This is a genomic window from Arthrobacter sp. B6 (assembly GCF_001663775.1).
GTDB lineage: Bacteria > Actinomycetota > Actinomycetes > Actinomycetales > Micrococcaceae > Arthrobacter.
This window is the reverse complement of sequence record NZ_KV467169.1, coordinates 865,892-979,664: the sequence shown is the minus strand read 5'-3', so window position 1 is coordinate 979,664 and position 113,773 is coordinate 865,892. Positions and strand designations below refer to the sequence as shown.

Below are 113,773 nucleotides of genomic sequence, written 5' to 3'. Positions count from 1 at the left end.
ACCCGCTCCAGCAGGTGGAGCGTGGGGTCCTCGGCAAGTTCCAGCACGCGGGAGTTGAAGGACAGCCAGCTCAGCTCGCGGTCCAGGAACCGGTCCGGCCGGATATCGCCGTCAGGCTCAAGGTTGGGAGCGAACTCGGGGATGTCGATCCGGTCCTGCGTGGCGCGCGACGCAGGAACTTCCGAAGAACCAAAACGGGCCCGAACAGGCAGTGCGGAGCCTTCGGACGTGACTGTTCCGGCGGGTTCCGGTTTCATGGGTTCTCCTCTTACCTGGCGCTGAATGCTGGCTTTCACGGCCGGCGCGGTTCTGTTTCAACCTTACAATCATTCAGCGGCGCAGACCCCTAGGTTTCAGGCGGCGGAAGCCGTGCGTCAGTCGATTGGACTAACCCGGCGTGACCGGCCCGTACATCACATCCATGTCCCACCGCGTAAAGCCGAGGCTTTGGTACAGCCGTACTGCCGGGGCGTTGTCGGCGTCGACATAAAGCATGACTGCGTGGAGGCCCAGGTTCTGGAGATGGCGGATGCCGGCGACCGTCAGCGCTTTGCCGAGGCCCATTCCCTGCGCCGTGGGGGAGACGCCGACGACGTAGACCTCACCGATCGCCGGGTGGCCACCGTGCCGGGGGTGGACCTTGGTCCAGTGATAACCCAGCAGCCGGCCGGACCCGTCCACCGCCAGCAGGAAACCTGCCGGGTCAAACCAGTCTTCGGCCATTCTGGCCTCCAGGTCGGAGCGGGTCATCCCGCCCTGCTCAGGGTGGTGGGCGAAGGCCTCACGGTTCGCCGCCAGCCAGGCGTCCTCGTCCTGGCCCGGCACAAAAGCCCGCAGCGAAACGCCGTCCGGGAGCCCGGCGTCGGGAAGGTCCGAGGAGGCAGTCGCCAGCCGCATCTTCCACAACTCCCGGACCGGGCCAAAGCCGTACCGGGCGGCAAGATCCGCGGCGGCCTCGTGGTTGCCATGGGACCAGGCCTTCAGGCCGTCCAGGCCACGTGCCGTTTTCAGGGCACCCACCAGGCGGTCGGCCACCCCCTGGTTCCGGTAACTCGGATGGACAGCGATCTCCAGCACCCCGTCGCCGTCGGACTCTTCAACCACTACCGCGAAGCCGGCCAGGTCCTGTCCCGACATGGGATCCGAATCCTCATCCGGAGCATAGAGTGCCAGGCTCAGGAGGGAGTGATCCGATGAATCCCCCGCGCGGAGTGTGACTACCGTCTGCTCCGAGAGCGAGGGATTCCCGTCGGATTCCTCCGCAGCGGACAGGAGTCCCCTGAAGTCCTTCAGCAACTGGTCATCCACACCGCCCCTGACAATGAGGACGGGCCATTTCTCCGGATGTGCTGGGGTCATGAAGCTAGGCTATACGCCCGGGGCGGGGCTGTGCCGATTTGATAGGTGCGTGGCTGGACCGTATAGTCGATATCCGATCGGGCGCGAGCAACACACAACGCCGGATGCGAGGGGGATCCACCAGTGGGGTGGCCTCGATACGTTCGACCCGTATGTCCTCCACAACGAATAACAGCCCCGGACCAGTGGTCCGGGGCTGTTGTGTTGAAGTGTTTTCAGGCTCAGGCTTCCGTGAGCTCGTCTTCCTGCTGCCGCACCAGGGTGAGCCGGTAACCCACGTTCCGCACGGTGCTGATCAGGTTTTCGTGGTCCGCGCCAAGCTTGGCGCGAAGGCGCCGGACGTGGACGTCAACGGTGCGTGTGCCGCCGTAGTAGTCATAGCCCCAGACCTCGGTCAGCAGCTGCTGGCGGGTGAATACGCGTCCCGGGTGCTGGGCAAGGTACTTCAGGAGTTCGAACTCCTTGAAGGTCAGGTTCAGCGGGGCGCCGTTGACGCGGGCCGTGTAGCTCGCCTCATCGATGACGACGCCGGCGGCCCGGATTTCGGAAGGGGCGTCGTCGGTGTCCGGAACGGCGCGTGCCACGGACAGCCTGATGCGGGCCTCCACCTCGGCAGGCCCGGCTGAATCCAGCACGATGTCGTCAACGGCCCAGGCCGAGGAAACCGCGGCCATGCCGCCCTCGGTCAGGATCAGGACGAGCGGTGCGCTCAGGCCCGTGGCCTTCAGGAGCTGGGTCAGGGAACGGGCGCCCACCAGATCCTTGCGGGCGTCGAGCAGCACAATGTCGCAGGGATCGGTTTCGAGCAGTGCGGTGGGTTCGGCGGCGAGGATGTGCACGCGGTGGTTCAGCAGTTCAAGGGCAGGCAGGATGTCTACCGATGAGCCGGTGCTGTTCGTCAATAACAGGATGTGCGACATTATTCCTCCAAGGGCCGTCCGCGCATCTTTGGGCGACTGAACCGGGTTTTCACCGGCCGGTACTGTCTCACTGCTGCGGTCTGGGCCGTCGATGGAACTATCCGGCCGGCAACCGTAGCAGGAAGCGTAGCTGAGCTTTGAGTATACCCAACGGCCCTGCTACAGACACTGATCGCAACCGTTGACATTTCCGTTTTGCGACACATCCCGGTCATATAGGGCAGGATTGAACCACAGGGCACTGTGCCCTGCCGGGGGCTGAACCGCCTTCCGGTCACCAGCCAGAATGGGATGCCGCGAATTGGGTGCAGAGTTGAAGCCGCGCACGTCAGGGCCAGGTCCCGCATGAGCGCGGATCTGCAGGCCCCTGCCCGGTCACTGGCCTCGTGGACCATCGGCGCCTTCGGGGTGGCCGGACTGGTTGCCATCATTGCCGGCGTGTACACGTCCCCGGAGGCTTTGATCGCCGTCGCCGTGGCCGTGGCGCTGGCGGTGGGCATCGGCTGGCCCCACTTCCTCCGCATTCCGGCGAAGAAGACCCTGGCGGCTGTCATTGCACTGCCCGGTGTCGGATCGGCGCTTGCGGCCGGACTGGTCCCGGCCCCGGGCTTCCTGAACTGGACGCCGGCATTCATGGCGCTGGGCATGATGGCGGTGTTTGTGGTGCAGCTCATCCGCGGCACCGGCCAGGCCCAGCGGCTCGAATCGACGCTGGGGTGTTGCTCCGGCGTGCTGCTGTCCTGCCTGGGCGCGGGCTGGATTGCCGGGGCCCGTTTCAACGGCGTCAGGGAAATGATGCTGGTCGCCGCCATCAGCGCTGCGGTGGCCCTGCTGGCAGGACTCATCCGCTGGCCTGACAGCATCGTGGCGCCGCTCGGCATTGTCATGGCAGGGCTTGCCGGACCGCTTGCGGGCCTGGTCTTTTCTGACATCGCCGTCTTGCCGGCCGCAATTTTCGGCGTAGTGGTGGGGGCCGTGCTGGTCAGCTTCCGCCGGCTCGTCACACTCCGGGGCGCTCCACTAAATCTTCCGGCGGCTCTTAGTATGGGTCTTGCACCCGTCTCAGCAGTGGGTTCGCTGGCGTACTTCATAGACAAACTACTCATCTACTAAGCGTTAGGATGGCATCATGTCCGTACTTGCATTTGAAATCTTCTTCCTTGTCCTGCTCGGCATCGCCAGCCTCGCGATGGCCTGGTTCGCAGGATTTGTCGTCTACCGGCTCTTCAAGGGCCAGAAGTAGACTTTCCGCCTAGCTAGCCGTTTCCCGAGGTAATTGCTGTGCCGATAGAGATTCCGACAGATCTGACCCCCGAACTCGTTCCGCTTTCCTGGCTCATTGGTGAGTGGGAAGGCAGCGGCCGGCTCGGCAGCGGCGACGAGGACTCGGAGCACTTCTTCCAGCACGTGTCCTTCACGCACAACGGGCTGCCGTACCTGCAATACCGCGCGGAGAGCTGGCTGACGGCCGACGACGGCACGCGCCTGCGGCCGCTGACCGTTGAGACCGGCTTTTGGGCGCTGGAGCGTAAACAGCTCGATGCCGACGGCGGCCCGGGCCTCGTTCCGGCGGACATAGTTCCGGCCCTCAAGAGCGCTGACGAGGTGGAGGCCCTGCGCAACAAGGATGGCGGGTTCGACATCTCCGTTTCCATCGCGCACCCTGGCGGTATCTCCGAGCTTTACTACGGGCAGATCAAGGGACCGCAGATCCAACTCACCACGGACATGGTGATGCGCGGCAGCCATTCCAAGGACTACAGCGCGGCCACCCGGATCTTCGGACTCGTGGACGGCAACCTGCTCTGGCGTTGGGACGTCGCCACTGGCGGCACGACGCAGCCAGGCAAGGGTCTTGAGGCCCATGCCTCCGCCTTCCTGAAAAAGGTTTCCTGAAAAACACGGTGTCAGCACCCGCATCATCCGGACTGTCGGGACCGGAATACACACCGACCAAAGGACGTTGCCCCAGTATGACTACTCCCAGCCCACTGCTGTCGCGCCCTGGTGCCGTCGAGGGCGCCGGCGCGGACGCCGGCGTCGCAGCCCACTACGGTGAGCCCCTGCGTGAGCAGCGCGCCCTCGCGGCCGGCACCGCCGTCGTCGACCTCTCCCACCGCGGCGTGGTGACCGTCAGTGGCCCGGACCGGCTGACGTGGCTGAACACCTTGTCGTCCCAGCAGGTCACCGGCCTGCAGCCGCGGGAATCAAGCGAACTGCTCCTGCTGAGCATCCAGGGCCGGATCGAGTTTGACGCCCGGGTGGTGGACGACGGCGGGACCACCTGGCTCATCGTGGAGGCCGCCGAGGCCGGTCCGCTGGCTGAATGGCTAAACAGGATGAAGTTCATGCTGAGGGTCGAAATCAACGACGTCTCCTCAGAATGGGCAGTGCTCGGGTCCACCAAGGAAGTACCGGAATGGTCCGGCCTGCTGGCCTGGCAGGATCCTTGGCCCCATGTCGGCGCCGGCGGCTACTCCTACGCAGTGGTTCCCGAAGATGGGCACCCCGGGCTGGAACGGCCATGGTTCGAGTACCTGGTACCGGCCGCCGAACTGGAACAGACGGTGAAGGACCGGCCGCTCGCCGGTGTGCTGGCAGCCGAAGCCCTCCGCGTTGCTGCCTGGCGTCCCCGGCTGGGCGCCGAAACCGACGACAAGACCATTCCGCACGAACTGGACCTCCTTCGCACTGCGGTGCACCTGTCCAAAGGCTGCTACAAGGGCCAGGAGACCATTGCCAGGGTGCACAACCTGGGCCATCCACCGCGGCGCCTGGTTTTCCTCCAGCTGGACGGATCCCAGCACACCATGCCGGCACCGGGCAGCCAGGTCCTCCTCGGCGAGCGGAAGATCGGCACGGTAACCTCCGTGGCACAGCACTACGAAATGGGCCCGGTGGCGCTGGCCGTCATTAAGCGCTCCGTTGCACCTGATGAAATACTGACTGTGCTGGACGGCGAGGAACCTTACCCGGCCGCCCAGGAAGTGATTGTCGCCCCCGACGCCGGCCAGGTAGTGGGGCGCCCGACAGGATTCCTGAGGGGGACCCGCTGATGACAGAAAACACCGCACCCGGCCCGGCAGCATCCGGCTCACCAGCGCCTGACGATGAAACCGTGGCGCTGGCCCACAAGCTGTTCCAGGCCGCCAGGGAAGGTGACACCGGGCTTCTGCGCGGCTACCTCGGCGCCGGGGCTCCTGCCACCATGACCAACGCTGCCGGGGATTCGTTGCTGATGCTTGCCGCATACCACGGCCACGCGGAGACGGTGAAGCTTATTCTGGAGCACGGTGCCGAGGCTGACACTGCCAACGACCGGGGCCAGACGCCGCTGGCCGGAGCGGCGTTCAAGGGCTACACGGACGTTGCCCGCGTGCTGCTGGACGCCGGTGCCGACCCCGACGCCGGCACGCCGTCGGCCCGGGCTGCGGCGCAGATGTTCGCCCGCACGGAGATCCTTCACCTGCTGGGGAACTGATCCTGCTCCACTGAGCCCGACCGCGGCACTGGGCCGACGGCGGCGCGCTACGTGCCGCCGGGCCGGACCGGGCGAGGCCTGGCCCGGGGGGTCAGCGCAGGTGCACGCTGGTCTGGATTCCTCCGGTGGACAGCCCGAGCTTCCGGGCCAAAGCCACGGATCCGGTGTTGCTGACTTCGGCACGCCACTGGACGGTGAGTCCTGCCGCGAGTGCCTCGTGGGCGGCGATGGAGGCAGCCAACGAGCCAAGCCCGCGCCGCCGCCACGCAGGATCCACCAGCACACCGAGGTGGCCCAGCAGGCCTTCCCACTCGGTGTACGCCCCGCAGGCTACCGGGACCCGCCGGCCGTCCACCTCGTGCACGATGGTGTACCGGTTTTCCAGGTCCGAGAGCCCCACCTCGTTGACGTCGTCCGGGGGGCACAGCGCTTCCAGTTCGATCGCCTCGGGGTTGCCGTGGGACACCGTCAGGTCCTCGGACGGATGCTTCAGGGGCAGGTCGTCGGCGAAGAACAGTGCCGCCGCCCCCAGACCGTGTCCTCCATGGTCGCGGGTCAGGGTCAGCAGGGTGACGTGCTGGGCCATCTCCTGGTCCGGGATTCCGGCAGCAGCGTCGATCACCCACTGCGGGCCAACCAGGGCCGAGCTGCCGAAAAGCCGGACAAATTCCACCGTCTGCACTGAATCGTCAGCCCTGACCAGCCGCTCGCCGGAAGCAACCGCCCCCGCGAACGCATCGTCGTCGAGCCCCAGGCGCCTTGCCCATGCGAGCTGTATGATGGCGGCGGAACCGGGGTCAAGAGTCATATCCCCAGCCTACCCAGCACAGGGAAGCGCGAACGTACAGTTGTGGCCCTTCGAAGTGGGGCCACAACTGTACGTTCGCGCGGATCCTGTGCTGATTGAGGCCTAGCCGAACAGGACGGCGGCCTCGTCGTAGCGGTTCTGCGGAACGGTCTTCAACTGGCCCAGGGCCTCCGAGAAGGCCACGTGCTCGATGTCGGTGCCCTTGAGCGCCACCATGCCGCCCCAGTAGCCTTCCACCACGGAATCGATGGCGGCCATGCCCAGCCGGGTGGCCAGGACGCGGTCGAAGGCGGACGGGACGCCGCCGCGCTGGATGTGGCCCAGGATGGTGGCGCGGGTTTCGATGCCCGTGCGGGCTTCAAGTTCGGGGGCGAGCTGGTCCGCGATGCCGCCCAGCCGGGGCCGGCCGAAGGTGTCCAGGCCACGCTCGGAGTGGGGAGTTTCCATATGTTCAGGCACAAAGCCTTCCGCAACCACCACCAGGGGCGCACGGCCACGGTCGTGGGCCTCCTGCACCCATTCGGTGATCTGTTCGATGCTGACCTTCTGCTCCGGGATCAGGATGGCATGCGCACCGGCGGCCATTCCGGCGTGGAGGGCGATCCACCCCACATGGCGGCCCATCACTTCGGCGATCATGCAGCGGTGATGGGACTCGCCGGTGGTACGCAGCCGGTCGATGGCCTCGGTGGCGATCTGCACGGCCGTATCAAATCCGAAGGTGTAGTCGGTGGCGTCGAGGTCATTGTCCACGGTCTTGGGGACACCCACGATCTTCAGCCCGGCGTCGGTGAGGCGCTTGGCCGCAGCGAGTGTTCCCTCACCGCCGATGGCGATGATCGCATCGATGCCCATGCGGTCCATGTGGGCCTTGATGACCTCCGGGCCGCCGCCGTTCTCGAACGGGTTGGTGCGGGAAGTCCCCAGGATGGTGCCACCCTGCTTGGCGATGCCGCGGACCATGGTGCGGGGGATATCGATGATGTCGCCTTCAACGACGCCGCGCCAGCCGTCCAGGAACCCCACGAATTCGTGGCCGTGGATGGCAATGCCTTTAAGGACGGCTCCGCGGATAACGGCGTTCAGTCCGGGGCAGTCGCCACCGCTGGTAAGAATTCCAATTTTCATGTCTCGGCTCAAATCCTGGTGTGAAGGTTTACAGGCAGAGCGCCACGCTGAGCTCACCCTAGATTCTAGTGCTCGGTGTGGGGTACGACACAAACCGGTTACAAAAGGCCACGCTCCATGGCGAGGACCACAGCCCGGGTCCTGTCATCCACATCCAGTTTGTTGAAGACCCTCAGCAGGTGGGTTTTGACGGTCGCTTCGGCGATGTGCAGGCGCGCGGCCACCTCGGGGTTGCTCAGTCCCTGGGCAACGCAACGGAGGACCTCCACCTCCCTGGCCGTCAGCCGGGGCGGTTCCGGGGACCGCATCCGGGAGACCAGCCGTGCCGCAACCGGCGGCGCCAGCACGGTCTCACCACGGGCAGCAGCGCGCACGGCGTCAATGATCCGCTCCCCGGGAGTGTCCTTCAGGAGGTAGCCCACCGCGCCCGACTCCACTGCGCGCATGATGTCGGAGTCGTCGTCGTAAGTAGTGAGGACCAGTACCTTGGTGCCGGGGAACCGGTCCCGGATCTGTTCCGTGGCGCCGGCGCCGTCCAGGACCGGCATCCGCAGGTCCATCAGCACAACGTCCGGCCGCAGGCGGCTGACGGCGTCCACGGCTTCCTGGCCGTTGGCGGCGTCAGCCACCACGTCAATGCCGGCAGCGGTGTCCAGCAGCGCGGCAAGGCCGCTCCGGACCACAGGGTGGTCATCGGCCAGGACCACGGTGACCGTTCCCGAGGCGGTCACGCCCTGGCTCCGGGCGTGGGGGTTTCCAAGCGATGGTCCGCATCCCCGGACTCCGGTGCTGCCGCGTCGGCACGTTCGGTTCCATCCGCGCGGACGGCTGGTCCCGCCGTCGGGACGACAGCCACCAGCCGGGTGCCGCCGGAGGATGAAGTGACTTCGAGCCGTCCGCCTATTTCCTCCAGGCGGGCAGCCATCGACTTCAGGCCAAACCCCTGGTGGTTGGCGGAGGTGTCAAAGCCCTGTCCGTTGTCCGTCACGGTCAGCCGCAGCAGCGGCGGCTCTCCCGCCGGGACGTCCACCAGCAGCTCCGCGGTTGTGGCCCGGGAATGCCTCCGGACGTTGTTCAGGGCTTCCTGCGCCGTCCGGAGCAGGGCCACCTGCTGCGTGGACTGAAGCGCCGGCAGGCTGTCCGGCAACGCGATCTTCAGCTGCATGCTGTCCAGGTGCAGGGAATCAGGAAGCCGCTGCAGTGCCGCCAGCAGGTCTCCGCCCTGGACGTGGGACGGGACGCCCGACGCCACCAGGGCCCGGGCTTCCGCCAGGCTTTCCCGCGCGGTCTGGGAGATGGCCGAAAGGCTCCGCAGCAGACCCGCGGGATCCTGTGGCTGTGTCCTGAGCTGGGCCTGCGCCGCTTCGGACAACATGGCGATGGACGTGAAGCCCTGTGCCAGGGTGTCGTGGATTTCCCGGGCCATCCGCTCCCGCTCGGCGAGTGCGCCGCGCGCCTGCTCGGCCACATCGAGCTCATGGCGCGTTGCGTCAAGTTCGGCCAGCAGTTCGGCCCGCTGTTCGCTTTGCTGGATGACTTTGGAGATCCACAGGCCGATCATGCAGCTGGCCACGAACGACGTCACCAGCTGTGCCGTGATGCCGTACACCTCCAGGCCGTTCAGCCCCCAGCGGTTCACTTGGCCAACAGCGACGCCCACGCAGAGCAGTGCAGTGGCAGCCACACCCTGGCGCTGAGAGGCCGTAAACATCCAGACCTGCGGGAAGGCCACAAACAGCAGGACGCCCGCGCCGTCGTACACAAACGAGAGGAACACCACCACCGCCACTAGCAGCGCCACATAAATGGTGGGACGTGGCGTACGGAGATCCCTGGTGCGGGTGAGGAACGGGTAGGCGGTCCCGAGGAGCAGCAGCGCCCCAACCACCAGCGGGGTCCCGGGCTCCCGTTCATTGCCGAAGAGCGCGAAGTAGGACACGCTGGCCAGCGCCGCGTAGAAACCGGCATGCCACCAGACCATGGAGGTGGTCCACACCGAGCGCGCGGGCAGCAGCCGCTCGGTCCGTCCGCTGATATAGCTCATGGGTGCACACTATCGGCGTGGAGGCAGGCAACCAAGGTGGACGACACGCCCGCCCCCACCGGCCCGGCTACTTCTGTGGCGGCCACTTGAACGCCAGCCGGGCCACGACAGCGCCGGCCACCACCCAGATGCCCAGCACCAGGAACGTAAGCGGCAGGTTGTACGTGCCGCCCGGCTCCACGGCCTCAAAGCTGCCGGGCAGGAAGACAGACCGGAAGGCGCTCGCCGTCCAGCGCAGGGGGAAGAAATTGCTGACGGACTGCAGCCAGTCCGGAAGCTGGGAAAACGGGAAATACACTCCGGACGTGAAGGACAGTAGCAGCACGGGCAGCACCGCGAGCGTCGAGGCGCTCTGTGCGGACTTGGGCAGGGCCGTGAAGGCTATGGCCACGGTGGCCCACGCGGCCGTGGCCAGGACCATCAAAAGGGCCATCAGCGCCCACTGTCCGGCTTCGCGGGGGAGCGGCACGTCAAACAGGAGGGTGGCAGCCAGCAGCAGGAAGGCGGTCTGCGCCACGATCAGGTAGAGCGTCTGCCCTGTTTTCCCGATGAAGTACGAGGCCGCTGGCAACGGTGTTCCGGCCAGCCGTTTTACCGTGCCGTTGAAGCGCTCGGTTGCAACGTAGCTGCTGAGGTTCTGGAAGCCGCTGAGGATGGTGCTCAGCGCGAGCATGCCGGGAAGGTAGTAGTGGGCCGGGGTGATGCCGCCCTGCCCGTTAGGATCCGCGCCGAACACTGGCTCATCCCCGAAGACGGTACCGAACAGCGACATCATCAGGATCGGGAAAAACAGCACGAGGCCCAGTGACAGCACATCCCGGTTAAATAACTTGATCTCCAGCAGGATCCGGCCAAGCCCCAGGCGCAGGACTGATGGACGCCAGGCCGGCCGGCCTGTTTCGGCGGCGGCGGATGCGGGCAGTGCGGGGCTCATCGGTGGGCTCCTGTCGTGGAGGGTGTTGCCTGGTCCGGCTGTGCCGCCGGGTCTGCCGACGGTTCGGGATGGTCCGGACGCTGCTCATCGGCGGTGCCGATGAGGTGGAGGTAGATGTCCTCCAGGCTGGGACGCACGACGGCGAGCTCCGCCGGCTCGGTTGCGCCGCCGTCGGACAGTGAATTGACCAGGGCGGCCGGCTGCCCGGTGACCACTTCGCGGAGGCCGGACGCATCCCGCCACCGGACGCGCGGCACGCGGAGGCCAGGGCCGCCGATGTCCTGCGGGGTGCCCTCGGCGATCAGCCGGCCGTGGTTAATCACGCCGATGCGGTCCGCCAGTTGCTCGGCCTCGTCGAGGTAGTGCGTGGTGAGCACTATGGTGGTGCCGCCATGGCTCAGCTGGCGGATGAGGTCCCAGAACTGCCGCCGGGCCTCGGGATCGAACCCGGTGGTGGGTTCATCCAGGAACAGGACTTCCGGGTTGCCGATGATCCCCAGCGCCACATCAAGGCGGCGCCGCTGGCCGCCGGACAGTGTGGAGATGCGGACCCCGCCCTTGCCGCCGAGCCCCACAGCGTCAATGACGTCGTCCACCTGCCGGGGTGCGGGAAAGCAGGACGCGAGTGACCGCAGTGCCTCCGAAACCCGAAGTTCTCCCGAGTCCGTGGCCTCCTGGAGGACAATCCCGATTCTGGCGCGGAAGGACGGGTGGGCCTTCCAGGGCCGGGTTTCCAGGACCCGCACGTCGCCGCTGTCCGGTTTCCGGTGTCCTTCAAGCATCTCGATGGTGGTGGACTTGCCCGCCCCGTTCGGACCCAGAAGGGCATAGGTTTCGCCGGCGCGGATGGTGAGGTCGAGGTGGTCCACGGCGGTGAGGGTGCCGCCCTTGGGGAGCCGGTAGGACTTGTTGAGCCCGCGGACGGTGATGGCGTCAGGGGCCGGCCGCTCCGGGCTGGGTGAAGAGTTCATGCTTCCAGCGTGGCAGTCGGCGGCACCCTGCCGAGAGGCCCAAGCGGTTGAATCCTGTGTCCACCGGCCGGTGGACACAGGATAGGAAAGACGCAGGGTCAGGCGGCAACGGAAAGGCCCCCGTCCGCGGAGTTCCCTGGGGGAGTACGCCGCGGGGCGGGGGCCTGGTTGCCTGGTTGCTGGGGTCAGGATCCGTTGATGGACCGTCGGTCAAGGAAGGACTGCAGCGGGATGGAGTTCCGCTGGTCCGGAAGTATCAGCCAGGCTGCCACATAGAAGACCACTGCGGGTCCGGGGAGGAGGCAGAAAACGAGGAAGGCGATCCGCACGAAGGCCACATCCACGTTGAGCTTGGCCGCGATCCCTCCGCACACGCCGCCCAGCCAGCGCTCCGGGCCGCGTTTCAGGCCGAGGCCCCTGACGATGCTGAAAAACTTGTCCATGGTTCAAGACTTCCCTGTTATGGGTCCGTTGTCACGTTTCTTCGCCGAGACCAGGCCGCCAACCACCAGCGCGGCCCCGGCCCCCAGCATGAGGCCGATCAGTACGTAAGTACCGTTCAGGGTCACGACGCCCAGTTGGGCGATGATGACCAGGACGGCGAGGGCCAGGACCACGAGGCCCCAGACGACGGTACCCACCCGGGTGGGTGCGGGGCCGGTGGGTTCTGTGCTCCCGTTGGACTCCGCCGTCGGCGTTTCCTTGGTGTATGAATCCGGTGCCGGATCAACGTTGCTCATGTCAGTTTCCTTCCTGGATGGTGACGTTGCTGAAGGTGCCGTCAATCTCGACCACCAGGCGGGCGCCGGGCAGGTCGGTGTTGTAGCTGCTTTCCCGGGTGGAGACCCCGCTGCGGTGGTTGGCGCCTTCGTGGATGTTGCCCATGGTCATGTCGGCCTTGATGTCTACCGGGACGTTGTCAGGGATGATCACTGTCACGTTGCTGGCTGTGATGTCCAGGGGAATCTCGACGTCGGAAGCCAGCGGGGCAGTCACGCCCAGTTCGGTGAGGTCAACAGTCCCGCGGCCGGCCGTAACGTCGAATCCGTCCCTGGCCTGCTCAATACTGGCGGGCGTCCAGCCCACGTGCGTAAAGCGGACCCTGTCGCCGTCGCCCACCAGGCTGAAGATGCCGCCGATGACCAGGGCCACCACGGCAAAGAAGCCGAGGATCCCGGAAGTCCTGCCGCGCAGGCCGGCAACAAGGATGCCCAGGCCCAATACGGCTGCGGCGCTTGCCCAGACGATGGCGTTCGCGGAGTCGCCGAGGTTGATGACGTTGCCGGCGTCGAGGGCCTTGAGCCCGCCGCCCACAAGCAGAGCCGTTCCGGCGGTGATTGCCACGGCAGGGGTTCCGGGGCCGCCGGGGCGGACCTTGGGCGGGAGAGCCGGGCCCTGCGGCGGCTGGTAACCGCCGCCATAGCTGCCGCCTCCATAGTTGCCTCCGCCCGGGAAGTTGCCGCCGCCGTAGGGCGGGGTTGGACCCGAGGGGGGTGTCGGAGTGTAGGGAGGGTTCCCCGCGGAGCCGGTGCCCGTCGTCGAGTACGGCGAGGTGTAGGGGGAGGTGGGGTAAGCGGCCGCGAAGGCGGCGTTTCCGCCGGCGCCGGCGGGATGCGCGGTGGCGTTCATGGGAGCTCCGTTCCGGGCCCTGTTGCGTTGGGTCAGGTAGTAGATGAGGTAGATGGCGCCGCCCACCCAGAAGACGGTCCAGAGGAATCCGCCGAAGCCGTTGCGGCTCCAGCCCCAGAAGCCGCCGCCGAGCCCGGTGAGGCCGACCACGGTGGTGATGAGCGCGCCGGTCATGCCCGTGGACCACCGGCCTGCGCCGGCTTCCTGGACATGGATGCGACCGTCAGGCTCGGGCAGGAATGCCCAGGCCAGGCCGTAAAGGAGGACGCCGATTCCGGCGAAAAGCGTGAGCACGATGAAGATGCCCCGGACAATCAGCGGATCGATGCCCATCCGCTGCGCGATGCCGCTGGAGACGCCACCGATCCAGCGGTCCCGTCCGCGCTGGATGCCGTGGCTCCGGATCCAGGGAAAGAAATCAGTGGACTGGCCAGGCGCTTTGGCGCCAACGTACGGGCCCGACGAGGGCCCGGCGTAGGAGCCGGCATACGGTCCGGGCTGCTCGCCGAAAGGAGGCTGGTCTCCTGCGTCCTGCGGCGGGGAAGGCGGCGTGTCCTGGGAAGCGGCGGGTTGGGGCGTCAGCGGTTCGGTGGGTTGTTCTGTTCCGCGGGGCGGGAGTGGTTCGGTGGGGTGTTCTGTTCCGCGGGGCGGGAGTGGTTCGGTGGGGTGTTCCTCATCGGGGGTGGGGTTCTGCGAGTTCATACTTCGATCCTGCCGTCCGGCGTTGTCCCGCTCTACTGGGGAACACCCTGAACGGCCCCTGAGATACCCCCGGTTCGGGCCGGAATCAGGTCCGGGAAACCCTGATCCGTGTTTGGATTGACACATGAGCACAGCCCTTACCCGCCCACCGCTGGTCCGCAGCAGCGACCGCATCATCGCGGGCGTGTGCTCCGGCCTCGCGGCGCACCTGGGCTGGCCGGTGAAGAACGTCAGGATCGGCATGGCGTTCGCGACGCTGGCGGGCGGTGCCGGGCTGGCCTTCTACGCCTGGCTGTGGATCATGGTCCCCACTGCTGACGAAAGCGCCCGGCGCAACGCCAGGCGTCCGGCGTCACCCATTGCCCCGACCGTAAGCCTCGACCCCGCATTCGGTGCAGGGTCGCCGCGCCCAGCAGGCGTGCCGCCGTCAGCCCAGGCCGCTGGCACTCAACCGCTGGGAACTCCCGACGGCGGTGCTTCCGCCCCTGCTGCCGGCTACGGTGCGCCCGCTGCCGGCTACGGTGCGCCCGCTGCCGGCTACGGCGCGCCGGTGCGCCCGCCGTGGTTCCGCGTCCGCAGCATGCGCTACGGCAAGGAGATCCTGCTGGGAGCGGGGCTCCTCCTGGTGGCGGGGATCCTGATCGCGGAGCTGCTGGGCGTCGATGTGCCCCTGGGCACCCTCATTCCTGCCGCCGCCGTGCTGGGCGGCGCTGCCATCGCCTGGATGCAGCTCGACGAGACCCGCCGCGCGGGGCTGGTGGACAAAACCAAGGCCGACCAGGCCGGGGGCTGGGCCCGCCTGGCCGCGGGACTGGCCCTGGTGGTCGCCGGCGTGCTGGTGATGGTGTCCGGTTCGGGATCCTGGGAACAGACCTGGCTGGCGCTGCTTGCTTCGGTAGCGGTGCTGGGCGGCGTGGTGCTGGTGCTGCTTCCCTGGGCACTCAAATTCTGGCGCGACCTGGAATCGGAGCGCGCCGGCAGGGTCCGCGAAACGGAACGGGCCGAGATCGCTGCCCACCTGCACGACTCCGTGCTGCAGACCCTGGCCCTGATCCAGCGCCGTGCCGGCAACGAACACGACGTGATCCGCCTCGCCCGCGCCCAGGAACGTGAACTCCGGGGCTGGCTGTTCCAGGACCCCGGCCGGGACGCCGGGCAGCTTTCTGACCGGATCAAGGCAACGGCGGCCGAGGTCGAGGATTTCCTCGGCAATGCCGTGGACGTGGTGAGTGTGGGGGACACGGCGATGACCGAAGCCCACGAGGCCCTGGTCCAGGCCAGCCGGGAGGCGATGCTGAATGCCTCCAGGCACGGCGGCGGTGCCGTTTCCGTGTATCTGGAGGTCTCCGACGGCCGCGCGGAGGTCTTCATCAAGGACCGCGGACCCGGCTTCGAACTCAACGATGTGCCCGAGGACAGGCTGGGGGTGCGGGAATCGATCATCGGACGCATGAAGCGCCACGGCGGGACAGCCTCCATCACCAGCACCTCTGACGGCACCGAGGTGCGGCTGGGCCTGCCGGGGCTCCAACCGGACAACGCGGAAGGGAAATCATGAACAACGCACAGGGGACCGGACCCATCCGGCCCGCACAGTCCGTGCGGGTGGTGATAGTGGACGACCACGCCATTTTCCGCTCGGGACTCAAAGCCGACCTTGACGCCAGCATCCAGGTGGTGGGCGAAGCCGCGACGGTGGAGCAGGCCATTGCCGTGATTGCCCAGGAGCGCCCGGAGGTGGTGCTGCTGGACGTTCACCTGCCGGGCGGCCTCGGCGGCGGGGGACGTGAAGTCATTGCCGGCTCCGCCGCCCTCCTGGGCACCACCAAGTTCCTGGCCCTGAGCGTCTCGGACGCTGCCGAGGACGTCGTGGCGGTCATCCGTGCAGGGGCACGGGGGTATGTCACCAAGACCATCTCCGGAGCCGAAATCACCGATGCAGTGTTCCGGGTGGCGGGCGGGGACGCCGTCTTCTCACCTCGACTGGCAGGCTTCGTGCTGGATGCTTTCGGGACCGCGCCGGCGGACATCGCCGACGACGAGCTGGACCGGCTGTCCGCCCGCGAGTTGGAAGTCATGCGCCTGATCGCCCGCGGCTACAGCTACAAGGAAGTGGCCAAGGAGCTGTTCATCAGCATCAAGACCGTGGAAACACATGTATCTGCGGTACTGCGAAAACTCCAGCTCTCCAGCCGGCACGAGCTCACTAAATGGGCCGCCGAACGCCGCCTCCTCTAGCCCACCAGGACGCTCTCTCACTTCCTGCGGCTTTTTGGCACACGCTCTCTCACTTCCTGTCGCTTAAACGCAAACGCTCTCTCCCTCTCCTAAAGAAAGTGATAGAGCGTTTGGGTTTTTCTTGCAGGAAGTGAGAGAGCGTGCCTACTTGGCCTTGCCCAGGAAGTCCTGGAGCCGGGCCACTCCGGTGGCCAGGTCGTCGTCGCCCAGGGCGTAGGAGAGGCGCAGGTACCCGGAGGGGCCGAACGCCTCGCCCGGCACCACTGCCACCTCAACCTCGTCCAGGATCAGGGCCGCCAGTTCAGCGGAGGTCGACGGCGTGGCGGTGCCTGCCGCCGTCGGAAATTCCTTCCCCAGCAGCCCGCGGACGTCCGCGTAGACGTAGAAGGCGCCCTTCGGCGTCGGGCATTCGACGCCCTCGATGGCGTTCAGTCCGGCGACGATGGCCTTGCGCCGGCGGTCAAAGGCGACCTTCATTTCGTCGACGGCGGTGAGCGGGCCGGAGACCGCGGCGAGGGCTGCGATCTGCATGATGTTGGAGACGTTGGAGGTCGCGTGGGACTGCAGGTTGGTGGCCGCCTTGATGACGTCGGCCGGACCGATCATCCAGCCCACCCGCCAGCCGGTCATGGCATAAGTCTTGGCCACGCCGTTGAGGATCACCACTTTGTCGCCCAGCTCAGGGGCAGCGGTGGCGATGGAGGTGAACGGGACGCCGTCGTAGGTCAGGTGCTCATAGATCTCGTCGGTGACCACCCACAGGCCCTTGGCGGCGGCCCACTTGCCGATCTCGGCAACCTGTTCGGGGGAGTAGACGGAGCCGGTGGGGTTGGACGGCGAAACGAACAGCAGGATCTTGGTCCGGTCAGTGACAGCTGCCTCGAGCTGGTCGACGGTGACCAGGTAATCCTTTTCCGGGCCGGCGAAGACCTCAACGGGGACACCGCCCGCGAGCCTGATGGCCTCCGGGTACGTGGTCCAGAACGGCGTGGGGACAATCACTTCGTCGCCCGGATCCACCAGCGTGGCGAAGGTGTTGTACACGGCCTGTTTGCCGCCGTTGGTCACCAGTACCTGGGACGCGTCCACGGTGTAGCCCGAATCGCGGAGGGTCTTCTCCGCGATGGCCTTCTTCAGCTCGGGGAGGCCTCCGGCGGGGGAGTAGCGGTGATACTTGGGCTGGCCTGCGGCCTCGATGGACGCTTTCACGATGTAGTCCGGAGTGGGGAAATCCGGTTCACCCGCGCCGAAGCCAATGACCGGCCGGCCGGCTGCCTTCAGCGCCTTGGCCTTGGCATCAACGGCCAGGGTTGCGGATTCGGCAATGGCGGAAATGCGCTGGGAAACGCGGGCGGCAGACATGGGCGGGTCCGTTCTTCGCTTGCAGCCCGAAGGCTGAATGATGGAATTCGACGTGATCTACTCTATGCTGTTCACCGGATCGTTCGGGTTGCCGGATTGGTTTTATGACTGCAGGTCAGATCGCCAATTCCAGCGGAGCGAAGGGTCCGGAAGAGGCTGGTTCGACGAACACGAAGTTGTTCGCGTAGACTGGTTCTCCGGTGTTGAAAACACGGATGATGACGTGCGCCCCAGTGCAAACTGCGGAGGTTTCGTCAGATGCGGTTTTTGATCCATAGGGTAGTGGCGCAATTGGTAGCGCAGCGGTCTCCAAAACCGCAGGTTGCAGGTTCGAGTCCTGTCTGCCCTGCGCAAGCTGTTCCGGCGGTATGCCGGAGCAAGCGCAGCAACCATGGTTCTGATCAGGACCGGGTATTCCAACATTGCAAAGACGAGCGAGGACCAGGTGACCGAAACAGCTGCCAGCAGCTCCCAGGGCCGCCCAGCTAAGAAGGACGCCAAGGCAAACTTCTTCGCTCGCATTGCACTTTTCGTCCGCCAGGTCATCGGCGAACTGAAGAAGGTTGTTGCACCAACCCGCAAGGAACTGATCAACTACACGGCCGTGGTGCTGGTGTTCGTGGCCATCATGATGGTCATCGTCAGCCTGCTGGACCTCGGTTTTGGATCCGCGGTCGGCTGGGTCTTCGGCGGGATCGCTCCCGGGGACCGCTAAGGCGAATCGTCCGCAGGCTGCGTGATTCCGTCCGGGTAAACCGGAGGGAACCATGGAGTGTGCGGAATTGAGCCATTTAAATAGGCATGTTAGGCAATGAGGAAGCAGGAGACCAAGTGTCTGAGCAGGAGCTCGAGGTAACCGAGACTGAGCTGGAAGAGTCCACGGACGTCACGGCAGAAGCCGGTGAAGAGTCTGAGGTTGAGTCCGCTGCGTCCGAATCCGACTTCGCCGATTCTGACGACGCTGACGATTCCGCCGACGACGCTGACGCTGAAGAGGCGGACGTTGACAGCGACGACTCCGACGAAAAGTCGGGGGAGGCTGACGCCCTCGCTGCCGCGGCCGCCAAGGCCGAGGTTGATCCCGCCGAGGAATTCAAGGCCAAACTGCGCCGCCAGGAGGGTGACTGGTACGTCATCCACTCCTACGCCGGTTACGAAAACCGCGTGAAGGCCAACCTTGAAACCCGCATCCAGACCCTGGACATGGAAGAGTACATCTTCGAAATCCAGGTGCCCATGGAAGAAGTCGTTGAGATCAAGAACGCCCAGCGCAAGGTCATCAACCGCGTGCGCATCCCCGGCTACGTCCTGGTCCGGATGGACCTGACGGACGCCTCCTGGGGCGCCGTCCGCCACACCCCCGGCGTCACCGGCTTCGTGGGCAACGCCCACAACCCCGTCCCGCTGCGCCTCGATGAGGTCTTCTCCATGCTCGCCCCGGTCTTCGAAGAAGAGCAGGCCGAGAAGGGCAAGCCCGTCAAGCACGCTGCCGCCCCGGTTGACGTTGACTTCGAGGTTGGCGAGTCCGTCATCGTCAAGGAAGGTCCATTCGAGACCCTCCCGGCCACGATCTCCGAAATCAAGGTGGAATCCCAGACCCTCGTGGTGCTGGTCTCCATCTTCGAGCGCGAGACCCCGGTCACCCTGGCGTTCAACCAGGTCACCAAGATCTAGCTTCACCACAGAATTCGCTCCGGCGCTGCCCGCTTAGCAGTTCCGGAACGGCCGGCCGCCTCGCCATGGCGGCCAAATACCTGAGGCACGCTCCTGTGTCCCAGGACGTCATTGAGAGAAGGACCCTACATTGGCTCCCAAGAAGAAGGTCACCGGCCTCATCAAGCTGCAGATCCAGGCAGGTGCCGCTAACCCGGCTCCGCCGATCGGTCCTGCGCTTGGCCAGCACGGTGTCAACATCATGGAATTCTGCAAGGCGTACAACGCTGCCACAGAAGCCCAGCGCGGAAACGTCATCCCCGTGGAAATCACGGTGTACGAAGACCGTTCATTCACGTTCATCACCAAGACCCCGCCGGCTGCTGAGCTCATCAAGAAGGCTGCAGGCGTTGCCAAGGGTTCACCCACGCCGCACACCGTCAAGGTTGCCAAGCTGACCCAGGCCCAGGTCAACGAGATCGCCACCACCAAGATGGAAGACCTCAACGCCACGAGCCTCGAAGGCGCAGCGAAGATCATCGCCGGCACCGCCCGCTCCATGGGTATCACCGTCGAGGGCTAATAGCCCTTCCCGCCGGGCAACCGGCACCACCTGAAACATTGAAATGTTGGCAATCCGAGCCGGATCACCAACTGTGGCAGGGCCCAGCGCGGTCCGCAGACCACAACTGCACAAGGAGAAATAAGCAGCATGGCAAAGCGCAGCAAAGCATATGAGGCAGCAGCCGCCAAGATCGACGCGGAGAAGTTCTACGCGCCGTTCGAGGCAGTAACGCTCGCCAAGGACACCAACCCGTCCAAGTTCGACGCCACCGTTGAGGTCGCCTTCCGCCTCGGCGTTGACCCCCGTAAGGCTGACCAGATGGTCCGCGGCACCGTCAACCTGCCGCACGGCACGGGTAAGGTCTCGCGCGTCCTGGTTTTCGCAACGGGCGACAAGGCTGAGGCAGCAATCGCAGCCGGCGCCGACTTCGTTGGTTCCGATGACCTGATCGAGAAAATCGCAGCCGGCTGGACCGACTTCGATGCAGCCGTCGCCACCCCTGACCTCATGGGCAAGGTTGGCCGTCTGGGTAAGGTGCTGGGTCCCCGTAACCTGATGCCGAACCCGAAGACCGGCACCGTTACCGCGGATGTCGCCAAGGCTGTCAACGACATCAAGGGCGGCAAGATCGACTTCCGCGTCGACAAGCACTCGAACCTGCACTTCATCATCGGCAAGGTTTCGTTCGACGCCATCAAGCTGGCCGAGAACTACGCCGCAGCACTGGAAGAGGTGCTTCGCCTGAAGCCGTCCGCTTCCAAGGGCCGCTACATCCAGAAGGCCACCGTGGCCACCACGTTCGGTCCGGGAATCTCCGTTGACCCCAACGTCACCAAGGTACTGACCGAGGTCTGATCCTCAAACAGCACCTCCCGCCGGCTCCGTCCGGCACCAAGAGGGACCGCCCGGCACACGCCGGGCGGTCCCTTTGCTTAATCCCGCACCCTCGACTGGACCGCCCGGATGGCTAGGCTGGGAGCATGACCGCGCTGACCATTACCGCTGTTCAGATCCCGCCAACGCCCGACGGCGGCAGGCCAGGCGCCGCGGTCAGTCCGGACGGTGCTACGGACTTCCGTGCCTGCCAGGCCCTCCGCGAAGCCCACGAGCGGCAGAAGTGGGGCAACCTTGACCGCTGCCCCACAGCGGCGGAAGCAAAGGAATTCTGGCAGGGAAATGAGTACGAGGAGCGGCACCTGTTCATCGCCAGGCTGAACGGGGCGATGGTGGGCCTGTGCTCGGTCACGCTGCCACTGCGTGAAAACACCTCCACCGCAGGAATCGATGTCCTGGTGGCCCCGGCATACCGGCGGCGCGGATGGGGGAGGCGGCTGCTGGACTATGCGGAGTCCGTTGCGGCGGGGCGTGGCCGGACGTCGCTGGACGCGTATTGCGAGGTCCCGCTGGAGCTCGTGGAGCGTTCGGGCAGGCTGCTCCCGGCCAAATCAGGAGCCGGCGGACTGCCGCCGGATGAGGCCTCAACCGCCTTCGCATCCGCGGCGGGGTATGAGCTCGAGCAGGTGGAAAGGTCCAGCAGGCTTGCCTTGCCCGTGCCCGCGGAGCGTCTGGAAACGCTGGAGGCCGAGGCGTCCGCCCATGCCCTGGACTACAAAATGGTTGCCTGGGCAGAATCCTGCCCCGGGGAACTCGTTGCGGAATACGCCGTCCTGAAAGCCCGGATGAGCACCGATGTGCCTACGGCCGGACTGGACTGGGGCGCCGAGGACTGGGATGCGGCTCGGGTACGCAACGATGAACAGATGCTCGTCCGCGGCGGAGTCCAAAGCCTGGTCACCGCGGCCATGCACGGCACGTCCGGAAGGCTCGCAGCCTATACGGTCCTGAACTGGCGTCCGGCGGTTCCCGCCTCCGTGATCCAGCAGGATACGTTGGTGTCCGCGGAGCACCGGGGACACCGCCTGGGAATGCTGGTCAAGCTCGCGAACCTGCGCCTGGCGCAGCAGCGTTGGCCCGCCGCGCGGTCCGTCCTTACATGGAATGCCAGCGAAAACCAGCATATGCTGGCGATAAATATTTCGCTTGGATTCAAGCCTGCTGGCTATGAAGGTGAGTGGCAGAAACGGCTGGGATGATGCCCCTTATGGCAAAAGATGTGAAGATCGAGCAGCTTTGGATCCCGGAGTCGCTGGACGCGACGGACGCAGCGGACTTCCTTGCCGCCGTCGAGGTGGGACGCAAGGTCCGGATGCAGACCTGGGGAAGTGATGACCTGGCCTACGCGCCGCTGGAGAAACTCCTGGAGCTCGAGGATCCCTACGAGCGCCAGATCATCCTGGTGGCCAAGGTCGACGGCGAGATCGTGGGCACGGTGGACATCGCCCTTCCACTGGCTGACAACCTGGACCTGGCCGAGTTCACCCTGGATATCCTGCCCGAATTCCAGAGGCAGGGCGTTGGTAGGAAGCTGCTGCTCGCCGCTGAACACCTGGCGCGGGCTGAGGGCCGGACCATGATCCTGGTGGATACCAACCATCCGGGTGCTTCACTGCATGAGTTTGAGAAAGCCCAGCTGGTCCCCGGCTCAGGGCAGGGTTTTGTGCCGCTGGACAGCCGCGAGGTCGAGTTTGCCCGCAAGACCGGGTACACCCTGCAACACATTGAGCAGTTCAGTTCCTGCACCCTGCCCCTGGACTCCAAGCTCGTTGCGGACCTCCAGGCGGAGGCCGACGCCGCCAATAACGGCCGGTACCGCCTGCATCACTGGACGGACCGCTGCCCGGACCAGTGGCTGGAAGCTGTGGCCGTGCTGGAGAACCAGGCCGGCGCCGACGTCGACCCCTCCCTTGAGACGCCGGTTGAGCAGGACATGGTGTTCGACGGCGGCATCCTCCGTGAGGCGGAAGAGGCCACCATTGCGCAGGGACGGCGGACGGTGGTTACCGCCGTCGAGCACCTGGCCACCGGCGCCCTGGTGGGGCTGACCACCATCAGCGTCCTGGCCCACCGTGCAGATGTCGTCTTCCAGGACGACACACTGGTGCTCCAGGAACACCGCGGCAACAAGCTGGGCCTGCTGATCAAGGTGGCCAACATGGAACGGCTGACCGAACAGTTCCCGGACGCCAGGGTCATCTACACCTGGAACGCCCCGGAGAACAGATACCTCCTGACCGTTAACAAGCAGCTGGGATTCACCACGGCAGGCGTGACGGGGATCTGGCAAAAGGAGCTGCCGCAGCTGGGCAGCAGCAAGAGCTGAGTCCCCGGTTTGCCCGATTTGGTAGAGGGACGGCGCGTCCCGTAAGCTTGAACTACCAAAGACCGTCGGTTGTTGGAAATCCACTCTCCTGAGCACAGCTCAACTCTGTAGTTTGTGCGCTGGAGGGCAAGTGGCTTTCTGGACGAAGGACCCTGAACATAGGGCGGCCGGCGCAGGTGAACGAAGCAAAGCTCCGCAGTTGAACTGTGTTGAGCCAAGCCCCGTGCATCTGCGCGGGGCGTTTTTAGTTTTAGCTCACTTGAGCGGGGACCCGGTATACCGGCACTATCCCCGGAAGGAGGGTTATGGCAACGCCTGCAAAGGTTTCAGCAGTAGCTGAGATCACTAACGATTTCAAGGAATCGAACGCCGCTGTCCTGACCGAATACCGCGGGCTCACCGTTGCACAGCTCAAGCAGCTGCGTGTTTCTCTCGGCCAGGACACCAAGTTCTCGGTCGTCAAGAACACCCTGACCGCCATTGCAGCCAAGGAAGCCGGTGTCGAAGCATTCGACGGCGACCTCTCCGGCCCCACTGCAATTGCGTTCATCAAGGGTGACGCAGTTGCAGCTGCCAAGAGCCTGACGGATTTTGCCAAGGCCAACAAGCAGCTGGTCATCAAGACCGGTTACTTCGAGGGCAAGGCTTTGAACGCCAGCGAAGTTGCCGCACTGGCAGCACTCGAGTCCCGCGAGCTGCAGCTCGCCAAGGTTGCCGGAGTCCTCAAGGCTCCTGCCGCCGCAGCTGCACGCATCATTGACGCACTGCGCCTCAAGCTTGAAGAAGAGAACGGTGCACCGGCAGCTGCCGAGGCTCCTGCCGCTGAAGAAGCTGCTGAAGTTCAGGCAGAAGCTGGAGCAGAGGCCCCGGCCGAAGCTCCCGCAGCCGAAGAGAACTGATTCTCTTTACCCCACCAGACTCCGGTGTGAAGGCAACGGCCCAGGCCGCCAAGCACCACCTATAGGAAGGACGCCACACCATGGCGAAGCTCACCAACGAAGAGCTCATTGAAGCTTTCAAGGAACTGACCATCATCGAGCTCTCCGAGTTCGTCAAGCTCTTCGAAGAGACCTTCGAAGTTACCGCTGCTGCCGTTGCCGTTGCAGGCCCGGCTGCCGCTGCTGAAGAGGCCGAAGAGAAGACTGACTTCGACGTCGTTCTCGAGGCTGCTGGCGACAAGAAGATCGCAGTGATCAAGGAAGTCCGCGCCATCACTTCCCTGGGCCTGAAGGAAGCCAAGGACCTGGTTGACAGCGCTCCGAAGGCTGTCCTCGAAGGTGCCACCAAGGAAGCTGCCGAGAAGGCCAAGGAGCAGCTCGAGGCTGCCGGCGCCACCGTTACCCTCAAGTAACGCTCGCTTCTCCAACAGGAAACCCCGTCCACTCCGGTGGGCGGGGTTTCCTGCTTTAAGCCCAACTAGGTAGCAGCAGATGTCGTTATGGGCGCTCATAGCGACATCTGCTGCTACCTACATGGGGTTGGGGTCCGAGATGTCCGCGACAGTGGCGCCCAGGGCAGCAGTCAGGGCGTCGGCATCCACAAAAGCGCTGTAACCATGTTGCCCGGCGCCCATGGAGATCCGGCGCCCCGCAATGGTCCGGTCCGCATAAACAGGCCACGCCTTCGTGCTCCCCAGCGGCGTGATGGTGCCGCGTTCATAGCCTGTAGCCTCGAGCGCCACATCGGCTGGCGGCAGCGACAGCTTGTTGACCCCCACCAGGCCCCTGAGCTTGGACCAGGAGATCTGCCGGTCGCCCGGGATCAGCGCGAACAGGAAGCTGCCATCCTTGTGCTTCACCACCAGGGACTTTACGATGTCCGCCGGTGTAATACCCAGGATGCCCGCTGCCTCCTCAAGGCTGTGGGCGGCCAGCCGCTCCACTAGCTCGACGTCGAGGCCCCGCGCCGCGGCGTCAGCAAGGAACCGTGCCCTCCCGCCGCCGTCGGCCGCTTCCGCTGGGGGAGCCATCAGTCCCGGTACAGCAGGAGCGCTTCGCCCTGCCCTCCGCCGCCGCACAGCGAGACCGCGGCTTTGCCGCTTCCGCGCCGCCTCAGTTCGTGGGCGGCATGCAGCGCCAGCCGGGCCCCGGAGGCGCCGATGGGGTGACCAAGCGCAATGGCCCCGCCATGAAGGTTGCACTTCTCCAGCGGGTAGTCGAGGTCCTTCAGGGACTGCACGGCCACCGAACCGAATGCTTCGTTGATCTCGATGAAGTCCAGGTCCGCCGTGCTCCAGCCTGCCCGGTCAAGGGCGCTCATGATCGCCTGCGACGGCTGTGAGTGGAGCGAATTGTCCGGCCCGGCCACCTGTCCTGGCTTTCCGACGACGGCGAGGTAGTCAAGACCGTTCGCTTCGGCGAACCCGCGCGAAGTGAGCACCAGGGCGGCGGCGCCGTCGGACAGGGGAGAAGAGTTGCCTGCCGTGATGGTGCCGTCCGTGACGAAGGCGGCCTTGAGGCCCGCCAGCGTTTCGATTGAGGTGTTGGGGCGCACGCCTTCATCGGTGCCGACGACGATGGGGTCGCCCTTGCGCTGCTTGACGCTGATGGGTGCGATTTCGTCGTCGAACACGCCGTTCTTCGCTGCCAGCGCGGCACGCTGGTGGGACTGGGCAGCCACATTGTCCTGCGACGTCCGGTCAATGCCGAGGGTGAGGTTCCTGGTTTCGGTGGAGAGGCCCATGGACTGACCATCGAAGGCGTCAGTCAGTCCGTCGTGGGCGGCGACGTCCAGGGCCTGGATCGCGCCGTAGGTCCAGCCTTGGCGGGAACCGGGCAACAGGTGCGGCGCACGCGTCATGGATTCCTGCCCGCCGGCCACGACTACGGTGGCATCGCCGCTGCGGATGAGGCGGGCTGCGTCGATGACTGCTGTCAGGCCGGAGAGGCAGACTTTGTTGATCGTGACCGTAGGTACATTCCAACCGATTCCGGCACCGATGGCGCTTTGCCTGGCAGGGTTCTGGCCCGCTCCGGCCTGGAGCACCTGCCCCATGATCACCGCGTCCACGCGTCCGGCGTCCACGCCGCTGGCCGCGATGGCGGCCTTGATGGCGTGGGCCCCGAGTTCGACGGCGGTGAAGCTCGCCAGTTGCCCGTTGAGGCGCCCCTGCGGGGTCCGCGCCGCTGAGAGGATGACAACGTCAGTGTTGTCTGTGGAGTTGCCCATTGTTATCTCTTCCGATCTGAACCGATGTAGGCCAAGGCTATCGTGAGCTTCCTCACCTAATTATCCAACAATCTCCGCAGGCAACGCGGGGCAGGGGAGAACTACCCATATCCACAACGTGCACGACGGCGTCGGCCTCAATAGGGTTGGCGGCACACACTTTTGCACGAGGCCGGTTCGTCCGCCGTGGCACATGCAGTGGGAAACAGGAAACACGTATTCGGAATCAGGGAGCAACACCATGAAAACAATCCTCGCCGCGGCGGCCGTCGCCGGCCTCGCCGGACTCACCGCCTGCAGCGTGGCCGCTCCTGCTCCGGAGGCCACAACGTCCACCACCCCCGCGACGTCCAGCCCCGCACCTTCCCGGGCGACGCCGTCGCGATCTTCAAGTACCTCGGCTCCCCAGGCAGGAGGTGTCAAGGCCGCCTGCGAGCAGTTCAATACCCTCTATGCCGAATACAAAGCCATCCAGGGCGATCACAACGCCTACGAGGACATTTACTTCGCCGCACAGGACGCCAAGGATGCTGCGTCGGGCAACCAAAAAGGTCTGTTCACCTCCCTGAGCGTCCTGTCCCTGGACCGCGCCTCGGCCATGGAAAGCGGCGGTGAAGTGGATCAGTCGTCAAAGGATTTGGTCCGTGATGCGGTCTTCGCCAACGCCAACGAGTGCACCGCAGAGGGTGTCACGCTCCAGCTCTGAGCTTGCGGCCGGACGCCGAAAAGATGGGTCTTGCAATAACGCGCGATGTGGGGTAGACACGTAATCGGTTTTGCCGTATCGTAGATATTTGCGTCTTCCCTGTTTACCTTCAGCCTTCATATAGCGGTGGGCTTTGCCTGGCAGCTGACCATCAACGTGCCGTCAACAACGTCATTGTATGGTCAGCGTGGGCCCCGGGTCATATAGCGGAACCGGATGGTAGCACTGCAGAGTCACTCTGCAGGGTGCACAGCGGGGGAGATCTGAAAACGCCTGAAGGTCTGTGGAAGGATCCCTCTTGGTCGCCTCGAGCACCTCTAATAACGAAACCGCTAACACCGCCGACAGCACTGATGGTGCCACTCGCCGGCTCTCATTCGCAAAGATTCACGAACCGCTTGACGTTCCGAATCTTCTTGCCCTGCAGACGGACAGCTTTGACTGGCTGGTCGGAAACGAACGCTGGCAGGCACGCGTAGCGAAAGCCGTAGAAGAAAACGACCTCAGCGTCGCCACCACGTCCGGCCTGTCGGACATCTTCGAAGAGATCTCCCCGATTGAGGACTTCCAGGGCACCATGTCCCTGAGCTTCTCCGATCCGGAGTTCGCTGATCCGAAGTACACCATGGCCGAGTGCAAGGACCGGGACGCAACATACTCGGCACCGCTGTACGTCAAGGCCGAGTTCATGAACAACAACACGGGCGAAATCAAGCAGCAGACCGTGTTCATGGGCGACTTCCCGCTGATGACCGAGAAGGGTACCTTCGTCGTCAACGGCACCGAGCGTGTCGTCGTCTCCCAGCTGGTCCGCTCGCCGGGCGCCTACTTTGAGCGCACCGCCGACAAAACCAGTGACAAGGACATCTTCACTGCAAAGATCATCCCCTCCCGTGGTGCATGGTTCGAGCTCGAGATCGACAAGCGCGACCAGGTCGGGGTACGCCTTGACCGTAAGCGCAAGCAGTCCGTCACGGTGCTGCTGAAGGCCCTCGGCTGGACCGAAGGCCAGATCCTGGAAGAGTTCGGCCAGTACGACTCCATGCGCGCCACCCTCGAGAAGGACGCAACCGAGACCCGCGAAGACGCGTTGCTGGACATCTACCGGAAGCTGCGACCGGGCGAGCCGCCCACAGTCGAGGCTGCCCAGTCCCTGCTGGACAACCTGTACTTCAACTCCAAGCGCTACGATCTGGCCAAGGTCGGCCGCTACAAGATCAACCGCAAGCTCGGCATTGACCGCTCCCTTGGCGACAAGGAAGCCTCTGTCCTGCACGTTGAAGACATCGTGGCCATGATCAAGTTCCTGGTCGCCCTGCACGCCGGCGAGAAGACCCTGATGGGCAAGCGCGACGGCCAGGACCACGAGCTGCGCGTCGAGATCGATGACATCGACCACTTCGGCAACCGCCGTATCCGCGCCGTTGGCGAGCTCATCGAGAACCAGGTCCGCACGGGCCTGTCCCGCATGGAGCGCGTTGTCCGCGAGCGTATGACCACCCAGGACGTCGAGGCCATCACGCCGCAGACCCTGATCAACATCCGCCCGGTTGTGGCAGCCATCAAGGAGTTCTTCGGAACCTCCCAGCTGTCGCAGTTCATGGACCAGAACAACCCGCTGTCGGGCCTGACCCACAAGCGCCGCCTGTCGGCGCTTGGCCCGGGTGGTCTGTCCCGTGACCGTGCAGGCATGGAAGTGCGAGACGTTCACCCGTCCCACTACGGACGTATGTGCCCCATTGAAACCCCTGAAGGCCCGAACATTGGCCTGATCGGTTCGCTGGCATCCTACGGCCGCATCAACCCGTTCGGCTTCATCGAGACGCCGTACCGCCTGGTCAAGGACGGCGTCGTTTCCGACAACGTCCAGTACCTGACGGCAGACGACGAAGCCGAGGTCCTGATCGCCCAGGCCAACGCTCCGCTGGACGAGAACAAGAAGTTCGCTGAAGAGACCGTCCTGGTCCGCGCCCGTGGTGGTGGAGGCGAGCCTGTGCTGGTTCCCGCCGCCGACGTCGAGTTCATGGACGTTTCCCCGCGCCAGATGGTGTCCGTTGCGACGGCCCTGATCCCGTTCCTCGAGCACGACGATGCAAACCGCGCACTCATGGGTGCCAACATGCAGCGCCAGGCCGTGCCGCTGGTCCGTTCCGAGGCACCCTTCGTGGGTACCGGCATGGAGCGGGCCGCAGCCGTCGACGCCGGTGACGTTGTCATCGCGAAGAAGGCCGGTGTGGTCACCGAGGTCTCCGCTGAGCTGGTCATCATGCTCAACGACGACGGTACGGAAACCAACTACCGCATCAACAAGTTCGCGCGTTCCAACCAGGGCAACTGCTACAACCACCGTGTCCTGGTGAGCGAAGGCCAGCGCCTCGAGGTCGGCGGCATCATCGCCGACGGCCCGGCAACGGACCAGGGCGAACTGGCCCTCGGCAAGAACCTGCTCGTGGCATTCATGTCATGGGAAGGCCACAACTTCGAGGACGCCATCATCCTCTCGCAGCGCATTGTTGCCGAGGATGTTCTTTCCTCCATCCACATCGAGGAGCACGAGATCGATGCCCGCGACACCAAGCTTGGTGCCGAGGAAATCACCCGTGACATCCCCAACGTGTCCGAGGAAGTCCTGGCGGGCCTGGACGAGCGAGGCATCATCCACATCGGTGCCGAGGTTGAAGCCGGCGACATCCTGGTCGGAAAGGTCACCCCGAAGGGTGAAACCGAACTGACTCCGGAAGAGCGCCTGCTGCGCGCCATCTTCGGCGAGAAGTCCCGCGAAGTGCGCGACACCTCCCTGAAGGTTCCGCACGGCGAGTCCGGCACCGTCATCGGCGTCCGCGTCTTCGACCGCGACAACGACGACGAACTGCCCCCGGGCGTCAACCAGCTGGTCCGCGTCTACGTGGCCGCCAAGCGCAAGATCACCGACGGCGACAAGCTCGCCGGCCGCCACGGCAACAAGGGTGTTATCTCCAAGATCCTCCCGATCGAGGACATGCCCTTCCTTGCCGACGGCACCCCTGTTGATATCGTCCTGAACCCGCTGGGTGTTCCGGGCCGTATGAACGTCGGCCAGGTGCTGGAAACGCACCTCGGCTGGGTTGCCAAGACCGGTTGGAAGATCGAAGGCGAGCCCGAATGGGTCAAGCAGCTGCCGAACCTGCCGCGCGAAAGTGGCCAGACCACCGTTGCCACGCCGGTCTTCGACGGTGCCCGTGAAGAGGAAATCACGGGCCTGCTCGACTCCACCAACGTGACCCGCGACGGCGACCGCCTGATCAACTCCTCAGGCAAGACCCGCCTGTTTGACGGCCGCTCCGGCGAGCCGTTCCCGGACCCGATCTCCGTCGGCTACATGTACATCCTGAAGCTCCACCACCTGGTGGACGACAAGATCCACGCCCGCTCCACCGGCCCGTACTCCATGATCACCCAGCAGCCGCTGGGTGGTAAGGCACAGTTCGGTGGCCAGCGCTTCGGTGAAATGGAAGTGTGGGCGCTGGAAGCTTACGGCGCCGCGTACACGCTCCAGGAACTCCTCACCATCAAGTCGGATGACATCCACGGTCGCGTCAAGGTCTACGAAGCAATCGTCAAGGGCGAGAACATCCCCGAGCCGGGCGTTCCTGAGTCCTTCAAGGTCTTGATCAAGGAAATGCAGTCGCTGTGCCTGAACGTGGAAGTACTCTCCACGGACGGAACCACAATTGAAATGCGTGACTCTGATGACGCAGTCTTCACGGCTGCGGAAGAACTGGGCATCGATCTGTCTCGTGCAGAGCCCAGTTCCGTAGAAGAGGTCTAGCAGTACGACGGCGGGTGACCGCCCGCCGTCGTACTCCCTCCTCCCCGCACCCAAGACTTCAGAATTTAGAGAACAAGAGAGAACAGGGACCATATGTCCAGCGAATCCTCCTTCGGCCTCATGCAGATCGGCCTCGCCACCGCGGAAGACATCCGTGGCTGGTCTTACGGCGAGGTTAAGAAGCCGGAAACCATTAACTACCGCACGCTCAAGCCTGAGAAGGACGGCCTCTTCTGCGAGAAGATCTTCGGCCCGTCCCGGGACTGGGAGTGCTACTGCGGCAAGTACAAGCGTGTGCGCTTCAAGGGCATCATCTGCGAGCGGTGTGGCGTTGAAGTCACCCGTGCGAAGGTCCGCCGTGAGCGCATGGGCCACATCGAACTGGCCGCCCCGGTCACGCACATCTGGTACTTCAAGGGTGTTCCCTCCCGCCTGGGCTACCTCCTCGACCTGGCCCCGAAGGACCTCGAAAAGGTCATCTACTTCGCGGCCTACATGATCACCAGCGTCGATGAGGCTTCCCGCCACGAGGAACTGCCCAACCTGCAGGTTGAGCACGACATCGAGAAGAAGCAGCTGATCGACAACCGCGACTCCGACATCGCGGCAATTGCCCGTGACCTCGAAGGCGAGATTGCGCGCCTTGAGGGTGAAGGCGCCAAGGCGGCCGACAAGAAGAAGGCCCGCGACTCCGCCGACCGCCAGATGGCCAACGTGCGCAAGCGCGCCGACGCCGACATCGAGCGCCTCGAGCAGGTCTGGGACCGCTTCAAGAACCTGAAGGTCGCGGACCTCGAAGGTGACGAAGGCCTGTACCGCGAACTGCGCGACCGCTACGGCATCTACTTCGAAGGCTCCATGGGTGCCGAAGCCATCAAGAAGCGCCTTGAAAGCTTCGACATGCAGGCCGAATCTGACCTGCTGCGCGACATCATCGCCAACGGCAAGGGCCAGCGCAAGACCCGCGCCCTGAAGCGCCTGAAGGTGGTCAACGCATTCCTGACCACCAACAACAGCCCGCTCGGCATGGTGCTGGACGCCGTCCCGGTGATCCCGCCGGAACTTCGTCCGATGGTCCAGCTGGACGGTGGCCGCTTCGCGACCTCCGACCTCAACGACCTCTACCGCCGCGTGATCAACCGCAACAACCGACTCAAGCGCCTGCTTGACCTCGGTGCTCCGGAGATCATCGTCAACAACGAGAAGCGCATGCTTCAGGAAGCTGTTGACAGTCTCTTCGACAACGGCCGCCGCGGCCGTCCGGTCACCGGACCGGGCAACCGTCCGCTGAAGTCCCTGAGCGACATGCTCAAGGGCAAGCAGGGCCGTTTCCGCCAGAACCTCCTCGGCAAGCGTGTTGACTACTCCGGCCGTTCGGTCATCGTCGTCGGCCCGCAGCTGAAGCTGCACCAGTGCGGCCTGCCCAAGCAGATGGCGCTGGAGCTCTTCAAGCCGTTCGTGATGAAGCGCCTGGTTGACCTCAACCACGCGCAGAACATCAAGTCGGCCAAGCGCATGGTCGAGCGCTACCGTCCGCAGGTCTGGGACGTGCTGGAAGAGATCATCACCGAACACCCGGTGCTGCTCAACCGTGCACCTACCCTGCACCGCCTCGGCATCCAGGCGTTCGAGCCGCAGCTCGTTGAAGGTAAGGCCATCCAGCTGCACCCGCTGGTTTGTGGCGCGTTCAACGCTGACTTCGACGGTGACCAGATGGCAGTGCACCTGCCGCTGAGCCCCGAGGCGCAGGCTGAGGCCCGCATCCTGATGCTGTCCTCGAACAACATCCTGAAGCCGTCCGACGGACGCCCGGTCACCCTGCCTTCGCAGGATATGATCATCGGCCTCTACCACCTGACCACCAAGCGTGTCGGTTCAGCTGGCGAAGGCCGTGTCTTCGGTTCGGTCTCGGAAGCCATCATGGCGTTCGACGCCCGCGAGCTGCACCTCAACTCGCAGGTCCGCATCCGCCTGGAAGGCTTTGTTCCTTACGCCGGCTGGGAAGCCCCCGAAGGCTGGGAGCCGGGCCAGCCCGCACTCGTCCAGACGTCCCTGGGCCAGGTGCTCTTCAACGAGACCCTGCCTGAGGATTACCCCTGGGTTGAGGCTGTTGCCGACAAGGGCGAACTGTCCCGCATCGTCAACGACCTCGCCGAGCGCTACCCGAAGGTTGTCACCGCGGCAACGCTGGACAACCTGAAGGATTCCGGTTTCTACTGGGCCACCCGTTCAGGCGTCACCGTTGCCATCTCCGATATCGAGGTCCCGGCCGCGAAGCCTGCAATCCTTGCCGGTTACGAGGAACGGGCCGCCAAGATCCAGGGCCAGTACGACAAGGGCCTGATCGACGACGACGAGCGTCGCCAGGAACTGATCGAGATCTGGAACAAGGCAACCAACGAGATCGCCCAGGCGATGCGCGACAGCCTGTCCCCGATGAACACCATCAACCGCATGGTGTCCTCCGGTGCACGTGGTAACTGGATGCAGGTCCGCCAGATCGCGGGTATCCGTGGCCTGGTGGCCAACCCTAAGGGTGAGATCATCCCGCGTCCGATCAAGTCCTCCTACCGCGAGGGCCTGTCGGTGCTGGAATACTTCATCGCCACCCACGGTGCCCGTAAGGGCCTGGCTGACACCGCACTGCGTACCGCCAACTCGGGTTACCTGACCCGTCGTCTGGTGGACGTGTCCCAGGACGTTATCGTCCGCGAAGAGGACTGCGGTACCGAACGCGGCCTGGTGACTCCCATCGCCGTCGCAGACGCCAACGGCGAGCTGGTCCTGGACGAGAACGTCGAGAACAGCGCGTACGCCCGTACCCTGGCCGTGGATGTCGTTGACTCCAAGGGCAATGTGCTGGCTCCGGCAGGCACAGACTGCGGCGACGTCGTTATTGCTGAGCTGTTCGCAGCTGGCATCACCGAGGTCAAGGTTCGCTCGGTACTCACCTGTGAGTCCAGCGTCGGCACCTGCGCACTGTGCTACGGACGTTCGCTGGCGACCGGCAAGACCGTGGACATCGGCGAGGCCGTGGGCATCATTGCCGCACAGTCCATCGGCGAGCCCGGCACGCAGCTGACCATGCGTACGTTCCACACCGGTGGTGCTGTTTCCGCCAGCGGTGGCGACGACATCACCCAGGGTCTGCCCCGTATCCAGGAGCTCTTCGAAGCCCGTACCCCGAAGGGTGTCGCACCGATTGCTGAAGCAGCCGGCCGCATCACCATTGAAGAGTCCGAGCGCCAGATGCGCCTGGTCATCACCCCGGATGACGGATCTGAAGAGATCGCGTACCCGGTACTTCGCCGTTCACGCCTCCTCATCGAGGATGGCGAGCACGTCACGGTAGGCCAGAAGCTCATCAACGGTCCGGTGGATCCCAAGCAGGTTCTGCGCATCATGGGTCCCCGTGCCGCGCAGAAGTTCCTGGTGGACGAGGTCCAGGGCGTCTACCGCAGCCAGGGCATCGGTATCCACGACAAGCACGTCGAGGTTATCGTCCGCCAGATGCTGCGCCGCGTCACGGTCATCGAGTCCGGCGAATCGGACCTGCTGCCCGGCGAGCTTGCCGAGCGCAGCCGCTTCGAGGATGCCAACCGCCGCGTTGTGTCCGAGGGCAAGACTCCGGCTTCCGGACGTCCTGAACTCATGGGTATCACCAAGGCGTCCCTGGCCACCGAGTCCTGGCTGTCCGCAGCTTCCTTCCAGGAGACCACCCGCGTCCTGACGCAGGCGGCCATGGAAGGCAAGAGCGATCCGCTGCTCGGCCTCAAGGAGAACGTCATCATCGGTAAGCTGATCCCGGCCGGCACGGGCCTCCCGCGCTACACCGAGGTCACCGTGGAGCCCACTGAAGAAGCAAAGGCCAACCTGTTCACCGGCCCCAGCGCATTCAGTGACTTCTCGTACGACACCCTGGGAGGCGACGGAGCACCTGAGTTCCACGCCATCCCGCTGGATGACTACGATCTCGGCAACGATTTCCGCTAACCGGCGGGAATACCAGCCTGGTTGAAGGGATGGCCCCGCACCGCAAGGTGCGGGGCCATCCGCCTTTTAACCCCGTCGGTTGCTCCCGCCGGCCCCCTCGCGTCGCAAGCTCGGCCAGGGAACCCTGTCGATTGCTCCGTAGGCGCCCTTTTGGGCAGCCAAAAGGGCGCCCATGGAGCAATCGATGGGGGGAGGCGGGGCCTGCCGTATACACCCGATTAAGGCGCAGGATCAAGCCGTGCTAGAATTTTTCTAATTGTTCTGTGTGGCAGTGGATGAAGGCCGCCGCAGCATCATTTTGGTTTTGTTCTCATGATGTTGGGTGTGAGCTTGTTTCCGGGTTGCGGGGTAGGTGCGCAACGAATGCCACTCTTTTGCACGCCCGGGCACGATTCGAGACACCAGGGCTGCAGGGACAACGCCAAAACCGATGCAGTGACGGCTGACGCCTGAATGCGCCGGTAGAGATCAAACCAACGGAGAACACGAGAGTGCCTACGATTAACCAGCTGGTCCGCAAGGGCCGCACGCCTAAGGTCAAAAAGACCAAGGCTCCCGCGCTTAACGGCAGCCCCATGCGCCGCGGTGTCTGCACCCGCGTTTACACCACCACCCCGAAGAAGCCGAACTCGGCTCTGCGTAAGGTGGCCCGTGTGCGCCTCAACGGTGGCATTGAAGTCACCGCTTACATCCCCGGTGTAGGCCACAACCTGCAGGAGCACTCCATTGTGCTCGTTCGCGGCGGTCGCGTGAAGGACCTCCCGGGTGTCCGCTACAAGATCGTCCGTGGCGCCCTCGATACCCAGGGTGTCAAGAACCGTAAGCAGGCCCGCAGCCGCTACGGCGCAAAGATGGAGAAGAAGTAATATGCCTCGCAAGGGTCCGGCCCCCAAGCGGCCGCTCGTACTAGATCCCGTTTACGGCTCCCCTCTGGTCACGCAGCTGATCAACAAGGTTCTGGTTGACGGCAAGAAGTCCACCGCAGAGCGCATCGTCTACGGTGCCCTCGAAGGCGCACGCGCCAAGTCCGGCGGCGATCCTGTTGCAGCCCTCAAGAAGGCGATGGACAACGTCAAGCCTTCCCTCGAGGTCCGCTCACGCCGCGTTGGTGGCGCAACCTACCAGGTTCCCGTTGAGGTCAAGCCGGGTCGCTCCACCGCCCTCGCACTGCGCTGGCTGGTTGGCTACTCCAAGGCCCGCCGCGAGAAGACGATGACCGAGCGCCTCCAGAACGAAATCCTGGATGCGTCCAACGGTCTCGGTGCCGCTGTGAAGCGTCGCGAAGACACCCACAAGATGGCCGAGTCCAACAAGGCCTTCGCACACTACCGCTGGTAATACTTCCGGACGCCGCCGGCTCGTTACGAGCCGGCGGCGAACGCGTAGTCCATCCGAAAGGGAGACACCGTGGCACAGGACGTGCTTACCGACCTTAGTAAGGTCCGCAACATCGGCATCATGGCCCACATTGATGCCGGCAAGACCACCACCACCGAGCGCATCCTGTTCTACACAGGTGTGAACCACAAGATTGGCGAAACGCACGACGGCGCTTCGACCACCGACTGGATGGAACAGGAAAAGGAACGCGGCATCACCATCACGTCTGCCGCCGTGACCTGCTTCTGGGAAAACAACCAGATCAACATCATCGACACCCCCGGCCACGTTGACTTCACCGTTGAGGTTGAGCGCTCCTTGCGCGTCCTCGACGGTGCTGTCGCCGTATTCGATGGCAAGGAAGGCGTTGAGCCCCAGTCCGAGACCGTTTGGCGCCAGGCTGACAAGTACAACGTTCCGCGTATTTGCTTCGTCAACAAGATGGACAAGCTGGGCGCTGACTTCTACTTCACCGTAGACACCATCATCAGCCGCCTCGGTGCCAAGCCGCTGGTCATGCAGCTGCCGATCGGTGCCGAGAACGACTTCATCGGCGTCGTCGACCTGCTGTACATGCGTGCACTGGTCTGGCCCGGCGATGCCAAGGGTGACGTCACCATGGGTGCCAAGTACGAGATCCGCGAGATCCCTGCTGAGCTCCAGGAAAAGGCTGAAGAGTACCGCGCATCGCTCGTTGAGACCGTTGCAGAGTCCTCCGAAGAACTCATGGAGAAGTACCTTGAGGGCGAAGAGATCTCGGTCGACGAGCTCAAGGCCGGCATCCGCAAGATGACGATCAACTCCGAGCTTTACCCGATCTTCTGTGGTTCCGCATTCAAGAACCGCGGCGTGCAGCCCATGCTTGATGCTGTTGTTGACTACCTGCCGAACCCGCTCGACGTCCCGCCGATGATCGGTCACGATCCCCGCGACGAAGAGAAGGAACTGACCCGTGCGCCGTCGTCGGAAGAGCCGTTCTCGGCTCTTGCCTTCAAGATCGCTGCGCACCCGTTCTTCGGCCAGCTCACCTTCATCCGCGTGTACTCCGGTCACGTGGAAGCAGGCGCCCAGGTGGTTAACTCCACCAAGGGCAAGAAGGAGCGCATCGGCAAGCTGTTCCAGATGCACGCCAACAAGGAAATGCCTGTCGACGGCGCTACCGCTGGCCACATCTACGCAGCCATCGGTCTGAAGGACACCACCACAGGTGACACCCTGTGCGACTCGTCCAACCAGATCGTCCTCGAGTCCATGAGCTTCCCGGAGCCCGTGATCTCGGTTGCCATCGAACCCAACACCAAGGGTGACCAGGAGAAGCTCTCCACGGCCATCCAGAAGCTCTCCGCTGAGGACCCCACCTTCCAGGTGTCCCTTAACGAAGACACCGGCCAGACCATCATCGCCGGCATGGGCGAGCTCCACCTGGATATCCTGGTGGACCGCATGCGCCGCGAATTCAAGGTCGAGGCCAACGTTGGCAAGCCGCAGGTTGCGTACCGCGAAACCATCAAGCGTGCTGTAGAGCGTCACGACTACACACACAAGAAGCAGACCGGTGGTTCGGGTCAGTTCGCAAAGATCCAGATCGCGATCGAGCCGCTGGACACCGCCGAGGGCGAGCTGTACGAGTTCGAGAACAAGGTCACGGGTGGCCGCGTTCCGCGCGAGTACATTCCGTCCGTTGACGCCGGTATCCAGGATGCGCTGAACGACGGCGTCCTGGCCGGTTACCCGGTCGTCGGCATCAAGGCCACGCTGATTGACGGCGCGTACCACGATGTTGACTCCTCGGAAATGGCGTTCAAGATCGCCGGACGCATGGCTTTCAAGGAAGCCGCACGTAAGGCGAACCCTGTTCTGCTCGAACCGCTGATGGATGTCGAGGTCCGCACCCCTGAGGAATACATGGGTGAAGTTATCGGTGACCTCAACTCCCGCCGTGGCCAGATGCAGTCCATGGAAGATGCACAGGGTGTCAAGGTCATCCGTGCGCACGTCCCGCTGTCCGGCATGTTCGGCTACATCGGTGACCTGCGTTCGAAGACCCAGGGCCGCGCTGTGTACTCCATGACGTTCAACAGCTACGCCGAGGTCCCGAAGGCAGTTGCCGACGAGATCATCCAGAAGACCCGCGGCGAGTAGTCTTTCCGACTTTCAAAGCGACAAACTCGGGTGTGTTTCCGGTTGACGGAAGCCCGCCTGGTGCAGATGGCCGGTTCCCGGCTGGATGCAGTCCGGTCAAGCCGCGCTCCGGCCATCTGCACGAACAGGCTCTAGGGACTAGTATTAGTTCCTGAATCTGCAATTTCACCAATCCAAAGCCCCCCAAGTAGACTTGCCTGAGTTTCTGCCGCGACAAGCGCGGTTGAAGGGTAAGTCATTTGAAAACGTTCTAGGAGGAACCTGTGGCAAAGGCAAAGTTCGAGCGGACTAAGCCGCACGTTAACATCGGCACCATTGGTCACGTTGACCACGGTAAGACGACGTTGACGGCCGCCATTTCCAAGGTGCTGTACGACAAGTACCCGACTCTCAACGAGCAGCGCGACTTCGCGTCTATTGACTCTGCTCCCGAAGAGCGTCAGCGCGGCATTACCATCAACATCTCCCACGTTGAGTACCAGACCGAGAAGCGCCACTACGCACACGTAGACGCTCCGGGTCACGCTGACTACATCAAGAACATGATCACCGGTGCTGCACAGATGGACGGTGCAATCCTCGTGGTTGCCGCCACTGACGGCCCGATGGCTCAGACCCGCGAGCACGTCCTGCTCGCCCGCCAGGTGGGTGTTCCCTACCTGCTGGTTGCTCTGAACAAGTCGGACATGGTTGACGACGAAGAGCTGCTGGACCTCGTTGAAATGGAAGTTCGTGAGCTGCTTTCTGCTCAGGGCTTCGATGGCGACGACGCTCCCGTTGTTCGCGTTTCCGGCCTGAAGGCACTCGAAGGCGACCCCGTCTGGGTCAAGTCCGTCGAGGACCTCATGGAAGCCGTTGACGAGTCCGTTCCGGACCCCGTACGTGACCGTGACAAGCCGTTCCTGATGCCGATCGAAGACGTCTTCACCATCACCGGCCGTGGCACCGTTGTAACGGGCCGCGCCGAGCGTGGAACCCTCGCCATCAACTCCGAGGTCGAGATCGTCGGCATCCGCCCGGTCCAGAAGACCACGGTTACCGGTATCGAGATGTTCCACAAGCAGCTCGACGAAGCATGGGCCGGCGAGAACTGTGGCCTCCTGCTCCGCGGTCTGAAGCGTGATGACGTAGAGCGTGGCCAGGTTGTCGTCAAGCCGGGTTCCATCACCCCGCACACCGACTTCGAGGCTAACGTCTACATCCTCTCCAAGGACGAAGGCGGGCGTCACAACCCGTTCTACTCCAACTACCGCCCGCAGTTCTACTTCCGCACCACGGACGTAACCGGCGTTATCACCCTGCCGGAAGGCACGGAAATGGTTATGCCTGGCGACAACACTGAGATGACCGTTGCGCTCATCCAGCCGATCGCGATGGAAGAGGGCCTCGGCTTCGCTATCCGCGAAGGCGGCCGCACCGTTGGTTCAGGACGCGTTACCAAGATCAACAAGTAATTCTGTTGATTCCTGCTTGACCTCTGATCGGAACGGCCGTCTGACGGGCCTGACGTGAAGTTTGGAACAGCCCCGCTGCTAGTGCAGCGGGGCTGTTCTTTGCTACAGTTAATCCAATCACTGGATTAATTGGGTTGGAGCCGTCCTGCCCCGTCGGGAGAGGGTTCAGCTTGCCGGACGAATCGTATGAAGCGGGCTATCGCGCCGGCCACCTTCAGGGGTGGATGGACGCCATGGCCAAAGTGGCGGCAACGCAGCAGACTGCCAGCTCTCCGGCGCCGAACCCTCCTCCTCAGTCGTTGGTCGCCTCAGGGTCTCCGGAGCCTGCGGCGGCCCACAATATTGGTTCCTTCCCGCCCGCCGAACCGATCGCCGGGCTGCCATTCCCCGGCACCACCAGCGTGCCCTCGCGTCCTGCGGAAAGTGTCCCACACCTTGTGCTTGACGGGAGGGCCGCAGAGCGCGCAGCCGGGGACCACGTAGACGGGTCGGGGCCGCGGATTTCGAGGTACCCTGATGCCCAGCCGGAGGAGACGCCGGCGGAACGGCAAGCGCGCCGCGAGAAACGGGACCGCCAGAACATCAACATCACACTCTATGTGGCCAGCCTCCTCCTGGTAGCCGCAGCTGCCCTCTTCATCGGAACCAGCCTTCCACCCGTGTTTCGCTTTGCCGGAGTCTGTGCCGTCACCGCCGCGTTCTATGCAGCCGGTTTTGTCCTTCACTCCAGGGTGCCACGACTGAAGCCGGCGGCAGTGGCGTTCGCGGGTACCGGCCTGGCCCTGGTTCCGGTGACGGGACTGGCCCTCTACAATTTCGCCCTGCACCACGGCCCCACCGCCTGGCTGATCACCTCCCTGATTGGCACTGTGGCATACATGGCTGCGGCCGTCCGCCTGGAAAGCCGCGTGCTGGTTTATCTTTCGCTGACGTTCGTGGCTTCCACGGCCTGGTCAGGGGTGTCAGTCCTGGGAGGCGCGATTGTCTGGTACTTCGCCGCCCTGATCGGCCTGGCCGTGCTGCTGACGTTTGTGGCCCTCGCCCGGCCCGGCTGGCTTCCTCCGGTCTACGTCAGGCCGCTGATGGTGCTGCACCCGTTTGTTGCGCCTGCGGTCGCGGCGGCAGCCACGTGCCTGCCGCTGGTGCTGGACAAGAGCGAATACGCGCTCATTATGGCGATGTGCGGAAGTTATTTTGGGCTGATGGCCGCAGTGCCCGGGAGCCGGCTCAAGCTTGCCAACTTCTATGCGGCGCGGATATCCCTGACCTTGGCGGCCGCCGTCGGGATCTGGCACCTGACTGGCCGGGGCAGTGACGCCCTTCTGGCCGCGGCAGGAATGCTCGCTGCCCAGGGTGCGGCCGTGGCCTTCGCGGCTACCAGGCTGAACCATTGGTTCCCCGCAACCGGTGGTCCGGGCCAGGCCGGAGCGTCCGTGGGATTGCTGCCCGGCCGATGGCATGTGGACGCTTTGGCCACGTTCAGCACTCAACTGCTGGTCACACTGATTTACACCGCTGACATCCTGTCTGCGGAGTTCTACGGCTACGGCACGCCCGGCCAGGTGAATGACGTTCCGGTGTGGATACCGGTTGCAGTGGCCTTGGCCGCCAGTTTCGTGTTGGCGGAACGGCTGGGCGGGCCAGCGGAGTGGGCCCCTGTGGCCTCTTTGGCCCTCGCCGGAGTAGTCGGCTACGCCATGGGTGCCTGGGCTGTGGCAACCATGCTGGCAGTGGCAGTCCTCTTCTGGGCCATTCGCGCGTTCTTCGCGGCCGGTGTGATGCGAGGGAAGCTGGTGCTCGGCGCCAGGGTGGCGGCGACACTGACGGTGCCCTTCACTGTTGCCGCGATAGTTGTTGGCGGCCCGGACCGGGTCACCGCCTCGGTCTTCGCCCTGCTCGTGGCGCTGGTCTGCCAGCAGCTGTTGTCAGCCTTCCTGGAGCGCTCCGGAGCCGGATCCCTGGCCCCGGAGGCCACCCTTGCGGGCTTCGGAGCGGCCGGCCTGGCCACTGTCATCCTGCTGGTGCTCCTGGATGCAAATCCTGGCCACGACTGGATCCGGGCGGCCGTTATCATTCAGCTGCTGTCGGCGATGGTGATCGGCCTGTTGGTTATGCCCCGGCCGGCCAACCAGCCTGAATGGACACCGACGGCGTGGGAGATCCTGCCCCTCGCAGCCGCCACGCTCTGTGTCCCCGTTTCATTCCTGGCTGTGAGCCAGGCAGCCGGGAACATGACACTGCTGTTGGTGCTGGGCTACCTGGTCGCTTCCGGCCTCCGACTGTCCGCAGGTCAGCATCGCTGGACCTACTGGTGGCTTGGCCGCTTTGCAGCCACGGTACTGGTGCTGACTGCTTTTGACCTTCTCCAGCGTGAGGCCGGACCGACGGTCATCGCCGGCGATGAACTCCGACCTGTCACGGTGCTGGTCCTCTTCCTGGCCGTTCAATTGGTTTTCCCGGTAGCCGCCGTCGTGCGGGCGAAGGCACCACGGGGAGTGCTTGCGGATCCGGGCGTCGTGCTGCTGCTCCAGTTGATGGCGTCTGCAGCGCTGCTGACATCGGACACGGGAGGATGGCAGGCAAACTTCGCCGCTGCCCTGACTGCATTCTCCGCGGCGGTATCGGGCTACGCGTTCAGGGCAAGGACTGCCGCTGTCTGGTTCGCTCCGTCGTCGTTGGCAGGCCTGTTGGCGTTCAGTGCGGGTGACGTGCTGGTGATTGAACTGCTGCTGGGTATCCATGCGGTGTTCGCTGCGGTGATGGTGATGGCTTCCGGCCAGCCCGCCCGCAAGGGCTGGTACTTTGTGGCAGCCAGGGTGCTCACGGCGGCCCTCGCTGCTGTCCTCAGTTATGACGTCACCGCGTCTCCGACCGCCGTCTCGGTGACTTTTGCCCTTGTCCTTGCCGCGCAGCACGCTGTCCGCTGGCTCATGAGGTCACGGCTGGCAGAGATTCCGTTCCAGCAGGCGGCCGTCTGGATCACGCTGGCGGGCCAGGCTGTGCTTCCGTTGGCTTACCTCTGGCAGGCCCAAGTTGGCCAGGGGATCTCGGCCGACGACGGCGGCCGCTGGGTGGTGCTCCTGGAGCTGCTTCTGCTGTTCGTCTCGGCAGTCGTGGCCCACCGGTTCTTTGCCGCACGAGGATCCCTCTACTTCGGTATTTACGCGCTGTTGTTCAGCGTCCTGTCCCTGGGCCCCGCGGTCAGCATCGCCAACGGCGGCCCGCCAGGCAGCACCACCTTCCTGGCGGCTCCCATCCTGGATTATGCCGGCACGGCGGCAGTGCTGATGTGCGGGGCGATGCTCGCTTCAGCCGTTGGAGTGCAGCGGCGCGGGCGCAACGTCGCCGCGACAGATGCGGATCACTGGCTGTGGCTTGCTTCCGCGGGCTCCTTTGCCGTGGCGGCCCTGGCTGTGGCACCACTGGCTTCGGATTGGGTGATGGGTGCCGCCCTGCTGGTCCTCGCAGCGGTGTGCTTCGCTGCCTCACACGTCGAAGGACTGCCATGGTTGTACGCGCCAGCGGCCTTGGCTGCCCTGGCCGGCGGTACCGCGCTGGCAGATGCAATCTTCCAGGATGCTCCGGGGGAGTGGGGCCGCTACCTTCCGTGGCTTTGCGGCACCGGCGTGGCCGCGGTTGCGCTCTACGGGGCACGGCTGGGCCGCAGTGGACCGCTTGCGGCTGACCCCGTGCGGCGCTGGTCGCTGGCCGGTGCCGCCTTTGCTGGACTGTGCATTGTAGCTCTCACCGGGCTGCGGCCGGACGCGACTGCGTGGGCGGGTGCCTTCGCGCTGGCCGCGGCTGCGGGGGTGGCCTACCTCGAGGCGCCCGGAACAGTGCGCCGGATAGTTGCCGAGTCGGGTTTCCTGGCGGTGGTGGCCGCCGTGCAGCGTGCGGCGATCTTTGAGCTGGATGGACAGTACGGCGTGAACTACAGGCTTTCCCTTGGCCTCCCTGACCCTTTCTGGGTGACCCAGTGGTACGTCCTCGCCGGGGCTGGCCTCGGCGCCCTTCGCTTCGCCTCGGGTCAGCGGACCGCCGGCAGGCTCATGGTGGGGACGGCTTCAGGGCTGCTCACGCTGAGCGGGCTCGGCATTGTCTTCGGCGGTACCGGCAGCCAGCAACTGTGGGTGCTCGTCCTCTTCGCAGGACTCCTGATCGCCGGCCTGGGGCTGGGGGAAAGGGTGTTTGTCTGGTGGGGCGCCGCCGGGGTGGCCGCCTGCCTTCTCTGGGCCATGCGCCAGTACACTTTCGCACTCCTGGCGCTGATCGCCGTCGGCCTCATTGTGTTCGCAGTCTGGCGGCTGAACCGTGGAACGGCAATGGAGAAACCCGCAGTGGATACGTCCGCCGGACAGCCGACACCTGACCGGCAGGACGGCGGAGAGCCGTTCAGGAAGCACTGATACTGTTGCTTGCATCGAGAGGAGCGCATCATGGAGTGGCTAATTTTCCTGGCAGTCGTGGTAGCCATTGTTGCCGGGGTTTTCTGGGCAAAGAAGTATTTCCGGAACGAGATCGACCGGGCCAAACGCATTAACCGGGCAAAAAAGAACCAGTAACCCACTGCAGGCCGCCGCCATCGTGCCAGTGGACGCCCCAAGGCTGCCCGTCGCTCAGTCGGGCAGCCTCTTCCGCTCCCGGCTCAGTGCCTGGTACCAGTAGAAGGACGACTTTGGGGTCCTCTCCTGCGTCTCAAAATCCACATGGATCAGCCCGAAGCGCTGGGAGTAACCCGCGGCCCATTCGAAGTTGTCCATGAGCGTCCAGACGTAGTAGCCGCGAAGATCCACACCCTCGGCGATTCCGCCAGGAGCTGTCGCGTCCACCGCCTGCCGCAAATGATCGGCGATGTAGTTCACCCGGCGCTCATCCTGCAGGGGCCCGGTGACGCGGTCCGGTTCCGGGAAACTGGCGCCGCTCTCAGTGATATAGACCGGAGGCAGGGCATCCCCATAGCGGTCGCGGAGTTCCGCCAGCAGTATGCCAAGATGCGCGGGTGCCACGGGCCAACCGAAGCCGGTGGTCTGGTATTCGGGGTAGCCCACTTCGTGGAAGGGCAGCTGGGCAACTGCCTTGTGGGTGTCGGCGGGAATGGGGGTGATTCCCCGGCCCAAGGCCACCTTGACGGGGAAATAGTAGTTCAGGCCGTAGAAGTCCAACGGCTGGTGAATGGTCTTCAGGTCAGCATCTGAGAGCTTTCCGATGGAATGAAGCCAGGGTCGCGACACCAGGGGCAGCTTGGGGTACTTTCCCAGCAGCACGGGGTCTGCATAGATCCTGTTCATCAGCAGGTCGTACAGCCGCGCCACCAGCCTGTCTCCGATCCTCCGGCTGGCTGGGCGTATCGGCGAGTGCAGGTTAGTCACTCCCACCCCGCCCTTGACGCCCGCGGCACGCAGGGCCTGTACGCCGAGGCCGTGGGCCAGGAGCTGGTGGTGGATCGACGGCAGGGCGTCGAACATGAGCGCCCGCCCGGGGGCATGGACACCGAGTGCGTACCCGTTCAGGGTTACTGAAACGGGCTCATTGAGCGTCACCCACTGGGCGACGCGGTCGCCGAAGCGCTGGCCCGCCACCGCACAGTACTCCGCAAAGCGCTCTGCGGTGGCGCGGTTCAACCAGCCGCCGCCGTGCTCCAGGGGCAGCGGAGTGTCCCAGTGGTACAGGGTGGCCATGGGTGAGATGCCCGCTTCGAGGAGCTGATCTATCAGCCGGTCGTAAAAATCCAGGCCCTGGCTGTTGATGGCACCGCGGCCGTCGGGCTGGATGCGGGGCCAGGAAAGGGAGAATCGGTAGGAATCGATGCCCAGCTCGCGCATGAGGGCGATGTCTTCCGGGAACCGGTTGTAGTGGTCGCATGCGACGGCGGGGGAATGGCCGTCCATGATGCTTCCGGGTTTCTCCACAAAGGCATCCCAGCCGGAGGGGCCGCGCCCATCTTCGGCCAGCGACCCCTCTATTTGGAACGCGGCGGCGGCGACGCCCAATGTGAAGGACGGCGGCAGCCGGTCGGCAAGGTCACGTACGGAAGCAGCATATTCGACCGTCATGACCCCATCATCCATTCGCCGGTTGCCGAAGGCAATGATCCAGGGACGGCAAAGCAGAGCAGATTCGCTTCTGCCGATAATATCCGGCATACTAGATGAGTTGTTCAAGCGCTTCTTCGTGTCCCGATCCGGATAATGCCGGGTGTCAGGGTCCAAGTTGAAGACCAAACATAACCCACTCCCCATGGAACTGCGGATTCGTATGCGTGAAAATCGCGACACGCCCGACCGCGGGGGTCGGTTGCGCCGGCAAGGTGAGGAACCCGGATTCATCCGGATTCAGTTTGTGCGGCGGGTGGTAGTTAAGACTTCAAATGCTTCGGCAGCCACACAACGAGTAAGTGAACAGGGCAGCCCCAACCAGGGGAAGCACAGACTGAAAGAGAGTCAGGCGACATGGCGGGACAAAAAATCCGCATCCGGCTGAAGTCATACGACCACGAGGTCATTGACGTTTCAGCACGGAAGATCGTTGAGACGGTCACGCGCGCAGGCGCAACGGTAGTGGGCCCCGTGCCGCTTCCGACGGAGAAGAACGTTTACTGCGTTATCCGCTCTCCGCACAAGTACAAGGACAGCCGCGAGCACTTTGAAATGCGCACGCACAAGCGTCTTATCGACATCATCGATCCCACGCCGAAGGCCGTTGACTCGCTTATGCGTCTCGACCTGCCCGCCGACGTGAACATCGAAATCAAGCTGTAGGGAGGTGCTGAGAGACTATGACCGCAACCCGTAACGTAAAGGGCCTGCTGGGCACGAAGCTCGGCATGACCCAGGTCTGGGACGAGAACAACAAGCTCATCCCCGTCACTGTGGTCCAGGCAGATTCGAACGTCATCACGCAGCTGCGCAACGCAGAGACCGATGGCTACGTCGCCGTTCAGATCGGCTACGGCCAGATCGATCCCCGCAAGGTCACCAAGCCGCTGGCTGGTCACTTTGAAAAGGCGGGCGTCACGCCTCGCCGCCACGTCGTCGAACTGCGCACCGCAGATGCTGACTCTTACGAGCTGGGCCAGGAGCTTTCTGTTGAGCTCTTCGAAGCCGGCCAGAAGATCGACGTTATTGGCACCACCAAGGGTAAGGGCTTCGCCGGTGTTATGAAGCGTCACGGCTTCCACGGCGTTGGAGCTTCCCACGGTGCCCACAAGAACCACCGTAAGCCCGGTTCAATCGGTGGCGCATCCACCCCGAGCCGCGTCTTCAAGGGCATGAAAATGGCCGGCCGCATGGGCGCCGTTCGTCACACCACGCTGAACCTCACCGTTCACGCCGTTGACGTCGAGAAGTCGCTGCTCCTGATCAAGGGTGCCGTCCCCGGCGCCCGCGGCCAGGTCGTACTCGTACGCACCGCCGTGAAGGGAGCCTAGTCCAATGGCTAACACTGTCAAGGTTGACCTGCCTGCAGAGATCTTCGACGTTCAGACCAACGTGCCGCTGCTGCACCAGGTCGTCGTTGCACAGCTCGCTGCTGCTCGCCAGGGTACCCACAAGACCAAGACCCGCGCCGAAGTTTCCGGTGCAGGCCGCAAGCCGTTCAAGCAGAAGGGCACCGGCCGCGCCCGTCAGGGTTCAATCCGTGCTCCTCACATGACCGGCGGTGGCGTTGTCCACGGTCCCACACCGCGGGACTACAGCCAGCGCACCCCCAAGAAGATGATTGCTGCTGCACTGCGCGGCGCACTGTCTGACCGCGCCCGCAACGGACGCATCCACGTCGTTGCTGACCTGGTTGCCGGCTCCAAGCCGTCCTCCAAGGAAGCACTGGCAACGCTGCGCGGCGTCTCCGAGCGCAAGAACCTGCTCGTTGTCATTGAGCGCGCCAACGATGTTGCTGCACTGTCCGTGCGCAACCTCGAGGATGTTCACGTTCTGTACGCAGACCAGCTGAACACCTACGACGTTCTCGTTTCTGACGACGTAGTCTTCACCAAGGCTGCCTACGAAGCATTCGTTGCTGACAAGGCTGCAAAGAACGAGGAGGATGCCAAGTGAGTGCAGCCACCATCAAGGACCCGCGCGACGTCGTGCTTGCACCCGTCGTATCGGAAAAGAGCTACGGCCTGATCGATGAGGGAAAGTACACCTTCCTGGTGGACCCCCGCTCGAACAAGACCGAGATCAAACTGGCCGTGGAGAAGATTTTCTCCGTCAAGGTCGACTCGATCAACACCATCAACCGTGCCGGTAAGCGCAAGCGCACCAAATTCGGATGGGGTACCCGCAAGAACACCAAGCGTGCGATTGTCACCCTCAAAGAAGGCACTATCGACATCTTCGGCGGTCCGCTCGCGTAGCGGAGACCACTTTAACGAGGAAATAAATTATGGGAATCCGTAAATACAAGCCGACTACCCCGGGCCGTCGTGGCTCGAGCGTAGCGGACTTCACAGAAATCACGCGGTCGACGCCGGAAAAGTCGTTGGTACGTCCGCTGCCCAAAAAGGGCGGCCGTAACAACACCGGTAAGATCACGACCCGTCACAAGGGTGGTGGCCACAAGCGCCAGTACCGTCTGATCGACTTCCGTCGCCACGACAAGGACGGCGTTGACGCCCGCGTTGCCGAAATCGAGTACGATCCGAACCGTACGGCTCGCATCGCCCTCCTGCACTACGTTGATGGCACCAAGCGTTACATCATCGCCCCGAACAAGCTCTCCCAGGGTGACTTCGTAGAAGCAGGTGCCAACGCTGACATCAAGCCTGGCAACAACCTGCCCCTGCGCAACATCCCGGTGGGTACCGTTATCCACGCAGTTGAACTGCGTCCGGGTGGCGGCGCCAAGATGGGCCGCTCCGCCGGCGCATCGATCCAGCTTGTTGCCAAGGAAGGCCGCTTCGCCCAGCTGCGACTGCCTTCCGGCGAAATCCGCAACGTTGACGTGCGCTGCCGCGCCACGGTCGGCGAGGTCGGCAACGCCGAGCAGTCGAACATCAACTGGGGTAAGGCCGGCCGCATGCGCTGGAAGGGCGTCCGCCCGACCGTCCGTGGTGTCGCCATGAACCCGGTTGACCACCCGCACGGTGGTGGTGAGGGTAAGACGTCCGGTGGACGTAACCCCGTCAACCCGAACGGTAAGCGTGAAGGCCGCACCCGCCGCCCCAACAAAGAGAGCGACAAGCTTATTGTTCGTCGCCGTCGTACTGGCAAGAACAAGCGATAGGAGCCTGGACACATGCCACGCAGCCTGAAAAAAGGTCCCTTCGTTGACCAGCACCTCTTTGTGAAGGTGGATAGGGAAAACGAAAAGGGCACCAAGAACGTCATTAAGACCTGGTCCCGCCGTTCGATGATCATCCCCGACATGCTCGGGCACACGATCGCCGTACATGACGGACGCAAGCACATTCCGGTGTTTGTCACCGAGTCGATGGTCGGGCACAAGCTCGGCGAATTCGCTCCCACGCGGACATTCCGCGGCCATGTCAAGGACGACCGTAAGGGCAAGCGCCGCTAGGCGCCTGCACTTACGTCATAGACGAGAGAAGGAAAGCAATGGAAGCCAAGGCAATTGCGCGTCACATCCGCGTAACGCCTATGAAGGCCCGGCGCGTCGTCAACCTTGTTCGTGGTAAGCAAGCGAACGAGGCTCTGGCAATTCTGAAGTTTGCCCCACAGGCAGCTTCTGAGCCGGTATTCAAGGTAGTACAGTCGGCAATCTCCAACGCCCGGGTCCTCGCGGACCGCGACGGCGTGGCGTTTGACGAAGGTGACCTCATCATCAGCGAAGCGTTTGTTGATGAAGGCCCGACCATGAAGCGGTTCCAGCCGCGTGCCCAGGGTCGTGCATTTCAGATCAAGAAGCGCACCAGCCACATCACCGTGGTAGTCGCTACCCCGGAGAAAGAGGAGGCTCGCTAAGTGGGACAGAAAGTAAACCCGCACGGGTTCCGACTCGGCATCACCACCGATCACGTATCGCACTGGTTCGCTGACAGCACCAAGGCCGGACAGCGGTACAAGGACTTCGTTCGCGAAGACATCCGTATCCGCCAGCTCATGTCTGTAGGCATGGAGCGCGCCGGTATCGCCAAGGTCGAAATCGAGCGCACCCGTGACCGTGTCCGCGTGGACATCCACACGGCACGCCCGGGCATCGTCATCGGCCGCCGCGGCGCTGAAGCAGACCGCATCCGCGGCGAGCTCGAAAAGCTCACCGGCAAGCAGGTCCAGCTGAACATCCTCGAGGTCAAGAACCCCGAGATGGAAGCACAGCTTGTTGCCCAGGGCGTTGCTGAGCAGCTGACTTCCCGCGTGGCGTTCCGCCGTGCGATGAAGAAGGCCATGCAGTCCGCGCAGCGTGCCGGTGCCAAGGGCATCCGTATCGCTTGCTCGGGTCGACTGGGTGGCGCTGAAATGTCCCGCTCGGAGTTCTACCGCGAAGGCCGTGTGCCCCTGCACACCCTCCGTGCGAACATCGACTACGGCTTCTACGAGGCCAAGACCACTTTCGGCCGCATCGGCGTGAAGGTCTGGATCTACAAGGGTGACGTCACCGCCAAGGAACTGGCCCAGCAGGCAGCTGCTGCTCCGTCCCGTGGCCGCGGTGCCGGCGACCGTCCGGGCCGCCCGGGCGGTGCCGATCGTGGTGACCGCCGCCGTCGTACCGACCGTCCGGCCGCCGAAGCAGCTCCCGCTGCAGAGGCTCCGGCAGTTGAGGCTGCACCTGCTGCAGTAGAAGGAGGACAGGCTTAAATGCTTATCCCACGTCGAGTCAAGCACCGTAAGCAGCACCACCCGGGTCGTTCCGGCGCTGCTACGGGCGGCACCAAGGTCTCCTTCGGTGAGTACGGCATCCAGGCCCTGAGCCCGGCATACGTAACCAACCGTCAGATCGAGTCCGCACGTATCGCGATGACCCGCCACATCAAGCGTGGCGGTAAGGTCTGGATCAACATCTACCCGGACCGTCCCCTGACGAAGAAGCCTGCCGAAACCCGCATGGGTTCCGGTAAGGGTTCGCCGGAATGGTGGGTCGCCAACGTCAAGCCGGGCCGGGTTCTCTTTGAGATCTCCGGTGTCGAAGAATCGGTGGCACGCGAGGCCCTGCGCCTGGCAATCCACAAGCTCCCGTTGAAGGCACGCATTTTGCGTCGCGAAGGTGGTGAATAGAAATGGCAGTAGGATCCAAGGAACTTGCATCCGCACAGCTGGACACGTTCGACAACGAGCGCCTCGTTGAAGAACTCCGTAAGGCTAAGGAAGAGCTGTTCAACCTGCGTTTCCAGTCCGCCACCGGCCAGCTGGAGAACCACGGTCGTCTGCGCGCGGTAAAGAAGGACATCGCACGCATCTACACCGTTCTCCGTGAACGCGAGCTGGGCATTCGTGCCGAGGTTGCCGCACCGGTTGTGGAAGCCAAGGAAGAAAAGAAGTCCAAGAAGGCAGCAACCAAGAAGGCCGAAAAGGCTGAAACGGTTGAGACCGAGGAGGATGCCAAGTGAGTGAAAAGGACGAGAACGTGACGGAAACTGCTACGGCAGCTACGGCTGAGCAGCGCGGTTACCGTAAGACGCGTCGCGGCTACGTGGTTTCGGACAAGATGGAAAAGACCATCGTTGTCCAGGTTGAAGACCGCGTGAAGCACGCCCTCTACGGCAAGGTCATCCGCCGCACCTCGAAGGTCAAGGCTCACGACGAAGAGAACATCGCCGGCATCGGCGACCTGGTTGTCATCGCCGAGACCCGCCCGCTGTCCGCCACGAAGAACTGGCGGCTCGTGGAGATCCTCGAAAAGGCCAAGTAACACCTGCAGCCGGCTGGTAACAGCCGCTGTCCCGGAAACCCCCGTTCCCCTTGTGGGAGCGGGGGTTTTCGCCATTCCTGCCGGGGCACACCTGCCGTACGCGGGGCGTCACGTGGAGCACGCTTTTGCGGAACGGACGACGGCGGCGGGCCGGGTTGGCGGGGAGCGGCACCTGCGGTGGGCCAAAAGGATGCCTCGCGTGACGCCGTCGTTCTTTGATGCAGCAGGCTGGCCTGTGATATGGGGACTTACCCGATCTGTGCTAGGATATTGAGTTTGTATGGCGCCTTCTGTGCGCTGTCATCAAACCTCGTAAACAATCGTGCCACGGCATAGTGCCCCCTTGCGCTTGGACTGCGTCCAACCCGCCTGGGAAGCAAATGTTTTTGGCACGGGCGTTTAGGCCTGGTCTGGCAAAATCCAGGCAGGTCAAGAGACACCCCGATCAACCGTTCCGCAAGGCTCATTCCGTAGGAAGATTTTCGGTCTGAGAACCAGCGCGACGCAAGGAGTAAATAGTGATTCAGCAGGAGTCGCGACTCAAGGTCGCCGACAACACGGGTGCTAAGGAAATCCTTACCATTCGCGTTCTCGGTGGATCTGGCCGTCGCTACGCAGGCATTGGCGACGTCATCGTCGCTACCGTCAAGGACGCAATTCCGGGCGGCAACGTAAAGAAGGGCGATGTTGTCAAGGCAGTCATCGTCCGTACCAAGAAGGAACGCCGCCGTGCGGATGGTTCCTACATCAAGTTTGACGAGAACGCAGCTGTGATCCTGAAGGCTGACGGTGACCCCCGCGGTACCCGTATCTTCGGACCGGTTGGTCGTGAACTCCGTGACAAGAAGTTCATGAAGATCGTTTCTCTGGCTCCGGAGGTGCTCTAGTCCATGGCTAAGATCAAAAAGGGTGACCTCGTTCAGGTCATCACTGGCGCCAAGGCTGAGCGCGGCGGCGACCGTGGCAAGCAGGGCAAGGTTCTGCGCGTATTCCCGGAGTCCAACCGCGTGTTGGTCGAAGGCATCAACCGCGTAACCAAGCACACCAAGGTCGGTCAGTCGCAGCGCGGCACCAAGACCGGTGGCATCGAGGTCGTCGAAGCTTCGATCCACATCTCCAACGTGGCTCTGGTTGACCCGTCCACCAAGAAGCCCACCCGCGTCGGTTTCCGCACCGAGACCGTTGAGCGCAATGGCGTGAAGCGTGAAGTGCGTGTACGCGTGGCCAAGAGCTCCGGGAAGGACATCTAATGACTGAGACTCTCGAGACTCCGGCAACGAAGATCGTTCCTCGTCTGAAGACCAAGTACGCCGATTCCATCAAGAGCACGCTCATTGAGGAATTCAAGTACGAGAACGTCAACCAGGTTCCCCGCCTGGTGAAGGTCGTTGTGAACATGGGTGTTGGAGATGCCGCCAAGGACTCCAAGCTGATTGACGGCGCTGTCCGCGATCTGACCCTGATCACCGGCCAGAAGCCGCAGGTAACCAAGGCCCGCAAGTCAATCGCACAGTTCAAGCTGCGCGAAGGCATGCCCATCGGCGCGCACGCAACCCTGCGTGGAGACCGCATGTGGGAATTCCTGGATCGTCTGGTCACGCTGGCCCTGCCCCGTATCCGCGACTTCCGCGGCCTCAGCGGCAAGCAGTTCGACGGCAACGGCAACTACACCTTCGGTCTGACCGAGCAGGTTATGTTCCACGAGATCGACCAGGATTCCATCGACCGCGTTCGCGGCATGGACATCACGGTTGTCACCACTGCCAAGACCGATGACGAAGGCCGCGCGCTGCTGAAGGCGCTTGGTTTCCCGTTCAAGGCCGAAGACTAATCTAACTACATAAAAGGTCCTTCGCTGAGGCTTCATGCTGCAGCGAGGAAACCGTTATGAGGAAGGGCAAGAGCCCAAAATGACAATGACAGATCCTGTCGCAGACATGCTTACGCGTCTGCGCAATGCAAACTCGGCATACCACGATTCCGTGACCATGCCGTACAGCAAGCTCAAGGCACGCGTTGCCGACATCCTGAAGGCTGAAGGTTACATCGCCTCCTGGAAAGAAGAAGACGCTGAGGTTGGCAAGAAGCTGACCCTCGAGCTCAAGTTCGGTCCGAACCGCGAGCGTTCAATCGCTGGTGTTCGTCGTATTTCCAAGCCGGGACTGCGTGTTTACGCAAAGTCCACCAACCTGCCGCACGTGCTCGGTGGCCTGGGTGTCGCAATCCTGTCCACCTCTTCCGGCCTCCTGACTGACAAGCAGGCCGGCAAGAAGGGCGTGGGCGGCGAAGTCCTCGCTTACGTCTGGTAACGGGAAAGGAAGAGAATAATGTCACGTATTGGACGTCTCCCCATCACCGTTCCTGCCGGCGTTGAGGTCAAGGTTGACGGCTCTGTCGTCAGCGTCAAGGGTTCCAAAGGCGAGCTGAACCACACTGTGGCCAGCCCGATCGAGGTTTCCCTGGAAGCAGACACCCTGACTGTCGCCCGCCCGAACGACGAGCGCGCCTCCCGTTCACTCCACGGCCTGACCCGCACCCTGATCTCCAACATGATCGAGGGCGTTACCAAGGGCTACGAGAAGAAGCTTGAAATCGTTGGTACTGGTTACCGCGTTCAGGCCAAGGGATCTGACCTTGAGTTCGCTCTCGGTTTCAGCCACCCGGTAAATGTCTCCGCACCGGAGGGCATCACCTTTGCAGTTGAGACCCCGACCAAGCTCTCTGTTTCAGGTATCTCCAAGCAGCAGGTCGGCGAGGTTGCTGCCAACATTCGCAAGCTGCGGAAGCCGGACCCCTACAAGGGCAAGGGCATCCGTTACGCCGGCGAAGTCATCCGCCGCAAGGTCGGAAAGGCTGGTAAGTAACCATGGCCATCTCAATTAACAAGAAGCGTACGAACAAGAGCAAGTCTGCTTCGCGCAGCCGTCGCCAGCTTCGTATCCGCAAGCGCATCTCCGGTACGGCTGTACGTCCTCGTCTGGTCGTCAACCGTTCCGCACGCCACGTATTCGTCCAGGTTGTCGATGACACCAAGGGCCTGACCGTAGCGAGCGCGTCCACTCTGGAAGCCGACCTTCGTGCATTCGACGGTGACAAGACTGCCAAGGCCAAGCGCGTTGGCGAGCTCGTTGCCGAGCGTGCCAAGGCTGCCGGTGTCGAAGCTGTTGTCTTCGACCGCGGTGGTAACAAGTACCACGGCCGGATCGCCGCCGTCGCTGACGGTGCACGTGAAGGTGGGCTGTCACTGTGACGGAAGCAAACAAGGAAAAGGACACTGTGTCTGCAGATCAGAAGGCGACTGAAGCCGTAGCTGCTCCGGCCACTGAGACCACTGCTCCCGCTGCTGCCGACGACCGCCGTGGTGGCGCTCGTCGTGGCGAGCGTGGAGACCGTGGCCAGGGCCGCGGCGACCGTGGTGGCCGTGGCGGCCGCGACGGCGGCCGTGAAGCTGAGAAGAGCCAGTTCGTAGAGCGCGTTGTCACCATCAACCGCGTTTCCAAGGTCGTCAAGGGTGGTCGTCGCTTCAGCTTCACCGCCCTGGTCGTCGTTGGTGACGGCAACGGTATGGTCGGCGTTGGCTACGGCAAGGCTAAGGAAGTTCCCGCCGCAATCGCGAAGGGCGTTGAAGAGGCCAAGAAGTCCTTCTTCCGCGTTCCCCGCATTGGCAACACCATCCCGCACCGCGTACAGGGTGAGGCTGCTGCCGGCGTCGTAATGCTGCGTCCGGCTTCCGCCGGTACCGGTGTTATCGCCGGTGGTCCGGTCCGTGCAGTACTGGAGTGCGTGGGTATCCACGACATCCTCTCCAAGTCGCTCGGTTCCTCCAACGCCATCAACATCGTTCACGCGACCGTTGATGCCCTGAAGCGCCTCGAAGAGCCGGCAGCAGTGGCAGCACGCCGCGGCCTGCCGCTGGACGAGGTTGCTCCGCCGGCAATGGTGAAGGCTCTCCTGAACCAGAAGGCGGGTGTCTAGTTATGGCTAAGAACCTGATTCCCTCCGACGTTCAGTTGGAGATCACTCAGATCAAGTCCGTCATTGGCGGCAAGCAGAACCAGCGCGACACCCTTCGGTCCCTCGGCCTGAAGCGGATCGGACACACCGTTGTCCGCACCGCCGACGCCGTGACCGTTGGAATGCTCAACACGGTTCCGCACCTGGTAAAGGTAGAGGAGGCGAAGTAAATGGCAGAGAAGAACACCGCCGAAAAGGCTCAGAGCGCCGCTGCTGAGAAGCAGAACGCACTGAAGGTTCACCACCTGCGTCCCGCCCCGGGTGCCAAGACCGCCAAGACCCGCGTTGGTCGTGGTGAAGGTTCCAAGGGTAAGACCGCTGGTCGCGGTACCAAGGGTACGAAGGCCCGCTACCAGATCAAGGCTGGCTTTGCCGGCGGCCAGCTGCCGCTGCACATGCGCCTGCCGAAGCTGCGCGGCTTCAAGAACCCGTTCCGGGTTGAGTTCCAGGTTGTAAACCTGGACAAGCTCAACGAGCTGTTCCCGGAAGGTGGCGCTGTCACCGTGGAGAACCTGGTCGAAAAGGGTGCCGTTCGCAAGAACCAGCCCGTCAAGGTGCTTGGCACCGGCGACATCACCGTCAAGGTTGACGTCACCGCCCACGCATTCTCGGCCAGCGCCGCTGAAAAGATTGCTGCAGCAGGCGGAAGCACCACCGCTCTCTAACGAGACGGTGGGCGAACGCCCGTTGTGAACTCCCGGTATGCGGGCCCCCCGGCTCTGCATACCGGGAGTTTTTTCACATCCCACCGGCCGACAATTTCCATCCGTTCGCCGCATGCGCGCCGTCGCGAATTGTTCGCATCGCGCATACACCCGTTAGACTCGGTTGTTGGGATTATTGACCCCATCACACCACTCTTATTTACAACACAGGAGGACGCTTGCTTAGCGCATTTGGCCGGGCCTTTCGCACGCCTGATCTGCGACGCAAGTTGTTGTTCACGCTGGGAATCATCACCATCTTCCGCTTGGGTGCCTTCATTCCCTCGCCTGGTGTGAACTACCAGAATGTCCAGCAATGCTTGCAGAACGGTCAGACCGCAGGCGGGCTCTACGAGCTCGTTAACCTGTTCAGCGGCGGTGCATTGCTGCAGGTGTCCATCTTCGCGCTGGGCATCATGCCCTACATCACGGCCAGCATCATCGTGCAGCTGCTGCGGGTGGTCATTCCCCGGTTCCAGCAGCTGTACGAAGAGGGCGCCTCCGGGCAGTCCAAGCTGACCCAGTACACCCGGTACCTCACCATCGCCCTGGGCCTGCTCAATGCCACGACACTGGTGTCGCTGGCGCGTTCAGGACAGCTGCTGCCGGGTTGTGCACTGGACCTCATCCCGGACCCCAGCGTGATCACCACCATCCTGCTGATCATCACGCTTACGGCCGGTACGGGCCTGATCATGTGGATGGGCGAGCTTGTCACCGAGAAGGGCGTGGGCAACGGCATGTCGCTGCTCATCTTCACCTCCATCGCAGCAACGTTCCCCACGTCCCTCGGGGCCATCTGGACCTCGCAGGGTCCGGGCACGTTCTTTATGGTCCTGGCTATCGGCCTGCTTACCGTCGCCCTGGTGGTCTTTGTGGAGCAGTCCCAGCGCAGGGTTCCCGTGCAGTACGCAAAGCGGATGATCGGCCGCCGCACCGTGGGGGGCACCAGCACGTACATCCCCATCAAGGTCAACATGGCCGGTGTTATCCCGGTGATCTTTGCGTCCTCCATGCTCTACCTGCCGGGCCTCATTTCGCAGTTCAACCAGCCCAGGCAGGGCGAGCCGATTGCCCCTTGGGTGGAGTGGATCAACAACCACCTGGTCCGCGGGGACCAGCCGATTTACATGGTGCTGTATTTCGCCATGATTGTGTTTTTCACCTACTTCTATGTCGCGATCACCTTCAACCCTGAAGAGGTCTCGGACAACATGAAGAAGTACGGCGGCTTCATCCCGGGCATCCGGGCTGGCAAGCCGACAGCGGACTACCTGCAGTACGTCCTTTCCAGGATCACCCTGCCCGGCGCCCTGTACCTGGGCTTCGTGGCTCTGATCCCGCTCATTGCCCTGGTGCTGATCAACGCGAACCAGAACTTCCCGTTCGGTGGTACGTCGATCCTGATCATGGTGGGTGTGGGCCTGGAAACGGTCAAGCAGATTGACGCGCAGCTACAACAACGTCACTACGAAGGGCTTTTGCGATGACGAGAATGCTAATTATCGGACCTCCCGGTTCGGGCAAGGGAACGCAGGCGGAACGGATCTCGGAGCGCCTCAGCGTCGTTGCGATCTCCACCGGCGATATTTTCCGTGCCAACGTCAAGGGTGAGACGCCGCTGGGCGTCGAGGCCAAGAAGTACATGGACGCCGGCGATTTCGTGCCGGACAGCGTCACGAACAAGATGGTGCGCGACCGCCTGAGCGAGGCCGACGTCGAAACCGGCTTCCTGCTGGATGGCTACCCGCGCACCACAGCGCAGGTGGACTACCTCGACGAGATCCTCGCCAAGGGCGACGAGAAGCTCGACGTCGTCCTGCAGCTGACGGCCGACGACGAGGAACTCGTGCACCGGCTGCTTGGCCGTGCCAAGGAAACGGGCCGGAGCGACGACAATGAAGCCGTCATCCGCCACCGCCTTGACCTGTACCACGAGCAGACCGAAGCCGTTGTGGCCAAGTATGCCGAACGCGGCATCCTGACCCAGGTAGACGGCATCGGCGGCATCGACGAGGTCACGGACCGCGTCATGCAGGCCATCAAGGCAGCTCAGGCAGCCTGATCCCGGCAACAGATATTCGAGGCTCCTCCCGGAATCCGGGAGGAGCCTCAGCCATTGAAAGGACACACCATGGCTTTCGGCCAGCCCCGTATCGAATACAAGACCAATGCCCAGATGCGCACCATGCACGAGGCGGGCCTCGTCCTCAGCCGTGCGCTGGACGCAGCTGTTGCGGCAGCGGTACCGGGGGTCACCACGAAGCATCTGGATGACGTGTTCGCCGCTGTCCTGAACGAAGCCGGCGCCAAGTCCAACTTCTTCGGCTACCACGGCTTCCCTGCCTCCATCTGCACGTCCGTCAATGAGGAAGTGGTGCACGGGATCCCCGGCGGCCGCGTGCTGAACGACGGCGACATCATCTCAATCGATGGCGGCGCCATCGTGGACGGCTGGCACTCCGACTCGGCCCGCACTGTCATCGTGGGGACTGCAGACCCGGAGGACCAGCGCCTGTCCGACGTCACCCGGGCTGCCATGTGGCGTGGCATCGCCGCGCTGGCGTCCGGCAGCCACGTTGGAGATATCGGCTCCGCCATCGACGATTACGTCTCATCGGTCCCCGGTAAGCCTTTGGGCATCCTGGAGGACTACGTGGGGCACGGGATCGGCTCGGAGATGCACATGGCCCCGGACGTGCTGAACTACCGCACCAGCCACCGCGGCCCGAAGATCCGGCCCGGGCTGTGCCTGGCCATCGAGCCGATGCTGGTCCGCGGCAGCATTGACACCGCCGTGCTTGATGACGACTGGACCGTGGTGACCACCGACGGCCAGCGCTCCTGCCAGTGGGAGCATTCCGTTGCCGTCCACGAAAAGGGGATCTGGGTACTCTCAGCGCCCGACGGCGGAGCGGAGCACCTGGTGCCGCTCGGCGTCGTGCCTGTCCCGATCCCGTAGCCCAGGTAGGTAGCAGTACATGCTGTTATGGGCGTTCATAAGGACATCTGCTGCTACCTAGTTGGGGGAGGGGGAACAATGGTGGCCATGGGAGCTATTACTGACGTGCCGGGGATCCGCGTGGGGCACCAGCAGAAGTCCGACGACGGCTGGCTGAGCGGCGTGACGGTGGTCCTGCCGCCGCCGGGGACCGTCGGATCTGTCGACGTCGGCGGGGGAGGCCCAGCCACCCACGAGACGGACGCCCTGGACCCCACCACTCTGGTGTCCGCCGTGGACGCCGTGGTCCTGACGGGTGGCAGCGCCTACGGGCTGGCCTCTGCCCACGGTGCGCAACGCTGGTGCGAGGAACACGGCCGGGGCTTCGCGGTGCCCGGAGGCGTGGTGCCCATCGTCCCCGCCGCCGCCATCTTCGATCTGGGCCGCGGGGGAGACTTCGCAGCGCGCCCGACGGCGGACATGGGCTACGCGGCAACAGCCGCCGCTGCTGCGCTTCCGGAAGGTCACGACGTCGGACGCGGCAACGTCGGAGCCGGCACTGGGGCGCTGATCGCCAGGACGTTCAAGGGCGGAGTAGGCACGGCCTCGGCCACCCTCGAGAACGGCGTGGTTGTCGGTGCGCTGGCAGTAGTAAACGCGCTGGGACTGCCGTTCGAGGTGCCTCCGGGAAATCCCGAACCTTCCGCGCGCTCGGTCGTTCCGCCCCACGAGCCCCCTAACCTCAACACGACGCTCGTAGTCGTTGCCACCAATGCCGTCCTGGACGTGGCCGAGTGCAAGCGGACTGCTTCTGCCGCCCAGGCCGGAATCGCGCGGGCCCTGGATCCGTCCCACACCCTGGCGGATGGAGACGTTGTCTTCTGCCTCTCGACCGGGGCTGTGGCACTTGACCGCAGCACCGCAACTGCCCGGCAGGTAAGCCTGATTACGCTGCAGAGCGCGGCAGCCGACGTCGTACGTTCAGCCATCCTGGATGGGGTCGACCGCGCAGAAGCGGTGAGCACTCCGGCAGCTGAATATGGTGCGTACCGGCGCGCAGTGCGCTAACATAGCTGGATTTAACATTCGCCGCAAAGTGGCGTAGTGTTGTCTGTTGGTTGTCTGCCCTGCTGTGCCCTGTTTGGGGCCTGAGGCGACAACCGATCCAACAAAAACGTTCGTGGTCTTGTCCGGTGCAATCCGGCAGGGCTGCGGCAACAACAGTTAGCGGAGGGTATGGCCAAGAAGGACGGGGTCATTGAGATCGAGGGCGTTGTGACAGAGGCGCTGCCCAATGCGATGTTTCGCGTTGAGCTCACCAACAAGCACATCGTTCTGGCACACATCTCAGGCAAGATGCGCCAGCACTACATCAGGATTCTCCCTGAGGACCGGGTAGTGGTGGAACTGAGCCCTTATGACCTCACTCGGGGTCGTATCGTCTACCGCTACAAGTAAATTCTGGGCAGCCCCGGCATGAGCTGAAGGCTGCTCCAGTTGACCAACTGCCACACGCAAAGGAATGCCATGAAGGTCAAGCCGAGCGTCAAGCAGATCTGCGAAAAGTGCAAAGTGATCCGCCGTAATGGCCGGGTCATGGTGATCTGCGAGAACCCGCGCCACAAGCAGCGCCAGGGCTAATTTCCTTCCTGAAGGAAATCCTGGGTTGCTAACCCACGCAAGTAAATAAAAGGCAGCACAAGCTGAACTGGGACGCATGAGCCCGGACAGCTAACCCCCGGTCGGAGGCTGGGGCCGCACAGAACGTGCGGGTGTACTGCCTACGACCTCCGGTTTATACAAGGAGCACTGCCACTATGGCTCGTCTCGCTGGCGTAGACATTCCCCGCGAAAAGCGGCTGGAAATTGCGCTTACTTACATCTACGGCGTGGGCAAGACCCGTGCACACGAAACCCTGGCTGCCACTGGCATCAGCGCTGACGTCCGCGTTAAGGACCTCACTGATACCCAGCTGGTTGAGCTGCGTGACTACATTGAAGGCAACTACAAGGTTGAGGGTGACCTTCGCCGCGAAGTAGCAGCAGATATCCGCCGCAAGGTTGAAATCGGCAGCTACGAAGGTATTCGCCACCGCAAGGGCCTGCCAGTGCGCGGACAGCGTACGAAGACGAACGCACGTACCCGTAAGGGTCCGAAGCGCACCGTTGCAGGCAAGAAGAAGGCTCGTTAAATCCTTCGGGATTGACACGTCTTCCCCCAATAACTTTCTGTAGGAGAAAAAATGCCCCCGAAGACTCGTGGCGCGGTTCGCAAGCCGCGTAAGAAGGACAAGAAGAATATCGCGCTTGGCCAGGCGCACATCAAGAGCACTTTTAACAACACCATCGTGTCCATCACGGACCCGAACGGCGCTGTTATCTCTTGGGCTTCCTCAGGTGAGGTTGGCTTCAAGGGCTCGCGCAAGTCCACCCCGTTCGCTGCCCAGATGGCTGCCGAGGCCGCTGCAAAGCGTGCGCAGGAGCACGGCATGCGCAAGGTTGACGTTTTCGTCAAGGGACCGGGATCCGGACGCGAGACCGCAATCCGCTCGCTGCAGGCCGCTGGCCTGGAGGTTGGCTCCATCCAGGACGTCACCCCCGCCGCGCACAACGGCTGCCGTCCGCCGAAGCGCCGCCGCGTCTAAGGCTTTTCCAGCAGCAGGAGCTTGCCCGGACCTTCCACGGTCCGGGCAAGCCCAGCCGCGTTAAGTCTTCAGACCGAATTTCCACCACCTGTGTTGCGTCATATAGCGGATGCTCGCCGAAAGGAAACCTAAGTGCTCATTGCACAGCGCCCCACCCTCTCCGAAGAGGTAGTCTCCGAAAACCGTTCGCGTTTCATCATTGAACCGCTGGAACCGGGCTTCGGCTACACCCTCGGAAACTCCCTCCGCCGTACCCTGCTCTCCTCCATCCCCGGTGCCGCTGTAACCAGCATCCGGATCGATGGCGTGCTGCACGAGTTCACCACGGTTCCCGGTGTCAAGGAAGATGTCACTGAGATCATCCTGAACATCAAGAGCCTGTCGGTTTCCTCCGAGCACGACGAGCCGGTTGTTGCTTACCTGCGCAAGCAGGGCCCCGGAGTCGTCACCGCCGCGGACATCGCTCCGCCGGCCGGCGTCGAGTTCCACAACCCGAATCTGCACATTGCCACGCTGAACTCGAAGGGCAAGTTCGAGCTCGAACTGACCATCGAGCGCGGCCGCGGCTACGTTTCGGCAGCTCAGAACAAGTCCGGCGATTCCGAGATCGGCCGTATCCCGGTCGACTCGATCTACTCGCCGGTGCTGAAGGTTACTTTCCGCGTGGAAGCAACCCGTGTTGAGCAGCGCACCGACTTCGACAAGCTCATTGTCGACGTCGAGACCAAACAGGCCATCGCCCCGCGCGATGCGGTTGCTTCCGCAGGTACCACCCTGGTGGAACTCTTCGGTCTGGCCCGCGAGCTGAACACCGCAGCTGAAGGTATCGAGATTGGCCCGTCGCCGACGGACGCTGCCCTGGCAGCTGACATGGCCCTGCCGATCGAGGATCTGGACCTCACCGTCCGTTCCTACAACTGCCTCAAGCGTGAGGGCATCCACACCGTGGGTGAACTCGTAGCCCGCTCCGAGGCCGACCTGATGGACATCCGTAACTTCGGTGCGAAGTCCATTGACGAGGTCAAGGCAAAGCTGGTTGAACTGGGCCTGTCCCTCAAGGACTCGCCTCCCGGTTTTGACCTCGCAGCACGCGCCGCAGCAATTGAAGAGGACGACGCCGCCTTCGGCGACGACGAACTCTAAAACAGATCTTGGCCGGCGGACACCATGGTGTGTCCATCACCGGCTCCATATGAGGAGAAACAATTATGCCTACCCCCACTAAGGGTCCGCGCCTCGGAGGCGGCCCGGCTCACGAGCGTCTTATGCTCGCGAACCTGGCAGCAGCACTGTTCGAGCACAAGCGGATCACCACCACGGTGACCAAGGCCAAGCGCCTGAAGCCGTACGCAGAGCGCCTGGTGACTTTCGCCAAGCGCGGCGACCTGGCTTCCCGCCGCCGTGTACTCGGCCTGATCAGCAACAAGGGCGTCGTCCACGAGCTGTTCACCGACATTGCACAGGCAGTGGAGAACCGCGACGGCGGCTACACCCGCATCACCAAGATCGGCAACCGCAAGGGCGACAACGCTCCCATGGCTGTCATCGAACTGGTTCTTGAGCCGGTTTCCGCCAAGCAGGCAGTTGTAGCCGAGGCTACCTCCGCTGCCAAGCGCGACGCCGACAAGAAGGAAGCAGCCGCTGCCGCACCGGCCGCCGAAGAAGCTCCCGAGGCTGAGGTCGCTGAGACCGAAGCTCCCGAGGCCGCAACCGAAGAGGCTGTTTCTGAAGAAGCAGTGGCCGCTGAGGAAGCTCCCGCCGAGGAAGCTGCTGAAGAGCCTGCTGCCGAGGAAAAGGACGCGAAGTAATTCGCTGATTCCTTCGCATAGACTTAAGTCTATGAACGACCAAAAACCCGCGGCCCCCGTTACAGGGGGCGGCGGGTTTTTGCGTATCCGGCTTGATCTTTCATACGACGGCGGCCCCTTCAGCGGGTGGGCACTCCAGCCGGGCCTCCGTACCGTCCAGGGCGTCCTGGAGGATGCGGTGGCGCTGCTCGTCCGCAGGCCAGTCCGCGTGACCGTAGCCGGACGCACGGACGCCGGCGTGCACGCCCGCGGCCAGGTGGTCCATCTCGACCTGACCGAAGCCGAGTGGCTGGCACTGCCCCGGGGGCACGAACTCGATCCCGCCGTCGCCATGCTGCGCCGGATCCGTGGGGCACTGAGCCGCGGAATGGGCGACCTGACCGGAGCCATCGAAGTCCACCGGGTATCACTGGCGCCCGGAGGCTTTGACGCTCGCTTCTCAGCCCTCTGGCGGCGTTACAGCTACCGCATAGCGGACGGTCCGGCGCTCTGGGACCCGCTGGAACGCTACTTCACCCTGTGGCACAAAAAACCGCTGGATGTTTCGCTGCTGAATGAGGGGGCTTCGAAGCTGCTGGGGCTGCAGAACTTCCTCTCGTTCTGCAAGCCGCGTGAAGGTGCCACCACCATCCGCGAACTGCAGCGCTTCGAGTTTGCGCGCGGGGAGGACGGGGTTATCGTGGCCACCGTCCAGGCGGACGCCTTCTGCCACAACATGGTGCGATCCCTCGTAGGCTCCGCGCTGTTCGTCGGAGAGGGCATTGAGGAGCCCGGGTGGCTCTATGACCGCCTGCTCGCGAAGAAGCGGGATGCCAAATCCGTCCTGGCGGCGCCCCACCCGCTGGTCCTGGAGGAGGTCGCCTACCCGACCGACGGCGAGATGCTGGCACGGGCCGAACTGACGCGCGCCAAGCGGGAGCACTGAGCGATCGATTGCTCCGTAGGGGCCCTTCTCAGGCTTCAAAACGGCGTTTACGGAGCAACCGATGACAGGGTGGGTGTCAGTACACCGCCGGCCCCCGCGCCGGGAGGGTGAGCGTGAACGTACTGCCCTTGCCGGGGCTGCTGGTGCAGGAAATGTCGCCGCCATGCCCTTCGACGATTGCCTTCGTGATGGACAGGCCGAGGCCTGCCCCCGAGATGGCAGCTTCGCGGGCTGACTCTGTCCGGAAGAACCGGCGGAAGACCCTCGCGGAATCTTCCGGGCTCATGCCCATCCCCGAATCCTGCACTTTCAGCCGGACCCAGTCGCCTGTGCCTTGGGCACTGATGTTCACTACGCCGCCGCCGGGCGAGTATTTGATGGCGTTGGACACCAGGTTGTCCAGTGCCTGCCCGATGCGCAGCGGATCGGCATAGGCCCACAGGGGTGATGGGATGTCCGCCACCAGGGAGATCCTGGAGTGTTCCGCCTGCGGCTGCGCGGATCCAATGCTGGTCTCCACCAGGCTGGCGAGGTCCGTGCGTTTCGGATGCACTTTGAGCGCCGAGGAGGCAGACGCCATCAGATCTGACACCAGTGCGAGGAGCCGCTCGGAATTGCGCTGGACCACTTCCAGGCGCCGGGCGGAGAGCGGCGACGTGCCCTGGACATCTTCGAGGACAAGGTCCACATTTCCGAGGATGGAGTTCAGCGGACTCTTGAATTCGTGCGAGACGTTGGAGACGAGTTCCTCGTTGGCAGCCAGCGCCTCCACCAGGCCCGTGACATCGGTGTAGACAATGACAGCGCCACTGAACTGTCCGCCGTCGTCCGTCAACGGGCGTGCCGCCGTCGAAACCGCGCGCTGGTTGTGCCCTGTGCCGATCCAGACGAGATAGTCGGCGAAGGATTCCCCGTCGATGGCCCGCCGGACGGGGCGCTTGGTTGCCGGCACGGGGGTGGATCTGTCCCGGGCAAAGATCAGCTGCTGCCCTTCGGCCATGGACCGGCCGTCCCGTGGACCAGCGATGCGTTCGAAGTCCCTCTGCCGGTTGTTGGTCAGCAGGATTCCGCCGTCCGAATCCACAGCCACAATTCCAACGTCGGTAGCATCGAGGATCGTTTTCAGCAGCCTCTCGCGCTCCCGGCTCGCGGCAAGCAGGTCGCGGAGTTCCTTGTCTTTTTCCTGAAGTTGCCGCTGCTGGGTCCTCATGTTCATGCTGGCAAAGCGGATGGCAAGGGAGACCGCCAGCATCATGAGGGGAAAGAGGAGAAGGGAAGAGACCTCTGAAGCCGTGAAGTGGGGAAACTTTCCCGCCACTGTTGGCAGCATGATGAGCAATGGTCCAACAATGCTCAAAACCATGCTGGTGCGGGCAAGCATTCCAGATGCCGAGAGCCAGATGATGGGAAAAATTGCGAGGATCACGAGGCCGGGCACCAGCGTCCCGGCACCATTGCGTGACAGTCCAATGGCAAGGAGGTCGAGGACGGGTATAACCAGGTAGGCGCTGCTGTGCAGTCGTTCCCAAGGGATGAGGAAGCAGGCCGCAAACAGAATGCCATGCAGGAGCAGGCCCACAACATAAAGGGGGCTATGCAACAGGTCTGGCCACGCAAAGGGCGTCGCAATGCCGAGCGCCAGGACGATGAGCGTCAGCGGAAGCTGGCACAAAGCCACTTGGGTACGTGGATTCAAAGCCCCGAAATAGCGGCCTATTCCACGCTGAACCAGCTTCTCAGTCATGAGTGGGCCGTAGCCTTTCTCCGTCAGACACTCTGCTGTGGGACAAATTTACCAGCGCATTAGTGAAGCCCACAGTGCCCAGCCCTCTCTCGGCCCCCAAATGTACATTTGATGTCATGATAATTGACTTTTCGCATGCGAATATCAAAAAGACGTGTCATCAGGCCTTCATCCTTGTAGCGTAGAAGCAGTTGGAGTGAATACGGCATTGGCGCTGGGCTGATGGGGGGCCGCTTTCACCTGGCACGGGGATAGCAATGGACGATCTTGGAGTAGCGGTAGTCATCGAAGATGATGCTGACGTGCGTAACCTCTTGGAGGGTGTGCTCAGCCAGGCGGGTTTTGAGGTCCATACCGCCGTGGACGGGCGGGAGGGCGTCGAAGTGGTGCGGCACAAGCAGGCCAATGTGGTGACGCTGGACATTGGCCTGCCTGACATTGACGGTTTTGAGGTGCTGAGGCGCATCCGGAATTTCAGTGATGCCTATGTCGTGATGCTGACCGGCAGGACTGAAGAACCGGACCTGCTGTCGGCCCTGAACGCAGGGGCTGACGATTACATCGCCAAGCCTTTCCGTCCGCGTGAACTGCGGGCACGGGTTGCGGCGATGATGCGCCGGCCGCGGCACGAGATCCAGAAGCAGGCTCCGGAGGAGTGGCCTCCGGGGCCCGTGCACGCGGGTCCTGCCAAGGCCGCGCCCCTGGCCAACACCGGTGCCCTGCACCACAACGGGCTGATCCTGGACCACCGGACACGCTCGGTGGCAATCCACGGTGAACAGCTGGGGCTCACGCGCAGCGAGTTTGACCTTCTGCATGTGCTGCTTCGTGGGGGCGGGGCGGTGTGCACACGCTCGGACCTGGTGAAAGCGGTACGGGGTGACCTTTATGAGGAGGACGCCTACATCAGTGAAGCTGACGAGCGGGCGGTGGAAGTCCATATCGGCAACCTCCGGCGCAAGCTGAAGGAGGATCCTGCCGCTCCACGGTGGCTGCAGACGGTGCGGGGAGTCGGGTACAGACTGGCGCCCAAACAGCCGGAACAGCGTTAGGCGGGTTGGCAGGCCACGCGGTCTGCGGGGCCGGGCGGCTCCCGCCGAACATGGGGCAGGCCACGAGGCAGGGCCCTGACCCGCCGGCCACGGCGGGCCGGACCTAACCGTTTTTCAGGATGTAGTTTGCCTGGAGTTCGGAGATGGTCAGGTCCCCGTGTTCGGCCACCCGTTCCATCATGGCCTGGCCCTGGCCAAAGTCGCCCTGCCGAATGACGGTTTCCAGCATCTCGGCCAGCCGTGCCAGCCTGACGCCCCCAACCATTGCCGAGGTGATCCGCAGGCTGATGATGGCGTCAAGGGCGGAGGCCCGGTCCTGGTTTTCAACTGCCAGGGCCAGGCGGGCGTAACGCTGGTCCCACATGGCGGCGTAGTCACGGGCAAACCGGACGGCGAGTTCCGAGCCGTTCAGCTCCTCCTCCAGGTCCTCGAGGATGCCCGAATCCACGAGCGGCAGCAGCTCATCCAGGTCCTGCAGGGTCCCGGGGTCCGCCATGTCTCCAGTGGCGGGCGAGGGAACCGCGGGGATTCCCTTATCGCCGGTGCCGGGGTCTGGAGTGTGCATGGTTCAAGGCTACTTCCTGATTATCCGTAGGGGCCTGAATTTGGGAGATCCTGTGTAAACCTTGTGTGACCTTGAGCGAGCTGGGTCCCGCAGTTATTGACCGCTGAATGTCACGACGGCGTTGATGACAGCCGGGCCAAGAATTGCAATAAAAAGTACCGGGAAAATGAAGAACAGCAGCGGGAAAAGGATCATCACGGGAAGCTTCATGGCTTTTTCCTCGGCGCGCTGGCGCCGCTTCACGCGCATCACTTTGGCTTGGACCCGGAGGACCCTGCTGATGGCGATGCCGTATTTATCTGCCTGGACAATGGCCTGCACGAAGCTCCGGAGTTCAGGAATGTTTGTCCGCTTGGCCAGGGCGAGGTAAGACTCGCGGCGGCTTCGGCCAACCTGCATGTCCTGCAGGGTGCGGACCAGTTCCTCGGCCAGCGGTCCCTTGCCGTTTTCGCCGGCGCGGGCCATGGCCCCTTCAAAGCCCAGGCCTGCTTCCACCGAGATCAGCATCTGGTCCAAGGTATTGGCCAACTCAAGCTGCATGGCCTTTTGGCGCTCCATACCCTTGCTGTAGAGCATCAGGTCCGGGATGAAGTAGCCGAGGAACAGCACAAAAATCCCGGCCAGCTTCATCATGGGCTGCGGGCTGCTGGTGCTGATCAGGATGAACGCCACTGCGCCGACGAGCCCAAGGACGGGCTTTGCTGCAAGAATCCGGGCCAACGGCCACGCAGTGGGCCGGCCCGCAAGCGACAGCAGCTTGTCGAGCTTCCGCACATAGGCGGGCGGCGTTACCCGGTAGCCAACAGTAGCGAGGAAACTGCCCGACTTCTTTTCCGGTACTTCAGCAGTCCCTCTGCCGCGGGTCAGGATGGCCACTGTGGCGGTGCGGGCCTTTCGATCCACGGAGAGGATGGACCAGGCCAGATAGCCGGTGGGCACGGAGACCAGCAAGAGGGAAAACAGCACAAGGGGACTCATGGGGACCTCAGAACTTCAGATCGATGATTTTGCGCATCCACAGGCTGCCGATCGTCATGAGGATGACGGATGCTGCGATCATGCCCCACCCGAGCGGGTGCGTGAACATCGAGTTCATGTAGTCGGGGTTCACGGACATCAGCATCAGTACGATGCCGAACGGCATGGCAATGAGGATGTAGGCGGAAAACTTGCCTTCCGCGGCCAGGGACTTGATGTGCCCCTTGATTTCAGAACGCTCCCGGATGGTTTCGTTTACCTGGTCCAGGACTTCGGCAAGGTTACCGCCCACTTCGCGGTTGATCTGGATGGCCTGGGCGATCCACACGAAGTCCTCGTTCCGCATGCGGTCGGACGTGTCAGTCAGCGAGGCGAGCAGGTCGCGGCCCAGGCTGGTTTCGGTAATGACCCGCCGCATCTCCTCTGAGGTGGGGCTCTGCGATTCCGCCGCGGCGGCATCGATGGCCCGGAGGATGCTGTGGCCGGCACGCAATCCGCCAGCGAGCAGTTGCAGGGTGTCGCAGAGCTGGTCGTCGAACTTGGCACGCCGTTTGCCGGCAAGGAATCCCAGGACGAGGTGGCCCACGAACGGCGCCAGGACAACCAGCAGGACGGAGATGGCCGGTACCCCTATGACCAGTCCAACCAGTGCCCCGACGATGGAGCCGGCGATGACCAACACCGTATATTCAGTCTGACTCAGCCGCAGCCCTGCATTCTCCAGTGCGTCACGGTTGTAGAGACGGATGTTCCTTGCTTCCAGGAATCGGCCGAGGCCACCCACGGTGGCGTCACTGAGCAGGGTAAGCCGCGACGGCGGCTCCGCCTCGTAGGGACGGCGTCGGTCCAGGGCGACTTCGGGCGTGCGCGGCAGCACCAGCGCCACGCCCAGCAGTATCGGGGCGAGGAACAGCAATGCGGCTCCAATAACGATCAGCATGGCGACCTAGGCCTTTCCAGGTCCGGCAGGGCTCGCACCAGCCGGACCAGGACCGGCCGGGGTCGCGAAAACAGCTGGCGATACATGGATTCCGAGGTCCTCGAAGCGGTCGATAAACCGCGGCCGGATGCCGGTTGCAACGGGTTTGCCCAGAAAGCGCCCGTGTTGGTCAACGCCGGCGGAATAATCGAAGACGAATGCATCCTGGAGGGTGACGATGTCCCCTTCCATGCCTTGGACCTCGGTGACGTGGGTGATCCGCCGCGTACCGTCACGTAAACGCGAGATCTGGACAATCAGGTTGACGGCGGACGCGATCTGCTCCCGGATGGCCCGCAGCGGCAGGTCCATGCCTGCCATCAGCACCAGTGTTTCCAGCCGGGCTACGGCGTCGCGCGGGGAGTTGGAGTGGACGGTGGAGAGGGAACCGTCGTGGCCGGTGTTCATGGCCTGGAGCATGTCCAGCGATTCGCCGCCGCGGACCTCGCCCACCACAATGCGGTCCGGCCGCATACGCAGTGAGTTGCGGAGCAGTTCGCGGATGGTCACTTCGCCTTTGCCCTCGGTGTTGGGAGGGCGGCTCTCCAACCGGACCACGTGGTCCTGCTGGATCTGGAGTTCCACCGCGTCCTCGATGGTGACAATCCGTTCGTTTGCCGGGAGGAAGGAAGACAGGACGTTGAGCAGAGTGGTCTTGCCCGTGCCCGTTCCGCCGGAGACGATGATGTTCAGCTTGGCCTTGACGCAGGCATTGAGCAGTTCCGCCATCTCCGGCGTTAGGGTGCCGAAGTCGATGAGGTTCCTGACGGTCAGCGGAACTTTGCTGAATTTACGGATGGTCAGGGAGGACCCGCCTACGGCCAGGGGCGGGATAACGGCGTTGACGCGCGAGCCATCTTCCAACCGGGCGTCCACCAGGGGTGAGGACTCGTCAATGCGGCGGCCCACTTTGGAGACGATACGTTCGATGACCTTGCGAAGGTGCTCCTCGGAGCTGAAGCGGGAGTCTGCAAGGGTAAGGTGCCCTTTGCGCTCCACGTAGATCTGGTCCATGCGGTTGACCATGATTTCGGTGACCGCGGGATCATCCAGCAGCCGTTGAAGCGGACCGTAGCCCAGGACGTCGTCGGCCACATCCTGCACCAGGCGGGTGCGTTCCTCGGGGGAGAGCGGCACCTGCTCGGCGTCGATGATCCGTGTCAGTTCATCCCGGGCTGAGGACTTCAGTTCCTGTTCCGTGATGGACGAGTCGTTGAAGCGGGCGCCAAGACGTTCGAACAGCGCCGTCGCTGCCCTTTCCTTGAGGGCGGCGAAGACGTCCACGGGCTGCAGGGGTTTCGGCCGCGTCTCTTCCTGATGGGCGTGCGCGGTGACGACGACGGCGGCAGGCGGTGCCGCCGTCGTCGTCCGTTGTTCCGGAGCCTGTTCAAACCACTGCACGCGCTGGGCAGGAACTTCAGGACGCGGCACATCGAGCGTGGGGGCTGAAGCCTTCGAGGGAGCCGGCTGGGAACTTGGCTGGGCTTTTCCCTGGGCGGCACTGATGCGCTCTGAAAGTTTCATCTAGACCACTACCCTTCGGTGGAGTTTGCGCTGCGATTTTTCCCGCCACGCAGGGTTGAAGCGTTCCACGAGCTGGTTCAGCCCTTTGGTTGCGGGGTCCTTTACGGGCTCCTGGAGGACGGGGATTCCGCGGTTGGTGGACAGCGCCACGGCGCGGGACCGAGGGATGCTCACGTCTACGGGCGCTCCGATGGTCGATTCGAGGTCCTGGACGGTTAGGCCGGTTTTGGCATCGGCCATGTTCAGGACCACGTGCCGGGTGTCCGGAAGAACGTCCAGCTGGCGGAGGATATCCAGGCCCGAGCGCAGGCCACGGACGCTGGGGATATCCATGCCGCTGACCCACACCACGTCCGTGCACTTTTCCATGGCGGCGAGCCCAATTTCCGGCAGACCGGGTGCCGTGTCCACCACGACGTACTGGAACTGTTCAGACAGCTGTTCCAGAAGCCGGCTGATCTGGTCCGGGGTGATCTCGTCCGCGTCCACGGGCGTTGGGGGAGCACAGAGCGCATAGATGCTGCCCGGGTGGACGGTGAGGAAGGCTTTGAGGACCAAGGAGTCCTGGCTCGCGGCGGGCGACACCGCGTCCGTCACCGTGTGCTCGGGGTCAAGGTAAAGCCCGGAAGCCACGTCCCCGAACTGCAGGTCCAGGTCCACAATGACCACGCTCATGGGCGCTACCTTGCCCAGCCCGATGGCGATGTTGGTGGCGATGGTAGTTTTGCCCACGCCGCCCTTGGGGGAGAAGACGCCGATGACCAGGCCCTTGTTGGACTCCGGCGCTTGCTGGGGCGCCGTTGCACGGTACCGGTGCGCGAAGGACTGGCTGGCACGCTCCAGGAGCACCCGAAGCTGCGCTGGATCCGAGTGGGGGGAGGCGATGTCCCGGATGCCTGCCCGCATGGCGTGCAGAAGGAAATCGGGGTCAGGCTCTGCGGCTACGATGACGCTCAGTTCCGGGAAACCGACGTTCAGGACCGTCGCGAACCGGAGTGCTTCGTCCAGAGGCACTTCCGGTCCCAGGACCAGCACTTCAGGATGTTCCTGGTCCAGGCTGGCGAAGAGTTCGTGCGGGTCCGCGGGCAGCAGGGTAGTGAAGAAAGTCTGTACGCCTCCCTGCAGGCCGCCGGCAACAGCTTGACGGAGGCGGGCGTCGAAGCTGACGTCGGGAGTAATAACGACAAAGCGGCTCATTTGTAGAGGTCCGACCTGGTCATGACGCGCGGTCCGCTGTCCTGCGCGTCGAGCGGTTCCTTGCTGAGCCAGAGGGCAGCGAATTCTGAGGCGAAGACGATCTTGTCCGCATTGATGTCGTTCACCGCAACAGTGACCATAAGAAGTCCGGTGGGGAGGTTCACGTCACGGGGATCCGGTGCCGGTTCCGCGCTCGCCGATGGGGCCGGATTTGCCACAGCCCCTTCCGGTGCCCGTTGGACGGCGGTCACCAGTGCTTTGCGGATGGACAGTTGTACGGTTTCCTGATCGGCCTTGGCTTCGATGCCGCCACTGGGCATGGTGATGAAGATGCCCACAGTGTCGCCCGCCGCCAGGCGTCCGCCCACAACGCGCTGGGGTTCCAGCTGGAAGGAGACTTCCTGCAGGCCTGCCGGGACAGGGACCGAACCCAAGGTCCTCAGTTCCTCAGGCGAGATCAGCCGCTCTGCAAGCAGTTGCTCGCCGGGGACGAGGTCTGCGGACGTGACCTTCCCGACCGCTCCGTCCAGCGTGTTCAGGGCAGTCTTAGCGACGGCGGTACCAGGAAGTTCCTGAAGGGCAACCGATGCCTTCAGCGTCTCAGCGGAGGAACCTGCCGGAACGGCTTTGGTCACAACCAGGACGCCGACAGGGTCCAGTCCGCTGACCGCCCGCTGATCGGCTCCCTGGGCGTAGGACACCACGATGACCGCTCCAACAATGGCTAGCAGCACTGCCACCACTCCGGCCAATAAACGTGACTTCACTGACTGCTCCTGTAGGTTTCACAAATCATGGTTTTCCCTGAACTAATAGCTGAGTTCGACGACTGTTGCGCCGTCCGCGTTTATTGGCCCCAGGGTGTAGCCGTCGGCCAAGGAAACGTATTTGACGAAGGTTCCGATGATGCCCCGGCATGGTTCTCTGCATTCCAGGGCTGAAGGGACGTCCGGTGACCTGTTGCGGAAGGTATAGGGAAGGCCCGCGTTGCCAACCTTCCACCCGGCAACCCTGAATGCGGCGAAGGTTGTAAGCCCGAAGACTGCATTTGTGCCGGTGCCGGTCACTGAATTGAAGATGGGCAGCAAGAGGATGACGTCCTTGCCCGCATTCATGTCCGCCGCCCAGCCGTTCAATGTCGCCTCACAGTTCGGCGGCGCATTGTTACCGGTGTCTCCGCCGGCAGTGCTGGTGGCGATGTCGATGATCGCGCCGCACTGGCCGGGGTCCTGCTTAAGTTCACCGAACCCGCCCTCGACTGCGGCCCCGGACGGCCCGTAGTTGCAGTCGGGGTTGGCGTTCTTCCCATGCAACTGGAGAAGCTGCATCACGTCAGTCTTGCTTCGAACCTGGCAAACCGAGACGGTGATAGGGAATGCTGTGGGCCCCTTTTCCGGGCTGCCCCAGGCGACGGTTGCCGGGGCGTTGACCTCCGCCGTATTCATTCCCAGGGCACGGGCGAAGAAGAGGGAGACTTCATTGGGGGAGTGGCCGGCCTCCTGCGCGGACGCAGTCACAGTTACTGTCCGGGCAGTTTTGTCCAGGACGGTGGACTTGATGTTGCTGAGGCCATCGTTGGCGTTGCCGCTGGTGAGGGATGCGGCAAGGGAAGAAGTTGCAGAACAGTCCGGATCACTGACGCTCTTAGCGCACTTTTGGGCGATCGCCAAGGCAGCGGCGTCGGCTCCGTTTCGGAGCTGGGTCCGTTCGGCGTAGAGCATGCCCACATCCACGGCGATGGCGCCGAAACCTAAAAGTGCCACCAACATCATGGAGACGATGACGCTTACGGCGCCGCGTTCGCCGTCGTTCTTCACGTCGGTTCGGTTCAGCCGCCGCACAGCATTGCTCCTTTGCCCGTCATGGTGAAGGGGCCGGCTATGCCTGTCATGGTGGACAGGGTGTACGTGATGGTGATGGACATGCGGTGGCCGGGTGCACACGTTATTGATGTGGGCGTATCGAGGTTCTTGAAGGTGATGTTCGCATCTGCCAAGCCGGGCTGTAGGGAAAGCGCTGTGCTCTTAGCTGCATTTCGGGCCGCGGTGACGTTGTTGGAGATTGCCATGACCCGGACCCCTTCACGCGCGGCAGCCGAGAGCGACGCCTGCGCGTTGTAGACGCGGCTGAATTCCATGATCCCTAAGAGCAGCATGACCAGGAGGGGTGCGACGATCGCGAACTCGACCGCAACGGCGCCGCGCTCGGATGCCCTGGACATGGAGAAGCCTTTCGGGGTAGTCAGTCGGCCGTTTACATGAACAGTGGCGGCGGCATAGGCCGCCGCCACTCTTGTGCCTCGTGCTGCCTGGTGGGGCGTCCCCTGACTCAGGGAGTGTAGGCGCAGGATCCGGTAGCGGACGTGGTAGCGGTTCCCGCGGTTGCCGTCCATGCGCCGCCGCCGACCCGGCACTGCACTTCTTCGAACATTGTGTTCAACGAGCCACCAAGAAGGGTGACGGCAACGATGATGACAACAGCGATGAGGCCAACCATGATGCCGTACTCGACGGCGGTGGCACCCTTTTCGTTGCGCTGGAGGCGGACTGCGAGGTTCGTGTAAAGAGAAAGCATTTTGAGACTCCTGAGCGAGTGGGAAAGCTGGTCCTGCACCAGCTCTGACAAAAACATAGCAACGCTTGATGGCCCATTGACGGGAATTTGCATCATCCTGTGCTAAGCCTTCCCAACATGCTCTCTTCCTGCGCTTTTCCTTTGCTGGCCCTGCGCTGAAGCTTGGAATCCGGGATGTCTGGGCGCACAAGCGGACCCCCTCGGTTCTGGGTGCCGAGGGGGTCCGGTCTTTGGGGCGCCGGATGGCGCGGTGGGGGTGGGTTAAGGAGAAAGCCCGGATTTGGTTAGGGAATGCCGAGAGCCGTCTGCACACCAGCGGAGAGGTCCATGTAAACGCCGTTGAGGGAAGTCCCGAAAAGGCCAACTCCAGCGAGGATCACGATGGCAACGAAACCGACAAGAACGCCGTACTCCGTTGCTGTTGCGCCTTTCTCCTGGGCCCAGATGCCCGTGGTAAGAGTCCAGATGTAGCCCAGATGCTCTGTCAGGTGTTTCATTGGTCCGCTTAGGAGAATGCCGCGATGATGTTCATGACTGCCGGCCCGAGCAGAATAATGAACAGAGTTGGGAAAATGAAGAAAATGAGTGGGAAAAGAATCTTCACCGGAATCTTCATGGCATGCTCCTCAGCGCGTTGACGACGCTTCATGCGCATTTCTTTCGCCTGAATCTTCAGCACCTTCGCGATGGCGATGCCGTACGCGTCCGCCTGAACAATTGAGCGAATGAAGCTGCGGAGGTCCGGTACATCAGCCCTCTCGGACATCGCCAAGTAGGCTTCTTTGCGCGAGCGCCCTACCTGCATGTCCTGGAGAGTGCGGATGAACTCGTCAGCGAGGGGACCTGCACCGTTTTGGGCCGCGCGGGCCATCGCGGCTTCGAAGCCCAGCCCGGCCTGGACGGAGATCAGCATCTGATCCAGAGTGTTTGGCAACTCTTGCTGGATCGCCTTCCTCCGCTTCTCCGCGTTGCTCCGCAGCAACAGGTCGGGCGCAAAGTAGCCGAACGCGATGGCTGCGAGCAGGATAGCGATGCGGGCAGGAGACGGGGAGGCGAGCAGATTAAGAAGCCCGAGGAATCCTGCGCCGAGTCCGAGCAGAGGCTTGACGGCCAGAAGCCTTTCAATAGGCCATTGCTTGGGACGGCCTACTCCTGCAAGCTGCTTGTCCAGCCAGGCCGCGTAGCTGCCTGGAGTAATCCGGCGAGTCATGCCGCTGAATTGGATTGCCAAGCTCGGGCGCGTGGTGTTGCGAGCCCGTTGTCCCAGGTTGGCCTGGATGTTGCGGATGGCAACCCGATCCGTGGCAAAGGCCATCCAGACGAGGAATGAGATGGGAAGAACGATGGCGAGCATGGCGCCAAGTGCGATGGGTGACATGTCGCCCCTCCTAATACTTCGGCTTGATAAGTCGGCTGAGCCAGAATCCGCCAGCCGTCAACATCACGCCGGCAGCGCCCAACATAAGAAAACCTGGAACGGTCGTCGTAAAAGTTTTGGCGTACTGGGGGTTGATGAAGATCAGGGCGAAGAACAGCACAATAGGGAGTCCCATGAGAACCGCAGCAGACATTTTGCCTTCAGCGCTGAGTGCTTTCACTTGCCTAGTGATTTGGTTGCGGTCGCGGATTGTTTCACCGACGTGATCCAGAACCTCGGCAAGGTCCCCGCCTACCTCGCGATGGATTTCGATTGCTTGCGAAATCCACGAGAAATCCTCGCTTCCCGTTCGCTTGGAAACGTCAACCATGGATTCCCCAAGGTCCCGGCCAATCCTTGTCTCATTGATGATCCTGCTGAGTTCCTCGGACATTGGAACGTCAGACTCCTGCGCTGATGCATCGATGGCCCGCAGGAGGCTGTGTCCGGCGCGCATGCTGCCTGTCAGCATCTGGAGCGTGTCAGGCAGTTGCTCATCGAACTTGCTCTGCCGCTTGGAGGTTAGCAAGGACAAATAAGTGAGCATGCCTGCCGGAACCGCTGCGAGCAGAAGTACTGCGATGAGAAACCCGCCCAAAAGGAATCCAACGACCGAACCGACAAAGGCCCCGGCACCCATCATCAGCAGGAAGTTTGCAGGCTGGGTTTTCAGGCCTGCCCTTTCCAGTTTCTCTCGGTCAACCAGGAAACCGCTCCGCGCTTTGAGGCGCTTGTTGATCACGCCGACCGCGGAATCTGTGAGTCGCGTAAGTCCGGATGTCGTCAGAACCGCTTCCGGGCGGCGCCGCGAAACGGGTATGACATTCTGCGGTTTGAAGACGACTGCGAACAAAATGATCACTGCGGCGAAGACCAACAGGATTCCAACCACGAAGAAAGTTGCCGGGACTTCCGGGGCCTCCATCATCGGCTCCTGGCGGCCTGGGCGCCGAACACCGCGGGAGATATTTTGATTCCAAGCTCAGCGAATCTGTCGGTGAAGCGCGGCCGAACGCCCGTCGGTATCGGCTTGCCGAGGAATCGTCCGTTGGCATCTATGCCAGCCGAGTAATCGAAGACGAACGCATCCTGGAGGGTCACAATGTCACCTTCCATCCCTTGTACTTCGGTAACGTGCGTAACTCGGCGGGACCCATCCCGGAGCCGCGAAATGTGAACAATAAGGTTCACAGCGGACGCAATCTGTTCACGGATGGCCCGAAGAGGAAGGTCCATGCCGGCCATCAACACCAGGGTTTCCAAACGGGCCACGGCATCTCGCGGTGAGTTGGCGTGGACGGTTGAAATTGAACCGTCATGGCCAGTGTTCATTGCCTGAAGCATGTCCAGCGACTCACCACCGCGAACTTCACCAACAACGATCCGGTCGGGCCGCATGCGCAACGAGTTGCGCACCAAATCGCGGATGGAAACCTCACCTTTGCCTTCGATGTTGGGTGGGCGGCTCTCCAGACGGACCACGTGATCCTGCTGAAGTTGCAGTTCCACTGCATCCTCGATGGTTACGATGCGGTCCGTGGCAGGGATGAAGGAGGACAGTACATTCAACATCGTGGTCTTGCCGGTGCCGGTACCACCGGAGACGATGATGTTCATTTTTGCCAGAACGCATGCTTGGAGCAGTTCCGCCATTTCGGGGGACAGGCTCCCGAATCCGATGAGTTTCTCAACGGTGAGCGCTTCCCGAGCGAATTTTCGGATGGTCAGCGATGCCCCGTTGACAGCGAGAGGCGGGATGATGGCATTAACGCGGGATCCATCGGAGAGACGGGCGTCTACGAGCGGCGAGGATTCGTCGATCCGCCGCCCGATACGGGTGACGATTCGTTCAATCACTTTTCGCAGCGCTTCTTCGTTGGCGAACTTTGTGTCGGTCATGAACAACTGGCCGTGACGCTCCACGTAGATTTGGTCCGCGCGGTTCACCATGATTTCCGTGACGCTCGGGTCATCGAGGTACCGCTGCAGCGGGCCATGGCCCAGGACGTCGTCGATGATCTCCCGGGTTAGGCGCTGCCGTTCAACCGTCGAGAGGGGAACCTGTTCTTCGTCGACGACCGCCTTCAGCTCGTCCTTTACAAACTGATGCAGCTCGGATTCTTCCATTGACGAGTCGGTGATCCGAGAGCCCAGGCGCTCGTACAAAGCCTGGCTGGCCCGTTCTTTAAGCGCGGTGAGCGCCTCGCTGGCATTCCCGGAGGTGACCTGAAAGCTAGTAGGCGCCGCCGATGCCTGCTCTGCGGCCTGGGCCTGCTGAATCGAGCTCAAAGTCGAAGCTGGTGGGGCCGGCACTGTTGGCGTGTCGATCTCGGCCACATCAGCGCCGTCAGTACGCAACTTGGCAAATCGATTCGAGAGGTTCATGACACTACCACCCTTCGGTGCAGCTTCTTGTGGGGTGCTTCCCAATTGGGTTTGAATCGCTCGACGAGCTGGCGAAGGCCCTTCGCAGCACCGTCCCGGCTGCCGTCCTGCAAGAGTGGTACCCCCTTGTTGGTGGAGAACGGAACAGCACGGGAGCGGGGAAGTACGACATCGACAGGCGCGCCGATGGTCGCTTCAACGTCTTGGACTGTCAGTCCGGTCTTGCGATCGGCCATATTCAGCACGACGTGCCTATTGTCCGGAAGCAGATCGAGTTCCGAGAGGATCTGGAATCCAGTGCGAAGTCCGCGGATGCTGGGAATGTCCATGCCGCACACCCAAACAGCGTCCGTGGCCTGTTCCAATGTTGCCAGGACATGTTCGCCGAGGCCTGGGGCGGTGTCCACGATGACGTATTGGAATTCTGAGCGCAGCTGCCGAAGCAGGTGGCTCACGTGTTCGCCCGTGATCCTGTCCATGTCAATGGGATTGCGTGGAGCGCACAAGGCATAGATGTTGCTCGGGTGCAGTGATAAGTAGGTTTTCAGGACCATTGCGTCCTGGCTGGCAGCACCCACGACAGCGTCCGTAATCGTGAACTCTGGTTCGAGCATGAGGCCACTGGCCACATCGCCGAACTGAAGGTCGAGGTCTACGATGACAACGCTCATCGGCGCAATCTGACCGACGCCGATAGCCAGGTTGCTGGCAATGGTGGTCTTCCCGACGCCTCCTTTAGGGGACATGACAGCAACGATTCGGCCGCCATCGGCATTCGGACCTTCCGCAGCCGTTGGGGCCAGGCCCCGCCGGCGACCAGCCGCGGAGAGGCTGGCTCTCTCAACAAGGGCCCGGACCATGTCCGAGTCCGCGTTTGGAGAGATGATGTCCCTGATGCCTGAGCGCATTGCGTTCAGTGCTGTCTCGCCGTCGTCGTCGGCTGTGAGCACGATGCTAATTTCGGGGTACTGGAGATCCAGGACAGCGGCGAACTTCAAAGCCTCATCCATGGGAAGGCCTGGCCCTAGGATCAGGACCTCCGGAGCCTCGCCCGTCTGCTGCCGGAGAATGTCTTCAGGCGCGTCGGGCAGGTAGGCCGCCTGGTAGAACTGCAGGGAGCCACGGAGTGGGGCGATAGCAGCACGGACGCGACGTTCGTAGTCAGCGGAGGGGGAGATAAGTATGAAGCGGCTCATCGGAATACCCTTGTCTGGTTGACGACGCCGCTCGTGCCCTCGGTTGCATCGGCCGGCTCCTTTGAGAGGTAGATTTTTCCGAACTCTGCGGCGTACACCAGCTTTTCGGCGTCAACGGCGTTCGTTGCAAATGTGATCAGGTACGAGTCACTGGAAGTCTGCTTGTTGTCGCTTTCTGAGTTCAGGGCGCCCTGCGAGCTAGCCTGTGCAGTTTGGGACTGCGTTTGAGCAGGAGCGCCGGAACTGAACTGAACGGCAGTGACCAGGACTTTGTGGAAGGTCAACTGCGTTCCGTTTCCGCTTGCGGCGGTGCCTTCACCAGCTGCTGCTCCATCTCCGAGGGAAATAAAAACGCCGGCTGTGTCGCCGGCCTGGATCTGGCCGCCGACCACGCGCTCAATGCCGAGTCGTACCGTGATTTCCTGCAGGCCATCCGGTACAGAAACACGGGCCGGCCCCAGGAATGCGTTGGCGTCGACCATTCGGCTGTTCAACAGTTGCTCCCCGGGAACAAGGGCCACGGAAGTCACCTTCGAACCCAGGGCCTCGATGTCATCAACCCCGTCAGCAGCCACTGCGCTTCGTGGTACCGCCTTGGTGACGACATACTGACTAAGCTGGTTCGCCGGCGTGCCGGCTGGTACTTCCTGATTCAGCACCAGTACGTCTTCAGTTTCGGTGTTTGCGAGAGCGCGACGATCGGCGCCCTGTACGTAATTGAATAGAAGGACTGTGCCAATGATTGCGACAACCAATGCGGCGATGCCTCCCAGTAGGCGTGCTTTCATTTCTACTTCCCCTTAGTTGGAACTACTTGATGAGTCGGATTTCCGAAGTGCCAAGATCCACGCCGCCGGGCACAAAGGTTCCCGAACCGATGGCGGTGTACTTGACGAACTGGCCGATGACGCAGCGGTCGTTGCCGCCAGTGCAAGCGAGGGCACTCGTCATGCCGGGGTCGGTGCTGGTATTGCGGAACTCATAAACCCCGTTGTTGCCGAACTTCCAGCCCCAGATTTTGAAGGTCGCGTAGCCGATGACGTTGAAGGTGGCGTTTTGACCAGTGCCGCTAGCGACGTCGAAGACTGGGAAGATTGCTTTCACCTCGCCCCCGGCTAGCAGAGTGGTTTTCCAGGTCCCGAGGATCGTGGCGCAACCGCTCGGTGGATTGTTGCCAGGATCTGAGCCCATCTCATTAGTGCCGACTTGAGTGACGGCATTGCATGGAGTGTCTTCATCCAGCCAGCCCCACCCGCCCGGGATCTGTGTTCCGGACGGACCGGTGCAGGTACCACCTGGCTTGTAGGACATCTTTTGCACTTCGGCAGTCTGGCTTCCTGAGGCGAGGTTGAAGCAGTTATCCGAAAGGGCCAGCGGGAACCCTGATCCGCTTCCAGGCACTCCGAACCCGGCTGTCGCTTGAGCGCCAACCGTGACCGGGCCCGCATTGATGGCATTTGCAAACAGGTTCGTCAGGAAGCTTGATGAGCCGTTCTTCGTGGACGTGGTGACCGTCACCAGGCCAGCCTGGGAAAGGTCGACGGCCGCAGTGCTGGCGGCGTCGTTTGAGTTGGAGTTGGCGAGACCGTCAGCCAAAGATGTATTGCAGGTGCCTTGCTTGCAGCTAAGGGCCACAGCGAGTGCACTCGCATCGGCGCCGTTCTGCAGCTGAGCGCGCTCGGAATAGATTTGGCCGACGTCGACTGCCACTGCGCCGGCGCCGACGAGAACGAGCATCATGACTGCGACGACAACACCCGCCGCTCCGCGTTCGCCAGAGCTGGTGGACTTCGTCCGCTTGATCAGCCGCCGCATTGCATGGCTCCTTTGCCTGTGAGCGTTAGAGAGGACCCGAAGAATCCAGTGAGGGGTGTGCCGGTGTAAGTCACGGTCACGACGGCGTTAGCTGTCGGTGTTGCCGTGGGACATGTTGCAGCGGAGTAGTCGAAGGTTAGGAGGTTGCTGTTGATCGAAGGCGCTCCTGCTTTGCCTGCGGCAGTGGCCTTGGCCGAGTCTTTTGTGATTGCCATCGTCCGGGCCGCCTCGCGGGACGCCTGAGTCACAGAAACCTGGACGTTGTAGGCGTTCGAGAACTCGACAACCGCGATAATCAAGGCGATGAGTATCGGAGCGACCAGCGCGAATTCGACGGCTACGGCACCTCGTTCGCCGTTATCGGAAGTTCTGTGGCTGCGTTTCAAAGGGTCCCCCTGGACGGTTGCAGCTTGAAAATAAGTGTGGTGTGCCGCGCCGTAGCGCGGCACACCGGTTGGACTTCGCTACCAGCCGCCCACCGTGCCGGCGAGGCTGCTGAAGAAGGTGTTCAGGTTTCCGCCGAAGAGCGTCACCCCGGCGACGATCACCAGGGCTATGAGGCCCACCAAAAGTGAATACTCAGTCGCTGTAGCACCCTTTTCGTTGGAGAAGATCGCCCGAACGGTTATGACGAACTGTTCGAAAGTTGCTTTGAAACCGGACATGGTTCGTAGCCTTCTTATTCGACGTTCGCGATTACCAGGCGCCAACCTTGCCGGCGAGACCGTTGAAGAAGGTGTTCAGGTTTCCGCCGAACAGTGTCACGCCAGCGACGATAACGAGCGCGATGAGTCCGACGAGAAGGGAGTACTCCGTAGCCGTGGCACCCTTTTCGGAGGAGAAACGATCCTTGACGCCGGCAACGAAGGCCATCATTGAGACCATAAGAGAAGTCATTGTATTGTCCTTAATTCGATGAAATTGATTTGGATACTTTCAACGAATTTCCAGCTGCCCCCATAATTCCTTAGCGGCTGGACTTCGCTAAGAAAAGATTGGCACTGGCATTTCTGGGCAACAATGCGTAGTAGTACTCGAGTTTCTCCGGGTCGATTTTGGTGCGTACTTGGAACGGAGGGACGAGTACTCAGGAGAAATCTCTCATCCCTGGACTACTACTTGGAAATGAACTCCAGGGACTAGTCGGCGGAGATGGGACGTTGTCCGGTTCGCGGCTAGGCCAAAAGGAGCGAGACGAGTGCAACCGCGGCGACCATGGAGGGCCCATGGGCCACCTCTGAGGCCCGATCTGGGCGCTTTCGTGCTGCGACGGCTGCCGCGAATATACCGTTTAGGACAAAGCCCAGCAGAGCGCCGTACAGCAGATGCATCCAACCTAGGTAGCCCAAGTAGAGGCCCAGAGGTGCCGCAAGCTTGACGTCTCCCAAGCCCACGGCGCCAGGGGAAATTATTGCCAGAAGCAGGTAAGCGACGAACAGAATTGCACCGCCAGCGGCCGCGCGGGCGATGTATGACCACGGGGAGCCGGCAAGTGCGGAAGAGGCAAGAAGAAATGCGCCTGCAAAAACAAGCAGGAGAACTAGAGGATTCGGCAGTAGATGTAGTGAGATGTCGATCCGCGCCAGCTGTACGCCCATCACAGCTAAAAGAACGAAGGCTGGCAACACAGGATCGTTCCCGAACCTCAGCGCAAAGGCAGTACATAGTGCCCCGGTGACTGCCGCCGCAGTAATTCGGACGTGCGGTGCCGGCAGTCCGCCGAGCCGGGGGAGAAGTCTGGCGATGAGCAGCTCCGCTAAGGGTGAAACTATAAGCCCAAGGAGTCCGAGGACTGCCACGAGCAATGGGCCGAAAGTACCGCCTACGCTCAAAATATCCAACGTATCCCCCTGCTTGCGTCATGCCGGCTGGCAGCAATAGAGCCTCCGGTTACCTCATTTTGACCCTGGCGCCCGCTTCAAGCTAATATTGGTAGTCGTTGTGCGTGTCCTTTCTCGATGATGCGTGCCCGCTTGAGAATCCGGTTGCAGGATGACTACTCAACGTGCACATTCGGGAACTCAGGATGACTGGTTACATGGAGCCCTCACCTCTGTTCCGGTAGCGCATAGATAGTAGGTGCACACGCTTTAGTGACACCTAAACAAGAACGCCAGAACAAGAACGAGGCAAAAACCGTGCGTACGTACACCCCGAAGCCCGGCGATATCAACCGCCAGTGGCACGTCATTGACGCCACAGACGTTGTCCTTGGTCGTCTTGCCAGCCAGACCGCAATCCTGCTGCGCGGCAAGCACAAGGCCACCTTTGCGTCCCACATGGACATGGGCGACTTCGTCATCATCATCAACGCTGAAAAGGTAGCACTGACCGGCGCCAAGCTGGAGCAGAAGCGGGCTTACCGCCACTCCGGCTACCCGGGCGGCCTGACCTCCGTCAACTACGCGGAACTCCTGGAATCCAACCCGGTCCGCGCCGTTGAGAAGGCCATCAAGGGCATGCTCCCCAAGAACTCCCTCGCTGCACAGCAGCTGGGCAAGCTGAAGGTGTACCGCGGTGCAGAGCACCCGCATGCTGCCCAGCAGCCCAAGACGTTCGAAATCACCCAGGTCGCCCAGTAGTCCTGGCCACCAAACAACTTATCTATACAAGGAGAACCGTGGCTCAGAACGAAGAGACCACCGAAGCCGTTGAGGCTGAGGAAACCCTGACCAGCTACACCTCGGAAAGCGGAGCTGCTGATGTTGCTGCGCCCAAAAAGGAACGCCCGGCGCTGACCGTCGCCGGCGCAGCAGTTGGCCGCCGCAAGGAAGCCGTTGCCCGCGTCCGCGTTGTGCCGGGTTCCGGCAAATGGACCATCAACGGCCGCGCGCTGGACAACTACTTCCCGAACAAGCTGCACCAGCAGGACGTCAACGAGCCCTTCAAGATCCTTGATCTTGAAGGCGCCTACGACGTTATCGCGCGCATCCACGGCGGCGGCATTTCCGGCCAGGCCGGCGCACTGCGCCTCGGCATCGCCCGTTCACTGAACGAGATCGACGTCGAAAACAACCGCGCCACCCTCAAGAAGGCCGGTTACCTCTCACGTGACGCCCGCGTCATTGAGCGTAAGAAGGCCGGTCTCAAGAAGGCCCGTAAGGCTCAGCAGTACTCCAAGCGCTAATCCCGCGCATACTCAAGCCCGTCCCGCCGTTGGCGGGGCGGGCTTTTGTGCGTCAGCCGACTTGATGGCGGAGGTCGTATAGACGCACGCCATCAATCTCTTCGAAGCCAAAGTTGCCCTCGATCCAGGCTACGACGGCGAGCGTGTTTGGGCTGGCGGACCAAGTCAGGATCCCCGGCTGATGTATGTAGTACCGAACTTTTCCGTCGGCCACGTACTCCTGAAACGTTGCTAGTTTCGGGTAAGCATCTAAGGCGGAGAACCCACCGATAGACATAACCGGCCGCTTTGTGGACAGCTGGTATAAGGCCGCATTTTCGCTGCCAGTGGTTGCAGCGGCCCACCGTGCATCAAGCGGTGCCCTTTCTATGAGGGCAGAAATCCGCGGGATCACCGGTTCTCCTCGGGCAAGTGCGTAGTTTTCTTTTTCTGCATTGATTAGTTGGTCAGCGTCTCGCTTATGCCAGCTCTCGGCAGTGGGCACCGGGCCTGAAATTGGAAAGGATCCCTGCTGCGGTGTGGATATCGATTCGAAAATGAAGAGCAGTGGAATCAATACAACAGTCAGGCCGGCTATAGTCAACGCCGGGGAAGTGAGTCGCAAGCGATTTCCTGCACTGGGCAGGCAGAGAATAGTCACCGCAGCGAGCCCTGCAACCTTGACCGTAAATCCAGCCCATGGGTGCCAATCCTGAAACCAGGTTAATATGCCCGAGCCCAAGAACACGCAAAGGAGTGCGAGAAGAGCGGCTCCTCGAAGATGCGCCCTGCTGCTGCGGTTTACCCAGAAAATTTCAAAAGTGTGAGCTGAGAGGACAGCCATAGGTAGGGCAACCATAGAAGTGTAGTAAGGGTGAATATCACCCGTCATAAAGCTCAACACCGCGAATGTGGTCAAAAACCAGATGACCGTCAGGGCAGCGGAGAAGGCTTCTAAGCGATTGTATTGGCGTTTTAGGAGTCCCGAGAGCATGATGGCGGCGCCAAGAAGTGCCACGGGTAGAAACCACGCGACCTCTGGCGCGTAGTTGATCGTCACGAGTCTGAGCAGACTGGCATCGTGGCCGACAACTCCGTCGAAGTCCTTTGGGTTGACGGCGCCCAGGCCAGGCTGGCCTGTCAGTCTCCCGAAGCCGTTGTACCCAAAAGTCAGTTCAAGGAAGCTATTGCTATTCGAACCGCCGATCCAAGGTCGCTGTGATGGCGGGGTCGATTCTACGAGGGTGATCCAGAATGTAGCTGGCGAGACCATGATCAGTGCCGCGATCGAAAGGCGACGCAGCCTGGTCCACAATCGGTCGTAGCCGAAGACCATGAATGCCAGGGCAATTGCGGGTACGAAAATCCAGCTTTGAAACTGCTTGCACAGAAAGGCGATTCCCAGAAGGAACGCGGCTAGGTACAGGAAGCGCGTTGCGCACTGTTCCACGGCTCTGACTGCGAAAAATGCGACCAAAGCCCATAGCAGAAGCAGTAGGGCGTCCGGATTATTGAACCGAAACATCATGGAAGTGACAGGCGTCAGGACCACGAACAGTCCAGCCAGAAACGCTTGCCTACGACTGCCCCATACCATCGCTGTCCGTTGGACCAACCAAGCGGTCGCCACGCCCATTAGAGCCTGCGGCGCCAAGACGCTCATCGAGCTGAGTCCAAGTGCCTTCACTGAAAGGGCCAACACCCACAGGTGCAGTGGCGGCTTATCAACTGTGGCGCCGTTCCCTGCATCGGCGGATCCAAACACAAGGGCAACCCAATCTGCGGCTCCAGCCTGTGCTGCAGCAGCATAATAAGGGTTACCCCACCCGTTGATGGTGAGATCCCAAAAATAAACCGACCCGGAGATGACTGCCAGAAGCATTTCCGGCCAGCGCCGAATCCACCAACTGTCGGGCTGCGTTTTTTCTCCGATCAAGCCAGGCTTAGGAAGCGAGGCGGTAAACAGTGACGCCATCAATTTTCTCCGCTCTGAATGTGTCGACAACCCATTCCTGAATCGCGATGAGCTCCTTGCTGTTGCCTGGGATCTTCAGCTGTTCCGGTTGTTCCACGAGGTAGCAGACCCGGCCGGCGGCTACCCACCTTTGAAATTGTTCAAGCGTCGGACTGGGATCCACGCCGGCGAATCCTCCAACGGCCATGATTGGTCGTCGGATTTCGAGCTGAAAGCCGGCAGCAGTCTGCCCAGGATAAGTAGCCGCGGCCCAGGTACATTCCGGAGGAGCACTTCTTAGAAGGTCCGAGAGTCCCGGGCTAGGGTCTACTCCGATCGCTACACCTGCTGCCCAGGCCGGGCTTTGGAGTTTTACGCCGTGCAGGAAGCGACTGAGCGTATTTGGACTTCTCGAGAGTCCGCCGGACATCGGATTGGAGCCTTCTTGTGGAGTGGTCATAGTGATCGCCGAGCAGAGGGCGGGGCCGACGAGTAGGGCCCCGATAGCCACCCAGGAGGCCAATCGCCTTATCCACCACTTTGGCGCGGGCACGGATAGCACTGCTGCACTGATCAACCCCAAGAAAAACGAGGTTTTGCTCAGCCACTCCGGATATACGCTACTGAGTTGCCACATCGCATGTGAAAAGATCGAGCTGGCGATGAGTGCGGCGGCTAGGCCAATGCGGCTCGATGCCGTCCGCCCGGATCTTGCTAAGAGGTCGGCGCCCAGCCCTATGCATAGGGCCAAGGGAACAGCAAGGGATGCAGTGTAGTAAGAGTGAAAACTATTCCCCATGAAGCTAAGCACAAAATACGTCGTCAGCATCCAAGCTGCTGAAGCGAGTGCAAGTATGGACTGGTTACGGTTGTATCCGCCTCGAACTAAGCGCACGAGGACGGCGATGGCGGCAAGGATCCCCGGCACTAACAGCCACCCGATCTCTTGTCCATAGTTTGCGTTGAACAAGCGGAACCACCCGGCATCCGTGGCCACACTCCGTAGCTCTTCCGGAATGAGGGCTGTCGAAGGGGCATCCTCCTGCTGCAGAATACGGTCGAGGCCGTTGTAGCCAAGGGTCAGCTCCACCATGCTGTTTGTCGTCGAGCCACCCACGTAGGGACGAGATCCAGACGGCGTGAGATCGACGGATAGCGGCCAAGCGAAGGAAGTCATTGCCAGGATTGCGGCGGCGGTAAGAAGGATCATTATGCGCTTGCGCCAAGCCGCAGCGGAGTAGACCAAGAAAATCAAAGCAATCGCCGGTAGAACGAGGAACGCCTGAAGTTGCTTGGCAAGGAATCCCAATGCCAGCAGCGATGCAGCAAAGTACAAAAATCTTGCTTTGCCAGCCTCTGTGGCACGGACGCCGGCGTAGAGACCGGAAAGCATGAGCAACACCATCAGGGGATCTGGGTTGTTGTAGCGGGCCAGCAGCACGGTGATGGGCGTGAAGGCGAACACAGAAGCCGAGAGCAGCGCGGCAGCAAAAGGAAAACAACGTCTCATGAGCCCGAAAACAAGGAGAGCACTACCAACCGTCATGGCTGCTTGGGGAACCATGATGGCCCACGGATTCAGTCCGAATAGCCGAACAGAAAACCCCATGACCCATAAGCTGAGTGGCGGCTTATCCACCGTAATGGAATTCCCCCAGTCAGCCGACCCGAAGAAGAATGCGCCGAGGTCGTGCTGACCCGCCTGCACTGCAGCGGAGTAGTACGAATTGGCCCAGCCGTTGCGGTCAACTCCCCAAACGTAGACCACGGACGAAACAAGCAACAGGCCGGTGATAGCCCATTTCTCCCATCGGGGTCTCTGAGCAGCGCTAACGTCGTGGCGCCCCGCTCGCCGGGCCGCCTCTTGTGTACTCAACGGGCAGGCTGTCCAGCAGGGCGCAGCGCCAGCACCGCCGAATGTTGGTCGCTCCGTCGCACCCGGAAGACCCACAGCCGGAGGAGCACAAACCTCATCAGCGTTGCTAGTACGTTGGCGCCTGTCAGGGTCAGGAGTTCCGCGCTCGGGGCGGCATCCAGAGTGACGGCATGAAGCACCAACAACGACGAGGACGTGATAGTCCAGGCCATCATGAAGACGATCAGTCCCTGGAACTGTTGAGTGAAAAGTTTGGTTGGCCCGCTGATGCCGAAGGTGAACCTGCGGTTAGCCGCCGTGTTGCCCACTGCTGTGAGCAGCAGGGCCAGGAAGTTTGCCTCTTGGGCGCCGAAGGGACCTTGCAGCATCAAATAAAGCATCGCAAAAGCCAAAGTTGAGACAACCCCAACCAAGCCAAACCTGATCACTTGGCCAAAGAAACTCGGCCGGCCAGGAGTCACAATGGGCCTACGGCCAAGTTCAGCGTAGATCGACTGTACCGGAATGGAACCCTTCACCAGAGAGCCGGCCACCCGGGCCATACCGCGCAGATCGTCGAGGGCGGTCTGCTTGATATCGACGCGGCTGTCGGGGTCGTCTATCCAGTCGACGGGGATCTCGTGGATTCGAAGGCCGGAACGTTCGGCAATAATCAGCAACTCTGTATCGAAGAACCAGCCATTGTCTTCAACATGCGGAAGCAGGCGGCGGGCTACATCGGCGCGTATTGCCTTAAACCCGCACTGCGCATCCGAAAAGCGCACCTGCATTGTCCGCCGAAGCAGGAAATTGTAGGACCGCGAAATAAACTCCCGCTTCGGTCCACGGCTTACCCGAGAACTTTGGCCAAGCCGCGTGCCGATGGAAATATCGGAATGCCCCGACAGTAGGGGAGCGACCAGTGGAGGAAGCGCTGCCAGGTCTGTGGACAGGTCCACGTCCAGGTACGCCAACACTTTCGCCTCAGAGGAACCCCAAGCATCACGGAGGGCATAGCCGCGTCCCTTGACTTCAAGGCGCCGATATTCAACATTCGGCAGTTGCTCGCTGAGTCGAGCTGCAATCACCGGAGTCCGATCGGTGCTTGCATTGTCGGCGATGGTTATTTTCCATGTCGAAGGCATTTCGTGCGTCAGATATTCGGCGAGCCTTGAGATGCTGTTTTGGAGTACGGCTTCCTCATTGAAAACCGGTACCACAATTTCGAGCGCCAAGCCCCCATAGCTAGGTGTCATGCATGAAGAGTAGGGGTGCCGAAAGGACGGGGGCGAGACTTTTTGGCAAAGACAGGTACAGAACAAAAAAACCAAGTAGTCCACCCGAAACCCGTCGATGACGGACAGGTAATCACCACTCGGGTGCACGATTGAGTTTGGCCCATAACGTGAGGGCATGGGGGACCCAAGTGGAATGCCTGCGAATTCTCGTTATACCTCACTCGACGGCCTGAGGGGTGTTGCAGCGCTCGTCGTACTCGTGAGCCATTGTTGCCTTGCATCTCCACTGCTGGCGCTCGCGGTTGACAGCAATGGGCAGGGAGAGTTCGAGCCGTTGGTTTTCTGGATGACGTTCACGCCCCTGCATCTCATGTGGGCGGGACAGGAAGCCGTTTTCGTATTCTTCATTCTGTCTGGCTTCGTTCTGACTCTTCCCTTCTTCCGCCCGTCTCAGCCACGCTGGGCAACCTATTATGCAAAACGCGCAATAAGAATTTATCTGCCCGTTTGGGCGTCACTGATTTTCGCGCTAGTGATGTCCTGGTTGGTTCCCCGAGTGGCCAGTCCGGAGCACAGCTCGTGGATAAACCTGCATGACGAGTCGCCAAACCCACTGGCCGACGCAGTCCTGCTTCAGGGGACTGGCTCGCTTAACTCCCCGCTGTGGTCGCTCCAATGGGAAATGCTTTTCTCGTTGCTCCTTCCGCTCTACGTTCTTACATCCTTACGCTTCAAGCGTTTTTGGCTCCTCGGCGTGCTGGGGCTCGTCCTGCTCATAGGCGCAGCGGATCTCATGGACATGGACGGGCTCGTTTTTCTGCCTATGTTCGGCATCGGCGCCATGATGGCTATGCGCCGGCAGCTGCTGGAAAAGTGGGCAGCAAGGCTTGGACGCCCCGCATGGTTAGGTCTGGTCGTTACAGCGATATTGCTGCTGTCTTCAAATTGGCTGGTACCGCAGTTTCCAGCCACTATTGCTGGGTCGACCCTTGGTGGGGCAGTTCTGCTGTTCATCGTCATTGGATGTAAGGCGGTTATCACGATCGGAAACTGTCCCCCCATCCAGTGGCTGGGTATACGGTCCTTCAGTCTTTATTTAGTGCATGAACCCATCGTGGTTACCGTAGCCATGGGCATGCGGATATCCGATCCCTTGCAAGTGGCTCTGGTCGCTGTGCCATGCTCGTTTGCTACTGCTGCGGCCTTTTACTGGCTAGTGGAGCAGCCGAGCCAACAGCTTGCTGCCTCGCTCGCAAAAGCAATCACGGCTCGTGCTGGTCGCCGCGAAGAACCAGTCGTCGTTCGACCTTAGCCATACTTTGGGCAATGCCGGACCCTCAGAAGCAATGCTTTCGCCCCATCCTCTAGACTTGCACGGTGTCTAGATTATTTGGAACAGATGGTGTCCGGGGCCTGGCGAACGGTCTGCTGACTGCCGAGCTGGCGATGCAGCTGGCCCAGGCTGCAGCCGTCGTGCTTGGCCACGACCGCAATACCAACGGCAGCCGGCCCCGCGCCGTGGTGGCCCGGGACCCGCGCGCCAGCGGTGAGTTCATCGCCGCTGCCGTGGAGGCGGGGCTCTCCAGCTCCGGCATCGACGTCTATGACGCCGGCGTCCTGCCCACGCCGGCTGCGGCCTACCTCGTGGCTGATCTGGACGCAGACTTCGGGGTCATGATTTCCGCGTCCCACAATCCCGCCCCGGACAACGGCATCAAATTCTTCGCCCGCGGCGGCCAGAAGCTCCCGGACGATGTCGAAGATGCCATCGAGGCCCAGATGGGCAGCGAGCCGGTACGTCCCGTTGGCGGAGACGTGGGCCGCATCCAGCGCTTCTCCGACGCTGAAGACCGTTACATCGTGCACCTGTTGCGCACCCTGCCCCACCGCCTGGAAGGCATCAAAGTGGTGCTGGACTGCGCCCACGGCGCCGCCAGCGGCTGCTCCCCGCAGGTGTTCAGCGACGCTGGTGCAGAAGTCGTGGTCATCGGCGCCGATCCGGACGGCCACAACATCAACGATGGGGTCGGCTCCACCCATCTTGGCCAGCTGAAAGAAGCCGTTGTGAAGCATGGCGCGGACCTCGGCATCGCGCACGACGGCGACGCCGACCGCTGCCTCGCCGTTGACCACGAAGGCAACGAAGTGGACGGCGACCAGATCATGGCGATCCTCGCCGTGGCCCTTAAGGCATCCGGAAAGCTCAAGGACGACGTCCTGGTGGCCACCGTCATGAGCAACCTCGGCCTGAAGATTGCCCTCCGCGAGGCCGGCATCAGCATCCGCGAGACGGCAGTAGGGGACCGCTACGTCCTGGAAGGCATGCGCGAAGGCGGCTACAACCTGGGCGGCGAACAGTCCGGGCACGTGATCTTCGCGGACCACGCCACCACTGGTGACGGCGTTCTCACCGGGCTGCAGCTCGCCGCACAGATCGCCATGACCGGACGTCCGCTCAAGCAGCTGGCCACGGTCATGACCAAGCTCCCACAGGTCCTCATCAATGTCCGCGGCGTGGACCGGACCCGCGTCCACAGCTCCGAGGCACTCGCAGCGTCCGTGGCCGTCGCGGAGGCCGAGTTGGGCGACACCGGGCGCGTCCTGCTGCGCCCGTCCGGCACTGAGCCCGTGGTGCGGGTCATGGTGGAGGCAGGCGACGAAGCGACCGCCCAGTCCATTGCCGAGCGCCTCGCCCAGGTGGTCCGTACCGAGCTTGCGCTGGAACTGGTCACCGACTGACCTCCAAGACACAACAAATAGCGGCCCGCCTCCGACAGGAAGCGGGCCGCTTTGCGTCGCGGGTCGTTAGGAATTAGGAGAACGGCTCTGAAGAGAATCCCGGATCTCAGTCAGCAGCGCGATCTGCGGGTCCTCCGCAGCTTCCTCCTTGACGTCCTTGTCGATTCCGAGCCGGCGGTTGCGGCGTTCGATCATGTGGTTCATCGGCAGAATCACCACAAAGTAGATGGCGGCGGCGATCAGGAGGAAGGAAATGATGGAGGAGATGACGGACCCGTACATGAAGCCCTCCCACTGCATGTCCTCAATCCCTTTGGCACTGAACAGGCGTCCGATCAGGGGCGTGAGCAGGCCTTCGACAATCGAGGTAACGACGGCGCCGAACGCGGCGCCCATCACAACGGCGACGGCAAGGTCAACGACGTTGCCCTTCATAATGAAATTCTTGAATCCTGTGAGCATACGAACCAAGCTAGCCCAGGCGGGTGAGCTCCGCATGACAGGACTGTTAAATCCTGGCTCCGTGTCGGGAGCAACGCCCTGTCAGGGATACCCGGGCGCTGCCTCCACACCGAAGTACTCCTCCAGCGTGCTGATGCCCCGGCTGGCCATGTCCGTGGCCGCCTCGACGCCGATGTACCGCAGGTGCCACGGCTCGTAGTAGTACCCCGTGATCGGGTGGAACATCCACGGATACCTGACGATGAAACCGAACCGGTGTCCGTTTGCCTTGGCCCACACCGCCGCCGGCTGGTCAGCAAAACAGGGCTGGAAGCCGCACGCCCCGCCGCCGTCGCCGATGTCGAAGGACCAGCCCGTCTGGTGCTCCGAATAGCCGGGCCTGGCGCTGGCCGTGTCCGCATCGGCCTGCCCGCGCGCCGCCACATACCCGTTGTAGGTGGCCACCTGCGTGCTGTAGGACCGGTAGCCGCTCGCCAGCGTGATGCTGACCCCGTCCTGCGCGGCCGCAGCGAACATCGCTTCCGCGGCGGCCGCCGTCGTGCTGTTAAGCAATGCGGCTTCCCCGGAAACCGTGAGAGGGACGTTGGGCTGCATCAGGTCCGCCGGCACGTAGTCGGCCGGAACCAGGGGCCGGTGCTTGTTGACCACCAGCCAGGGGCTGGCCGGATCCGTCAGCGAGAACTGCCGGGGGAGTGCGGCTGCCGGCGACGGCGGCACAGGCGCCTGCGCTGCCGGCCCAACTGCCGCCGTCGGACTTTCCGAAGCGGTAACCGTGACCGGGGAGGCGGAGGTCGCCGTCGGCACAGCTGAAGGAGAGGACGACGACGGCGCCACCTGGGCGGGCGCGTCAGGCGTGCATGCTGCCAGTACAGTCAGCCCGGCACCGGCCGCGAGGAAGCGCGCGAAGCTGCGCCGGCTGGCGCCAGCCGCCGCGGGGGTCCCGTCAAGGGCAGTGCAGTCGTGGCACATGCGTGCTAGACCTTGCGCAGGAGCATGCGGCGGATGGAATGGTCGGCGTCCTTGGACAGCACCAGCTGCGCACGGCCACGCGTCGGGAGGACATTTTCCTCCAGGTTGGGCTCGTTAATGCGTTTCCAGATGTCCCGGGCCGTACGCTCGGCTTCGTCTGCGGACAGCGTGGCATAGCGGTGGAAGTAGGACTCCGGCTGCGCGAACGCCGTGCTCTGGAGCTTGCGGAACCGCTCCACATACCACTCCTCGATGTAGGACGTCGGGGCGTCCACATAGATGGAGAAGTCGAAGAAATCGCTCAGGGCAAGTCCCTGCTTGCCGTCATGGCGGGGACGGGCGGGGGCCAGGACGTTCAGGCCTTCGACGATCAGCACGTCAGGGCGGCGGACCACGACTTCCTTGTCCGGAACGATGTCGTAGGTGACGTGGGAGTACCAGGGGGCCCGGACTTCCTCCGCGCCGCCCTTGATCTCGCTGACAAAGCGCAGCAGCGCCCGCCGGTCATAGGACTCCGGGAAGCCCTTGCGCTCCAGGAGCTGGCGCCGTTTGAGCTCGGCCAGGGGGTACAGGAAACCGTCGGTGGTGATCAGCTCCACATTCGGGGTTCCCGGCCAGCGCCGGAGCATCTCCCGGAGGACGCGCGCGATGGTTGATTTGCCCACGGCAACCGAACCGGCCACGCCGATCACGAACGGGGTCCGCTGGGCATGTTCGCCCAGGAACGTTGTGGTGGCGGCATGCAGCTGGCCGGCCGCCTCAACATACAGATGAAGGAGACGGGACAACGGCAGATAGACCTCGCGGATCTCCTTCATATCCAGGGGATCGCCGAGGCCGCGCAGACGGACAATGTCCTCTTCGTTCAGAGGCTGTTCCATCTGCGCTGCAAGCCGGGACCAGGTCTGCCGGTCCAGCTCAACGAACGGGGAGACACCTTCGCCGTTCGCGTCATTGCGTTGCACAGTCACGTTAGAGATTCTGCCCTTCACCCGGCTCAGAGCGAAATGCAAGACATGGCTTGCCGCTGCAGTGGCTGCGCACGTGGCGGCCTGACGGCGCCCTCCCGGGCCCCACCGGTTATAGATCTCCTTGCGGCTGCCGATAAGCTTGAGCTTATGTGTGGAATCGTAGGATATGTAGGCCGTTCGACTGGCCAGGGAATTGCCGGTCACAGTGCGCTGGATGTTGTCCTTGAAGGATTGCGCCGCCTGGAGTACCGGGGTTACGACTCCGCGGGAGTGGCCGTTGTTGCCGACGGTGTTATCTCGTCCCGCAAGAAGTCAGGAAAGCTGAGCAACCTCCTCGGCGAGCTGGAAGCCCATCCGCTGCCGGACACGCTGACCGGCATCGGCCACACGCGCTGGGCCACGCACGGCGGGCCCACGGACCAGAATGCGCACCCGCACCTGTCCGACGGCGGCAAGCTGGCCCTGATCCACAACGGCATTATCGAGAACTTCGCCGAGCTGAAGCTCGAACTGGTGGCCAAGGGCGTCACCTTCGCCTCCGAAACGGACACCGAGGTGGCCGCCGCGCTGCTGGGTGACATCTTCCGCACCAGCCTGAACGGCGACACCAGCAACAACGGCCTGACGAAGGCCATGCAGCTTGCCTGCCAGCGCCTCGAAGGGGCCTTCACGCTGCTGGCCGTGCACGCGGACCAGCCGGGCGTGGTGGTTGCCGCGCGCCGCAACTCTCCGCTGGTGGTTGGCCTGGGCGAGGGCGAGAACTTCCTGGGCTCGGACGTCTCCGGGTTCATCGATTACACCCGCCGCGCGGTGGAGCTGGGCCAGGACCAGATCGTCACCATCACGGCTGACAGCGTGGATATCACCGACTTCTACGGCAACTTCGCCGCCGGCAAGGAATACCACGTTGACTGGGACCCGGCCTCTGCGGAAAAGGGCGGCTTCAGCTCCTTTATGGAAAAGGAGATCAACGACCAGCCGGACGCTGTGGGGCAGACCCTGCTGGGCCGCTCCGATATCAACGGCAAGCTGACGCTGGACGAGATCCGGATCGATCCTGAGCTGCTGAAGCAGGTCAACAAGATCATTGTGCTGGCCTGCGGCACGGCTGCGTACGCCGGCATGGTGGCCAAGTACGCGATCGAGAACTGGTGCCGGATCCCCACGGAGGTGGAGCTCGCGCATGAGTTCCGCTACCGCGACCCCATCCTGGACTCCAACACGCTGGTTGTCTCCATCAGCCAGTCCGGGGAAACCATGGACACCCTGATGGCCGTCCGCTACGCCCGGGAACAGGGCGCGAAGACCATCTCGATCTGCAACACCAACGGGTCCACCATCCCGCGTGAATCGGATGCTGTGCTGTACACGCACGCCGGCCCGGAAATCGCGGTGGCCTCCACCAAGGCCTTCCTGGCCCAGATCACCGCCGCCTATTTGCTGGGGATGTACCTGGCACAGCTGCGCGGCAACATTTTCTCCGGGCAGATCAAGGACGTCCTCGCGGACCTGGCCAAGATCCCGGCGAAGATCCAGACCATCCTGGATAACGCCGGGCCCCTCCGTGAGCTGGCCCGCAGCATGAAGGACGAGAAGTCCGTCCTGTTCCTCGGACGCCACGTGGGTTACCCGGTGGCCCTGGAAGGCGCGCTGAAGCTCAAGGAAATCGCGTACATCCACGCCGAAGGCTTCGCCGCGGGCGAACTGAAGCACGGTCCCATCGCCCTCATCGACGACGGCCAGCCGGTGTTCGTGGTGGTTCCCTCACCGCGCGGCCGCGACTCGCTGCACGCCAAAGTTGTCAGCAACATCCAGGAGGTCCGCGCACGCGGCGCCCGGACGCTGGTCATCGCCGAGGAAGGCGACGAGGCCGTCAAGGCCTACGCCGAGTACGTCTTCTACGTCCCGGAGACGCCCACGCTGCTGATGCCGCTGCTGACCACGGTCCCGCTGCAGATCTTCGCGGCCGAACTGGCCTCGGCCAAGGGCTACGACGTGGACCAGCCCCGCAACCTGGCCAAGAGCGTCACCGTGGAATAAGCGCCGATTATGAGGACCGGCCAGCCATAGTCAGAAGGCATCCGGGGAACCCGCAACGGATCGCACCATACAGTGCGGGTTTCCCCAAGATTGCTGCTGAAGGGCGTGTGCCGCCCGCCCCGGCGCCCTAGACTGTGCGCATGAAGGTATTGGTCACCGGCGGCGCCGGGTACATCGGATCCCACACCACGCTGTGCCTTCTCCAGGAAGGCCATGAAGTCGTGGTCCTTGACAACCTTGTGAACTCCGATCCTGAATCGCTTGAACGGGTTCAGAGGCTGACCGGACGCGAGGTGGACGTGCGCGTTGGGGACTTGCTTGACGAGCACACAGTGGACGCCGTCCTGGGCGAAGGCGGCTTCGATTCAGTGATCCATTTTGCTGGCCTGAAAGCTGTCGGCGAGTCGGTGGAGATGCCTCTCCGGTATTACCGCAACAACGTCGTCGGTACGCTGAATTTGCTGGCCGGCATGGAAAAGCATGGCGTGAGAACCCTGGTGTTCAGTTCCTCCGCCACTGTGTACGGGGCAAACGACAACGTTCCCCTGAACGAGAAGTGCGAACTCGATGCCACCAACCCCTATGGCCGGACCAAAGAGCAGATCGAGGACATACTCTCCGACTTGGGGGCGGCCGACCCCCGATGGAGAATTGCGCTCCTGCGGTACTTCAACCCTGTGGGGGCGCACGAATCCGGACTGATTGGGGAGGATCCCCAAGGCACGCCCAATAACCTGCTCCCCTTCGTGGCGCAGGTAGCCGTGGGACGCCGTCCTGTAGTCAAGGTGTTTGGCAACGACTATCCGACGCCGGACGGGACCGGCATCAGGGACTACATCCATGTGATGGACCTGGCCGCCGGGCACCTGGCCGCTTTGGCCTACCTGGGCAGTGCGAAGGGCGTTTTTCGGTGGAACCTTGGAACTGGCCGCGGATCGTCGGTACTTGAGGTCATTGCCGCCTTCAGCGAGGCCGCAGGCTCCGCCATTCCTTATGAATTCGCCCCCCGGCGTCCCGGTGACGCCGCGATAAGTTATGCCGACCCGTCATCAGCCCTCGGCGACCTGGGCTGGTCGGCGGAGCGCAATCTGGCGCAGATGTGCGCGGACCACTGGCGTTGGCAAAAGGCCAATCCGCACGGCTACAAAATCCCGGATCCCACGTAGGCTCCCGGGCCTGCCGCGCAAAGCCGGCAAGGGCGTGACCGTAGAATAAGCCGCATGATTGTTGGCATAGGCGTAGACGTTGTAGACATCGAGCGGTTCGGCCGTCAGCTTGAACGCACCCCCGGGCTGCGGGACAGGCTGTTTGTCCCGGCCGAGCGGGAGCTGAATACCCGCTCCCTGGCCGCGAGGTTTGCCGCCAAGGAAGCCGTGGCCAAGGTGCTCGGTGCGCCCGCCGGCATGAACTGGCAGGACTGCTGGATCGGCCTGGACCAGAACGGCCCCACCATCCAGGTCAAGGGCACCGTGCTTGCGGTGGCTGAGTCCAAAGGCGTCAAGCGCTGGCACCTCTCCATGAGCCACGACGGCGGGATAGCCACGGCCACCGTCCTGGCCGAAGGCTGAGAGTCACCAGGCTGAAGCTGGACCCGACGCCATGATCAGCGCCTATACCGGAACCCAGGTCAGGGAAGCCGAACAGCCGCTCCTGGCCACGGGCCTGGGGGCTGTCCTGATGCAGCGCGCCTCGCACGGCCTTGCCACCGCGGTGGTCCGCGAGCTGCGGGCCCGGGGGCAACGGCTGTACGGTGCCCGCGTAGCCGTCCTGGCAGGCAAAGGCAACAACGGCGGCGACGGTCTCTTTGCCGCCTCCTTCCTGGCAGCCCGCGGAATGCGTACGACGGCGGTGCTCACCGCCGATTCTGCGCACCCGGAGGCGCTGGCTGCTTTTGAGCGTGCCGGCGGCCGTGTGCATTGGCTCACGGAAGCGACGCTGAACCAGCTGACCGCCGAAACGGCGAGTGCCGACGTCGTGATTGATGCGGTCCTGGGGACGGGAGCCAAAGGCGGGCTCCGCGGAACGGCCGCGGCACTGGTGGACGCACTTTCCGGTGGCCGGCTGCCCCTGGTGGTCGCGTGCGACGTGCCCAGCGGGGTTGACGCCGACACCGGCGAGGTGCATGCCCCGGTGCTGCCGGCGGCCCTGACCGTGACCTTCGGAGCCGCGAAGGCAGGCCTCCTGGCCGATCCCGGAGCAGATCATGCAGGGCGCGTCGAGGTCATCCCGATCGGCATAGAAGGGCACCTCCCGTGGCCCGCACTGCACAGGCTCGAAGCCACCGACCTGGCGCGGCTCCTCCCACAGCCCCGGCGGCGCTCGCACAAGTATTCCCGTGGCGTACTGGGGGTAGTGGCCGGGTCCGTCACCTATCCCGGAGCGGCCGTGCTGGCCTGCCGCGGTGCGCTGGCGGCCGGGGTGGGCATGGTGCGGTACCTGGGGCCGCCCGAGGTGGCGCAACTGGTCCGGCAGTCCTGTCCCGAAGTGGTGTGCGCGACCGGGTCCGTGGCGGACACCCACGTCCAGGCCTGGCTGGTGGGCTCGGGCATGGGCCCGGAGGACCACGACCAGCTCCAGCGCGCCCGGGACGCCGTTGACTCGGGGCTGCCCACAGTCGCAGACGCCGGTGCACTTCCCGGGCTGCCCCTGATTCTTGCCCCGCAGGTGGTGCTCACGCCCCACGCCGGCGAGCTCGCGTCGCTGCTGCAACGGCTGGATGCCGACCATTCCCTGTCCCTGCGCTCTGCCGTGGAGGCGAACACCCTTGGTGCCGTCCGGCACGCCGCAGGGCTCACCGAGGCCACCGTCCTCCTCAAAGGCGCCACCACACTGGTGGCGTCCCCCTTCCAGGACTTCTACAGCCAGGCCGACGGCACGCCCTGGCTCGCCTCCGCCGGAAGCGGCGATGTGCTGGCCGGAATCATCGGTGCCCTGCTCGCACAGCTGGGGTCCGACGTCGGCCGCTTCCGGGATGCGGGCATCGATCCGGACGAGCGCTGGGCAGCCATCGCCGCCCTTGCGGCAAGCCTCCACGGCCGTGCCGGCGCCGCCGCATCGGCAGGCGGGCCGCTGACGGCGGGCCGGGTTGCGGATTCCCTACCGGAGGTTTGGGGTAAAGTAAGCATGCTTAGTTAATGGGTGGCCCGAAAACGTAATAGTCACAGCCACCCGTTACGGTAGGCATAGGTTCTGCACGGCAGCGCGGACCGGAGTGTCCGATACGCTGCCGAACAACAACGAGGAGCATGCATGGAAATCTGGCCCGGATCGGCTTATCCGCTTGGAGCCACTTTTGATGGAACCGGCACCAACTTTGCGCTGTTCAGTGAACGCGCCGAAAAGGTGGAGCTGTGCCTCTTCGATGACGACGGCGTTGAGACGCGCTATGTGCTGGACGAAGTGGATGGCTATGTGTGGCACTGCTACATTCCCCAGGTCCAGCCAGGGCAACAGTACGGCTACCGCGTCCACGGTCCGTACGACCCCGCCTCCGGCAACCGTTTTAACCCGAACAAGCTCCTCCTGGACCCGTACGCCAAGGCTGTGCACGGGCAGGTGGACTGGGACCCGTCGCTGTTCTCCTACAACCTTGGCGAGCCGGATTCGGTCAACAACGAGGACTCCGCGTCGCACATGATGAAGGGCATAGTCATCAACCCCTTCTTCGACTGGGACGGCGACCACCACATCCGCGTTCCGTACCACAAGTCAGTGATCTACGAGGCCCACGTCAAGGGCCTCACCGCGCTGCACCCTGAGATCCCGGAGGAGCAGCGCGGCACCTACGCCGGCGTTGCGCACCCGTCAGTCATCTCGCACCTGCAGAAGCTGGGCATCACCGCCATCGAGCTGATGCCGGTTCACCAGTTCGTCAACGACGGCACCCTGCAGGACCAGGGCCTGAACAACTACTGGGGCTACAACACCATCGGCTTCTTCGCGCCGCAAAACACCTACAGCTCCACCGGTGACACCGGCCAGCAGGTCCAGGACTTCAAAGCCATGGTCCGTTCCCTGCACCGGGCCGGCATCGAAGTGATCCTGGACGTGGTCTACAACCACACTGCCGAAGGCAACCACCTGGGCCCCACCCTGTCCTTCAAGGGCATCGACAACCCCTCCTACTACCGGCTGATGGAGGGCGACGAGAAGCACTACATGGACTACACCGGCACCGGCAACTCGCTGAACGTCCGCCAGCCGCACTCGCTGCAGCTGCTGATGGACTCCCTGCGCTACTGGGTTACGGAAATGCACGTGGACGGCTTCCGCTTCGACCTCGCCTCCACCCTGGCCCGGGAGTTCTACGACGTCGACAAACTCTCCACGTTCTTCGAACTCATCCAGCAGGACCCCGTAGTGTCCCAGGTCAAGCTCATCGCCGAGCCGTGGGATGTTGGACCCGGCGGTTACCAGGTAGGTAACTTCCCGCCGCAGTGGACGGAATGGAACGGAAAGTACCGCGACACCGTCCGCGACTTCTGGCGCGGCGAGCCGGCAACCCTGGGCGAGTTCGCCTCCCGCATCACCGGCTCCGCCGACCTCTACGAGCACTCAGGGCGCCGGCCCGTGGCCTCGATCAACTTCGTTACCGCCCACGACGGCTTCACCCTGGCCGACCTGGTGTCCTACAACGAGAAGCACAACGACGCCAACGGCGAAGGCAACAACGACGGCGAATCCCACAACCGTTCCTGGAACTGCGGGGCCGAGGGCCCCACAGACGATCCGGTTGTCCTGGCGCTGCGCGCCCGCCAGCAGCGTAACTTCATCGCCTCCTTGCTGCTGTCCCAGGGCGTCCCCATGCTCCTGCACGGTGACGAACTGGGCCGGACGCAGCAGGGCAACAACAACGGATACTGCCAGGACTCCGAACTGACCTGGATTAACTGGGAAAACATCGACCAGCCGCTCGTGGAGTTCACGGCCGCCGTCAACGCCCTGCGGGCCAAGCACCCCACCTTCCGCCGGAGCCGGTTCTTTGACGGCCGCCCCGTGCTGCGGGGCGAAGGCGAACGGCTGCCGGACATCGTATGGCTGGACCCGGACGGCAACACCATGAAGCCGGAGGATTGGGACAGCGGGTTCGGCCGTTCAGTGGGCGTGTTCCTGAACGGCGACGGTATCCAGGGGAAGGACGCACGCGGCCGCCGGATCACCGACGTCAACTTCCTGCTGTACTTCAACGCGTACGTTGACAAGGTGGACTTCACCCTTCCTAACGACGAGTACGCACCGGCCTGGGACATCATCATCGACACCGCCGGCCATAATGCGGACACGGCTCCCGTGAAATCCGGCCAGGTCCTTCCAGTCGATGCCAAGTCCCTGGTGGTCCTTCGGGCGCACACCGTGGAAGAGGCGGAGCCCGACCATTCAGTAGCTGCGTCCCTCGCCGCCCTGACGCAGACGAGCACCAGCGAGACCGAGGCCCTGAGCACGCCCACCGTGCCGGAACCCAAGAAAACGAAGAAGGTCAGCAAGCCGAAGGACCCTGAGAAGTGAGGGTTCCGGCAAGCACGTACCGGCTGCAGATCCGGCGCAGCTTCACCCTCTTTGACGCTGCAGCCAAGGTCCCGTACCTGAAGTCCCTCGGTGTGGACTGGCTGTACCTGTCGCCCATCCTGACGGCCGAGCAGGGTTCGGACCATGGCTACGACGTCACCGACCCCTCGACGGTTGACCCGGAGCGGGGCGGTCCGGAAGGGCTGCTGGCCCTGTCCAAGGCTGCCCGCGAGCACGGCATGGGTGTCCTGGTGGACATCGTCCCCAACCATGTGGGCGTGGCGTCACCGGCCCAGAACCCCTGGTGGTGGTCACTGCTCCGGGAAGGACGCGGCTCCCGCTACGCTGAGGCGTTCGACGTCGACTGGGACTTCGGCGGCGGCCGGATCCGGATTCCGGCGCTGGGCTCCGATGACGACGTGGACCGGCTGGAGGTCAAGGACGGCGAGCTTCGCTATTACGACCACCGCTTTCCCTTGGCCGAAGGGTCCTACTCTGATGGCGACTCGCCCCAGGATGTCCATGACCGCCAGCACTATGAGCTGGTTTCCTGGCGGCGGGCCGACAGCGAACTGAACTACCGCCGCTTCTTCGCGGTCAACACCCTGGCGGGCATCCGCGTCGAAGTCCCGAAAGTCTTCGAGGAGGCCCATGCCGAGGTGGGCCGCTGGTTCCGTGAGGGGCTGGTGGACGGCTTGAGGGTGGATCATCCGGACGGACTGGCGGATCCTGCCGGGTACCTGCGCTGGCTCAAGGACCTCAGCGGCGGGGCGTACATCCTGGTGGAGAAGATCCTGGAACCGGGCGAGGTCCTCCCCGGAGACTTCGCCTGCGAAGGAACCACCGGTTACGACGCCCTCGCTGAGGTGGACCGGGTCCTGGTGGACCCCGCCGGCGAGGCTGCCCTGAACGCCCTGGACGCCAGCCTCCGCGACAGCGGCGAGCCGGCCGACTACGCGGCGATGATCCGCGGCACCAAGCGGATGATTGCGGACGGCATCCTGCGCTCCGAGGTGCTGCGGCTGGCCCGGCTGGTTCCGTCCTCCTACGGACTGGCGGAGGACCAGGCAGCTGATGCCATCACCGAAATCATCGCGGCGTTCCCGGTCTACCGGTCCTACCTGCCCGTGGGGGCGGACGTGCTGAAGGAAGCCTGCGAGCAGGCAGCAGCACACCGGCCCGATCTTGAGGTTGCCGTCGGCACGCTCCTGCCGCTCCTTCTTGATCCCTCCACCCCGATCGCGGTCCGTTTCCAGCAGACCTCCGGCATGGTGATGGCCAAGGGCGTGGAGGACACCGCGTTCTACCGCTACACCCGGCTGGGCACGCTCACCGAAGTGGGGGCTGAACCCACCGAGTTCTCCGTAGCCCCCGAGGAATTCCACCACCGGATGCGCCGCCGGCACGAGGAACTCCCGCAATCCATGACCACGCTCTCCACTCACGACACCAAGCGCAGTGAAGACGCCCGGGCAAGGATCTCCGTCATCGCCGAACTCCCCGGCGACTGGACAGCCACGCTCAACAGGCTCCAGGAGCTGGCGCCTGTGCCCGACGGCCCCTACGCAAACCTGCTGTGGCAGGCGGTCATCGGCGCCTGGCCGGCATCCCGGGAACGCCTGCAGGGCTACGCCCAGAAGGCTGCCCGGGAGGCGGGCAACTCCACCACTTGGACCGATCCGGACGAGGAATTCGAAGCGACGGTCAGGGCGGCCGTCGACGCCGCCTTCGATGACGCCCGTGTCACAGCCGTGATCGAGGACTTCGTGGCGATGACGGATTCCTTCGCCGCCTCCAACTCGCTGGCCGCCAAACTGGTCCAGCTGACCATGCCCGGGGTTCCGGACGTGTACCAGGGCACGGAGTTCTGGGACCGGTCACTGACCGACCCCGACAACCGGCGCCCGGTCGATTTCCCGCTCCGCGAAGAGGAACTGGCCAGGATCGACGGCGGGCTCCTGCCGGCAGCGGGGACGGAAGCCAGTAAGCTGCTGGTTACTTCCCGCGCCCTCCGCCTGCGCCGCGACAAGCCCGGGCTTTTCGGCAGCTACAACCCTGTTACGGCGTCGGGAGCGGCAGCAGGCCATCTTCTCGCCTTTGACCGGGGCGGGGCCCTCACCCTGGCCACCCGGCTTCCCGCCGGCCTGGAAGCTGCGGGCGGATGGCGGGACACCGCCGTCGAACTCTCCGGCTCGATGCGCGACGAACTGACGGGCAGCAGCTTTGGGCCCGGCACCGTTTCAGTCGCCGACGTCCTGGGTACCTACCCGGTGGCCTTGCTGGTACCGGCGGACGGAGACAACTCATGAGCCTGACCCACAGCGGATCCGGACGCTTCGACGTCTGGGCACCGGACGTTTCAGCCGTGACCCTGGTGGCCAACGGGCAGCAGTACCCCATGCAGCAGGCGGAAACTTCGCCCGGGGCCGAAGGCTGGTGGTCCGCGCCGGACGCCCCCACGGAAGGCGAGGTGGACTACGGCTACCTGCTGGACGAAGACACCCATCCGCTGCCGGATCCCCGGTCGCGCCGCTTGCCGGACGGGGTCCACGCGCTGTCCCGGACCTTCAGCCCCCGCGACCATGAGTGGCAGGACGCGGGCTGGCAGGGCAAGGAACTCCGCGGTTCCGTCATCTACGAGCTTCACGTGGGAACGTTTACGCCGGAGGGAACCCTGGATTCCGCTGCGGATAAGCTCGGCTACCTGGCCGACCTGGGTGTGGACTTCGTGGAACTGCTGCCCGTCAACGGCTTCAACGGAACGCACAACTGGGGCTACGACGGCGTCCAGTGGTTCGCCGTCCACGAAGGCTACGGCGGGCCGGCGGCCTACCAGCGTTTTGTGGACGCAGCCCATGCGGCCGGTCTCGGAGTCATCCAGGACGTTGTTTATAACCACCTGGGACCCAGCGGCAACTACCTGTCCCGGTTCGGGCCGTACCTCAAGCAGGGGGACGCCAACACCTGGGGCGATTCGGTCAACCTTGACGGGCGAGGCTCGGACGTGGTCCGCGAATACATCCTGGACAACGCCGCGCTGTGGCTGCGGGACTACCACGTGGACGGCCTGCGCCTCGATGCGGTCCACGCCCTCCGGGACGAGCGTGCCGTGCACATCCTGGAGGACCTCGGCGCACTGGGCGACGCCGTCTCGGCCGAAACGGGGCTGCCCAAAACCCTGATCGCGGAATCGGACCTGAACAACCCGCGGCTGCTCTACCCGCGCGAAGCGAACGGCTATGGCCTGGCCGGTCAGTGGAGCGACGACTTCCACCACGCCGTCCATGTCAACGTCAGCGGGGAGACCACCGGCTACTACGGCGACTTCGACTCCCTGGCTGTGCTGGCCAAGGTGCTCAAGGACGGTTTCCTGCACGATGGCAGCTATTCAAGCTTCCGCGGCCGCCACCACGGGAGGCCCATCAATACCTCGCTCGTGGAGCCGGCGGCCCTGGTGGTCTGCGGCCAGAACCACGACCAGATCGGCAACCGGGCCACAGGGGACAGGCTCTCCCAGTCACTGTCCTACGGGCAGCTGGCCGTCGCGGCGGTCCTGACCATGACGTCGCCGTTCACACCCATGCTGTTTATGGGCGAGGAGTTCGGCGCGTCAACACCGTGGCAGTTTTTCACGTCGCATCCGGAGCCGGAGCTGGGCAAAGCGACTGCGGAAGGCAGGATCCGGGAGTTCGAACGCATGGGGTGGGATCCCGCCGTCGTACCTGACCCGCAGGATCCCGAAACGTTCCGCCGTTCCAAACTGAACTGGGCCGAGGCTTCGCAGGGCGACCACGCCCGGCTCCTGGAGCTCTACCGCTCGCTCGCGGCATTGCGCCGGGAGCATGCCGAGCTGGCCGGCCTGGGGTTTACGGAGACGCAGGTGGAGTTCGACGACGACGCCGGCTGGCTGCGTTTCCGCCGCGGATCCGTTGAGGTGCTGCTCAACCTCTCCGAGCAAAAAGTCACCCTGGACCGGGCCGAGGGAACGGTTTTGCTCTCCACCGAGGAGGTGCCCCCCGCTGACGGCGGTTCGCTGGCGCTCGGTCCGTGGAGTGCCGCCGTCCTGAAGTCGTTGTAATTCGGGCCCGCTGCGCCGCGGGCTGATCGTGTCAGCCCGCGGCGTAACAAGGCCGTTCCCGACTGTAGGCTGCGTCACAGCTGGCAGGATGGAACGCATGACTTATTCAGCCGCGGAAAACCGCTATGAATCCATGCCCTACCGCCGCGTCGGCCGCAGTGGACTGAGGCTCCCCGCCATCTCGCTGGGCCTGTGGCACAACTTCGGTGACGACAAACGCTTTGACGAACAGCGCGCCATCCTCCGCCGCGCCTTCGACCTCGGGGTGAACCACTTCGACCTCGCCAACAACTACGGCCCGCCGGACGGCTCCGCCGAAACCAACTTCGGCCGCCACCTCGCGGACGACTTCAAGCCCTATCGTGACGAGCTGGTCATCTCCACAAAGGCGGGCTACTACATGTGGCCGGGACCGTACGGCGAGTGGGGCTCCCGCAAATACCTCATCTCCAGCCTTGACCAGTCGCTGCAGCGGATGGGCCTGGACTACGTGGACATCTTCTACAGCCACCGGCCGGATCCGGAGACGCCGATGGAGGAGACCATGGGCGCACTGGACTACGCCGTCCGTTCCGGTAAGGCGCTGTATGCCGGCATCTCGTCCTACACGCCGGAGCAGACCCTCGAGGCCGCCCGCATCCTGAAGGAACTCGGGACGCCCCTGCTCATCCACCAGCCCAGCTACTCCATGCTGAACCGGTGGACTGAAGACGGCGCCCCCAACCTCTATGAGGCGCTGGAACAGGTCGGAGCCGGGTCCATTGCCTTCTCCCCGCTGGCCCAGGGCATGCTCACGGACCGGTACCTCAACGGAATACCCGCAGATTCCAGGGCTGCCAAGGCGCGCTTCCTGTCCGAGGATGCCATTACGGACGAGAAGCTGGACCGGATCCGTGGGCTGCATAAAATTGCCGAAGGCCGTGGACAGTCCCTGGCGCAGATGGCCATTGCCTGGATCCTGCGCGACCAGCCCAAGGGCACTCCCGTGACCTCTGCCCTGGTTGGCGCTTCGAGCGTCAGGCAGCTGGAAGACACCCTCTCCGCCATCAACAACCTGAAGTTCACCACCGACGAACTCACTGCCATCGACGAGTTTGCGGTGGAATCGGACACCAGCCTCTGGCAGAACGCGTAACACTTCCTCGCTGTTAGCGCTCCAACCGCGTGCGGGGGCGGGGGAACAATTCCGGCCCCCGCTCTGTTGGGTACTATGAAAAGGCGCCGCATGGCGCCGTGCCTGCTGTCCGCCGTCGTGCGTTTTCGTACTCACCGTCCCGGCGGCTGAAGTTTTGTCCTTAAAGGAGTTCCGTGTCTTCAAATCCGATTCGTGTTGCAATCGTCGGTGTGGGTAACTGCGCCGCATCGCTCGTCCAGGGTGTGCACTACTACCGTGACGCCGATCCCGAGGCCACGATCCCCGGCCTGATGCACGTGCAGTTTGGCAAGTACCACGTCAACGACGTCCAGTTTGTTGCCGCTTTCGACGTAGATGGCAAGAAGGTCGGCGTGGACCTCGCGGATGCCATCCTGGCAAGCGAAAACAACACCATCAAGATTGCCGACGTTCCTCCCACCGGCGTGACCGTCCAGCGCGGCCACACCCTCGACGGCCTGGGCAAGTACTACCTTGAGACCATCGAGCAGTCCCCGGCCGAGCCGGTGGACGTTGTACAGGCCCTCAAGGATGCCAAGGCTGACGTAATGGTCTGCTACCTGCCCGTGGGCTCCCAGGAAGCCGCCGAGTTCTACGCCCAGGCAGCAATCGATGCCGGCGTGGCCTTCGTCAACGCGCTGCCTGTGTTCATTGCCGGCACGAAGGCCTGGGCTGACAAGTTCACCGCGGCCGGCGTGCCGATCGTGGGCGATGACATCAAGAGCCAGATCGGTGCCACCATTACGCACCGCGTCATGGCAAAGCTCTTCGAAGACCGCGGCGTAACGCTGGACCGCACCTACCAGCTCAACGTGGGCGGCAACATGGACTTCAAGAACATGCTGGAGCGCGACCGCCTCGAGTCCAAGAAGATCTCCAAGACCCAGGCCGTGACGTCCAACGTTGAGGCCGAAATGGCAGCCAAGGACGTCCACATCGGCCCGTCCGACTACGTCCAGTGGCTCGATGACCGCAAGTGGGCCTTCGTCCGCCTCGAAGGCCGCAACTTCGGTGACGCCCCGGTGTCGCTTGAGTACAAGCTGGAAGTCTGGGACTCACCCAACTCCGCCGGCGTGATCATCGACGCCATCCGGGCCGCCAAGATCGGGCTGGACCGTGGCATCGGCGGCCCGCTGCTGTCGGCCTCGAGCTACTTCATGAAGTCCCCGCCGGAGCAGTTCAACGACGACCTCGCCCGCGAAAAGGTTGAGGCCTTCATCCGCGGCGACCTGGACCGCTAACCCCGGACGCTCTCTCACTTCCTGCACGAATTTCTGCAACGCTCTCTCACTTCCTGCAGGTTGTGGTGCAACGCTCTCTCACTTCGGTGGGGGAGCGTTTTGCGTGGGGCGGGATGTTCCGGGCGCTACGCTGAACCGACCGAAGTGGTCGCTGACTGGGGGAGCAGCATGAAGGGGTGGCTCAAGGGCATCTTCGCGGCGGTCTCCGTCATTGCCATCCTTGCTGCCGGCATTGCCGCGTTTCTTGCGGTGGACTACAACAAGAGCGCAGCCGCCGTCCCGCGTGTCAGGGCAGCCGCCGACCAGTTCGTGGTGACAGACGGATGGACCTTGACGACGGAGAACGTCAAGGGGCCGGGGGCGTTTTGCATCGCCGTTCGCTGCCCCGGGATCCAAAGGATCTGGGAGCGTTACGATGCTCCGAAGGCTGACGATGTTATCCGGATGATTACGGAGTCCGGCTACCTTCTGAAGTTCTCTGAGTGCCTCGACTTCTCAGTCGACGAGAAGAGCCCGGTCGAGAATGGTATTAGCAACTTCGGATGTCGGACCGCACCTGTCAATGACCTCCGTACTCAGGTCTCCGTCTATATCAGCCGAGATTGGAACGCCCCGCCTGGATCAGGCAAGCCGGAGTATGTGTATCAGCTGATTCTCTTGGTCAGCAGGATCAGCTCCAGCGATTGAGCGGTGAGTCCTTGTCGTGGCGGCTACGAGCGTCCAAGCTGCCGGAGACGCTCTCTCACTTCCTGCGTGTTTTGGCGTGACGCTCTCTCACTGCTATGCGGGAGGTGCTGTGCTCGAAGCGGCCACCTTCAGAGCGCCGGCCGGCGTGGCCGGCTACGTCTCCACGTGCCGCGGTGTACAGCACCGCGCTGGATCGCAGCCAACTGCGTAAGATGCGGGGCGCCGTCGTCGGCCATGAGCAGTGCCGCACGAGCACCCGGCCGGACCTAAATTGCTACAGTTGCGGCTGCATCCCGAGCGATGTCCTGACTGCCCCTACGACCCTCGCTCATTTCCTGCGCGGTTTTGGAGGACGCTCTCTCACACGGGGCCAGCAAAGCCAGAGGCATACGGATGGTCAATCCACGCATTACGCAGCCCGCGTTTAATTCTGCCGATTGCCTGCTCGAAATTGTCGGCAAGATCGGCCTTGTCAAATACCAGAACAGTCCATCCGGCTGATTCGAATGCCTTGTCGCGCCGCCTGTCGCTGAGGATCTGGGCGCCAAGAAGGTGATGTTCGCCGTCGTACTGGATTGCGATCCGCCGGTGCCGATAGCCCAGATCCGCTGTCGGCGATAAGGGATCACCGGCTCGTAGGGGCAGTTGAAGGTCCGGCTCGGGGAGGCCGGCATCGGTCATCGCCAGGCGGAGCAGTGATTCGGGTCCGGAGTCGGAGCCGACCCGTATCAAGTCCAGTGCCTCCCTGGCCCGGACGATGCCCTGCAAGTTCGGATGCCGGGCGGCAAGCACCCGCAACCCCTCCACGGTGTCGTAAGGCCGCGTCCGCCCTTCGAAATCCACGCGCGGGATGCGGACCAATTCATCACCCATACAGACTAAGTCTCTCACCGGCAGCGTTCGCGCCAAGTCCAGCCAAGTCCGGGACCGCGTGCTGATCCGGATGCCGTCCACCAATTCAATCTCGTCCTCCCGGGCCAACAACGTGTGGCCGAACACGCCCTTACGTCGCACGGACGGCAAGGATCGTGGCTTGCTTAGGTGGAGCTCCGTCGAATCTGCCAACCAAGGCGGGAGCAGTTGGCAGCGAAGCCTTGCAGCAGTGACGTGTGAGATCCAGGCACCGGGCGAGGCGGCGGACAACGCCCGGGCTGCAGCCTCAAGTTCAAAGTTCCAGTCCGAGGGCCTATAAAGTCCGCGGCCAACGTGGACCACATCCCGTCGCCGCAGGCGGTTGGCAGTAACGCCGGAGGCCCGGGCCGAATCGATCGTGAACGGAGCCGCAGCCAAATGACGGGGCAGGATGTTGCGCTTTTGCATGTTGGCATTGTGACCCGAAACGGCTCGATGCTGCAGAAGTTATCCACAGGCCTTCGCCTGTTGGCCAGGACGTGAGAGAGGGTCCCGGGAAAAGCTGCGGGAAGTGAGAGAGGGTCCCGGGAAAAGCTGCGGGTAGTGAGAGAGGGTTGCCCCAAAACGTGCAGGTAGTGAGAGAGGGTCTTGGTGGGTTAGGAGAGGCCTACCGGGTTGCCGGCGTCGTCCACGTCCATGCGCATTGCGGCGGGGGCGGCGGGCAGGCCGGGCATGGTCATGACGGCACCGGTGAGGGCCACGATGAAACCCGCTCCGGTCTTGGGGATGAGGTCGCGCACATGGATGGTGAAGCCTTTCGGCGCTCCCAGCCGGGAGGCCTCGTCGGAGAAGGAATACTGGGTTTTGGCCATGCAGACGGGCATCCCGGACCAGCCGTTCTTTTCGATATCGGCCAGCCGCTTCAGCGCAGGCACCGAGAAGTCCACGCCGTCGGCTCCGTAAATCTCCTGGGCAATGGTGCGGATCTTCTCCTCCACCGGGAGATCCAGGGGATACAGGTGCCGGAAACTGTTGGGCGCGGACACCACCGCAGCCACCTTGGCGGCCAGTTCGTCGCCCCCCTCATTGCCGCCGCCCCGTCCCCAGACGTCCGCGACGGCGGCCCGGACGCCTTCCGAGGCACACCACTCCAGCAGCCAGTCCAGCTCCTCAGGAGTGTCAGAGGAAAACCTGTTGATGGCCACCACCGGGGTCACGCCGAATTTTTCCACGTTGCGCACATGCCGGCGGAGGTTTGCGACGCCGGCCTGAAGCGCTTCGAGGTCCGGTTCCGTCAGCCGGTCCTTGGCCACCCCGCCGTGCATCTTCAGCGCCCGGACGGTGGCCACCACCACCACGGCCGAAGGGGCCACCCCTCCCGTACGGGCCTTGATGTCCATGTACTTCTCCGCACCCAGGTCCGCGCCGAATCCTGCCTCCGTGACCACGATGTCCGCAAGCCGCCGGGCGGTCTGCGTGGCGATCAGGGAGTTGCAGCCGTGTGCGATGTTGGCGAAGGGGCCGCCGTGGACCAGCGCGGGGGTCCCGGCGATGGTCTGGACCAGGTTGGGTTTGATCGCTTCCTTGAGCAGCAGGGTGAGCGCACCCTGCACGCCGAGGTCCGCTACAGTGACCGGCTCGCGGGAATAGGTGTAGCCGAACGTGATCCTGCCCAGGCGCTCGCGGAGGTCCGGCAGGTCCGTGGCCAGGCAGAACACGGCCATGATCTCCGAGGCCACGGTGATGTCAAAGCCGTCCTGCCGGGGGACACCCTGGGTGGGCCCGCCCAGGCCGATGACCACCTCGCGCAGGGCCCTGTCGTTCATGTCCAGCACCCGCTTGAACGTCATGCGCCGGGGATCGATGTCCAGCTCGTTGCCCTGGTAGATGTGGTTGTCCACGAGCGCCATGAGGGCGTTGTTGGCGGACGTGACCGCGTGGAAGTCGCCGGTGAAGTGCAGGTTGATCTCGTCCATCGGCAGCACCTGGGAGTAGCCTCCGCCGGTCGCGCCGCCTTTCATGCCCAGGATGGGTCCGAGCGACGGCTCCCGGAGGGCGATCATGACCTTGTGTCCGGCCCGCGCCAGCGAATCGGCGAGGCCCACCGTGGTGGTGGATTTACCTTCACCGGCGGGCGTGGGAGACATCGCGGAGACGAGCACCACTTTCCCTGCCGGCGCGGGGGCATCCAGCCTGGCGGGGTCGATCTTGGCCTTGTATCGCCCGTAGAGTTCCAGCGCGTCAGGATTGATTCCGGCCGCTGCCGCCACTTCGCCGATGGGCCTGATCGTCGCGTGGCGGGCGATCTCAAGGTCGGTCAGCGGAATCCGTTCAGACATCTTTGTCCTTTGTTAGGGCGGTTCGGGTTCGGGCGGCGCGGGGGCGTCCGCCTCAGGGGGCCGGGCCCACCGGGATCATCCGGCTCACCAGGTGACTGTCGACGGCGGCGTGGTAGCTTTCCAGCGTGATGGCGGCGGTGCGCTGCCACCCGGAGTTCTCGGCCCTGATGGCGGCCGCCCGCCCCATGTCCTCCCGTGTTTCCGGGTCGTCGTAAAGGGCTTCCAGGGCATCGGCCCAGTCCGCGGCATGGTGGCCGTCCACCAGCAGCCCGGTCCGGCCGTGGCACACGGCCCGGGACAGCCCGCCCACGTGCGTGGCCACCACCGGCGTTCCGCATGCCTGCGCCTCGAGTGCCACGAGCCCGAAGGATTCGCTGTACGAAGGCATGACCACCACGTCAGCGGCCCGGAACCAGGCCGCGAGCTCGGGGGCGCCCACCGGGGGAAGGTGCGTCACGACGTCGTCCATTCCGGCGTCCGAGATCAGGCGGTGGAGGTTGAAGTCCTTGTTGCCGCTGAGCGCACCGAGGATGGTGAGCCGCAGCTTGATGTCGGGGCGCCGTGAGCGAAGTTTGGCGGCGGCCTTGATCAGGATCTGGGGCCCCTTGAGCCGTTGGATGCGTCCGGCGAACAGAAGGTGGAAGGTGTCCG

The 113,773-nt window shown here is 63.2% G+C and carries 115 protein-coding genes and 1 tRNA gene (2 of these 116 cut by a window edge); 70 read left to right on the top strand and 46 right to left on the bottom strand.

Annotation, left to right across the window (positions count from 1 at the left end; translation table 11 throughout):
• From AU175_RS19200 to AU175_RS19190, 3 genes are all read right to left on the bottom strand, one after another.
• On the bottom strand, nt 1–257 hold the 5' portion of the coding sequence (locus AU175_RS19200) for an RNA degradosome polyphosphate kinase (protein WP_066293382.1). 1,993 nt of this gene lie to the left of the window's left edge; the window shows 257 of its 2,250 coding nt (coding positions 1–257); its start codon is at nt 255–257; its stop codon lies beyond the left edge, outside the window.
• Between the two features lie 130 nt (nt 258–387).
• Nucleotides 388–1,359: a mycothiol synthase gene (gene mshD / locus AU175_RS19195; RefSeq protein ID WP_066293377.1), complete on the bottom strand. Its 972-nt coding sequence runs from the start codon at nt 1,357–1,359 to the stop codon at nt 388–390.
• A 221-nt stretch (nt 1,360–1,580) separates the two neighbouring features.
• The gene (locus AU175_RS19190; RefSeq protein WP_066293374.1) at nt 1,581–2,279 is read right to left on the bottom strand and encodes a winged helix-turn-helix transcriptional regulator; all 699 of its coding nucleotides are present in this window, start codon (nt 2,277–2,279) and stop codon (nt 1,581–1,583) included.
• A gap of 345 nt (nt 2,280–2,624) precedes the next feature.
• Here AU175_RS19190 and AU175_RS19185 point away from each other — a divergent pair, with 345 nt between their 5' ends.
• The 4 genes from AU175_RS19185 to AU175_RS19170 all read left to right on the top strand — a co-directional run bounded on the left by AU175_RS19185 (nt 2,625) and on the right by AU175_RS19170 (nt 5,760).
• Nucleotides 2,625–3,392, top strand: coding sequence for a permease (locus AU175_RS19185; RefSeq protein ID WP_066293371.1), 768 nt, complete (start codon nt 2,625–2,627; stop codon nt 3,390–3,392).
• A 168-nt stretch (nt 3,393–3,560) separates the two neighbouring features.
• On the top strand, nt 3,561–4,175 hold the full coding sequence (locus AU175_RS19180; protein WP_066293369.1) for an FABP family protein: 615 nt from the start codon (nt 3,561–3,563) through the stop codon (nt 4,173–4,175).
• Nucleotides 4,176–4,252: 77 nt separating this feature from the next.
• Nucleotides 4,253–5,335, top strand: coding sequence for a CAF17-like 4Fe-4S cluster assembly/insertion protein YgfZ (ygfZ, locus tag AU175_RS19175; RefSeq protein WP_066293367.1), 1,083 nt, complete (start codon nt 4,253–4,255; stop codon nt 5,333–5,335).
• Complete coding sequence (locus AU175_RS19170; protein ID WP_066293365.1) at nt 5,335–5,760, top strand: ankyrin repeat domain-containing protein; 426 nt, start codon at nt 5,335–5,337, stop codon at nt 5,758–5,760. Before ygfZ ends, AU175_RS19170 begins: the two co-directional genes overlap by 1 nt.
• A gap of 91 nt (nt 5,761–5,851) precedes the next feature.
• Here the strand turns inward: AU175_RS19170 and AU175_RS19165 are convergent, their stop codons facing one another.
• The 9 genes from AU175_RS19165 to AU175_RS19125 form a co-directional block, all read right to left on the bottom strand.
• Nucleotides 5,852–6,568, bottom strand: coding sequence for a GNAT family N-acetyltransferase (locus AU175_RS19165; protein ID WP_066293357.1), 717 nt, complete (start codon nt 6,566–6,568; stop codon nt 5,852–5,854).
• Between the two features lie 102 nt (nt 6,569–6,670).
• On the bottom strand, nt 6,671–7,696 hold the full coding sequence (locus AU175_RS19160) for an ATP-dependent 6-phosphofructokinase (protein WP_066293355.1): 1,026 nt from the start codon (nt 7,694–7,696) through the stop codon (nt 6,671–6,673).
• 98 nt (nt 7,697–7,794) lie between these two features.
• Complete coding sequence (locus AU175_RS19155) at nt 7,795–8,427, bottom strand: response regulator (protein ID WP_066293353.1); 633 nt, start codon at nt 8,425–8,427, stop codon at nt 7,795–7,797.
• Entirely contained in the window at nt 8,424–9,740 is a 1,317-nt protein-coding gene (locus tag AU175_RS19150) for a sensor histidine kinase (protein WP_066293346.1), read from the bottom strand. Before AU175_RS19150 ends, AU175_RS19155 begins: the two co-directional genes overlap by 4 nt.
• Before the next feature lie 67 nt (nt 9,741–9,807).
• The gene (locus AU175_RS19145; RefSeq protein WP_066293342.1) at nt 9,808–10,674 is read right to left on the bottom strand and encodes an ABC transporter permease; all 867 of its coding nucleotides are present in this window, start codon (nt 10,672–10,674) and stop codon (nt 9,808–9,810) included.
• Entirely contained in the window at nt 10,671–11,645 is a 975-nt protein-coding gene (locus tag AU175_RS19140; RefSeq protein ID WP_066293339.1) for an ABC transporter ATP-binding protein, read from the bottom strand. The genes AU175_RS19145 and AU175_RS19140 overlap by 4 nt, the downstream gene beginning before the upstream one ends.
• Before the next feature lie 185 nt (nt 11,646–11,830).
• Nucleotides 11,831–12,088, bottom strand: coding sequence for a PspC domain-containing protein (locus tag AU175_RS19135; protein WP_066293338.1), 258 nt, complete (start codon nt 12,086–12,088; stop codon nt 11,831–11,833).
• 3 nt (nt 12,089–12,091) lie between these two features.
• Nucleotides 12,092–12,385 (bottom strand): hypothetical protein, encoded by a 294-nt coding sequence (locus tag AU175_RS19130; protein ID WP_066293336.1) that lies wholly within the window; start codon nt 12,383–12,385, stop codon nt 12,092–12,094.
• A gap of 1 nt (nt 12,386) precedes the next feature.
• Complete coding sequence (locus tag AU175_RS19125) at nt 12,387–13,976, bottom strand: PspC domain-containing protein (protein WP_066293334.1); 1,590 nt, start codon at nt 13,974–13,976, stop codon at nt 12,387–12,389.
• Nucleotides 13,977–14,100: 124 nt separating this feature from the next.
• On the opposite strand from AU175_RS19125, the gene AU175_RS19120 reads away from it, so the two are divergent.
• On the top strand, nt 14,101–15,534 hold the full coding sequence (locus tag AU175_RS19120; RefSeq protein WP_066293332.1) for an ATP-binding protein: 1,434 nt from the start codon (nt 14,101–14,103) through the stop codon (nt 15,532–15,534).
• Nucleotides 15,531–16,214, top strand: a complete 684-nt coding sequence (locus AU175_RS19115) for a LuxR C-terminal-related transcriptional regulator (RefSeq protein ID WP_066293330.1) — start codon at nt 15,531–15,533, stop codon at nt 16,212–16,214. Before AU175_RS19120 ends, AU175_RS19115 begins: the two co-directional genes overlap by 4 nt.
• A gap of 144 nt (nt 16,215–16,358) precedes the next feature.
• Here the strand turns inward: AU175_RS19115 and AU175_RS19110 are convergent, their stop codons facing one another.
• Nucleotides 16,359–17,576, bottom strand: coding sequence for a pyridoxal phosphate-dependent aminotransferase (locus tag AU175_RS19110; protein WP_066293324.1), 1,218 nt, complete (start codon nt 17,574–17,576; stop codon nt 16,359–16,361).
• A 276-nt stretch (nt 17,577–17,852) separates the two neighbouring features.
• Here AU175_RS19110 and AU175_RS19100 point away from each other — a divergent pair.
• From AU175_RS19100 to rplL, 9 genes are all read left to right on the top strand, one after another.
• Nucleotides 17,853–17,925: transfer RNA gene (locus tag AU175_RS19100), tRNA-Trp, on the top strand.
• Nucleotides 17,926–17,967: 42 nt separating this feature from the next.
• Complete coding sequence (gene secE / locus AU175_RS19095; protein ID WP_066293321.1) at nt 17,968–18,291, top strand: preprotein translocase subunit SecE; 324 nt, start codon at nt 17,968–17,970, stop codon at nt 18,289–18,291.
• A 116-nt stretch (nt 18,292–18,407) separates the two neighbouring features.
• Complete coding sequence (nusG, locus tag AU175_RS19090) at nt 18,408–19,250, top strand: transcription termination/antitermination protein NusG (RefSeq protein WP_066293319.1); 843 nt, start codon at nt 18,408–18,410, stop codon at nt 19,248–19,250.
• 130 nt (nt 19,251–19,380) lie between these two features.
• Complete coding sequence (gene rplK / locus AU175_RS19085) at nt 19,381–19,812, top strand: 50S ribosomal protein L11 (protein WP_024365990.1); 432 nt, start codon at nt 19,381–19,383, stop codon at nt 19,810–19,812.
• A 129-nt stretch (nt 19,813–19,941) separates the two neighbouring features.
• Nucleotides 19,942–20,649, top strand: a complete 708-nt coding sequence (gene rplA, locus AU175_RS19080) for a 50S ribosomal protein L1 (protein ID WP_066293317.1) — start codon at nt 19,942–19,944, stop codon at nt 20,647–20,649.
• Nucleotides 20,650–20,774: 125 nt separating this feature from the next.
• A complete protein-coding gene (locus AU175_RS19075; RefSeq protein WP_066293315.1) occupies nt 20,775–21,887 on the top strand; it encodes a GNAT family N-acetyltransferase in 1,113 nt (370 codons plus the stop codon).
• An 8-nt stretch (nt 21,888–21,895) separates the two neighbouring features.
• A complete protein-coding gene (locus AU175_RS19070) occupies nt 21,896–23,014 on the top strand; it encodes a GNAT family N-acetyltransferase (RefSeq protein WP_066294485.1) in 1,119 nt (372 codons plus the stop codon).
• 305 nt (nt 23,015–23,319) lie between these two features.
• Nucleotides 23,320–23,913, top strand: a complete 594-nt coding sequence (gene rplJ, locus AU175_RS19065) for a 50S ribosomal protein L10 (RefSeq protein ID WP_066293313.1) — start codon at nt 23,320–23,322, stop codon at nt 23,911–23,913.
• Between the two features lie 80 nt (nt 23,914–23,993).
• On the top strand, nt 23,994–24,365 hold the full coding sequence (gene rplL / locus AU175_RS19060) for a 50S ribosomal protein L7/L12 (protein WP_011692821.1): 372 nt from the start codon (nt 23,994–23,996) through the stop codon (nt 24,363–24,365).
• A 117-nt stretch (nt 24,366–24,482) separates the two neighbouring features.
• Here rplL and AU175_RS19055 read toward each other — a convergent pair whose 3' ends face one another.
• A complete protein-coding gene (locus AU175_RS19055) occupies nt 24,483–24,983 on the bottom strand; it encodes an aminoacyl-tRNA deacylase (protein ID WP_066293310.1) in 501 nt (166 codons plus the stop codon).
• Nucleotides 24,983–26,182: an acetyl-CoA C-acetyltransferase gene (locus AU175_RS19050; RefSeq protein ID WP_066293307.1), complete on the bottom strand. Its 1,200-nt coding sequence runs from the start codon at nt 26,180–26,182 to the stop codon at nt 24,983–24,985. Before AU175_RS19050 ends, AU175_RS19055 begins: the two co-directional genes overlap by 1 nt.
• A 241-nt stretch (nt 26,183–26,423) precedes the next feature.
• Here AU175_RS19050 and AU175_RS19045 point away from each other — a divergent pair, with 241 nt between their 5' ends.
• From AU175_RS19045 to AU175_RS22570, 9 genes are all read left to right on the top strand, one after another.
• Nucleotides 26,424–26,888, top strand: a complete 465-nt coding sequence (locus AU175_RS19045; protein WP_066293304.1) for a hypothetical protein — start codon at nt 26,424–26,426, stop codon at nt 26,886–26,888.
• Nucleotides 26,889–27,186: 298 nt separating this feature from the next.
• Nucleotides 27,187–30,696, top strand: coding sequence for a DNA-directed RNA polymerase subunit beta (rpoB, locus tag AU175_RS19040; RefSeq protein ID WP_066294484.1), 3,510 nt, complete (start codon nt 27,187–27,189; stop codon nt 30,694–30,696).
• Between the two features lie 93 nt (nt 30,697–30,789).
• On the top strand, nt 30,790–34,689 hold the full coding sequence (locus AU175_RS19035; RefSeq protein ID WP_066293303.1) for a DNA-directed RNA polymerase subunit beta': 3,900 nt from the start codon (nt 30,790–30,792) through the stop codon (nt 34,687–34,689).
• A gap of 491 nt (nt 34,690–35,180) precedes the next feature.
• Nucleotides 35,181–35,555: a 30S ribosomal protein S12 gene (gene rpsL, locus AU175_RS19030; RefSeq protein ID WP_018773658.1), complete on the top strand. Its 375-nt coding sequence runs from the start codon at nt 35,181–35,183 to the stop codon at nt 35,553–35,555.
• A gap of 1 nt (nt 35,556) precedes the next feature.
• Nucleotides 35,557–36,027 (top strand): 30S ribosomal protein S7, encoded by a 471-nt coding sequence (gene rpsG / locus AU175_RS19025; protein ID WP_026531948.1) that lies wholly within the window; start codon nt 35,557–35,559, stop codon nt 36,025–36,027.
• A 69-nt stretch (nt 36,028–36,096) separates the two neighbouring features.
• A complete protein-coding gene (gene fusA, locus AU175_RS19020; protein ID WP_066293300.1) occupies nt 36,097–38,211 on the top strand; it encodes an elongation factor G in 2,115 nt (704 codons plus the stop codon).
• Nucleotides 38,212–38,474: 263 nt separating this feature from the next.
• Nucleotides 38,475–39,665, top strand: a complete 1,191-nt coding sequence (tuf, locus tag AU175_RS19015) for an elongation factor Tu (protein ID WP_050684398.1) — start codon at nt 38,475–38,477, stop codon at nt 39,663–39,665.
• Between the two features lie 170 nt (nt 39,666–39,835).
• Nucleotides 39,836–44,071, top strand: coding sequence for a hypothetical protein (locus AU175_RS19010; protein ID WP_066293298.1), 4,236 nt, complete (start codon nt 39,836–39,838; stop codon nt 44,069–44,071).
• Between the two features lie 30 nt (nt 44,072–44,101).
• Nucleotides 44,102–44,227: a hypothetical protein gene (locus tag AU175_RS22570; protein ID WP_269449497.1), complete on the top strand. Its 126-nt coding sequence runs from the start codon at nt 44,102–44,104 to the stop codon at nt 44,225–44,227.
• Between the two features lie 54 nt (nt 44,228–44,281).
• On the opposite strand, the gene AU175_RS19005 is transcribed toward AU175_RS22570, so the two are convergent.
• Nucleotides 44,282–45,718, bottom strand: coding sequence for a GH1 family beta-glucosidase (locus AU175_RS19005; protein WP_066293297.1), 1,437 nt, complete (start codon nt 45,716–45,718; stop codon nt 44,282–44,284).
• A gap of 396 nt (nt 45,719–46,114) precedes the next feature.
• On the opposite strand from AU175_RS19005, the gene rpsJ reads away from it, so the two are divergent.
• The 31 genes from rpsJ to AU175_RS18850 all read left to right on the top strand — a co-directional run bounded on the left by rpsJ (nt 46,115) and on the right by AU175_RS18850 (nt 64,507).
• Entirely contained in the window at nt 46,115–46,423 is a 309-nt protein-coding gene (gene rpsJ / locus AU175_RS19000) for a 30S ribosomal protein S10 (protein WP_003803825.1), read from the top strand.
• A 17-nt stretch (nt 46,424–46,440) separates the two neighbouring features.
• Entirely contained in the window at nt 46,441–47,091 is a 651-nt protein-coding gene (gene rplC, locus AU175_RS18995) for a 50S ribosomal protein L3 (protein ID WP_056626643.1), read from the top strand.
• 4 nt (nt 47,092–47,095) lie between these two features.
• On the top strand, nt 47,096–47,716 hold the full coding sequence (gene rplD / locus AU175_RS18990; RefSeq protein WP_066293296.1) for a 50S ribosomal protein L4: 621 nt from the start codon (nt 47,096–47,098) through the stop codon (nt 47,714–47,716).
• Nucleotides 47,713–48,018 (top strand): 50S ribosomal protein L23, encoded by a 306-nt coding sequence (gene rplW / locus AU175_RS18985; RefSeq protein ID WP_066293292.1) that lies wholly within the window; start codon nt 47,713–47,715, stop codon nt 48,016–48,018. The genes rplD and rplW overlap by 4 nt, the downstream gene beginning before the upstream one ends.
• A 29-nt stretch (nt 48,019–48,047) precedes the next feature.
• A complete protein-coding gene (gene rplB, locus AU175_RS18980; RefSeq protein ID WP_066293289.1) occupies nt 48,048–48,887 on the top strand; it encodes a 50S ribosomal protein L2 in 840 nt (279 codons plus the stop codon).
• A gap of 12 nt (nt 48,888–48,899) precedes the next feature.
• Complete coding sequence (gene rpsS / locus AU175_RS18975) at nt 48,900–49,181, top strand: 30S ribosomal protein S19 (RefSeq protein ID WP_011692805.1); 282 nt, start codon at nt 48,900–48,902, stop codon at nt 49,179–49,181.
• A gap of 38 nt (nt 49,182–49,219) precedes the next feature.
• Nucleotides 49,220–49,585 carry a 50S ribosomal protein L22 gene (rplV, locus tag AU175_RS18970; RefSeq protein ID WP_003803798.1) on the top strand — a complete coding sequence of 122 codons (366 nt, stop codon included), beginning with the start codon at nt 49,220–49,222 and terminating at the stop codon, nt 49,583–49,585.
• Complete coding sequence (gene rpsC, locus AU175_RS18965; protein WP_066293287.1) at nt 49,586–50,419, top strand: 30S ribosomal protein S3; 834 nt, start codon at nt 49,586–49,588, stop codon at nt 50,417–50,419.
• Complete coding sequence (gene rplP, locus AU175_RS18960; RefSeq protein WP_013601829.1) at nt 50,420–50,836, top strand: 50S ribosomal protein L16; 417 nt, start codon at nt 50,420–50,422, stop codon at nt 50,834–50,836. It begins immediately after the preceding gene.
• Nucleotides 50,837–50,838: 2 nt separating this feature from the next.
• Nucleotides 50,839–51,168 (top strand): 50S ribosomal protein L29, encoded by a 330-nt coding sequence (gene rpmC, locus AU175_RS18955; RefSeq protein WP_066293285.1) that lies wholly within the window; start codon nt 50,839–50,841, stop codon nt 51,166–51,168.
• Nucleotides 51,165–51,470: a 30S ribosomal protein S17 gene (gene rpsQ, locus AU175_RS18950; RefSeq protein ID WP_066293283.1), complete on the top strand. Its 306-nt coding sequence runs from the start codon at nt 51,165–51,167 to the stop codon at nt 51,468–51,470. Before rpmC ends, rpsQ begins: the two co-directional genes overlap by 4 nt.
• A gap of 518 nt (nt 51,471–51,988) precedes the next feature.
• Nucleotides 51,989–52,357, top strand: a complete 369-nt coding sequence (rplN, locus tag AU175_RS18945) for a 50S ribosomal protein L14 (RefSeq protein WP_024366126.1) — start codon at nt 51,989–51,991, stop codon at nt 52,355–52,357.
• 3 nt (nt 52,358–52,360) lie between these two features.
• Nucleotides 52,361–52,720, top strand: coding sequence for a 50S ribosomal protein L24 (gene rplX, locus AU175_RS18940; protein ID WP_066293281.1), 360 nt, complete (start codon nt 52,361–52,363; stop codon nt 52,718–52,720).
• Complete coding sequence (gene rplE / locus AU175_RS18935; RefSeq protein ID WP_066293276.1) at nt 52,720–53,301, top strand: 50S ribosomal protein L5; 582 nt, start codon at nt 52,720–52,722, stop codon at nt 53,299–53,301. The genes rplX and rplE overlap by 1 nt, the downstream gene beginning before the upstream one ends.
• Before the next feature lie 79 nt (nt 53,302–53,380).
• The gene (rpsH, locus tag AU175_RS18930) at nt 53,381–53,779 is read left to right on the top strand and encodes a 30S ribosomal protein S8 (RefSeq protein WP_018773673.1); all 399 of its coding nucleotides are present in this window, start codon (nt 53,381–53,383) and stop codon (nt 53,777–53,779) included.
• Nucleotides 53,780–53,797: 18 nt separating this feature from the next.
• Nucleotides 53,798–54,334 (top strand): 50S ribosomal protein L6, encoded by a 537-nt coding sequence (rplF, locus tag AU175_RS18925; protein ID WP_066293273.1) that lies wholly within the window; start codon nt 53,798–53,800, stop codon nt 54,332–54,334.
• A gap of 2 nt (nt 54,335–54,336) precedes the next feature.
• Nucleotides 54,337–54,720: a 50S ribosomal protein L18 gene (gene rplR, locus AU175_RS18920; protein ID WP_066293270.1), complete on the top strand. Its 384-nt coding sequence runs from the start codon at nt 54,337–54,339 to the stop codon at nt 54,718–54,720.
• The gene (gene rpsE, locus AU175_RS18915) at nt 54,717–55,445 is read left to right on the top strand and encodes a 30S ribosomal protein S5 (RefSeq protein WP_066293261.1); all 729 of its coding nucleotides are present in this window, start codon (nt 54,717–54,719) and stop codon (nt 55,443–55,445) included. The genes rplR and rpsE overlap by 4 nt, the downstream gene beginning before the upstream one ends.
• Before the next feature lie 2 nt (nt 55,446–55,447).
• On the top strand, nt 55,448–55,654 hold the full coding sequence (rpmD, locus tag AU175_RS18910; RefSeq protein WP_066293259.1) for a 50S ribosomal protein L30: 207 nt from the start codon (nt 55,448–55,450) through the stop codon (nt 55,652–55,654).
• The gene (gene rplO, locus AU175_RS18905; RefSeq protein WP_066293256.1) at nt 55,655–56,149 is read left to right on the top strand and encodes a 50S ribosomal protein L15; all 495 of its coding nucleotides are present in this window, start codon (nt 55,655–55,657) and stop codon (nt 56,147–56,149) included.
• A gap of 218 nt (nt 56,150–56,367) precedes the next feature.
• Nucleotides 56,368–57,678: a preprotein translocase subunit SecY gene (gene secY / locus AU175_RS18900; protein ID WP_066293254.1), complete on the top strand. Its 1,311-nt coding sequence runs from the start codon at nt 56,368–56,370 to the stop codon at nt 57,676–57,678.
• Between the two features lie 5 nt (nt 57,679–57,683).
• The gene (locus AU175_RS18895; RefSeq protein ID WP_197497203.1) at nt 57,684–58,253 is read left to right on the top strand and encodes an adenylate kinase; all 570 of its coding nucleotides are present in this window, start codon (nt 57,684–57,686) and stop codon (nt 58,251–58,253) included.
• A 69-nt stretch (nt 58,254–58,322) separates the two neighbouring features.
• Nucleotides 58,323–59,150, top strand: coding sequence for a type I methionyl aminopeptidase (gene map / locus AU175_RS18890; RefSeq protein ID WP_066293250.1), 828 nt, complete (start codon nt 58,323–58,325; stop codon nt 59,148–59,150).
• Between the two features lie 87 nt (nt 59,151–59,237).
• Nucleotides 59,238–60,197 carry a P1 family peptidase gene (locus tag AU175_RS18885; RefSeq protein WP_082979335.1) on the top strand — a complete coding sequence of 320 codons (960 nt, stop codon included), beginning with the start codon at nt 59,238–59,240 and terminating at the stop codon, nt 60,195–60,197.
• A 168-nt stretch (nt 60,198–60,365) separates the two neighbouring features.
• Entirely contained in the window at nt 60,366–60,587 is a 222-nt protein-coding gene (gene infA / locus AU175_RS18880; protein WP_009358723.1) for a translation initiation factor IF-1, read from the top strand.
• Nucleotides 60,588–60,656: 69 nt separating this feature from the next.
• Complete coding sequence (rpmJ, locus tag AU175_RS18875) at nt 60,657–60,770, top strand: 50S ribosomal protein L36 (RefSeq protein WP_009358722.1); 114 nt, start codon at nt 60,657–60,659, stop codon at nt 60,768–60,770.
• Nucleotides 60,771–60,946: 176 nt separating this feature from the next.
• Nucleotides 60,947–61,321 carry a 30S ribosomal protein S13 gene (gene rpsM / locus AU175_RS18870; RefSeq protein ID WP_066293239.1) on the top strand — a complete coding sequence of 125 codons (375 nt, stop codon included), beginning with the start codon at nt 60,947–60,949 and terminating at the stop codon, nt 61,319–61,321.
• 51 nt (nt 61,322–61,372) lie between these two features.
• Complete coding sequence (gene rpsK, locus AU175_RS18865; RefSeq protein WP_018769149.1) at nt 61,373–61,774, top strand: 30S ribosomal protein S11; 402 nt, start codon at nt 61,373–61,375, stop codon at nt 61,772–61,774.
• A gap of 132 nt (nt 61,775–61,906) precedes the next feature.
• On the top strand, nt 61,907–62,917 hold the full coding sequence (locus AU175_RS18860; protein WP_066293236.1) for a DNA-directed RNA polymerase subunit alpha: 1,011 nt from the start codon (nt 61,907–61,909) through the stop codon (nt 62,915–62,917).
• A gap of 65 nt (nt 62,918–62,982) precedes the next feature.
• Entirely contained in the window at nt 62,983–63,582 is a 600-nt protein-coding gene (gene rplQ, locus AU175_RS18855) for a 50S ribosomal protein L17 (protein ID WP_066293234.1), read from the top strand.
• 31 nt (nt 63,583–63,613) lie between these two features.
• Nucleotides 63,614–64,507: a tRNA pseudouridine synthase A gene (locus AU175_RS18850; RefSeq protein WP_066293232.1), complete on the top strand. Its 894-nt coding sequence runs from the start codon at nt 63,614–63,616 to the stop codon at nt 64,505–64,507.
• Nucleotides 64,508–64,583: 76 nt separating this feature from the next.
• Here the strand turns inward: AU175_RS18850 and AU175_RS18845 are convergent, their stop codons facing one another.
• The gene (locus AU175_RS18845; RefSeq protein WP_066293227.1) at nt 64,584–66,251 is read right to left on the bottom strand and encodes a sensor histidine kinase; all 1,668 of its coding nucleotides are present in this window, start codon (nt 66,249–66,251) and stop codon (nt 64,584–64,586) included.
• Nucleotides 66,252–66,508: 257 nt separating this feature from the next.
• Here AU175_RS18845 and AU175_RS18840 point away from each other — a divergent pair, with 257 nt between their 5' ends.
• A complete protein-coding gene (locus AU175_RS18840) occupies nt 66,509–67,303 on the top strand; it encodes a response regulator transcription factor (RefSeq protein WP_066293225.1) in 795 nt (264 codons plus the stop codon).
• A gap of 103 nt (nt 67,304–67,406) precedes the next feature.
• Here the strand turns inward: AU175_RS18840 and AU175_RS18835 are convergent, their stop codons facing one another.
• From AU175_RS18835 to AU175_RS18740, 20 genes are all read right to left on the bottom strand, one after another.
• Nucleotides 67,407–67,868, bottom strand: coding sequence for a hypothetical protein (locus AU175_RS18835; RefSeq protein ID WP_066293223.1), 462 nt, complete (start codon nt 67,866–67,868; stop codon nt 67,407–67,409).
• A gap of 93 nt (nt 67,869–67,961) precedes the next feature.
• The gene (locus AU175_RS18830) at nt 67,962–68,846 is read right to left on the bottom strand and encodes a type II secretion system F family protein (RefSeq protein WP_066293218.1); all 885 of its coding nucleotides are present in this window, start codon (nt 68,844–68,846) and stop codon (nt 67,962–67,964) included.
• A 7-nt stretch (nt 68,847–68,853) separates the two neighbouring features.
• Complete coding sequence (locus AU175_RS18825) at nt 68,854–69,786, bottom strand: type II secretion system F family protein (RefSeq protein ID WP_066293217.1); 933 nt, start codon at nt 69,784–69,786, stop codon at nt 68,854–68,856.
• A gap of 6 nt (nt 69,787–69,792) precedes the next feature.
• Complete coding sequence (locus AU175_RS18820) at nt 69,793–71,349, bottom strand: CpaF family protein (RefSeq protein WP_066293216.1); 1,557 nt, start codon at nt 71,347–71,349, stop codon at nt 69,793–69,795.
• Nucleotides 71,350–72,546, bottom strand: a complete 1,197-nt coding sequence (locus tag AU175_RS18815; RefSeq protein ID WP_066293212.1) for an AAA family ATPase — start codon at nt 72,544–72,546, stop codon at nt 71,350–71,352. It lies immediately after the preceding gene.
• On the bottom strand, nt 72,543–73,313 hold the full coding sequence (gene cpaB, locus AU175_RS18810) for a Flp pilus assembly protein CpaB (RefSeq protein WP_082979286.1): 771 nt from the start codon (nt 73,311–73,313) through the stop codon (nt 72,543–72,545). The genes AU175_RS18815 and cpaB (AU175_RS18810) overlap by 4 nt, the downstream gene beginning before the upstream one ends.
• 42 nt (nt 73,314–73,355) lie before the next feature.
• Complete coding sequence (locus tag AU175_RS18805; protein WP_066293209.1) at nt 73,356–74,387, bottom strand: pilus assembly protein TadG-related protein; 1,032 nt, start codon at nt 74,385–74,387, stop codon at nt 73,356–73,358.
• Nucleotides 74,375–74,767: a TadE/TadG family type IV pilus assembly protein gene (locus tag AU175_RS18800; RefSeq protein ID WP_066293207.1), complete on the bottom strand. Its 393-nt coding sequence runs from the start codon at nt 74,765–74,767 to the stop codon at nt 74,375–74,377. Before AU175_RS18800 ends, AU175_RS18805 begins: the two co-directional genes overlap by 13 nt.
• 107 nt (nt 74,768–74,874) lie before the next feature.
• Nucleotides 74,875–75,120, bottom strand: coding sequence for a Flp family type IVb pilin (locus AU175_RS18795; protein ID WP_066293205.1), 246 nt, complete (start codon nt 75,118–75,120; stop codon nt 74,875–74,877).
• Nucleotides 75,121–75,404: 284 nt separating this feature from the next.
• Nucleotides 75,405–75,617 (bottom strand): Flp family type IVb pilin, encoded by a 213-nt coding sequence (locus AU175_RS18790; protein ID WP_066293204.1) that lies wholly within the window; start codon nt 75,615–75,617, stop codon nt 75,405–75,407.
• Between the two features lie 8 nt (nt 75,618–75,625).
• Entirely contained in the window at nt 75,626–76,498 is an 873-nt protein-coding gene (locus AU175_RS18785; protein ID WP_066293202.1) for a type II secretion system F family protein, read from the bottom strand.
• Nucleotides 76,499–76,508: 10 nt separating this feature from the next.
• On the bottom strand, nt 76,509–77,414 hold the full coding sequence (locus AU175_RS18780; RefSeq protein ID WP_331711963.1) for a type II secretion system F family protein: 906 nt from the start codon (nt 77,412–77,414) through the stop codon (nt 76,509–76,511).
• A gap of 47 nt (nt 77,415–77,461) precedes the next feature.
• Complete coding sequence (locus AU175_RS18775) at nt 77,462–78,922, bottom strand: CpaF family protein (RefSeq protein ID WP_066293199.1); 1,461 nt, start codon at nt 78,920–78,922, stop codon at nt 77,462–77,464.
• Nucleotides 78,919–80,118: an AAA family ATPase gene (locus AU175_RS18770; protein WP_066293197.1), complete on the bottom strand. Its 1,200-nt coding sequence runs from the start codon at nt 80,116–80,118 to the stop codon at nt 78,919–78,921. The genes AU175_RS18775 and AU175_RS18770 overlap by 4 nt, the downstream gene beginning before the upstream one ends.
• Nucleotides 80,115–80,906: a Flp pilus assembly protein CpaB gene (cpaB, locus tag AU175_RS18765; RefSeq protein WP_066293193.1), complete on the bottom strand. Its 792-nt coding sequence runs from the start codon at nt 80,904–80,906 to the stop codon at nt 80,115–80,117. The genes AU175_RS18770 and cpaB (AU175_RS18765) overlap by 4 nt, the downstream gene beginning before the upstream one ends.
• A gap of 22 nt (nt 80,907–80,928) precedes the next feature.
• Nucleotides 80,929–81,933, bottom strand: coding sequence for a pilus assembly protein TadG-related protein (locus AU175_RS18760; protein ID WP_066293186.1), 1,005 nt, complete (start codon nt 81,931–81,933; stop codon nt 80,929–80,931).
• Nucleotides 81,921–82,319: a TadE/TadG family type IV pilus assembly protein gene (locus tag AU175_RS18755; RefSeq protein ID WP_066293179.1), complete on the bottom strand. Its 399-nt coding sequence runs from the start codon at nt 82,317–82,319 to the stop codon at nt 81,921–81,923. The genes AU175_RS18760 and AU175_RS18755 overlap by 13 nt, the downstream gene beginning before the upstream one ends.
• A 78-nt stretch (nt 82,320–82,397) precedes the next feature.
• The gene (locus tag AU175_RS18750; RefSeq protein ID WP_066293178.1) at nt 82,398–82,598 is read right to left on the bottom strand and encodes a Flp family type IVb pilin; all 201 of its coding nucleotides are present in this window, start codon (nt 82,596–82,598) and stop codon (nt 82,398–82,400) included.
• 31 nt (nt 82,599–82,629) lie between these two features.
• Nucleotides 82,630–82,830 (bottom strand): Flp family type IVb pilin, encoded by a 201-nt coding sequence (locus AU175_RS18745; RefSeq protein WP_045729605.1) that lies wholly within the window; start codon nt 82,828–82,830, stop codon nt 82,630–82,632.
• Nucleotides 82,831–83,108: 278 nt separating this feature from the next.
• Nucleotides 83,109–83,732: a prepilin peptidase gene (locus tag AU175_RS18740; RefSeq protein WP_231938653.1), complete on the bottom strand. Its 624-nt coding sequence runs from the start codon at nt 83,730–83,732 to the stop codon at nt 83,109–83,111.
• A 339-nt stretch (nt 83,733–84,071) separates the two neighbouring features.
• Between AU175_RS18740 and rplM the strand changes: the two genes are divergently transcribed.
• On the top strand, nt 84,072–84,515 hold the full coding sequence (gene rplM, locus AU175_RS18735; RefSeq protein ID WP_015937805.1) for a 50S ribosomal protein L13: 444 nt from the start codon (nt 84,072–84,074) through the stop codon (nt 84,513–84,515).
• Between the two features lie 38 nt (nt 84,516–84,553).
• The gene (gene rpsI / locus AU175_RS18730; RefSeq protein WP_066293177.1) at nt 84,554–85,060 is read left to right on the top strand and encodes a 30S ribosomal protein S9; all 507 of its coding nucleotides are present in this window, start codon (nt 84,554–84,556) and stop codon (nt 85,058–85,060) included.
• 52 nt (nt 85,061–85,112) lie between these two features.
• Here the strand turns inward: rpsI and AU175_RS18725 are convergent, their stop codons facing one another.
• The 3 genes from AU175_RS18725 to AU175_RS18715 all read right to left on the bottom strand — a co-directional run bounded on the left by AU175_RS18725 (nt 85,113) and on the right by AU175_RS18715 (nt 90,104).
• Nucleotides 85,113–87,014 carry an ArnT family glycosyltransferase gene (locus tag AU175_RS18725; RefSeq protein WP_082979285.1) on the bottom strand — a complete coding sequence of 634 codons (1,902 nt, stop codon included), beginning with the start codon at nt 87,012–87,014 and terminating at the stop codon, nt 85,113–85,115.
• Entirely contained in the window at nt 86,983–88,776 is a 1,794-nt protein-coding gene (locus AU175_RS18720) for an ArnT family glycosyltransferase (protein ID WP_156642470.1), read from the bottom strand. The genes AU175_RS18725 and AU175_RS18720 overlap by 32 nt, the downstream gene beginning before the upstream one ends.
• A gap of 89 nt (nt 88,777–88,865) precedes the next feature.
• Nucleotides 88,866–90,104 (bottom strand): bifunctional glycosyltransferase family 2/GtrA family protein, encoded by a 1,239-nt coding sequence (locus AU175_RS18715; protein WP_066293169.1) that lies wholly within the window; start codon nt 90,102–90,104, stop codon nt 88,866–88,868.
• 175 nt (nt 90,105–90,279) lie between these two features.
• Here AU175_RS18715 and AU175_RS18710 point away from each other — a divergent pair, with 175 nt between their 5' ends.
• The gene (locus tag AU175_RS18710; RefSeq protein ID WP_066293164.1) at nt 90,280–91,398 is read left to right on the top strand and encodes an acyltransferase family protein; all 1,119 of its coding nucleotides are present in this window, start codon (nt 90,280–90,282) and stop codon (nt 91,396–91,398) included.
• A gap of 65 nt (nt 91,399–91,463) precedes the next feature.
• Entirely contained in the window at nt 91,464–92,825 is a 1,362-nt protein-coding gene (gene glmM, locus AU175_RS18705; RefSeq protein ID WP_066293161.1) for a phosphoglucosamine mutase, read from the top strand.
• Between the two features lie 66 nt (nt 92,826–92,891).
• On the opposite strand, the gene mscL is transcribed toward glmM, so the two are convergent.
• From mscL to coaA, 3 genes are all read right to left on the bottom strand, one after another.
• The gene (gene mscL / locus AU175_RS18700) at nt 92,892–93,287 is read right to left on the bottom strand and encodes a large conductance mechanosensitive channel protein MscL (RefSeq protein WP_066293159.1); all 396 of its coding nucleotides are present in this window, start codon (nt 93,285–93,287) and stop codon (nt 92,892–92,894) included.
• Between the two features lie 81 nt (nt 93,288–93,368).
• Nucleotides 93,369–94,256 (bottom strand): M15 family metallopeptidase, encoded by an 888-nt coding sequence (locus tag AU175_RS18695; RefSeq protein WP_066293156.1) that lies wholly within the window; start codon nt 94,254–94,256, stop codon nt 93,369–93,371.
• A 5-nt stretch (nt 94,257–94,261) separates the two neighbouring features.
• On the bottom strand, nt 94,262–95,236 hold the full coding sequence (gene coaA, locus AU175_RS18690; RefSeq protein ID WP_197497202.1) for a type I pantothenate kinase: 975 nt from the start codon (nt 95,234–95,236) through the stop codon (nt 94,262–94,264).
• A gap of 138 nt (nt 95,237–95,374) precedes the next feature.
• Here coaA and glmS point away from each other — a divergent pair, with 138 nt between their 5' ends.
• From glmS to AU175_RS18640, 10 genes are all read left to right on the top strand, one after another.
• On the top strand, nt 95,375–97,267 hold the full coding sequence (glmS, locus tag AU175_RS18685) for a glutamine--fructose-6-phosphate transaminase (isomerizing) (protein ID WP_066293152.1): 1,893 nt from the start codon (nt 95,375–95,377) through the stop codon (nt 97,265–97,267).
• A 140-nt stretch (nt 97,268–97,407) separates the two neighbouring features.
• Nucleotides 97,408–98,433, top strand: coding sequence for a UDP-glucose 4-epimerase GalE (gene galE, locus AU175_RS18680; RefSeq protein WP_066293146.1), 1,026 nt, complete (start codon nt 97,408–97,410; stop codon nt 98,431–98,433).
• Nucleotides 98,434–98,487: 54 nt separating this feature from the next.
• A complete protein-coding gene (locus AU175_RS18675) occupies nt 98,488–98,835 on the top strand; it encodes a holo-ACP synthase (protein ID WP_011692749.1) in 348 nt (115 codons plus the stop codon).
• A gap of 31 nt (nt 98,836–98,866) precedes the next feature.
• On the top strand, nt 98,867–100,402 hold the full coding sequence (locus AU175_RS18670; protein ID WP_066293144.1) for an NAD(P)H-hydrate epimerase: 1,536 nt from the start codon (nt 98,867–98,869) through the stop codon (nt 100,400–100,402).
• A gap of 114 nt (nt 100,403–100,516) precedes the next feature.
• A complete protein-coding gene (gene glgX / locus AU175_RS18665) occupies nt 100,517–102,772 on the top strand; it encodes a glycogen debranching protein GlgX (RefSeq protein ID WP_066293141.1) in 2,256 nt (751 codons plus the stop codon).
• Nucleotides 102,769–105,081 carry a malto-oligosyltrehalose synthase gene (gene treY, locus AU175_RS18660; RefSeq protein ID WP_066293139.1) on the top strand — a complete coding sequence of 771 codons (2,313 nt, stop codon included), beginning with the start codon at nt 102,769–102,771 and terminating at the stop codon, nt 105,079–105,081. The genes glgX and treY overlap by 4 nt, the downstream gene beginning before the upstream one ends.
• On the top strand, nt 105,078–106,850 hold the full coding sequence (treZ, locus tag AU175_RS18655) for a malto-oligosyltrehalose trehalohydrolase (RefSeq protein WP_066293137.1): 1,773 nt from the start codon (nt 105,078–105,080) through the stop codon (nt 106,848–106,850). The genes treY and treZ overlap by 4 nt, the downstream gene beginning before the upstream one ends.
• A gap of 97 nt (nt 106,851–106,947) precedes the next feature.
• Nucleotides 106,948–107,985, top strand: a complete 1,038-nt coding sequence (gene mgrA, locus AU175_RS18650; RefSeq protein WP_066293134.1) for an L-glyceraldehyde 3-phosphate reductase — start codon at nt 106,948–106,950, stop codon at nt 107,983–107,985.
• A gap of 173 nt (nt 107,986–108,158) precedes the next feature.
• Complete coding sequence (locus tag AU175_RS18645) at nt 108,159–109,244, top strand: inositol-3-phosphate synthase (RefSeq protein WP_066293131.1); 1,086 nt, start codon at nt 108,159–108,161, stop codon at nt 109,242–109,244.
• A gap of 168 nt (nt 109,245–109,412) precedes the next feature.
• Complete coding sequence (locus tag AU175_RS18640; RefSeq protein ID WP_066293130.1) at nt 109,413–109,931, top strand: hypothetical protein; 519 nt, start codon at nt 109,413–109,415, stop codon at nt 109,929–109,931.
• A 360-nt stretch (nt 109,932–110,291) separates the two neighbouring features.
• On the opposite strand, the gene AU175_RS22645 is transcribed toward AU175_RS18640, so the two are convergent.
• From AU175_RS22645 to mshA, 3 genes are all read right to left on the bottom strand, one after another.
• A complete protein-coding gene (locus tag AU175_RS22645) occupies nt 110,292–110,804 on the bottom strand; it encodes an endonuclease domain-containing protein (protein WP_331711962.1) in 513 nt (170 codons plus the stop codon).
• 635 nt (nt 110,805–111,439) lie between these two features.
• Entirely contained in the window at nt 111,440–113,122 is a 1,683-nt protein-coding gene (locus AU175_RS18630) for a formate--tetrahydrofolate ligase (protein ID WP_066293123.1), read from the bottom strand.
• A gap of 52 nt (nt 113,123–113,174) precedes the next feature.
• A protein-coding gene (gene mshA, locus AU175_RS18625; RefSeq protein WP_066293118.1) for a D-inositol-3-phosphate glycosyltransferase crosses the window boundary here: on the bottom strand, nt 113,175–113,773 show its 3' portion. 667 nt of this gene lie beyond the right edge of the window; only the last 599 of its 1,266 coding nucleotides appear in the window; the start codon falls outside the window, past its right edge; it ends in the stop codon at nt 113,175–113,177.

Bases quoted from the DNA above. Each gene is read 5' to 3' on its own strand.
- mshD (WP_066293377.1), bottom strand. From the start codon at position 1,359: ATGACCCCAGCACATCCGGAGAAATGGCCCGTCCTCATTGTCAGGGGC.
- AU175_RS19190 (WP_066293374.1), bottom strand. From the start codon at position 2,279: ATGTCGCACATCCTGTTATTGACGAACAGCACCGGCTCATCGGTAGAC.
- AU175_RS19185 (WP_066293371.1), top strand. From the start codon at position 2,625: ATGAGCGCGGATCTGCAGGCCCCTGCCCGGTCACTGGCCTCGTGGACC.
- ygfZ (WP_066293367.1), top strand. From the start codon at position 4,253: ATGACTACTCCCAGCCCACTGCTGTCGCGCCCTGGTGCCGTCGAGGGC.
- AU175_RS19170 (WP_066293365.1), top strand. From the start codon at position 5,335: ATGACAGAAAACACCGCACCCGGCCCGGCAGCATCCGGCTCACCAGCG.
- AU175_RS19165 (WP_066293357.1), bottom strand. From the start codon at position 6,568: ATGACTCTTGACCCCGGTTCCGCCGCCATCATACAGCTCGCATGGGCA.
- AU175_RS19160 (WP_066293355.1), bottom strand. From the start codon at position 7,696: ATGAAAATTGGAATTCTTACCAGCGGTGGCGACTGCCCCGGACTGAAC.
- AU175_RS19150 (WP_066293346.1), bottom strand. From the start codon at position 9,740: ATGAGCTATATCAGCGGACGGACCGAGCGGCTGCTGCCCGCGCGCTCG.
- AU175_RS19145 (WP_066293342.1), bottom strand. From the start codon at position 10,674: ATGAGCCCCGCACTGCCCGCATCCGCCGCCGCCGAAACAGGCCGGCCG.
- AU175_RS19140 (WP_066293339.1), bottom strand. From the start codon at position 11,645: ATGAACTCTTCACCCAGCCCGGAGCGGCCGGCCCCTGACGCCATCACC.
- AU175_RS19135 (WP_066293338.1), bottom strand. From the start codon at position 12,088: ATGGACAAGTTTTTCAGCATCGTCAGGGGCCTCGGCCTGAAACGCGGC.
- AU175_RS19130 (WP_066293336.1), bottom strand. From the start codon at position 12,385: ATGAGCAACGTTGATCCGGCACCGGATTCATACACCAAGGAAACGCCG.
- AU175_RS19125 (WP_066293334.1), bottom strand. From the start codon at position 13,976: ATGAACTCGCAGAACCCCACCCCCGATGAGGAACACCCCACCGAACCA.
- AU175_RS19120 (WP_066293332.1), top strand. From the start codon at position 14,101: ATGAGCACAGCCCTTACCCGCCCACCGCTGGTCCGCAGCAGCGACCGC.
- AU175_RS19115 (WP_066293330.1), top strand. From the start codon at position 15,531: ATGAACAACGCACAGGGGACCGGACCCATCCGGCCCGCACAGTCCGTG.
- AU175_RS19110 (WP_066293324.1), bottom strand. From the start codon at position 17,576: ATGTCTGCCGCCCGCGTTTCCCAGCGCATTTCCGCCATTGCCGAATCC.
- secE (WP_066293321.1), top strand. From the start codon at position 17,968: ATGGTTCTGATCAGGACCGGGTATTCCAACATTGCAAAGACGAGCGAG.
- rplA (WP_066293317.1), top strand. From the start codon at position 19,942: ATGGCAAAGCGCAGCAAAGCATATGAGGCAGCAGCCGCCAAGATCGAC.
- AU175_RS19075 (WP_066293315.1), top strand. From the start codon at position 20,775: ATGACCGCGCTGACCATTACCGCTGTTCAGATCCCGCCAACGCCCGAC.
- AU175_RS19070 (WP_066294485.1), top strand. From the start codon at position 21,896: ATGGCAAAAGATGTGAAGATCGAGCAGCTTTGGATCCCGGAGTCGCTG.
- rplJ (WP_066293313.1), top strand. From the start codon at position 23,320: ATGGCAACGCCTGCAAAGGTTTCAGCAGTAGCTGAGATCACTAACGAT.
- rplL (WP_011692821.1), top strand. From the start codon at position 23,994: ATGGCGAAGCTCACCAACGAAGAGCTCATTGAAGCTTTCAAGGAACTG.
- AU175_RS19055 (WP_066293310.1), bottom strand. From the start codon at position 24,983: ATGGCTCCCCCAGCGGAAGCGGCCGACGGCGGCGGGAGGGCACGGTTC.
- AU175_RS19050 (WP_066293307.1), bottom strand. From the start codon at position 26,182: ATGGGCAACTCCACAGACAACACTGACGTTGTCATCCTCTCAGCGGCG.
- AU175_RS19045 (WP_066293304.1), top strand. From the start codon at position 26,424: ATGAAAACAATCCTCGCCGCGGCGGCCGTCGCCGGCCTCGCCGGACTC.
- AU175_RS19035 (WP_066293303.1), top strand. From the start codon at position 30,790: ATGTCCAGCGAATCCTCCTTCGGCCTCATGCAGATCGGCCTCGCCACC.
- rpsG (WP_026531948.1), top strand. From the start codon at position 35,557: ATGCCTCGCAAGGGTCCGGCCCCCAAGCGGCCGCTCGTACTAGATCCC.
- AU175_RS22570 (WP_269449497.1), top strand. From the start codon at position 44,102: ATGGAGTGGCTAATTTTCCTGGCAGTCGTGGTAGCCATTGTTGCCGGG.
- AU175_RS19005 (WP_066293297.1), bottom strand. From the start codon at position 45,718: ATGACGGTCGAATATGCTGCTTCCGTACGTGACCTTGCCGACCGGCTG.
- rpsJ (WP_003803825.1), top strand. From the start codon at position 46,115: ATGGCGGGACAAAAAATCCGCATCCGGCTGAAGTCATACGACCACGAG.
- rplC (WP_056626643.1), top strand. From the start codon at position 46,441: ATGACCGCAACCCGTAACGTAAAGGGCCTGCTGGGCACGAAGCTCGGC.
- rplD (WP_066293296.1), top strand. From the start codon at position 47,096: ATGGCTAACACTGTCAAGGTTGACCTGCCTGCAGAGATCTTCGACGTT.
- rplB (WP_066293289.1), top strand. From the start codon at position 48,048: ATGGGAATCCGTAAATACAAGCCGACTACCCCGGGCCGTCGTGGCTCG.
- rpsS (WP_011692805.1), top strand. From the start codon at position 48,900: ATGCCACGCAGCCTGAAAAAAGGTCCCTTCGTTGACCAGCACCTCTTT.
- rplV (WP_003803798.1), top strand. From the start codon at position 49,220: ATGGAAGCCAAGGCAATTGCGCGTCACATCCGCGTAACGCCTATGAAG.
- rplP (WP_013601829.1), top strand. From the start codon at position 50,420: ATGCTTATCCCACGTCGAGTCAAGCACCGTAAGCAGCACCACCCGGGT.
- rpmC (WP_066293285.1), top strand. From the start codon at position 50,839: ATGGCAGTAGGATCCAAGGAACTTGCATCCGCACAGCTGGACACGTTC.
- rplX (WP_066293281.1), top strand. From the start codon at position 52,361: ATGGCTAAGATCAAAAAGGGTGACCTCGTTCAGGTCATCACTGGCGCC.
- rplE (WP_066293276.1), top strand. From the start codon at position 52,720: ATGACTGAGACTCTCGAGACTCCGGCAACGAAGATCGTTCCTCGTCTG.
- rpsH (WP_018773673.1), top strand. From the start codon at position 53,381: ATGACAATGACAGATCCTGTCGCAGACATGCTTACGCGTCTGCGCAAT.
- rplF (WP_066293273.1), top strand. From the start codon at position 53,798: ATGTCACGTATTGGACGTCTCCCCATCACCGTTCCTGCCGGCGTTGAG.
- rplR (WP_066293270.1), top strand. From the start codon at position 54,337: ATGGCCATCTCAATTAACAAGAAGCGTACGAACAAGAGCAAGTCTGCT.
- rpmD (WP_066293259.1), top strand. From the start codon at position 55,448: ATGGCTAAGAACCTGATTCCCTCCGACGTTCAGTTGGAGATCACTCAG.
- rplO (WP_066293256.1), top strand. From the start codon at position 55,655: ATGGCAGAGAAGAACACCGCCGAAAAGGCTCAGAGCGCCGCTGCTGAG.
- AU175_RS18895 (WP_197497203.1), top strand. From the start codon at position 57,684: ATGCTAATTATCGGACCTCCCGGTTCGGGCAAGGGAACGCAGGCGGAA.
- map (WP_066293250.1), top strand. From the start codon at position 58,323: ATGGCTTTCGGCCAGCCCCGTATCGAATACAAGACCAATGCCCAGATG.
- AU175_RS18885 (WP_082979335.1), top strand. From the start codon at position 59,238: ATGGGAGCTATTACTGACGTGCCGGGGATCCGCGTGGGGCACCAGCAG.
- infA (WP_009358723.1), top strand. From the start codon at position 60,366: ATGGCCAAGAAGGACGGGGTCATTGAGATCGAGGGCGTTGTGACAGAG.
- rpmJ (WP_009358722.1), top strand. From the start codon at position 60,657: ATGAAGGTCAAGCCGAGCGTCAAGCAGATCTGCGAAAAGTGCAAAGTG.
- rpsM (WP_066293239.1), top strand. From the start codon at position 60,947: ATGGCTCGTCTCGCTGGCGTAGACATTCCCCGCGAAAAGCGGCTGGAA.
- rpsK (WP_018769149.1), top strand. From the start codon at position 61,373: ATGCCCCCGAAGACTCGTGGCGCGGTTCGCAAGCCGCGTAAGAAGGAC.
- rplQ (WP_066293234.1), top strand. From the start codon at position 62,983: ATGCCTACCCCCACTAAGGGTCCGCGCCTCGGAGGCGGCCCGGCTCAC.
- AU175_RS18850 (WP_066293232.1), top strand. From the start codon at position 63,614: ATGAACGACCAAAAACCCGCGGCCCCCGTTACAGGGGGCGGCGGGTTT.
- AU175_RS18845 (WP_066293227.1), bottom strand. From the start codon at position 66,251: ATGACTGAGAAGCTGGTTCAGCGTGGAATAGGCCGCTATTTCGGGGCT.
- AU175_RS18840 (WP_066293225.1), top strand. From the start codon at position 66,509: ATGGACGATCTTGGAGTAGCGGTAGTCATCGAAGATGATGCTGACGTG.
- AU175_RS18835 (WP_066293223.1), bottom strand. From the start codon at position 67,868: ATGCACACTCCAGACCCCGGCACCGGCGATAAGGGAATCCCCGCGGTT.
- AU175_RS18830 (WP_066293218.1), bottom strand. From the start codon at position 68,846: ATGAGTCCCCTTGTGCTGTTTTCCCTCTTGCTGGTCTCCGTGCCCACC.
- AU175_RS18825 (WP_066293217.1), bottom strand. From the start codon at position 69,786: ATGCTGATCGTTATTGGAGCCGCATTGCTGTTCCTCGCCCCGATACTG.
- AU175_RS18820 (WP_066293216.1), bottom strand. From the start codon at position 71,349: ATGAAACTTTCAGAGCGCATCAGTGCCGCCCAGGGAAAAGCCCAGCCA.
- AU175_RS18815 (WP_066293212.1), bottom strand. From the start codon at position 72,546: ATGAGCCGCTTTGTCGTTATTACTCCCGACGTCAGCTTCGACGCCCGC.
- AU175_RS18800 (WP_066293207.1), bottom strand. From the start codon at position 74,767: ATGTCCAGGGCATCCGAGCGCGGCGCCGTTGCGGTCGAGTTCGCGATC.
- AU175_RS18795 (WP_066293205.1), bottom strand. From the start codon at position 75,120: ATGCTTTCTCTTTACACGAACCTCGCAGTCCGCCTCCAGCGCAACGAA.
- AU175_RS18790 (WP_066293204.1), bottom strand. From the start codon at position 75,617: ATGAAACACCTGACAGAGCATCTGGGCTACATCTGGACTCTTACCACG.
- AU175_RS18785 (WP_066293202.1), bottom strand. From the start codon at position 76,498: ATGTCACCCATCGCACTTGGCGCCATGCTCGCCATCGTTCTTCCCATC.
- AU175_RS18775 (WP_066293199.1), bottom strand. From the start codon at position 78,922: ATGAACCTCTCGAATCGATTTGCCAAGTTGCGTACTGACGGCGCTGAT.
- AU175_RS18770 (WP_066293197.1), bottom strand. From the start codon at position 80,118: ATGAGCCGCTTCATACTTATCTCCCCCTCCGCTGACTACGAACGTCGC.
- cpaB (WP_066293193.1), bottom strand. From the start codon at position 80,906: ATGAAAGCACGCCTACTGGGAGGCATCGCCGCATTGGTTGTCGCAATC.
- AU175_RS18760 (WP_066293186.1), bottom strand. From the start codon at position 81,933: ATGCGGCGGCTGATCAAGCGGACGAAGTCCACCAGCTCTGGCGAACGC.
- AU175_RS18750 (WP_066293178.1), bottom strand. From the start codon at position 82,598: ATGTCCGGTTTCAAAGCAACTTTCGAACAGTTCGTCATAACCGTTCGG.
- AU175_RS18745 (WP_045729605.1), bottom strand. From the start codon at position 82,830: ATGACTTCTCTTATGGTCTCAATGATGGCCTTCGTTGCCGGCGTCAAG.
- AU175_RS18725 (WP_082979285.1), bottom strand. From the start codon at position 87,014: ATGGCGTCACTGTTTACCGCCTCGCTTCCTAAGCCTGGCTTGATCGGA.
- AU175_RS18715 (WP_066293169.1), bottom strand. From the start codon at position 90,104: ATGACACCTAGCTATGGGGGCTTGGCGCTCGAAATTGTGGTACCGGTT.
- AU175_RS18710 (WP_066293164.1), top strand. From the start codon at position 90,280: ATGCCTGCGAATTCTCGTTATACCTCACTCGACGGCCTGAGGGGTGTT.
- mscL (WP_066293159.1), bottom strand. From the start codon at position 93,287: ATGCTCACAGGATTCAAGAATTTCATTATGAAGGGCAACGTCGTTGAC.
- AU175_RS18695 (WP_066293156.1), bottom strand. From the start codon at position 94,256: ATGTGCCACGACTGCACTGCCCTTGACGGGACCCCCGCGGCGGCTGGC.
- glmS (WP_066293152.1), top strand. From the start codon at position 95,375: ATGTGTGGAATCGTAGGATATGTAGGCCGTTCGACTGGCCAGGGAATT.
- galE (WP_066293146.1), top strand. From the start codon at position 97,408: ATGAAGGTATTGGTCACCGGCGGCGCCGGGTACATCGGATCCCACACC.
- AU175_RS18675 (WP_011692749.1), top strand. From the start codon at position 98,488: ATGATTGTTGGCATAGGCGTAGACGTTGTAGACATCGAGCGGTTCGGC.
- AU175_RS18670 (WP_066293144.1), top strand. From the start codon at position 98,867: ATGATCAGCGCCTATACCGGAACCCAGGTCAGGGAAGCCGAACAGCCG.
- glgX (WP_066293141.1), top strand. From the start codon at position 100,517: ATGGAAATCTGGCCCGGATCGGCTTATCCGCTTGGAGCCACTTTTGAT.
- treZ (WP_066293137.1), top strand. From the start codon at position 105,078: ATGAGCCTGACCCACAGCGGATCCGGACGCTTCGACGTCTGGGCACCG.
- mgrA (WP_066293134.1), top strand. From the start codon at position 106,948: ATGACTTATTCAGCCGCGGAAAACCGCTATGAATCCATGCCCTACCGC.
- AU175_RS18640 (WP_066293130.1), top strand. From the start codon at position 109,413: ATGAAGGGGTGGCTCAAGGGCATCTTCGCGGCGGTCTCCGTCATTGCC.
- AU175_RS22645 (WP_331711962.1), bottom strand. From the start codon at position 110,804: ATGGGTGATGAATTGGTCCGCATCCCGCGCGTGGATTTCGAAGGGCGG.
- AU175_RS18630 (WP_066293123.1), bottom strand. From the start codon at position 113,122: ATGTCTGAACGGATTCCGCTGACCGACCTTGAGATCGCCCGCCACGCG.